Source organism: Pseudarthrobacter sp. MOO13 (assembly GCF_058267655.1).
In genome coordinates, this window is the sequence record NZ_CM177848.1 from 57672 (window position 1) to 170977 (window position 113306).

Annotated in this window: 100 protein-coding genes, 1 tRNA gene and 2 riboswitches (2 of these 103 cut by a window edge); of the genes, 47 read left to right on the forward strand and 54 right to left on the reverse strand. The window is 67.5% G+C overall.

Going from position 1 to position 113306, the window contains the following annotated elements:
* The 9 genes from AC4EEO_RS00215 to AC4EEO_RS00255 form a co-directional block, all read right to left on the reverse strand.
* On the reverse strand, window positions 1-1311 hold the start of the coding sequence (locus AC4EEO_RS00215) for an ATP-binding cassette domain-containing protein (protein WP_491339595.1). The gene continues 1533 nt to the left of window position 1, outside the view; only the first 1311 of its 2844 coding nucleotides appear in the window; it begins with the start codon at window positions 1309-1311; its stop codon lies off the left edge, out of view.
* Window positions 1308-1865: a hypothetical protein gene (locus AC4EEO_RS00220; RefSeq protein ID WP_491339596.1), complete on the reverse strand. Its 558-nt coding sequence runs from the start codon at window positions 1863-1865 to the stop codon at window positions 1308-1310. Before AC4EEO_RS00220 ends, AC4EEO_RS00215 begins: the two co-directional genes overlap by 4 nt.
* Before the next feature lie 149 nt (window positions 1866-2014).
* On the reverse strand, window positions 2015-3589 hold the full coding sequence (locus tag AC4EEO_RS00225) for an APC family permease (protein ID WP_491330869.1): 1575 nt from the start codon (window positions 3587-3589) through the stop codon (window positions 2015-2017).
* Between the two features lie 145 nt (window positions 3590-3734).
* Entirely contained in the window at window positions 3735-5390 is a 1656-nt protein-coding gene (locus AC4EEO_RS00230; RefSeq protein ID WP_491339597.1) for a GMC family oxidoreductase, read from the reverse strand.
* Complete coding sequence (locus tag AC4EEO_RS00235) at window positions 5391-6929, reverse strand: aldehyde dehydrogenase family protein (RefSeq protein WP_133831935.1); 1539 nt, start codon at window positions 6927-6929, stop codon at window positions 5391-5393.
* Window positions 6930-7027: 98 nt separating this feature from the next.
* The gene (locus AC4EEO_RS00240) at window positions 7028-7654 is read right to left on the reverse strand and encodes a TetR/AcrR family transcriptional regulator (RefSeq protein WP_051083403.1); all 627 of its coding nucleotides are present in this window, start codon (window positions 7652-7654) and stop codon (window positions 7028-7030) included.
* A gap of 126 nt (window positions 7655-7780) precedes the next feature.
* Window positions 7781-8761, reverse strand: coding sequence for an ABC transporter substrate-binding protein (locus AC4EEO_RS00245; RefSeq protein ID WP_491339598.1), 981 nt, complete (start codon window positions 8759-8761; stop codon window positions 7781-7783).
* A gap of 253 nt (window positions 8762-9014) precedes the next feature.
* The gene (locus AC4EEO_RS00250; RefSeq protein ID WP_491339599.1) at window positions 9015-9713 is read right to left on the reverse strand and encodes a type 1 glutamine amidotransferase domain-containing protein; all 699 of its coding nucleotides are present in this window, start codon (window positions 9711-9713) and stop codon (window positions 9015-9017) included.
* 24 nt (window positions 9714-9737) lie between these two features.
* A complete protein-coding gene (locus AC4EEO_RS00255) occupies window positions 9738-10610 on the reverse strand; it encodes an aldo/keto reductase (RefSeq protein WP_491339600.1) in 873 nt (290 codons plus the stop codon).
* A 141-nt stretch (window positions 10611-10751) separates the two neighbouring features.
* Here AC4EEO_RS00255 and AC4EEO_RS00260 point away from each other — a divergent pair, with 141 nt between their 5' ends.
* From AC4EEO_RS00260 to AC4EEO_RS00270, 3 genes are all read left to right on the forward strand, one after another.
* Window positions 10752-11747, forward strand: a complete 996-nt coding sequence (locus AC4EEO_RS00260) for an LLM class flavin-dependent oxidoreductase (protein WP_491339601.1) — start codon at window positions 10752-10754, stop codon at window positions 11745-11747.
* Window positions 11748-11956: 209 nt separating this feature from the next.
* A complete protein-coding gene (locus AC4EEO_RS00265) occupies window positions 11957-14587 on the forward strand; it encodes a trehalase-like domain-containing protein (protein WP_491339602.1) in 2631 nt (876 codons plus the stop codon).
* 67 nt (window positions 14588-14654) lie between these two features.
* Window positions 14655-16118, forward strand: a complete 1464-nt coding sequence (locus tag AC4EEO_RS00270; protein WP_491339603.1) for an MFS transporter — start codon at window positions 14655-14657, stop codon at window positions 16116-16118.
* 47 nt (window positions 16119-16165) lie between these two features.
* Here the strand turns inward: AC4EEO_RS00270 and AC4EEO_RS00275 are convergent, their stop codons facing one another.
* The 4 genes from AC4EEO_RS00275 to AC4EEO_RS00290 all read right to left on the reverse strand — a co-directional run bounded on the left by AC4EEO_RS00275 (window position 16166) and on the right by AC4EEO_RS00290 (window position 19732).
* Window positions 16166-17299 (reverse strand): FAD-dependent oxidoreductase, encoded by a 1134-nt coding sequence (locus AC4EEO_RS00275; RefSeq protein WP_491339604.1) that lies wholly within the window; start codon window positions 17297-17299, stop codon window positions 16166-16168.
* A gap of 34 nt (window positions 17300-17333) precedes the next feature.
* Window positions 17334-18260 (reverse strand): AEC family transporter, encoded by a 927-nt coding sequence (locus AC4EEO_RS00280; protein ID WP_491339605.1) that lies wholly within the window; start codon window positions 18258-18260, stop codon window positions 17334-17336.
* Window positions 18261-18313: 53 nt separating this feature from the next.
* On the reverse strand, window positions 18314-18739 hold the full coding sequence (gene panD, locus AC4EEO_RS00285; protein WP_461839462.1) for an aspartate 1-decarboxylase: 426 nt from the start codon (window positions 18737-18739) through the stop codon (window positions 18314-18316).
* 78 nt (window positions 18740-18817) lie between these two features.
* On the reverse strand, window positions 18818-19732 hold the full coding sequence (locus AC4EEO_RS00290) for a LysR substrate-binding domain-containing protein (RefSeq protein ID WP_461839461.1): 915 nt from the start codon (window positions 19730-19732) through the stop codon (window positions 18818-18820).
* 166 nt (window positions 19733-19898) lie between these two features.
* Between AC4EEO_RS00290 and AC4EEO_RS00295 the strand changes: the two genes are divergently transcribed.
* Together AC4EEO_RS00295 and AC4EEO_RS00300 are read left to right on the forward strand one after the other, a co-directional pair.
* The gene (locus AC4EEO_RS00295; RefSeq protein WP_491340375.1) at window positions 19899-21347 is read left to right on the forward strand and encodes an amino acid permease; all 1449 of its coding nucleotides are present in this window, start codon (window positions 19899-19901) and stop codon (window positions 21345-21347) included.
* A gap of 359 nt (window positions 21348-21706) precedes the next feature.
* The gene (locus tag AC4EEO_RS00300) at window positions 21707-25225 is read left to right on the forward strand and encodes a bifunctional proline dehydrogenase/L-glutamate gamma-semialdehyde dehydrogenase (protein WP_491339606.1); all 3519 of its coding nucleotides are present in this window, start codon (window positions 21707-21709) and stop codon (window positions 25223-25225) included.
* A gap of 122 nt (window positions 25226-25347) precedes the next feature.
* Here the strand turns inward: AC4EEO_RS00300 and AC4EEO_RS00305 are convergent, their stop codons facing one another.
* Together AC4EEO_RS00305 and AC4EEO_RS00310 are read right to left on the reverse strand one after the other, a co-directional pair.
* Window positions 25348-25662 carry a hypothetical protein gene (locus tag AC4EEO_RS00305; protein WP_018760710.1) on the reverse strand — a complete coding sequence of 105 codons (315 nt, stop codon included), beginning with the start codon at window positions 25660-25662 and terminating at the stop codon, window positions 25348-25350.
* A gap of 165 nt (window positions 25663-25827) precedes the next feature.
* The gene (locus tag AC4EEO_RS00310; protein ID WP_018760711.1) at window positions 25828-26682 is read right to left on the reverse strand and encodes a LysR substrate-binding domain-containing protein; all 855 of its coding nucleotides are present in this window, start codon (window positions 26680-26682) and stop codon (window positions 25828-25830) included.
* Between the two features lie 141 nt (window positions 26683-26823).
* Between AC4EEO_RS00310 and AC4EEO_RS00315 the strand changes: the two genes are divergently transcribed.
* Complete coding sequence (locus AC4EEO_RS00315; protein WP_491339607.1) at window positions 26824-28203, forward strand: MFS transporter; 1380 nt, start codon at window positions 26824-26826, stop codon at window positions 28201-28203.
* A 101-nt stretch (window positions 28204-28304) separates the two neighbouring features.
* Here AC4EEO_RS00315 and AC4EEO_RS00320 read toward each other — a convergent pair whose 3' ends face one another.
* From AC4EEO_RS00320 to AC4EEO_RS00330, 3 genes are all read right to left on the reverse strand, one after another.
* Window positions 28305-29474: a N(5)-(carboxyethyl)ornithine synthase gene (locus tag AC4EEO_RS00320; protein ID WP_491339608.1), complete on the reverse strand. Its 1170-nt coding sequence runs from the start codon at window positions 29472-29474 to the stop codon at window positions 28305-28307.
* The gene (locus tag AC4EEO_RS00325) at window positions 29471-29611 is read right to left on the reverse strand and encodes a hypothetical protein (protein ID WP_018760714.1); all 141 of its coding nucleotides are present in this window, start codon (window positions 29609-29611) and stop codon (window positions 29471-29473) included. The genes AC4EEO_RS00320 and AC4EEO_RS00325 overlap by 4 nt, the downstream gene beginning before the upstream one ends.
* A 105-nt stretch (window positions 29612-29716) precedes the next feature.
* A tRNA-Gly gene (locus AC4EEO_RS00330) sits at window positions 29717-29787 on the reverse strand.
* A gap of 242 nt (window positions 29788-30029) precedes the next feature.
* Here AC4EEO_RS00330 and AC4EEO_RS00335 point away from each other — a divergent pair.
* A complete protein-coding gene (locus AC4EEO_RS00335; RefSeq protein WP_109045501.1) occupies window positions 30030-30491 on the forward strand; it encodes an SRPBCC family protein in 462 nt (153 codons plus the stop codon).
* 33 nt (window positions 30492-30524) lie between these two features.
* On the opposite strand, the gene AC4EEO_RS00340 is transcribed toward AC4EEO_RS00335, so the two are convergent.
* Complete coding sequence (locus AC4EEO_RS00340; protein WP_491339609.1) at window positions 30525-32240, reverse strand: CAP domain-containing protein; 1716 nt, start codon at window positions 32238-32240, stop codon at window positions 30525-30527.
* A 144-nt stretch (window positions 32241-32384) separates the two neighbouring features.
* Here AC4EEO_RS00340 and dcd point away from each other — a divergent pair, with 144 nt between their 5' ends.
* Entirely contained in the window at window positions 32385-32960 is a 576-nt protein-coding gene (dcd, locus tag AC4EEO_RS00345) for a dCTP deaminase (protein ID WP_018760717.1), read from the forward strand.
* Between the two features lie 34 nt (window positions 32961-32994).
* On the opposite strand, the gene AC4EEO_RS00350 is transcribed toward dcd, so the two are convergent.
* From AC4EEO_RS00350 to AC4EEO_RS00360, 3 genes are all read right to left on the reverse strand, one after another.
* On the reverse strand, window positions 32995-34176 hold the full coding sequence (locus AC4EEO_RS00350; protein ID WP_018760718.1) for a cation:proton antiporter: 1182 nt from the start codon (window positions 34174-34176) through the stop codon (window positions 32995-32997).
* Between the two features lie 6 nt (window positions 34177-34182).
* Complete coding sequence (locus AC4EEO_RS00355; protein ID WP_018760719.1) at window positions 34183-34665, reverse strand: cation:proton antiporter regulatory subunit; 483 nt, start codon at window positions 34663-34665, stop codon at window positions 34183-34185.
* 63 nt (window positions 34666-34728) lie between these two features.
* Window positions 34729-36132 carry an MFS transporter gene (locus AC4EEO_RS00360; RefSeq protein WP_491339610.1) on the reverse strand — a complete coding sequence of 468 codons (1404 nt, stop codon included), beginning with the start codon at window positions 36130-36132 and terminating at the stop codon, window positions 34729-34731.
* 196 nt (window positions 36133-36328) lie between these two features.
* Here AC4EEO_RS00360 and AC4EEO_RS00365 point away from each other — a divergent pair, with 196 nt between their 5' ends.
* The 6 genes from AC4EEO_RS00365 to mnhG are packed head-to-tail and all read left to right on the forward strand — an operon-like array spanning window position 36329 to window position 42694.
* Window positions 36329-39358 (forward strand): Na+/H+ antiporter subunit A, encoded by a 3030-nt coding sequence (locus tag AC4EEO_RS00365; protein WP_491339611.1) that lies wholly within the window; start codon window positions 36329-36331, stop codon window positions 39356-39358.
* Window positions 39355-39876 carry a Na(+)/H(+) antiporter subunit C gene (locus AC4EEO_RS00370; RefSeq protein ID WP_133831922.1) on the forward strand — a complete coding sequence of 174 codons (522 nt, stop codon included), beginning with the start codon at window positions 39355-39357 and terminating at the stop codon, window positions 39874-39876. The genes AC4EEO_RS00365 and AC4EEO_RS00370 overlap by 4 nt, the downstream gene beginning before the upstream one ends.
* The gene (locus AC4EEO_RS00375) at window positions 39873-41474 is read left to right on the forward strand and encodes a Na+/H+ antiporter subunit D (protein ID WP_018760723.1); all 1602 of its coding nucleotides are present in this window, start codon (window positions 39873-39875) and stop codon (window positions 41472-41474) included. The genes AC4EEO_RS00370 and AC4EEO_RS00375 overlap by 4 nt, the downstream gene beginning before the upstream one ends.
* Window positions 41471-42016, forward strand: coding sequence for a Na+/H+ antiporter subunit E (locus tag AC4EEO_RS00380; RefSeq protein WP_018760724.1), 546 nt, complete (start codon window positions 41471-41473; stop codon window positions 42014-42016). Before AC4EEO_RS00375 ends, AC4EEO_RS00380 begins: the two co-directional genes overlap by 4 nt.
* The gene (locus tag AC4EEO_RS00385; RefSeq protein WP_018760725.1) at window positions 42013-42291 is read left to right on the forward strand and encodes an MrpF/PhaF family protein; all 279 of its coding nucleotides are present in this window, start codon (window positions 42013-42015) and stop codon (window positions 42289-42291) included. Before AC4EEO_RS00380 ends, AC4EEO_RS00385 begins: the two co-directional genes overlap by 4 nt.
* Window positions 42281-42694, forward strand: coding sequence for a monovalent cation/H(+) antiporter subunit G (gene mnhG / locus AC4EEO_RS00390; protein ID WP_491339612.1), 414 nt, complete (start codon window positions 42281-42283; stop codon window positions 42692-42694). The genes AC4EEO_RS00385 and mnhG overlap by 11 nt, the downstream gene beginning before the upstream one ends.
* On the opposite strand, the gene AC4EEO_RS00395 is transcribed toward mnhG, so the two are convergent.
* Window positions 42695-42958, reverse strand: coding sequence for a DUF4235 domain-containing protein (locus AC4EEO_RS00395; protein ID WP_018760727.1), 264 nt, complete (start codon window positions 42956-42958; stop codon window positions 42695-42697).
* Window positions 42959-43177: 219 nt separating this feature from the next.
* A riboswitch (TPP riboswitch) is annotated at window positions 43178-43318 on the forward strand.
* A 67-nt stretch (window positions 43319-43385) separates the two neighbouring features.
* Here AC4EEO_RS00395 and AC4EEO_RS00400 point away from each other — a divergent pair.
* From AC4EEO_RS00400 to AC4EEO_RS00420, 5 genes are all read left to right on the forward strand, one after another.
* Window positions 43386-44009 carry an ECF transporter S component gene (locus tag AC4EEO_RS00400; RefSeq protein WP_018760728.1) on the forward strand — a complete coding sequence of 208 codons (624 nt, stop codon included), beginning with the start codon at window positions 43386-43388 and terminating at the stop codon, window positions 44007-44009.
* The gene (locus tag AC4EEO_RS00405; RefSeq protein ID WP_491339613.1) at window positions 44009-45556 is read left to right on the forward strand and encodes an ABC transporter ATP-binding protein; all 1548 of its coding nucleotides are present in this window, start codon (window positions 44009-44011) and stop codon (window positions 45554-45556) included. The genes AC4EEO_RS00400 and AC4EEO_RS00405 overlap by 1 nt, the downstream gene beginning before the upstream one ends.
* Window positions 45553-46353, forward strand: a complete 801-nt coding sequence (locus AC4EEO_RS00410) for an energy-coupling factor transporter transmembrane component T family protein (protein WP_018760730.1) — start codon at window positions 45553-45555, stop codon at window positions 46351-46353. The genes AC4EEO_RS00405 and AC4EEO_RS00410 overlap by 4 nt, the downstream gene beginning before the upstream one ends.
* Before the next feature lie 106 nt (window positions 46354-46459).
* The gene (locus AC4EEO_RS00415; protein WP_018760731.1) at window positions 46460-47983 is read left to right on the forward strand and encodes a UDP-N-acetylglucosamine 1-carboxyvinyltransferase; all 1524 of its coding nucleotides are present in this window, start codon (window positions 46460-46462) and stop codon (window positions 47981-47983) included.
* A 67-nt stretch (window positions 47984-48050) separates the two neighbouring features.
* Entirely contained in the window at window positions 48051-49277 is a 1227-nt protein-coding gene (locus AC4EEO_RS00420; RefSeq protein ID WP_109045745.1) for a glutamate--cysteine ligase 2, read from the forward strand.
* 4 nt (window positions 49278-49281) lie between these two features.
* On the opposite strand, the gene AC4EEO_RS00425 is transcribed toward AC4EEO_RS00420, so the two are convergent.
* The 3 genes from AC4EEO_RS00425 to AC4EEO_RS00435 are packed head-to-tail and all read right to left on the reverse strand — an operon-like array spanning window position 49282 to window position 51161.
* Complete coding sequence (locus AC4EEO_RS00425) at window positions 49282-50490, reverse strand: O-succinylhomoserine sulfhydrylase (RefSeq protein WP_491339614.1); 1209 nt, start codon at window positions 50488-50490, stop codon at window positions 49282-49284.
* On the reverse strand, window positions 50491-50901 hold the full coding sequence (locus AC4EEO_RS00430) for a rhodanese-like domain-containing protein (protein WP_018760734.1): 411 nt from the start codon (window positions 50899-50901) through the stop codon (window positions 50491-50493).
* Window positions 50898-51161, reverse strand: coding sequence for a DUF1737 domain-containing protein (locus tag AC4EEO_RS00435; RefSeq protein WP_018760735.1), 264 nt, complete (start codon window positions 51159-51161; stop codon window positions 50898-50900). The genes AC4EEO_RS00430 and AC4EEO_RS00435 overlap by 4 nt, the downstream gene beginning before the upstream one ends.
* A gap of 13 nt (window positions 51162-51174) precedes the next feature.
* Window positions 51175-51289, reverse strand: a riboswitch (SAM riboswitch).
* Between the two features lie 176 nt (window positions 51290-51465).
* Between AC4EEO_RS00435 and opgC the strand changes: the two genes are divergently transcribed.
* Entirely contained in the window at window positions 51466-53934 is a 2469-nt protein-coding gene (gene opgC, locus AC4EEO_RS00440) for an OpgC domain-containing protein (RefSeq protein WP_491339615.1), read from the forward strand.
* Between the two features lie 120 nt (window positions 53935-54054).
* Here opgC and AC4EEO_RS00445 read toward each other — a convergent pair whose 3' ends face one another.
* Entirely contained in the window at window positions 54055-54309 is a 255-nt protein-coding gene (locus tag AC4EEO_RS00445) for a hypothetical protein (RefSeq protein ID WP_018760737.1), read from the reverse strand.
* A gap of 225 nt (window positions 54310-54534) precedes the next feature.
* Here AC4EEO_RS00445 and AC4EEO_RS00450 point away from each other — a divergent pair, with 225 nt between their 5' ends.
* Entirely contained in the window at window positions 54535-55239 is a 705-nt protein-coding gene (locus AC4EEO_RS00450) for a TetR/AcrR family transcriptional regulator C-terminal domain-containing protein (RefSeq protein ID WP_109045510.1), read from the forward strand.
* Window positions 55240-55261: 22 nt separating this feature from the next.
* Here AC4EEO_RS00450 and AC4EEO_RS00455 read toward each other — a convergent pair whose 3' ends face one another.
* Complete coding sequence (locus tag AC4EEO_RS00455; RefSeq protein WP_109045511.1) at window positions 55262-55726, reverse strand: pyridoxamine 5'-phosphate oxidase family protein; 465 nt, start codon at window positions 55724-55726, stop codon at window positions 55262-55264.
* 60 nt (window positions 55727-55786) lie between these two features.
* Window positions 55787-56716: an aminodeoxychorismate lyase gene (locus AC4EEO_RS00460; protein WP_491339616.1), complete on the reverse strand. Its 930-nt coding sequence runs from the start codon at window positions 56714-56716 to the stop codon at window positions 55787-55789.
* Window positions 56717-56808: 92 nt separating this feature from the next.
* Between AC4EEO_RS00460 and cls the strand changes: the two genes are divergently transcribed.
* Entirely contained in the window at window positions 56809-58284 is a 1476-nt protein-coding gene (cls, locus tag AC4EEO_RS00465) for a cardiolipin synthase (protein ID WP_491339617.1), read from the forward strand.
* Between the two features lie 26 nt (window positions 58285-58310).
* Here cls and pabB read toward each other — a convergent pair whose 3' ends face one another.
* From pabB to AC4EEO_RS00490, 5 genes are all read right to left on the reverse strand, one after another.
* Window positions 58311-60401 carry an aminodeoxychorismate synthase component I gene (gene pabB / locus AC4EEO_RS00470; RefSeq protein ID WP_491339618.1) on the reverse strand — a complete coding sequence of 697 codons (2091 nt, stop codon included), beginning with the start codon at window positions 60399-60401 and terminating at the stop codon, window positions 58311-58313.
* Between the two features lie 19 nt (window positions 60402-60420).
* The gene (locus AC4EEO_RS00475) at window positions 60421-60960 is read right to left on the reverse strand and encodes a low molecular weight protein-tyrosine-phosphatase (protein WP_081624108.1); all 540 of its coding nucleotides are present in this window, start codon (window positions 60958-60960) and stop codon (window positions 60421-60423) included.
* Between the two features lie 132 nt (window positions 60961-61092).
* On the reverse strand, window positions 61093-61716 hold the full coding sequence (locus AC4EEO_RS00480) for a LysE family transporter (RefSeq protein ID WP_133831915.1): 624 nt from the start codon (window positions 61714-61716) through the stop codon (window positions 61093-61095).
* 37 nt (window positions 61717-61753) lie between these two features.
* Window positions 61754-62572, reverse strand: coding sequence for a methyltransferase domain-containing protein (locus AC4EEO_RS00485; RefSeq protein ID WP_133831914.1), 819 nt, complete (start codon window positions 62570-62572; stop codon window positions 61754-61756).
* A gap of 69 nt (window positions 62573-62641) precedes the next feature.
* Complete coding sequence (locus AC4EEO_RS00490) at window positions 62642-63178, reverse strand: MarR family winged helix-turn-helix transcriptional regulator (protein WP_491339619.1); 537 nt, start codon at window positions 63176-63178, stop codon at window positions 62642-62644.
* A 231-nt stretch (window positions 63179-63409) separates the two neighbouring features.
* Here AC4EEO_RS00490 and AC4EEO_RS00495 point away from each other — a divergent pair, with 231 nt between their 5' ends.
* Window positions 63410-65611: an MMPL family transporter gene (locus AC4EEO_RS00495; protein ID WP_491339620.1), complete on the forward strand. Its 2202-nt coding sequence runs from the start codon at window positions 63410-63412 to the stop codon at window positions 65609-65611.
* Window positions 65612-65614: 3 nt separating this feature from the next.
* Here AC4EEO_RS00495 and AC4EEO_RS00500 read toward each other — a convergent pair whose 3' ends face one another.
* Window positions 65615-66541 (reverse strand): NAD-dependent epimerase/dehydratase family protein, encoded by a 927-nt coding sequence (locus AC4EEO_RS00500; protein WP_491339621.1) that lies wholly within the window; start codon window positions 66539-66541, stop codon window positions 65615-65617.
* Between the two features lie 130 nt (window positions 66542-66671).
* On the opposite strand from AC4EEO_RS00500, the gene AC4EEO_RS00505 reads away from it, so the two are divergent.
* Complete coding sequence (locus tag AC4EEO_RS00505) at window positions 66672-67439, forward strand: TetR/AcrR family transcriptional regulator (RefSeq protein ID WP_491330778.1); 768 nt, start codon at window positions 66672-66674, stop codon at window positions 67437-67439.
* Window positions 67440-67523: 84 nt separating this feature from the next.
* Complete coding sequence (locus tag AC4EEO_RS00510; RefSeq protein ID WP_018760751.1) at window positions 67524-67817, forward strand: hypothetical protein; 294 nt, start codon at window positions 67524-67526, stop codon at window positions 67815-67817.
* 60 nt (window positions 67818-67877) lie between these two features.
* On the opposite strand, the gene AC4EEO_RS00515 is transcribed toward AC4EEO_RS00510, so the two are convergent.
* Window positions 67878-69182: an MFS transporter gene (locus AC4EEO_RS00515; protein WP_491339622.1), complete on the reverse strand. Its 1305-nt coding sequence runs from the start codon at window positions 69180-69182 to the stop codon at window positions 67878-67880.
* 96 nt (window positions 69183-69278) lie between these two features.
* Here AC4EEO_RS00515 and AC4EEO_RS00520 point away from each other — a divergent pair, with 96 nt between their 5' ends.
* From AC4EEO_RS00520 to AC4EEO_RS00545, 6 genes are all read left to right on the forward strand, one after another.
* Window positions 69279-69602: an ArsR/SmtB family transcription factor gene (locus AC4EEO_RS00520; RefSeq protein WP_109045519.1), complete on the forward strand. Its 324-nt coding sequence runs from the start codon at window positions 69279-69281 to the stop codon at window positions 69600-69602.
* A 177-nt stretch (window positions 69603-69779) separates the two neighbouring features.
* Window positions 69780-71651 carry a molecular chaperone DnaK gene (gene dnaK, locus AC4EEO_RS00525; RefSeq protein WP_018760754.1) on the forward strand — a complete coding sequence of 624 codons (1872 nt, stop codon included), beginning with the start codon at window positions 69780-69782 and terminating at the stop codon, window positions 71649-71651.
* Between the two features lie 2 nt (window positions 71652-71653).
* Window positions 71654-72346: a nucleotide exchange factor GrpE gene (locus tag AC4EEO_RS00530; protein ID WP_491339623.1), complete on the forward strand. Its 693-nt coding sequence runs from the start codon at window positions 71654-71656 to the stop codon at window positions 72344-72346.
* A gap of 176 nt (window positions 72347-72522) precedes the next feature.
* On the forward strand, window positions 72523-73494 hold the full coding sequence (locus AC4EEO_RS00535) for a DnaJ C-terminal domain-containing protein (RefSeq protein ID WP_491339624.1): 972 nt from the start codon (window positions 72523-72525) through the stop codon (window positions 73492-73494).
* A 15-nt stretch (window positions 73495-73509) separates the two neighbouring features.
* Complete coding sequence (locus AC4EEO_RS00540) at window positions 73510-73935, forward strand: heat shock protein transcriptional repressor HspR (RefSeq protein ID WP_018760757.1); 426 nt, start codon at window positions 73510-73512, stop codon at window positions 73933-73935.
* Window positions 73936-74116: 181 nt separating this feature from the next.
* On the forward strand, window positions 74117-74503 hold the full coding sequence (locus AC4EEO_RS00545; RefSeq protein ID WP_018760758.1) for a hypothetical protein: 387 nt from the start codon (window positions 74117-74119) through the stop codon (window positions 74501-74503).
* A gap of 60 nt (window positions 74504-74563) precedes the next feature.
* On the opposite strand, the gene AC4EEO_RS00550 is transcribed toward AC4EEO_RS00545, so the two are convergent.
* The 7 genes from AC4EEO_RS00550 to AC4EEO_RS00580 form a co-directional block, all read right to left on the reverse strand.
* Window positions 74564-75973, reverse strand: a complete 1410-nt coding sequence (locus AC4EEO_RS00550; RefSeq protein WP_491339625.1) for an aldehyde dehydrogenase family protein — start codon at window positions 75971-75973, stop codon at window positions 74564-74566.
* 325 nt (window positions 75974-76298) lie between these two features.
* Window positions 76299-77120: an HpcH/HpaI aldolase family protein gene (locus AC4EEO_RS00555; protein ID WP_208294401.1), complete on the reverse strand. Its 822-nt coding sequence runs from the start codon at window positions 77118-77120 to the stop codon at window positions 76299-76301.
* Window positions 77105-77890 carry a 2-oxo-hept-4-ene-1,7-dioate hydratase gene (hpaH, locus tag AC4EEO_RS00560; protein WP_491339626.1) on the reverse strand — a complete coding sequence of 262 codons (786 nt, stop codon included), beginning with the start codon at window positions 77888-77890 and terminating at the stop codon, window positions 77105-77107. The genes AC4EEO_RS00555 and hpaH overlap by 16 nt, the downstream gene beginning before the upstream one ends.
* 2 nt (window positions 77891-77892) lie before the next feature.
* Window positions 77893-78978 (reverse strand): 3,4-dihydroxyphenylacetate 2,3-dioxygenase, encoded by a 1086-nt coding sequence (gene hpaD, locus AC4EEO_RS00565; protein WP_491339627.1) that lies wholly within the window; start codon window positions 78976-78978, stop codon window positions 77893-77895.
* Between the two features lie 30 nt (window positions 78979-79008).
* A complete protein-coding gene (hpaE, locus tag AC4EEO_RS00570; RefSeq protein ID WP_109045525.1) occupies window positions 79009-80520 on the reverse strand; it encodes a 5-carboxymethyl-2-hydroxymuconate semialdehyde dehydrogenase in 1512 nt (503 codons plus the stop codon).
* Between the two features lie 21 nt (window positions 80521-80541).
* Window positions 80542-81222 carry a GntR family transcriptional regulator gene (locus tag AC4EEO_RS00575; RefSeq protein ID WP_491339628.1) on the reverse strand — a complete coding sequence of 227 codons (681 nt, stop codon included), beginning with the start codon at window positions 81220-81222 and terminating at the stop codon, window positions 80542-80544.
* Entirely contained in the window at window positions 81215-82708 is a 1494-nt protein-coding gene (locus AC4EEO_RS00580) for a fumarylacetoacetate hydrolase family protein (protein WP_026264355.1), read from the reverse strand. The genes AC4EEO_RS00575 and AC4EEO_RS00580 overlap by 8 nt, the downstream gene beginning before the upstream one ends.
* Window positions 82709-82938: 230 nt before the next feature.
* Between AC4EEO_RS00580 and AC4EEO_RS00585 the strand changes: the two genes are divergently transcribed.
* Complete coding sequence (locus AC4EEO_RS00585; RefSeq protein WP_491340376.1) at window positions 82939-84867, forward strand: FAD-binding monooxygenase; 1929 nt, start codon at window positions 82939-82941, stop codon at window positions 84865-84867.
* Here AC4EEO_RS00585 and AC4EEO_RS00590 read toward each other — a convergent pair.
* From AC4EEO_RS00590 to AC4EEO_RS00600, 3 genes are all read right to left on the reverse strand, one after another.
* The gene (locus AC4EEO_RS00590) at window positions 84840-85694 is read right to left on the reverse strand and encodes a prephenate dehydratase (RefSeq protein ID WP_018760767.1); all 855 of its coding nucleotides are present in this window, start codon (window positions 85692-85694) and stop codon (window positions 84840-84842) included. The two genes, AC4EEO_RS00585 and AC4EEO_RS00590, sit on opposite strands and share 28 nt — an antisense overlap.
* Before the next feature lie 37 nt (window positions 85695-85731).
* Window positions 85732-87645 (reverse strand): amylosucrase, encoded by a 1914-nt coding sequence (locus tag AC4EEO_RS00595; protein WP_491339629.1) that lies wholly within the window; start codon window positions 87643-87645, stop codon window positions 85732-85734.
* 114 nt (window positions 87646-87759) lie between these two features.
* The gene (locus AC4EEO_RS00600; RefSeq protein WP_491340377.1) at window positions 87760-88419 is read right to left on the reverse strand and encodes a GntR family transcriptional regulator; all 660 of its coding nucleotides are present in this window, start codon (window positions 88417-88419) and stop codon (window positions 87760-87762) included.
* A 134-nt stretch (window positions 88420-88553) separates the two neighbouring features.
* Here AC4EEO_RS00600 and glyA point away from each other — a divergent pair, with 134 nt between their 5' ends.
* The 8 genes from glyA to AC4EEO_RS00640 all read left to right on the forward strand — a co-directional run bounded on the left by glyA (window position 88554) and on the right by AC4EEO_RS00640 (window position 99268).
* The gene (glyA, locus tag AC4EEO_RS00605; protein WP_285320254.1) at window positions 88554-89909 is read left to right on the forward strand and encodes a serine hydroxymethyltransferase; all 1356 of its coding nucleotides are present in this window, start codon (window positions 88554-88556) and stop codon (window positions 89907-89909) included.
* Window positions 89906-91126 carry a sarcosine oxidase subunit beta family protein gene (locus tag AC4EEO_RS00610; RefSeq protein WP_491339630.1) on the forward strand — a complete coding sequence of 407 codons (1221 nt, stop codon included), beginning with the start codon at window positions 89906-89908 and terminating at the stop codon, window positions 91124-91126. The genes glyA and AC4EEO_RS00610 overlap by 4 nt, the downstream gene beginning before the upstream one ends.
* A gap of 29 nt (window positions 91127-91155) precedes the next feature.
* Complete coding sequence (locus AC4EEO_RS00615; protein ID WP_109045538.1) at window positions 91156-91569, forward strand: sarcosine oxidase subunit delta; 414 nt, start codon at window positions 91156-91158, stop codon at window positions 91567-91569.
* On the forward strand, window positions 91566-94520 hold the full coding sequence (locus AC4EEO_RS00620; RefSeq protein WP_491339631.1) for a sarcosine oxidase subunit alpha family protein: 2955 nt from the start codon (window positions 91566-91568) through the stop codon (window positions 94518-94520). The genes AC4EEO_RS00615 and AC4EEO_RS00620 overlap by 4 nt, the downstream gene beginning before the upstream one ends.
* On the forward strand, window positions 94513-95157 hold the full coding sequence (locus AC4EEO_RS00625; protein ID WP_491339632.1) for a sarcosine oxidase subunit gamma: 645 nt from the start codon (window positions 94513-94515) through the stop codon (window positions 95155-95157). Before AC4EEO_RS00620 ends, AC4EEO_RS00625 begins: the two co-directional genes overlap by 8 nt.
* A complete protein-coding gene (locus tag AC4EEO_RS00630; RefSeq protein ID WP_491339633.1) occupies window positions 95157-96587 on the forward strand; it encodes an L-serine ammonia-lyase in 1431 nt (476 codons plus the stop codon). The genes AC4EEO_RS00625 and AC4EEO_RS00630 overlap by 1 nt, the downstream gene beginning before the upstream one ends.
* 3 nt (window positions 96588-96590) lie before the next feature.
* Window positions 96591-97487, forward strand: a complete 897-nt coding sequence (gene purU, locus AC4EEO_RS00635; RefSeq protein WP_491339634.1) for a formyltetrahydrofolate deformylase — start codon at window positions 96591-96593, stop codon at window positions 97485-97487.
* A 305-nt stretch (window positions 97488-97792) separates the two neighbouring features.
* Window positions 97793-99268: an APC family permease gene (locus AC4EEO_RS00640; RefSeq protein WP_491339635.1), complete on the forward strand. Its 1476-nt coding sequence runs from the start codon at window positions 97793-97795 to the stop codon at window positions 99266-99268.
* Here AC4EEO_RS00640 and AC4EEO_RS00645 read toward each other — a convergent pair.
* Together AC4EEO_RS00645 and AC4EEO_RS00650 are read right to left on the reverse strand one after the other, a co-directional pair.
* Complete coding sequence (locus AC4EEO_RS00645) at window positions 99261-99890, reverse strand: AmiS/UreI family transporter (protein ID WP_491339636.1); 630 nt, start codon at window positions 99888-99890, stop codon at window positions 99261-99263. The genes AC4EEO_RS00640 and AC4EEO_RS00645 overlap by 8 nt on opposite strands.
* 128 nt (window positions 99891-100018) lie before the next feature.
* Window positions 100019-100990, reverse strand: a complete 972-nt coding sequence (locus AC4EEO_RS00650; protein WP_109045545.1) for an AraC-like ligand-binding domain-containing protein — start codon at window positions 100988-100990, stop codon at window positions 100019-100021.
* Between the two features lie 166 nt (window positions 100991-101156).
* Between AC4EEO_RS00650 and AC4EEO_RS00655 the strand changes: the two genes are divergently transcribed.
* Entirely contained in the window at window positions 101157-101831 is a 675-nt protein-coding gene (locus tag AC4EEO_RS00655; protein WP_491339637.1) for a DUF1345 domain-containing protein, read from the forward strand.
* An 82-nt stretch (window positions 101832-101913) separates the two neighbouring features.
* Here the strand turns inward: AC4EEO_RS00655 and AC4EEO_RS00660 are convergent, their stop codons facing one another.
* Both AC4EEO_RS00660 and AC4EEO_RS00665 read right to left on the reverse strand, forming a co-directional pair.
* Window positions 101914-102090 carry a CsbD family protein gene (locus tag AC4EEO_RS00660; protein WP_018760781.1) on the reverse strand — a complete coding sequence of 59 codons (177 nt, stop codon included), beginning with the start codon at window positions 102088-102090 and terminating at the stop codon, window positions 101914-101916.
* Between the two features lie 85 nt (window positions 102091-102175).
* Window positions 102176-102781 (reverse strand): TetR/AcrR family transcriptional regulator, encoded by a 606-nt coding sequence (locus AC4EEO_RS00665; protein WP_491339638.1) that lies wholly within the window; start codon window positions 102779-102781, stop codon window positions 102176-102178.
* A 123-nt stretch (window positions 102782-102904) separates the two neighbouring features.
* Here AC4EEO_RS00665 and AC4EEO_RS00670 point away from each other — a divergent pair, with 123 nt between their 5' ends.
* Both AC4EEO_RS00670 and AC4EEO_RS00675 read left to right on the forward strand, forming a co-directional pair.
* Window positions 102905-104857, forward strand: a complete 1953-nt coding sequence (locus tag AC4EEO_RS00670; protein WP_491330758.1) for a primary-amine oxidase — start codon at window positions 102905-102907, stop codon at window positions 104855-104857.
* Window positions 104844-105332, forward strand: a complete 489-nt coding sequence (locus tag AC4EEO_RS00675; RefSeq protein WP_491339639.1) for a hypothetical protein — start codon at window positions 104844-104846, stop codon at window positions 105330-105332. The genes AC4EEO_RS00670 and AC4EEO_RS00675 overlap by 14 nt, the downstream gene beginning before the upstream one ends.
* A gap of 68 nt (window positions 105333-105400) precedes the next feature.
* Here AC4EEO_RS00675 and AC4EEO_RS00680 read toward each other — a convergent pair whose 3' ends face one another.
* From AC4EEO_RS00680 to AC4EEO_RS00695, 4 genes are all read right to left on the reverse strand, one after another.
* Window positions 105401-105775 (reverse strand): cupin domain-containing protein, encoded by a 375-nt coding sequence (locus tag AC4EEO_RS00680; RefSeq protein WP_018760785.1) that lies wholly within the window; start codon window positions 105773-105775, stop codon window positions 105401-105403.
* 153 nt (window positions 105776-105928) lie between these two features.
* Complete coding sequence (locus tag AC4EEO_RS00685) at window positions 105929-106687, reverse strand: ThuA domain-containing protein (protein ID WP_491339640.1); 759 nt, start codon at window positions 106685-106687, stop codon at window positions 105929-105931.
* Window positions 106687-107820: a Gfo/Idh/MocA family protein gene (locus AC4EEO_RS00690; RefSeq protein WP_491339641.1), complete on the reverse strand. Its 1134-nt coding sequence runs from the start codon at window positions 107818-107820 to the stop codon at window positions 106687-106689. The genes AC4EEO_RS00685 and AC4EEO_RS00690 overlap by 1 nt, the downstream gene beginning before the upstream one ends.
* Window positions 107821-107961: 141 nt before the next feature.
* Window positions 107962-108960, reverse strand: coding sequence for a LacI family DNA-binding transcriptional regulator (locus AC4EEO_RS00695; RefSeq protein ID WP_043423748.1), 999 nt, complete (start codon window positions 108958-108960; stop codon window positions 107962-107964).
* Window positions 108961-109274: 314 nt separating this feature from the next.
* On the opposite strand from AC4EEO_RS00695, the gene glnT reads away from it, so the two are divergent.
* The 4 genes in view from glnT to AC4EEO_RS00715 are tightly spaced (at most 24 nt apart) and all read left to right on the forward strand, a layout consistent with a single transcriptional unit that may run on beyond the window.
* Complete coding sequence (gene glnT / locus AC4EEO_RS00700) at window positions 109275-110672, forward strand: type III glutamate--ammonia ligase (RefSeq protein ID WP_285320262.1); 1398 nt, start codon at window positions 109275-109277, stop codon at window positions 110670-110672.
* Window positions 110673-110696: 24 nt separating this feature from the next.
* On the forward strand, window positions 110697-111605 hold the full coding sequence (locus AC4EEO_RS00705) for a class II glutamine amidotransferase domain-containing protein (RefSeq protein ID WP_491339642.1): 909 nt from the start codon (window positions 110697-110699) through the stop codon (window positions 111603-111605).
* Window positions 111593-112330: a GltB/FmdC/FwdC-like GXGXG domain-containing protein gene (locus AC4EEO_RS00710; protein ID WP_285320264.1), complete on the forward strand. Its 738-nt coding sequence runs from the start codon at window positions 111593-111595 to the stop codon at window positions 112328-112330. The genes AC4EEO_RS00705 and AC4EEO_RS00710 overlap by 13 nt, the downstream gene beginning before the upstream one ends.
* Before the next feature lie 9 nt (window positions 112331-112339).
* Window positions 112340-113306: the 5' portion of an FMN-binding glutamate synthase family protein gene (locus tag AC4EEO_RS00715; protein WP_285320265.1), read on the forward strand. Its footprint extends 404 nt past the window's final position; the window shows 967 of its 1371 coding nt (coding positions 1-967); the start codon lies at window positions 112340-112342; its stop codon lies off the right edge, out of view.

Genomic DNA, 113306 nt, shown 5'->3' on the forward strand with positions numbered 1-113306 from the left:
GCCGCCGCGGTGCACGGCCAGGTTTACGGCCGCCAGCACGGGCGCGGAGGCCGGCGGCGCCGTGGCTGGACCAACAAAGGGACGCAGGGGCGCGGGCGTTGGGGCCGTACCCGCCACCAGCACGCAGCCCTCAAGGGACCACCAGGAATCGGCGACGGTGACCAGCGCTTCCGCACGGTGCTCCGCCACGATCACGCACACCCCGGAGTGGTGCGCAAGGCTGCCGAGCACGGCGGTCACGCGGGCCCTGGCAGTGGAATCCAGGTCGGCCAGCGGCTCGTCCACCAGGAGCAGGACGGGATGGTCCACGACGGCGGCCGCGATGGCCACCAGCGTTGCCTCACCCGCCGAGAGGGTGCTGGGATCCCGATCCAGCAGCGCCGAAACCCCAACCCGCTCCGCCACCTCCAGCACCCGGGCTTTGGCGGCCGGCCGGCCCACGCCACGCAGCTCCAGGGCCAGGCCAATCTCGTCCCGGACCCGTGTACTGGCAAAGGCGGCGCGGGGATTCTGCAGGACCACGCCGATCAGGCGCGCGGTGTCCCGCGGCGGTACGGCAGCGCGGTCAAGGCCGGCCACCTGCACCGTGCCGGAGATGCCACCGCCGTCGACGTGGGAGAGCAACCCCGCGATGCCGCGCAGGACGGTGGACTTGCCGGACCCCGTGGGCCCGGTGATCACGGTGAGGGATCCGCCGGCGGGCGCGAACCCGGCCGCGTGCACCTGCGCCCCGCCCACCCGGAACAGCGCGTCCCGGACCACCAGCGGCGCGTCGCTTCCGGCGGCCGGTGGCGGTACGGGCCGGCCCGCGAAGCCGCGCAGCTCCAGGGCCGCCGCAACCCGGCCGGCATGTTCGAGGGTGCGCTCCAGGACGGGCACCAAGGCCCGCGGCCCAAAGCGTTCGCCACGCAACCGGAACGCCAGGCGCACCGAAGCCGCAGCGTCGGCGAGTGCCGGGAGCGCCGCCCACGCCACCACCAGCATCCGGGCCACGCCCTGCAGCGGGCCGCCCCGGGCCAGCCGGACGAATCCGCGGGACACATCCACCCACGCATTGAGCAGGCCGAAGCCCAGGATCAGCCCGGCAATGGGCAGCGCGGACAGGACCGCCGCCCACAGCCCCGGGGCGGTGACCGGGCCCAGGAACACCACGTGGGCGTACGGAGCCGGAAGCCGCAGCGGCGGCAGGGCCAGCAGGAGCGGCTCCCCGATACCCGCCCCGTTAAAGAGGACCCGGTAGAGGACCCGCGCCGCAATGAACACAGCAGCGAGAACCGCTGCTGCGCGCAACGGCGCGGGCCGGAAGGTCATGCCGCGGGTGCAGCCGGTTCGTTGTCCACGGTGTAGAGCAGTTCAAGGCTCTCGCCGGGGCTGAGCTTGAGGGTGTCCAGGCCTTCCTGCGCGTAGGCCCATGCGCCGGCGGCGGGCTTCACCCAGAGGGCCCAATAAGAGACCGCGTTTTTGTCATCGCACGCTTCGCGGGTGGTGCCGCCCTTGTGCTTGATGTCGAAGTCCGCAGCGGGCACGCCGTTGACGCGGCACGCGAAACTCGTGGGGTACTTGGCGGTGCCCCCGATCTTCACGTTGGCCTTGGCCAGCACGTCCGATGCCAGGGTGGGTCCGTCCGCGGGCACGCAGGCGGAGGTGTCGGCGGCGGACTGCTTCAGGGAGGCGGAATCCACCACGACCTTCACCCCGGTGCAGGGCCCGGCGGAGGCAGAGGCGCTGGCCGTTGCCGAGGTGGAAGCGGATGCGGAGGGAGCGGACTGGGTGGCGGCCGGCGTGGAGCAGGCGGCAAGGGTCAGCAGGAGGCCGGCGGCGGCGAGGGAGCTCGCGGCGGCGGTGCGGGTCTTAGTCAATGTCACCTGTCAAGGGTAGGGCGTGCCGGGCCGGGAACCGGAGGCGGTCGCCTTGTGTGACGCAACGTCTCGGCCCGGCGCGCACCCGGCCCCGTGCAACGGCCGACGACGGCACCCGGGTGGGCGCCGTCGTCGGCCGTTCTGTTTCAGTGCTGTTAGCTTTCGGTTGCCAGGACCGCGTTGGCCGGCACCGCGTCCTCCGGCGCGTCGTACCGCGGGTCATTGGACGACGGATGGGCGGCAACGGACGCAGCATGCTCGGCCAGCACCCCGGTCTGGTGGCGGATCTTCAGCCGGTAGAGCAGGGTCCCGCCAACCACCACCGCGGCCACGAAGATCACTCCGCCCCACTGCAGGTACCACTCGAACGGCGGCACCGAGTTGTAGATCTCCGGGCGCGGCCACACCAGGTTCACTGTCATGGCGGCACCCCACAGGACCGCCAGGATGTTCACCGGAACCCCCCACTTGCCCAGGCAGAACCCTGGCTCGGAACCGTCCTCGGCCAGCGGCCATTTCTTCAGGAACCGTTTGCGGAGCAGGGGAACCGTCACCAGGAGGTAGGAGAGGTAGATCAGGACGATGCTGATGCTGGACAGGATGGTGAAGATCGCCGGCTGCGTGACGTTGACCAGGAGCGGCAGGACGGCCAGGACGCCAATGACGATCGCCGCGACCGTGGGGGTCCTGCGGACGGGATCCACCTTGCTGAGCTGCCGGCTGAACGGCAGGTTGTTGTCCCGCGCCATGGCGAACATCATCCGGATGGCGGCGGCGTGGACGGCCAGGGTGCACACCACCACGGCCACCACGATGCAGGCCAGGAAGGCCTTGCCGAACGGGCCGCCCAGGACGGAGAGCACGATGTGCTGCAGGCCGCCGTCGGGAGACCCCACCTGCGGGTCGGTGAGGTCCGGTGCGGCCAGGATGCCGAACAGCAGGATCCCGCCGCCCAGCAGGAACGATGCCGTGACGGCGCGCAGGATGGCCTTGGGAGCGGTCTTCTTGGGGTCCTTGGTTTCCTCGCCCAGGGAGCTGGCGGTGTCGAAGCCGTACATGACGTAGCCGGAAGCCATGGCGCCGATCAGGAAGACGCCGAAGAAGCCAAGGTCGTGGCCTTCGCCGAAGCCGTTGGTCTGGAAGAAAACCTCAGGGCCGCGCACCACATGCCAGCCCAAGGCCAGGATCAGCAGCACGGCGGCCACCAGTTCCACGAACACGCCGATGCTGTTGATCCGGGTCATCAGCTTCACGCCGAACGCGTTGATCAGGGTGGAGATGGTGATCATGATGGTGGCCAGCACCACGCCGTTCATGGCGAAGTCGTACGGGCCGGTGCCGTCACCGACGAACTGGAAGCCGGACCAGAGCTGCGGCAGCGTGATCTGCAGGGCCAGCGCCACCGAGCCCAAGGCCATGATGGAGGAGAGCAGCAGCAGCCAGCCGGCCAGCCAGGACGAGGTCCCCGACGCGAGCCGCTTGGCCCAGTTGTACACGGAACCGGCCACCGGGTAGCGGCCGGCCAGTTCGGCGAAGCACAGGGCCACCATCAGCTGGCCGACGAACACGATGGGCCAGGACCAGGCGTACGCCGGGCCGGCCATGGAAAAACCGAAATAGAACAGTTGGAAAACACCGGTGAGGATGGAGATGTAGCTGACACCTGCGGCGAAGCTGGCAAATTTGCCGATGCTCCGGTCAAGGGTCTGGGTGTAGCCGAATTCGTCCATGCCGCTTGAATCAATACTCTTGCTGGGTTCCACTATGGACTCCTGGATCAGAAAGCACGATTGGACCGGCCGCCCTGGGGTGCGGCGGAATGACGTTGGCGGGGGCCGTTGCCGTTGGGGAAACGGCCCCCTTAGGTCCTGCCGCTCAGGCGAGGGACGTGGTGAGCTCCTTCTCTTCCATGGCCTCTTCGGCCGTGCGGTCCGCGGCCGTTTGGGCGGCCCGGATCAGATCGGCGCAGCGCTCGCCGATCATCATCACGGTGATGTTGGGGTTGACGGTGACGTGTTCGGGCATGACGGACGCATCGGCCACGCGGAGGCCCGTGACGCCCTTGACCCGCAGCTCGGGGTCCAGCGGCGACATGTCGTCGTCGGCTGCGCCCATGCGGACTGTGCCCACCGGGTGGTACACGGTGTTGTGGGTCTTGCGGATGTAGTCCTGCAGCTCCTCGTCCGTCTGCGCCTCGATGCCGGGCGAGAGTTCGCGGCCGGTCCACTCCGCCATGGCAGGCTGGGCCGCGATTTCGCGGGCCTTGCGGATGCCGGCCACCATGACGCGCATGTCGTGGCCGTCAGGGTCCGTGAAGTAGCGGGGGTCCACCATGGGCTTGTCGCGGAAGTCGCGGCTGCGCAGCCGCACGGTGCCGCGGGAGCGTGCGTGGGTGACGTTGGGGGTGAGGCTGAAGCCGTTTTCCGTGGTGGGGTAGCCGTGCCGCAGCGTGTTCATGTCGAACGGAACCGAACCGTAGTGCATCATCAGGTCGGGGCGGTCCAGGCCGTCCTCGGTGGGGGTGAAGATGCCGATCTCCCACCACTGGGTGGAGGTCTGCACCATGGGCTGCCTGGCCTCGAACTGCACCACGCCTTCCGGGTGGTCCTGCAGGTTCTCGCCGACGCCAGGGGAGTCCACCAGCACTTCGATGCCGTGCCGGGCCAGGTGCGCTGCCGGGCCGATGCCGGAGAGCATGAGCAGCTTGGGGGAGTCGATGGCACCGGTGGACAGGATAACCTCGCGGTGCGCGGAGAGCCGGTGGGTACGGCCGAACGCCCCGTCCACCACGTCCACGCCGGTGCAGCGCTTGTCCGCGTCGAACACCAGCTGGCGGGCGCGCAGGCCGGTCAGCAGGGTGAAGTTGGGCCGGTCGATGATGGGGTGGATGTAGGAGACGGAGCTGGAGGAACGGGTGCCGTCCGCGCGCCGGTTGATCTGGAAGAAACCCGCTCCGTTGACCACGGTGGTGCCCGTGTTGAATTTCGCGCGGGGGATGCCGGCCTGCTCACAGGCGTCCAAAAGCGCGACGCCGGCAGGATCCGCCGGGGGAACGTTCATCAGGTGCACGGGGCCGGAGTCCCCGTGGTGCGGTGCGTCCGGGCCGGCGTCCTCGTTGGTCTCCAGCCGCTGGTACAGCGGCCAGGCTGCGTCGGCGTTCCAGCCGGTGGCGCCGTACTTGGCTTCCCACTCGTCCAGGTCCTCACGCGGCGCCCAGAAGGCGATGCAGGAGTTGTGGCTGGAACAGCCGCCCATCACTTTGGCGCGGGCGTGGCGCATGAAGGAGTTGCCGTTTTCCTGCGGTTCGATGGGGTAGTCCCAGTCGTAGCCGGATTCGAGCAGTTCCATCCACCGGTCCAGCTGCAGGATCTCCGGGATATTGCGGTCATCCGGGCCGGCTTCGACGAGGGCCACGGTCACCTCCGGATCCTCGCTCAGCCGGGCGGCGACGGCGGCACCGGCGGATCCGCCGCCGATGACGACGTAGTCGAACCCGCGGTCGGTGAGGTCCTCGATGTTGTCGTAGTGCATCTAGTTCTCCTTGCCGTGGTCAGCGAACCAGCCGGTGACCTGGGGGCTGGTGTTCTGGTAGATGTGCTTGGCTTCCTGGTACTCGGCCAGGCCGGTGGGGCCCAGCTCGCGGCCGACGCCGGACTGGCCGAAGCCGCCCCACTCGGCCTGCGGGAGATAGGGGTGGTAGTCGTTGATCCAGATGGTGCCGTGCCGCAGACGGGACGCCACCCGCTGCGCTTTGCCGGCGTCCTGGGTCCACACCGCGCCGGCCAGCCCGTAGATGGTGTCGTTGGCGGTGGCCACGGCCTCGTCTTCGGTGCGGAACGTTTCGACCGTGACCACCGGGCCGAATGCCTCGTCGGTGACCACGGACATGCCGCGCTTCACTTGGTCCAGGATGGTGGGCTGGTAGTAGAACCCGGCGTCGTACTTCCCTCCGGAAGGTGCCTCGCCTCCGGTCCGGAGCCGTGCGCCCTCCTGGACACCGCGCTGGACGTAGGCGCTGACTTTGTCCCGGTGGGCGGCGGAGATCAAGGGGCCGGTCTCGGCGTCGTCGTCGAACGGGCCGCCCAGCCGGATCTCCCGGGCGCGGCGGACCAGCTCGTCCACGAAGCGTTCGGCGATGGATTCCTCCACCACCAGCCGCGCTCCCGCGGAGCAGACCTGCCCGGAGTGGACGAAGGCGCCGTTCAGGGCATTGTCCACGGCGGCGTCGAAGTCGGCGTCCGCGAAAATGACGTTGGGGTTCTTGCCGCCCAACTCCAGGGCCACCTTCTTGACGGTGCCCGCGGCCGCCGCCGCGATCCGCTTGCCCGTTTCCAGGCCGCCGGTGAAGGAGACGAGGTCGACGTCGGGATGTTCCGAGAGCGGTGCGCCCGCCTCAGCGCCTGCCCCGGTGACGAGGTTGGCGACGCCGTCCGGCAGGCCAAGGTCCTGCAGCAGCTGCATGGCAAGGATGGCGGTGGACGGGGTCAGCTCGGAGGGTTTGAGGACGAACGTGCACCCGGCCGCCAGCGCGGGCGCGATCTTCCACGCCGCCTGGAGCAGGGGGTAGTTCCACGGGGTGATCAGGCCGCAGACGCCCACGGGTTCGTAAGCGATCCTGCTGACCACGGCGGGGTTCCCGGCGTCGACGATGCGGCCCGCCTGCTGCCCGGCCAGCCTGCCAAAGTACTCGAAGCAGGCGGCGATGTCGTCCATGTCGATCCGGCTTTCGACCATCCGCTTGCCGGTGTCCAGGGACTCGGCGCGGGCGAATTTTTCCCGGCGTTCACGGAGTCCGGCGGCCACCTTCAACAGGAAGGTCCCGCGCTCCGGGGCAGGAACCGAGGACCAAACGCCGGCGTCGAACGCGGCGCGGGCCGCGGCAATGGCCCGTTCGGCGTCTTCGCGGCCGGCCTCGGAGACCGTGGCGACCAGTTCGCCGTCGGCCGGGTTGCGGATTTCACGGACAGCGCCGGACGCGGCCGGCTCCCACGCGCCGTTGATGAACAGGGTGGCTGCTGCCTCGGGTGCAGTGCTCTGGGCGGCTTCCCGCGCTGGTGTGGCGTAAGTCATAGGAAGGACAGTAATGCACCTTGAACGAGTGTTCAATACTTTTTTGAACGCTCGTTCAATGTTACTGAGGGGCTGCCGGCGTGACCGCGGCCGGTCGTTCAGTGCGGGCGGAGTTCCGCGCTGCCCGTGCTTCCGTCATGGACGGGAGCGAACGCGATCTGCTCCGTCCGCTCGATGCTCCGCTGGATGGCGGCCGTGTCGACGCCGAGCAGCGCCGTCAGCCACACGCCGTTCTGGATCACCACGATGTCCGCCGCCCGGTCCCTGCAGGCCTCCCAGGACAGTGCGGGCTGGGCGGCGGACACCAGCGCGGCGACGCCGTCGATGTAACGGTCAAAGGCCACTGCGTTGATCTGGGCGTAGTCCTCGTCGGCCTGGGCCAGGGCCCACAGGTGCAGGCGGAGGGACAGGTAGCGGGTGGTCAGCAAATCCTTGGCCGCCACCCGCCGCAACGCCTTGCGGAGTTGCTCGTCCGGGGGCAGCGACGGGTCCGGCGCGACCAGCAGGAGGTCATGCTCGTCCACGCGCCGCAGGGCAGCCCGGATCAGCGTGGTTTTGTCATCGTAGTAATAGTTCACCAGGCCCAGCGCCACGCCTGCTTCGCGGGCCACGGACCGCATGCTCACCCCGGCGATGCCATGCCGGGACAGCAGGTCCATCGCCGCCTCGAGGATGCGCGATTGCCTGTCCACCTGTTCGCCGGAGTTCACGGCACTCGTCCCCATCTGGCCAGACTATTGCCTCCCGGCGCGGAGCGCACTTTCCCGGATACCCGCCAAAACAGAAGAATCCCCGCCGGGAGCAAGCGGCATGCTCACAACCCGGCGGGGATCCATTCGTCGGCGGGCCGCCTACTTCTTGGGCAGGCCCGCCGGGTTCAGCTCGGACTTCTGGATCGCCTCGGAAGAGAGGCCCCAGCGGTCCAGGATCCTGGCGTAGGTGCCGTCGTCAATCAGGTGGTTCAGCGCTGCCTGCGCGGCAACCGCCAGGCCGTTGCCCTTCTTGGTGGTGAAGGCGATCTGCGCGGTCAGCGGCCAGCCGCCGTTCAGCGTGCCCACCTGCTTGGTCTTGCCGTCCTGCGCGGACTTGTACGCCGCGGCGGCGTTGGGTCCGAAGGTCAGGTCCGCACGTCCGGACTGGAGGGCCAGGCTTGAGGCGGAATCGTCGTCGTAATACTGGAACTGGACCGGCGCCAGGCCGTTCTTCTTGTTCTCCTCGTCCCAGCGCACCAGGATCGCTTCCTGGTTGGTTCCCGAGCCCACGATGATCCGCTTGCCCGCCACGTCCTTGGCTTCCTTGACCTCCCCGATGCCGGAGTCGCTCTTGGCGTAGAAGCCCAGCAAGTCGTTGCGGTAGGTGGCGAAGTCGAACTTTTCCTTGCGCGCCTCGGTGACGGTCACGTTGGACAGCACGGCCTCGTATTTGGACGATCCGATGCCCAGCGGCCAGTCCGCCCAGGCGACGGGCAGGACCTCGACGTCCAGTCCCAGGGCCCCGCCCACGGCGTAGGCGATGTCCACCTCGCTGCCGATCAGGGTCTTGTTGTCCGTGGCGAACAGGCTCAGCGGCGCCGCGCCGCCCGTGGTCACTACGGTGAGCTTGCCGTCGGCCTTGACCGCCTCAGGCACCAGGGCCGCCGCGGCGGCGTCCTTGCTCACCGGGAAGCGGTCCTGCTGCGGCGACAGGTTGAAGGTCCTGCCCGCGGCGCTGGCGGTTGATGACGACGACGGTGCTGTCGCCGCCGAGGCGCCCGGATCGGCGCAGGCGGACAGCCCCAGCAGTGCTGCGACGGTGAGTGCCACGACGGCGGACGGTGTGGATTTGATGGCCAATGGTTCCTCCTTGGAGGTGGGTGGGGATGCGGCGGAATGTTCGCGTTGCAGCCACTATCCGGCAGCCCCGCCAGGGGAACCAAAGGCCGCGAAACCCGGAGATACAGGGCGTAACGGCGGTTAACCGGAGGACCGCGGCGGTCACATTACGGGCCGCTCCCGGACGCCGCGGCACGCACCATCGAGGTGCCCGCGGCACGCAAAAGGGGGACCGGCGAACCGGTCCCCCTTGCCCTGCGCTGCCAGCCGGGCGTTAGCTGAGCGCGGCCAGGACTTCCTTGGCCACGTCCTCGCTGGACTGCGGGTTCTGCCCGCTGATGAGGTTGCCGTCCCGCACCACGTTGGAGGACCAGGCGGCCCCGTTCTCCACCACGGCGCCCTTGTCCTTGAGCGCGTCCTCCACCAGCCACGGCGTGTTCTCGCCGGTTCCGCCGCCGAGTTCTTCCTTGTTGGTGAAGACCGTCAGGCGCCGGCCCTTGAAAGCGAACCCGCCGTCGTCGTCCGTTGCACTGAGCAGCCCGGCTGGGCCGTGGCAGAACGGCGCAATGACCTTCCCGTCCTTGTTGGCTGCCACCAGCAGGCGGCCCAGGTCCGCGTCCTTGAACAGGTCGGCCATGGGGCCGTGGCCGCCGGGCATCACCACGGCGTCATAGCCGTTGATGTCGACGTCGGCGAGGACCAGCGGGTGCGCCAGCTCGCCGTCGATCTTGGCCAGGTAGTCGCGGAAGCCCTGCGCACGGTCCTCGCCGCCGGCCGATTCGGGGGCAAGGCTCACCTGGTCCACTGTTGGCTTCCTGCCGCCGGGGGTGGCGATGTGGACGGTGTTGCCGGCATCGGTCAAGGTCTGGTGGGACACCACCAGCTCCTCCGCCCAGTAGCCGGTGGGGTGTTCGCTGCCGTCCTTCATGGTGAGGGAATCGGCGGCCGAGACGACCATCAGGATGTTTGCCATGGTGTTTCTCCTGTCGTTGGGTTTCTACTTGCCGGCGGCTTCGAGCCCGGCGTACGTCTCATCGTCGAGCGTGAGGCCGGCGGTGGCCAGGTTTTCTTCGAGGTGGGCCACGGAACCGGTGCCGGGGATGGGCATCATCACCGGGGAACGGCGCAGCAGCCAGGCGAGGGCCACCTGGGAGGTGGTGGCGCCGAGGCGCTTGGCGGCTTCATCGAGCGGTCCGCCCGGCTTGGCGAGCTCGCCCGCGGAGATCGGCGCCCACGGGATGAACCCGATGCCGTTCTCCTCCGAGTACCGCAGCACGTCCTCCGAGGACCGGTCGGTCAGGTTGTAGCGGTTCTGGACCGTGGAGACGGTGAAGTGCTTTCCGGCTGCCTCCAGCTCCGCCACGCTCACCTGCGACAGGCCCAGGGCGCGGACCTTGCCCTCGTCCTGGAGCTCACGCAGCACACCGAACTGCTCCTCGGCGTCCACCTTGGGGTCGATCCTGTGCAGCTGCAGCAGGTCCAGGGTGTCCACCTTCAGCTTCCGCAGGCTCAGTTCCGTCTGCTGGCGCAGGTATTCAGGACGCCCCACCGGGATCCACTTGTTGGGCCCGGTGCGGGTGAAGCCCACCTTGGTGGCCACCTTCAGGCCCTCCGTGTACGGGTGCAGGGCCTCCGCGATGATTTCCTCGCTGATGTTGGGGCCGTAGGAGTCGGCGGTGTCGATGAAATCCACGCCGAGCTCGACGGCGCGGCGCACCACGGCCACGGCGGCGGCGCGGTCTGCGGGCTCACCCCACACCCCGTCGCCGACGATGCGCATGGCACCAAACCCGAGCCGGTGCACGGTTCCCAGGTCCTTGAGGTCGATCGTTGCGGACAGTTCCAGCTGCGTCGTTGAATCTTGGCTCATAGGGTCGGCAACATCATCAGCGTGCTGAGTATTCCGCAACTCACAGAAATAAGCCGGGGCCCGCCGTCGTTATGCATCAAGTGCCCGCCGCCATCCGGGGGCACGCCCCACGAAACGTTTTTTGAAAGGCCGGCACCTGACGTGACTCTTCCCCTCTCCATCCTTGACCTGGCAACCATCGGCAAAGGCCAGACGGCGGCGGAGAGCTTCGCGGGCAGCGTGGCCATGGCGCAGAGCGCGGAGAAGCTCGGATACCGGCGGGTCTGGTACGCGGAGCACCACAACATGTCTTCCATCGCCTCCTCCGCCACCAGCGTGCTGATCGCGCACGTGGCCGCCCACACCGAAAGCATCCGGCTGGGCGCCGGCGGCATCATGCTGCCCAACCACTCGCCGCTGACCATCGCGGAGCAGTTCGGAACCCTGGAAACCCTTCACCCCGGCCGGATCGACCTGGGCCTGGGGCGGGCGCCGGGCAGTGACCAGAACACCATGCGCGCCCTGCGCCGGGACCCCATGTCCGCGGACAGCTTCCCGCAGGACGTCCTGGAACTGCAGGGCTACCTGACCGGCCCCACCCGCATCCAGGGCGTCGAGGCCACCCCGGGCAAGGGCACCAACGTGCCGCTGTACATCCTGGGCTCGTCCCTGTTCGGCGCCCGCCTGGCCGCGCAACTGGGCCTCCCGTACGCGTTCGCCTCGCACTTTGCCCCCGCCGCCCTGCAGGACGCCGTGGCCATCTACCGCCGCGAGTTCAAGTCCTCCGCGCAGCTGGACGCGCCGCACGTGATCGCCGGCGTCAACGTGATCGCCGCCGACTCCGCCGCCGAGGCCCAAGCCATGTTCCAGGCCACCAAGCGCGCCCGCGTCTCGCTGTTCTTCGGCGGCGGCCGGGAGTTCACCGACGACGAGGCGGACATGGTCCTGGACTCCCCGCAAGGACAGCATGTGGCCCAGATGATGCGCTACTCCGCCGTGGGCACCCCGGACGCCGTGGTGGACTACCTGGCAGATTTCGGCAAGCACGCCGACGCCGACGAACTCATCGTGGCGCACCAGAGCACCGGCACCGAGGCGCGGCTGCGCTCCGTCGAGCTGCTGGCCGAGGCCGCCGGACTGGCCCGGGTGGGCGCCTGAGGTTTCGCCGGGCACGATGCCCGAAGGTCCTGTCCGCTGCTTTTACACGGACGCAATGAAAGCGACTCCCCGGGGAAACCCCCGCGGCTGAAGATGGGTACTGCCCCGTCAGGGATTGCTGGGATTTCCGGGCGGGGCACCAACCGGTAGTCCGCAGGCGATCCAGCGGCTGAGTTCCCGGCCTGGTTCTGCCTTGAAGGGGTACCTGGATGCCTACGCCGTTGAACCAAAGCGTGGCGGAATCCGCGCTGCTCACCCGCTCGCTCCCGTTGGACATGCTCCGCGCCTTCATCCAGTCCGATGCCGCGGACAACGGGCTCACCCCCGCGTTGCTGGCCGAACTCAAGGTGCTTGCCCGGGTTCCGTCCCTGCTGGTGGCCTGCAACTACGGCGGGACGCTCTGCGAGGCTGAGGGCATCTCCACGGAGATCCTGCCCCTGGGCAACGCGGCGATCGCCCTCCGCGCCCTGGCGGCCCTGCCGAACACGCATGCAGCGATTATTTCCGGCCGGTCCCTGCGCGACCTGGCGGCGGTGTCCCGGCTGCCCGTGGAGGTCCACCTGATCGGGTCGCACGGTGCGGAGACGGACATGGGCTTCGCACATGCCCAGAGCCTGGCCACCGAATCCGTCCTGCTCAAGGTCAACGCCGCGCTCAACGAGGCCGTGGGCTTCCAGGAGGGCATCTGGATCGAACGCAAGCCCGTGGCCGTTTCCGTCCACACCCGGCCCGCGCCGCCGGAGGTGGTGGAATCGGTCACGGAAACCGCTCGGGAAATCGCCCGCCTCCATGGCTTGTTCTTCATCGTGGACGGGTCCGTGCTGGACCTCTCCGTGGTGGAACCGTCCAAGGCGGAGGCACTGGAAAGCCTCCGCTCCCGGCTCGGCGCCAGCGCCGCCATGTTCGCCGGTGACGCCTACAGCGACGAACTGGCCATCGCCACCCTCCGCGGTCCGGACCTGGGACTGCGGGTCGGGCCCGGTGAGACCGCCGCCGCGCACCGCGTCCGCGACCCCGAAGCCTTCGCCCGCGTCCTGGCCCTCCTTTTCGAACTGCGCCGGGCCTGGCTGTTCGGTGAGGACGCCGTCGGCCTGGAACGGCACTCGATGATCGGCAACGGCTCCTCCACCGCGCTGCTGACCCCGGACGCGAAGATCTGCTGGATGAGCCACCCGCTGCCGGACTCCGGATCCCTGTTTGCCCATATCCTGGGCGGCGACGCCGCCGGCCACTTTTCCGTGGAACCGGTCAAAGCCTCCCAGGTGCTGGGCCAGCGCTATGTGGACAGCACCATGATCGTCGAAACCCGGTGGGCGGACGTGACGGTAACCGACTACCTGGAGCCCGCCCCGGACGGCATCACCAGCCTGGTGCGGGTGCTCTCCGGCCACGGCGCCGCGAGGATCACCTTCGCGCCCAGGCCGGACTATGCCAACGCCCCGTTCAGCATGGAATCGCGCGGAGAGGAACTGCATGTGGTGGGGACCTCGGATCCCATCATCCTGTTCGCGCCGGGGGTGACCTTCAGCATCGCCTCGGACGGCATCCACGCCACGGCCACGGCGTCGGTGAACCTGCAGGACGGCCCCGTGGTGTTGAACCTGCGCTGTGGCGATACCGACCCGCAGCCTGCGGATCCCGACGGCGAGACGGAGCGCCGGGCCGGGGTGGCCCTGCAATCGCGCCAGTGGGTGCAGGACCTCGCCCTGCCCTCCGTCAAGCCTTCCCTGGTGCGGCGTTCAGCCCTGGTGCTTCGCGCCCTGGTCCACGAGCCCACGGGCGCCGTCCTCGCCGCACCCACCACGTCCCTGCCCGAGGGCATCGGCGGGACACGGAACTGGGACTACCGCTACTGCTGGCTGCGCGACGGCTCCATGACGGTCAACGCGCTCGTGGACCTGGGCTCCACCGCCGAGGCCGCGGGTTTCCTGGACTGGCTGGGCCGCATCCTCGAACACGCACCGGGCCCCGAATGGCTGCACCCCCTGTACTCGGTGACCGGCGCACCGCTCTCCACGGAAGCCGTCGTCGACAGCCTGCCGGGGTACGCGGGATCCCGCCCGGTGCGGATCGGCAACGCGGCGGACCACCAGGTCCAGCTGGACGTTTTTGGGCCGGTCGCCGAACTGATCCATGCGCTGAGCGGGCGGGAGGGGTCGCTGGAGGACGCCCACTGGGAGCTGATGGTGCAGATGGCATCGGCCGTCCTGGCCCGCTGGCACGAACCGGACCACGGGATCTGGGAGGCCCGGCGCGCGGCCCGCCACCACGTCTACTCGAAGGTGATGTGCTGGGTCACCCTGGACCGGGCCCTGCGGACAGCGGCCCGCCACGGCCGCCGGCCTGATCCGGCATGGGCGCCGGCGGCGGCAACCATCCGCGACGAGGTCCTGCGCGAGGGCTGGGACGAATCGGCCAGGTCCTACACCGTGGCCTACGACAGCCCGGACCTCGACGCCGCCGTCCTGCACATCGGCCTCTCGGGCCTGCTGGACGTCACGGACCAGCGCTTCCTGGACACCGTCACCGCCGTCGAACGCGAACTCCGGGTGGGCCCCACCGTGTTCCGTTACCGGTACGACGACGGCCTGCCGGGCCTGGAGGGCGGGTTCCACATCTGCACCACGTGGCTGATCGAGGCCTACGTGGCCGTGGGCCGCATCGACGAGGCCTGGGACCTGTTCGACCAGTTGGTGAACCTCTTCGGGCCCACCGGGCTGCTCCCGGAGGAATACGATCCGGGCACCGAAACCCACCTCGGCAACCACCCGCAGGCCTACTCGCACCTGGGCTTCATCCGCTGCGCCCGGCTCCTGGACGCACACCAGGGCAGGCGGTAGTCCGCTTCCGTCCCGGGTACCTAGAGTGGAGGTAGCAGGGACCCGAAAGACTGAAACGAGACTCATAATGACTGCCCGCGCCCAGGGAGTGGGGTTCCGTTCCGAACGGGGCCCGATCCTCATCGCTTTGATGCTGTCCACCGGGCTGGTGGCCATCGACTCCACCATCGTCGCCACCGCCGTACCGTCGATCGTCCGCGATGTGGGCGGGTTCTCCTCCTTCCCCTGGCTTTTCTCCGCCTACCTGCTGGCCCAGGCTGTCTCGGTGCCCATCTACGGCAAGCTGTCCGACATGACCGGCCGCAAGCCCATCATCCTCACCGGCATTGGCTTGTTCCTGCTTGGCTCGGTGCTCTGCGGCCTGGCATGGAGCATGCCCTCCCTGATTGCCTTCCGGGCCCTGCAGGGACTCGGTGCCGGGGCGGTGCTGCCGGTGTCCGTGACCATCGCCGGCGACATTTACACCCTCCAGGAGCGCGCCAAGGTCCAGGGCTACCTGGCCAGCGTGTGGGCGGTTTCCTCGGTGGTGGGTCCCAGCCTGGGCGGCATCTTCTCGGCACTGGGTATCTGGCGAGGCATCTTCCTGGTCAACGTGCCGCTTTGCCTGCTGGCCGGCTGGATGCTGGTCCGCACCCTGCACGAGGACGTGGAACGGGCCAAGCACAAGGTGGATTTTGCCGGTGCAGTGCTGCTGGCGGGATCCCTGGGCCTGCTGATCCTCGGCGCCCTCCAAGGCGGCCAGGCGTGGGCGTGGAACTCGCCCATCAGCATTGGCGTGTTCGCGGTGGGCGGCGTGCTGCTGGTCGCGTTCCTCCTGGTGGAGCGGCGTGCGGCGGAGCCCATCCTGCCTTCCTGGGTGGTGTCGCGGCGCCTGCTGGCCACCACCACCCTGGTGTCCTTCGGGGTCGGGTCCGTCATGATCGGCCTGACCTCCTACGTCCCCACCTACCTTGAGGGTGCGCTGTCCTCCTCGCCGCTGGTGGCCGGCCTGGCGCTCGCCGCGCTGACCCTCGGCTGGCCCCTCAGTGCTTCGCAGGCGGGCAAGTTCTACCTGCGGATCGGCTTCAAATCCACGGCCCTGATCGGCATCGCCATTTCCGTGGCGGGCCTGCTGATCCTGTCGCTGACTGCCTCATCTCCCAACGTGGCGCTGATCGCCATCAGCTGCTTCGTCGTCGGGCTGGGCCTGGGCCTGCTGGCCACGCCCACGCTCATCGCCGCCCAGTCCAGCGTGCCGTGGCACGAACGCGGCGTGGTGACCAGCACCAATATGTTTGCCCGGTCCATCGGCAGCGCCCTGGGCGTCGCCGTCTTCGGTGCCGTGGCCAACGCCATCTACGGCGGCAGCAGCGGCGGCGATACCGACCCCGCCACGGTGGTGGCCGCGTCCGGGGCCGTGTTCCTGGCGGCGCTGGCGGCCGGGCTGCTCACTGTGGCAGCGGTACTGGCCATGCCGGCGGTGAAGGCCGATGACGCCGGAAATGCCGACGGGCAGCCGGTCCCCAGCAGCGCCGAGGGCAGCGCCACCTAGCGTAAAGCCGCAGCTTGCGGGATGCCGCGGCCAGGTGAAAGCCGCGGCTAGCGGGATGCCCGGAAGATGGCCGGTGCGTCCCGCGTCCCGGTGGCAAGGTCCGCCAGGATCCGGCCGATCACGGGCGTGAACTTGAACCCGTGGCCGGAGAACCCCGCGCCAATGACCACCGGGCCCAACCGGTCCAGGACGAAGTCCTCATCCGGGGTGGTGGTGTAGGTGCAGCTGATGGCCTCGAACTGCTCGGGGTCGACGCCGGGCAGCCAGTCCCGCGCGTACGCCTGCAGGGCGGCGAGCTGGGCCGGCTCCGGCAGGAAATCCCGGTGGTCCGGATCCACCACGGGCCCAACACCGTGCCAGCCGGCCTTGATGCCTTCACCGGGGGTCTGCATGCCGTACACGGGGGAGTACCAGCCCTGGTAGTCGGGGCCTGGGTAGTGGTTGAACCCGGGCCACACGGCACCGGCGTCTGCCACCCGGAAATGCGCCGGCTGCTCCTGCGTGACCCGCAATTCCGGGATGCGCATGCCGGCCGCATGGTTCCCGGCTGCGGTGGCCAGCAGCTTCTCCGTCCAGCCGCCCGCCGTCACCACGGCCTGGGCTGCGGTGACCACCTCGGTGACTCCGGCGGATTCGAGCGCCAGCCGCACGCCGTCGTCGAACACTTTGAAGTCCACCACCTTGGTGTGGTGCCGGATCTCGGCGCCCCGGGCTGCCGCCAGCTGCTGGAACACCGGAAGCGCGGCCTCGGGATTGAGCTGGCCGCCGTCGGGCATGTGCAGGACCTGCCGGTCGAAGCGGATGCCGCGCCACCGCTCGCCGGCTTCCGCCGGCGCCAGGAACTCGGCGCGGATCCCGGCCGAAGCCAGCGCCGCTGCCACCTGCTCCGGGTCGAAGCCGGGCCCGTGGTTGACGATGCCCGTGCGCGCCAGCAACTGGACGCCGCTCTCCTGCTCCAGCTCTTCCCACAGCGACAAGCCCTCGGCAAGCATGGCCACGTAGTCCGGCTGGTGGTAGCCCGGATTCAGGTTGCGGGTGGCGCCGTGCGAGGCACCTATCTTGTGCCCGGCCCCAAACTGCTCCACGAGTGTCACCTGGCGGCCGCGGCGGGACAGCGCCCAGGCGGCGGCGGAGCCCATGGCGCCGCCGCCGATCACCACGGTGTCAAGATTGGTATTCATCAGCCCTCCAAGCTGGGGTGGTGCGGTTAAGGAGCTAGGCCAACAGGAGCGCGACGCCGATCATGGCGGGCACGGCCACCACCGTGGTGATCAGCACGGTGTCCTTCGCCACGGTGAGCCCGGTCTTGTACCGGCTGGCGGCCACGAAAACGTTTTGGGCTGTAGGCAGCGCCGAGGTGACCACCACCGCGAAGAGGGCGTGGCCGTCCATTCCCAGCGCGAAGCGGGCGAAAACGTACGCAAGGGCGGGCTGGACGGCGAGCTTGAAGCCGCTCGCCAGCAGGGTATCCACGCGGCGCCCGGCGGAAGCCTGCAAGGGGCGGGTGCCGTTCAGGCTCATCCCGAACGCGATCAGCATGGCGGGAATCGCGGCGCCGCCGATCAGGTGGATGGGTTCCATCACCAGCGCCGGGACCTGGAAACCGGTACCGGCCACCACCAGGCCCAGGGCGGACCCGACGATCATCGGGTTCCGCAGGATCATGAGCACGAAGCGCAGGGGAGTGGTGCGGTGGGCGCTGGTGCTCGAATCGAGGACCATGAGGAACATGGGGGTGAAGAAGGCCAGCTGGAAGATCAACAGGGGCGCCACGTAGCTGGCGTCCCCCAGGACATATACCGCAATGGGAATACCCAGGTTGGCTGAGTTCGCCAGCGAAGCGGACATGGCGGACATCAATGATTCCGGGAGGGCCCGCTTCAGCCAGAAGCGTGCGATCAGGAAAAAGATCGACGCCGTGGTGATTGCGGCCACCGCCGTCACCAGCAGCGGCTGGGCAAAGACTTCGTGGAGCCGTGCCTTGCTCAGCGTTTCAAAGAGCAGCGCCGGGCTTGCCACGAAGAAGGTCAGGCCGCTCAATACCGGCCGGGCGTTCTCGCCGAGGATCTTTTGCCGGCCCACGAACCATCCCACCAGGATGATGCACCAGACCACGAAGAATCCTGCCAGGACCCCTAGCACGGGATCCCTCCGCGGCCGTGGCGGGAGCGTCTACCGCACTTCACGCTCCGGGTTCAGAGGGTGGCGTTGTTCAGCGCGAACGGCGGACGCATCATGCCGGCGGTGAGGCCCTCGGCGGGGTCGTTGCCCAGCTGGATGATCCGGTTGCCCTGGTCCACGTGGACCACCCGGGGCTCATACGCCTTGGCTTCCTCGGTGGTCATCTGGGCGTAGGTAATCAGGATGACAATGTCGTTCTCGTGCATGAGGTGCGCCGCTGCACCGTTGATGCCGATCACGCCGGAGCCACGTTCACCGGCGATGGTGTACGTCTCCAGCCGTGCCCCGTTGGTGACGTCCACGATGGACACCAGCTCGCCGGGAAGGATGTCCGCAGCCTCGAGCAGGTCAAGGTCAACGGTGACCGAACCGACGTAGTGCAGGTCGGCGTGCGTGACGGTGGCCCGGTGGATTTTGGACTTGAACATTGTTCGATTCATAACGAAACCAGTCTAGACCCGTGCTCCGTTGCCCGCAGTGACGCAGGAAACACATCAGTCACGGACGACGGCGGCCAGTCACCCGGCGTCGTTCCCCGCCACCGCCGCGGCGGCTGCGGCGAGCGTCTCGCGGGCCGCGAGGATCGCCGGGCGCTGGACGCTGGAACGGCGGACCGACGTGAAGATGGTGCGGTGCGGCTTGCCGGGAAGCTCCAGGAGCTGCGCCGTGGTGCCGCGGCCGGTCCACACCAGGTCCGGCATCAGCGCCACCGCGTTGCCGGACTCGATCAGGCGGGCCTGGGCCTGCAGGTCCGCGGTTTCAAAGCGGACATCGGGCTCGAACCCGGCGCTGCGGCAGGCCTGCTCCGCCCAGTGGCGGGACGCCGCGCCCCGCGGTTCCATGACCCAGGCAAGGTCCGCGGTGTCCGCCAGCGACCGGATGGCCGGGCCGTCGTCGGATGCCGGGGGAACCGCAAGCCGGATGGCGTCGGTGGTCAGCTTCACCCGGTCCAGTTCGGGGTAGCGCGGGGCAGCGTGGCCCGGGTACTGCTCCGCGATCACCAGGTCGAAGTCCCGTGCCCACGTCTCATGCAGTGCTGTTTCGGGCTCCCGCTGGATCATCTCGATCCGCACCTCGGGGTAGGCGGCGGCCATGCGCGTCAAGGTATCCGGCATCAGCGCCAGCGCGGCCGACTGGAAGACCGCGATCCGCACTGTGCCGGTCACCGTGGTCAGGGATGCGGCCAGGTCCGCCTCGGCCTGTTCCATGGTTTCGAGCAGTTGCGCGGTGTGCGCCACGAGCACCTCGGCCTGGGGCGTCAGCTGCACCCGGCGGCCGGTCTTACGGAGCAGCTCGACGCCGACTTCCTTCTCCAGGAGCGCGAGCTGCTGCGATACCGAGGACGGGCTGTACTGAAGTGCTTCCGCCACTTCCGCGAGGGTTCCACGGATGCTCAATTCACGCAGGAGCCGCAGCCGGCGGACGTCAAGCATCGCGAATTCCTAACTGAACCTAACGAATATTGGTTAGAAGGATTCACTTTATCTAATGCAAACGCCCACGCATACTGTTGGAACCTAGTTACCCCCGTCACAGCCATCCCCTGGCGTGCCGCGGCGGGGTCGCACCCCACAGCAGGAGTTCCTGATGAGTAGAGACATGACCCAGTCGATCATGCGGCGCAAGCCCATCGACGACATCGAAGAAGAAAGCAAGCACAGCGGCCTTTTCAAGTCCCTCGGGCTGTGGCAGCTCACCGCCATCGGTGTTGGCGGCATTATCGGCGTCGGCATCTTCTCCCTCGCGGGACTGGTGGCGGCAGGCAGCGACGGAACTCCCGGGGTGGGGCCCGCGGTACTGATCTCGTTCCTGATCGCAGGCCTCGCCTCAGCGGCCGCCGCCCTCTCCTACGCGGAATTCGCGGGCATGATCCCGCGTGCCGGCTCCGCCTACACCTATGGCTACGTAGCGCTCGGCGAGGTGATCGGCTGGTTCATTGGCTGGGACCTGCTGCTGGAATACATTGCCATCGTCGCCGTGGTGGCCATCGGCATCTCCGGCTACCTCGACGCCTTCCTTGCCGGCATTGGCATCCATTTGCCGGCCGCGATGACCTCCACCTTTGACGAAGGCAAGGGCGGCGTCATCAATGTTCCCGCCATCCTGGTCTGCCTCCTGGTGACCTGGATCCTCTCCCGCGGTACCAGGGCGTTCGGCCGGTTTGAACTCGTGGCGGTGGGCATCAAGGTCGTCCTGATCCTCTTCATCATCGGGCTGGGCGTCTTCTATATCGACACCAACAACTACAACCCGTTCATGCCCAGCGGCTTCGGCCCCGTGGTTGCCGGCTCCGCCACCGTCTTCTTCGCCGTGTTCGGCTACGACGCCATGAGCACCGCGGCCGAGGAAGCCAAGGACGGCAAAAAGCACATGCCCAAGGCCATCGTGCTCTCGCTCATCATTGCGATGCTGCTGTACGTTGCCGCCACGCTTGTCCTCACCGGCATGCAGAACTACAAGGACATCGACCCCAAGGCAGGCTTCGCCTCAGCCTTCACGTCCGTGGGCCTGCCGGTCATCGCCACCATCATTTCAGTGTTCGCCGTGCTGTCCATCCTCACCGTGATGCTCACCTTCCTCCTGGGCGTGACCCGCGTCTGGTTCTCCATGAGCCGCGACGGCCTGCTGCCGGGCTGGTTCGCCAAGACGGACCGCAACGGTACCCCCCAGCGCGTCACCTGGATCGGCGGCATCGCGTCCGCGTTCCTGGCCGGCGTCTTCCCCATCAAGGCGGTCGCGGACCTGACGAATATCGGCATCCTGGCCGCGTTCGTCGTCGTCTGCCTGTCCGTGATCATCTTCCGTTACAAGCGGCCGGACGCGCCCCGTACCTTCCGCCTGCCCCTGATGCCCGTAATCCCGGCATTCGGCGTGCTCGCCTCGGCCTTCCTGATGCTGCAGCTGCACTGGGAAACCTGGCTGCGGTTCGTGGTGTGGCTCATCATCGGCCTGGTGATCTACTTCGGCTACGGACGCAAGCACTCACTGATGAACCCCAACAGCCCGCGCCACCAGGAGCTCGCGGACGTGCACCGCCCCCTGTCCTGACCCCCTTCCGACGCCCGCTCACATCCGACCGTTATTCCTGAGACGCCCGCTCACATCTGGCGGCGGTTCCTGAAACGCCCGCTCACATCTTGCAAGAACAGGGGACCCTCCTGCGCATCACGTGCAGGAGGGTTTCGCTGTTTAGTCGCAGAATGCGAGCGGGCGTTTGGAATTTATTCGCAGGATCTGAGCGGGGGTTGGGGTTTTGAGTGTCAAAGGTGAGCGGGGGTTGCGAGAGGGGCTAAAAGATTGGTTTTCCTAACCTGTATTGGTTGGAAAAGATCGCTTTATCTTATGTGATTCGAAGCTCATACTGGTGGAAAGACCTCCTCCCAACCCCAGGAAAGAACGGGAAAACCATGACCTACGTTGCAATGGAACCTGCAGCCCCCGTCGCTGCCACGGCGCAGACGGTCGACGTCGACGTCGCCCAGGCGAAGGCACTCGCCGACGAAGCGGTCGCCTTGGTCCGCCGCTGGCTCACCGAAGCGTCGAAGGTTCCGGTCGACGCCTCCGCCCAACAGCTCGCCGGCGTGCTGAAAGACCCCAACGGCCTGGAGTTCACCGTTGGATTCGTGGACGGCGTGGTCCGCCCCGAGGACCTGAACGTCGCCGCCCGCAACCTGGCCGCACTGGCCCCCAAGGTTCCGGCCTTCCTGCCCTGGTACATGCGCCGCGCCGTGGCGCTCGGCGGCACCATGGCCCCTGTCCTGCCCCGGGTGGTCATCCCCGTGGCCCGCAAGGTTCTGCGCGAAATGGTGGGCCACCTGATCGTTGACGCCACCGATGCCAAGCTGGGTCCGGCCATCGCAAAGATCAAGAAGGACGGCATCAAGCTCAACGTCAACCTGCTCGGCGAGGCAGTCCTCGGCGAGCACGAGGCCTCCCGCCGGCTGGAAGGCACGCACACCCTGCTGGCCCGCCCCGACGTCGACTACGTTTCCATCAAGGTCTCCTCCACCGTGGCCCCGCACTCGGCCTGGGCCTTCGAGGAAGCCGTGGAGCACGTCGTCGACAAGCTCACCCCGCTGTTCCGGCGCGCTGCCTCCTTCGCGGGCCCCGGCAGGAAGGCCAAGTTCATCAACCTGGACATGGAGGAGTACAAGGACCTGGATATGACCATCGCGGTCTTCACCAGGATCCTGGACAATCCGGAGTTCAAGGACCTCGAAGCCGGCATCGTGCTCCAGGCCTACCTCCCGGACGCACTGTCCGCCATGATCCGGCTGCAGGACTGGGCCGCCGCGCGCCGCGCCAACGGCGGGGCCGGCATCAAGGTCCGCGTGGTCAAGGGCGCCAACCTCCCCATGGAGCAGGTGGAATCCTCGCTGCACGACTGGCCGCTGGCCACCTGGGGCTCCAAGCAGGACTCCGATACCAGCTACAAGCGGGTCATCAACTATGCGCTGCACCCGGACCGGATCAAGAACATCCGGATCGGCGTGGCCGGCCACAACCTCTTCGACATCGCCTTCGCCTGGCTGCTGGCCAAGCAGCGCGGCATCGCGGATGCCGCAGAACAGGGTATCGAATTCGAGATGCTGCTGGGCATGGCACAGGGCCAGGCCGAAGCCGTCAAGAAGGATGTCGGCTCCCTGCTGCTCTACACCCCGGTGGTGCACCCGGCCGAGTTCGACGTCGCCATCGCTTACCTGATCCGCCGCCTCGAAGAGGGCGCCAGCCAGGAAAACTTCATGTCCGCAGTGTTCGAGCTCAGTGAGAACGAGGGACTGTTCGAGCGGGAAAAGCAGCGGTTCCTGTCCTCGCTGGACGCCCTGGACAACACCGTTCCGCTGCCCAACCGCAGGCAGGACCGGAACCAGGCCCCGGAGGCCCTGCCGCACACCGGATTCCGGAACACCCCCGATACCGACCCCGCGCTGCCGGCCAACCGCACCTGGGGCCGGGCCATCCTGGAACGCGTCCCGTCCTCCACCCTGGGCAACGCCGCCGTTGAGGCCGCCTTCATCAACGGCGAAGCCGCGCTCAACACCGCCATCGAAACCGCCGTGGAAAAGGGCAAAGCCTGGGGCAAGCTTTCCGGCAACGAGCGCGCCGAGATCCTGCACCGCGCCGGCGACATCCTCGAGGCCCGCCGCGCCGATCTCCTCGAGGTGATGGCCAGCGAGACCGGCAAGACGATCGACCAGGGCGATCCCGAGGTCAGCGAGGCCATCGACTTCGCGCACTACTACGCCGAGTCCGCACGCAAGCTGGACACGGTCGACGGCGCCACGTTCGTCCCAGCCAAGCTCACCGTCGTCACGCCGCCATGGAACTTCCCGGTCGCCATCCCCGCAGGCTCCACGCTCGCGGCACTCGCCGCCGGGTCCGCCGTCGTGATCAAGCCCGCCAAGCAGGCCGCCCGCAGCGGTGCCGTGATGGTCGAAGCCCTGTGGGAAGCCGGCGTCCCCAAGGATGTCCTGACCATGGTGCAGCTGGGGGAGCGGGAGCTCGGCCGGCAGCTGATCAGCCACCCGGCCGTGGACCGCGTGATCCTCACCGGCGGCTACGAGACCGCCGAACTGTTCCGCTCGTTCCGCAAGGACCTGCCGCTGCTGGCCGAAACCAGCGGCAAGAACGCCATCATCGTCACCCCCAGCGCCGACCTGGACCTGGCAGCCAAGGACGTGGCCTACTCCGCGTTCGGCCACGCCGGCCAGAAATGCTCCGCGGCCTCGCTGGTGATCCTGGTGGGCTCCGTGGCCACGTCCAAGCGGTTCCACAACCAGCTGATCGACGCCGTCACCTCACTTAAGGTGGGCTACCCGCAGGATCCCACCAGCCAGATGGGCCCCATCATCGAGCCCGCCAACGGCAAGCTCCTCAACGCGCTCACCACGCTGGGCGAGGGCGAAAGCTGGGCCGTGGAACCGAAGAAGCTGGATGGCACCGGGCGGCTGTGGAGCCCCGGCGTGCGGTACGGCGTCAAGCGCGGCTCCTACTTCCACCTGACCGAGTTCTTCGGCCCGGTCCTGGGTGTGATGACCGCTGCGACGCTGGAAGAAGCCATCGCCATCCAGAACCAGATCGAATACGGACTCACGGCGGGCCTGCACTCGCTCAACACGGAGGAACTCGGCATCTGGCTGGACACCATCCAGGCCGGCAACCTCTATGTGAACCGCGGCATCACCGGCGCCATCGTGCAGCGCCAGCCCTTCGGCGGTTGGAAGAAGTCAGCCGTCGGAGCCGGCACCAAGGCGGGCGGCCCGAACTACCTGGCAGGCCTGGGCGACTGGGTTCCTGCCACCAGCACCGCCACCGCCCCGGTGACCCACGCGGGTGTCCGCCGGGTCCTGGACGCAGCCGCACCGGTTCTTGGCGCCGCAGCGCTGGAATCGGTCCAGCGGGCACTGGCGTCCGACGCCGAGGCCTGGGCCGGGGAGTTCGGCACCGCCAAGGACGTTTCGGGCTTGAGCGCGGAACGCAACGTCTTCCGCTACCGGAACCTCCCCGTCACGATCCGCCTGTCCGAAGGTGCTCCGCTGTCGCACCTCGTACGGACCGTGGCGGCCGGCGTGCTGGCGGGCTCCGCGCTCACCGTTTCCACCGCCGTCGAACTTCCGGCCCAGCTGCGTGCCGTGCTCACCGCACAGGATATTGGAGTGACGGTGGAGTCCGACGCCGGCTGGCTGGCTTCGGCAGGACGCCTCGCCTCCGCGGGCAAGCTGTCCGGCGGCCGCATCCGCCTGATCGGCGGCGATGCATCCGCCCTTGCCGAGGCGACCGGCGGACGGCCCGACCTTGCGGTGTACGCCCATTCGGTCACGGAGGCCGGGCGGGTGGAGCTGCTGCCGTTCCTGCACGAGCAGGCCGTCAGCATCACCGCCCACCGGTTCGGAACCCCGAACCACCTCTCCGACGCACTGATCTGAGCCATTGAGGCTCTGATCCCTGGAAACCCGCGCGCCGCAGCCAGGCGCAAGGAAAGGCCGGGCAGCCACTGAACGGTGGCTGCCCGGCCTTGTCTCTAATGCAGTGTGTCTGGCCGGTTTCTTTAGCCCAAGTACCAGCCGGGCGGCGTCCAGGTCACTGGGACGTTGTGGGCCGAGAATTCCTCGCAGTGGGTGCAGGTGTAGGCCACTTCGCCCAGTGCGGCCACGCTGCCGTCGCGACGGTACGTGGGGGGAATATAGGACTCAAGGTAGACGAATTCGTCGGTCCGGCACTTGTCGCAGGTGGGTTTGCCGACGTATCCGGTATCAACCGAAGCCCGTCCGCTGCCGAGGGTGCTCTGGCGGGTGGAAGGCCGTGCCTCGGCGTACGGGCGTGCGTGCGCGGAGTTGAGATGGGTGTTCCTGGCTGTCGTCATTGGCTGCCTGTCCCAAACGCGGCCGGCATGCGGACGCGCGTCTGTGTTAGTGAACGCGGCCTGCTGCTTGACCTTGGTAATAGAGCATAGGGGATGGCACCTCCCCTATCAATGGACACGGTCCCCCTAATCCCGCCAAATGCTGGAATTCGGGCTGCCACGGGGTTAAGTTTGGCGGTTAATGGTCCGGCCAACGATCGATTGGGTGAGGGCGTCAATTACCTCTGAGTTTGCCAGCGGATTGCGGATCAAGGTGAAGTCCACATCTCCCACCGCGGGCAGGTCGAAGCGCCGGGTGATGATCTTCAGGTCATCCGGGACCAGTGACGTGGGCATGACGGCAACGCCGATGCCCGCCCGGACGGCCGCGAGCACCCCGCTGATCTGGCGGGTGGTGCAGGTGATCCGCCAAGTCCGGCCGTGGGCTTCCAAGGCATCGATGGCCAGTTTCCGGCTGAGGCTGGGGGACGGGTAGGCGATCAACGGCACGGGCGTTCCAGGTTCCAGTGACGTTTGTTCAAGGCCCACCCACGAGAACGAATCGTGCTGGACCACCGTGCCGTCCTTCGCCCCGGCCACCCACTTCACGAAGACCAGGTCCAGTTGGCCGGCGTTGAGTTTTCGGTAGAGCTGGTCACTTTGGCCCACCGTGAGTTCCAGGTTGATCTGCGGATAGATCTGCCGGAATTCGCGCAGGATCCGCGGCAGCCCGGTGATGGCGAGATCATCCGCCGTGCCGAACCGCAGCCGCCCGCGCATTGCGGACCCGGAAAAGTAGCGTGCGGCTGCATCGTGGGCCGCGAGGATATTCCGGGCAAATCCGGCCATGGCGTCGCCGTTGTCGGTGAGCCGCACGTCCCTGGTGTCCCTGGCGATCAAGCTGCGCTTGGCGGCCGTTTCAAGCTTGCGGATGTGCTGGCTGATGGTGGGCTGCGCCAGCCCCAGGCGTTCGGCGGCCTTGGTGAAGCTCAGGGTATCGGCCACCGCAAGGAAGGATCGCAGTTGGGCTGGTTCAAACATCTCGTAGCTCCCGCGGCATTCACAGTCGGCGTGTATTGCGTTTTGCAATACGAGTTATAGGGACCATACCGCTCCATAATTGGCTCCGCCAGCCTAGCGTTAAAGACATCCCAGACCGCCCGCAATTTTGAGGACACACCTGTGGCACCCCCACCGCCTTCGTCGGCCTCCGTCACCCAGCCAGTTATCGACGCGGCGGGCTCAGCGCCGCCGGATAACCAGACCCAGCCGCTCGCCGTCGTCCCTGAAAAGCTGCCTTGGCGGCACACCTTCATCTCGCTGAAAGTGCCCAACTTCCGGATCTTCGCCATGGGCCACTTCATCGCCGTCATCGCCATCTGGATGCAGCGCATCGCCCAGGACTGGCTGGTGCTGCAGCTCTCGGGATCCGTGACGGCCGTGGGGTTCACGGTGGCCCTGCAGTTCATGCCGTCCCTGGTGCTTGGCCCCTGGGGCGGGATGATCGCGGACAGGTTCGCCAAACGGAAGATCCTGATCCTGTGCCAGAGTATGGCCGCCGTCCTTGCGGCGGCGCTGGCCGTCCTGGCCCTGACCGGCGTGATCATGGTGTGGCACGTCTACGTCATCGCGTTTGTCCTGGGCCTGGTGACCGTCCTTGACCAGCCCGCCCGCCAGGTGTTCGTCAACGAGCTCGTGGGCCCCAAGTACTTGCGGAACGCCATCAGCGTCAACTCCACCACCTTCCAGCTGGGCGGCCTGATCGGGCCGGCCATCGCGGGGCTGCTCCTGACGGCGGTGGGGGCCGGCTGGGCGTTCGCGGCGAACGCGCTGGCCTGCTGCTCCACGGTGACCATGCTCCTGCTCCTGCGCAAGGACCAGCTTTTCGTCAGCGCCCCGACGCCCAAGAGCAAGGGCATGCTCCGGGAGGGGCTGCGCTATGCCCTGAGCAAGCCCACCATTTACTGGCCATGGCTCATGGCCGGGTTCATCGCGGTGTTCGCCATGAGCCTGCCGGTGCTGCTTGCCGCGTTCGCGGACCACGTCTACCAGGTGGGGGCCGGCGGGTATGGCCTCCTCAACGCCCTGGTGGCACTCGGGGCGCTGTTCGGCGCCGTGGCGTCCACCCGGCGTCGGCAGCTGCGCCTGCGGTCCGTGGTGTTCTGCGCCGGGATGTACGGACTGATGCTCTGCCTGGCTGCCCTTGCCCCGTCCATGGTGTGGTTCGGCGCGGTCATGGTCCTGTCCGGGTTCTGGTGCCTGATGTTCCTCACCGGGTCCAACCAGCTGGTGCAGGTCAGTTCCAACATGGCCATCCGCGGCCGGGTCATGAGCCTGTACATCATGGTGCTGATCGGCGGCCAGGCGCTGGGCGGGCCCATGCTGGGCTGGATCGCCGAGCATGTGAACCCGCACGCCGCGCTGCTGGTGTCCGGTGGCGTACCCGCGCTGGCCGCGTTGTCGGTGGGGGCCGTGCTGGCCCGCAAGGGCGGCTTGCAGCTCCGGATGGACCTGAAGGGGCGCCGCCCGTTGCGGATCGTCAGCCGGCACGCCGGCGCCTAAAACCCCGGCGCCCCAAAAACCCGGCGCCTAATGGGGGCCGCAGGCGCTACTGGGGCAACCGGGGTCGGCGCCGTGCCCGGTTGCCCTTCGGGGGGAGCTGCCTAGAGGGCTGCCAGCTGCAACGCCGGGTGCGGGTACTCCGCGGCGCGTTCCTGGAATTGCAGCACAGCCTCGTTTCGAATGACGCCGTCGCGGATCTCGATGGCCCGCGCTATGGTGTCGTTCGCGTCCCACGTTGCCGGTCCGCCCATGACTGTTTCGAGGAACGGTTGAAGCGCCTGGCTGATCTCCCAGCTTGAGGAGTTCCAGAGGTAGGACGGGCTGTGGTCCACCGCGTAGTAGTTGATGTGGTCGCCGACCGTGATCATCGGGGCCGCAAACGTGGTGGACTTGGCCCAGCTGAAGCCCATGCCATCATCGCAGGAAACATCAACGATAAGGCTGCCGGGGCTGAATGCTGCCAGGTCCTCGATCCGCAGGTAGGTGAGCGGGTTGTTCGGGTCCTGCAGCGTGCAGTTGACCACGATGTCGCTCTCGGCGAGGAACGGTGCCAGCGGAACCCTGCCCCGTTCGGTGATGACCTGGCTCAGGAAGGGAGCCTCGTCGTCGTGGTCGAACTGCACGATGTTCACTGAATGGATGGGGGCGCCCACCGCTGCTACGCCGCGGTTGGTCAGCACCTGGACATCGTGGATGCCGTGCGCGTTCAGCGCCGTCACCGCCCCGCGCGCCGTGGCGCCGAAGCCAATCACGACGGCGCTCAGCCGGCGCCCGTAGTCCCCGGTGGAACCCGTCAGCGCAAGGGCGTGCAGGACCGAGCAGTAGCCGGCCAGCTCATTGTTCTTGTGGAACACGTGCAGGCCGAACCCGCCGTCGCTGGCCCAGTGGTTCATCGCCTCAAACGCGATGAGGGTCAGTTTCTTGTCAATCGCCAGCTGGGTGATGGCGCGGTCCTGGACGCAGTGCGGCCACCCCCAGAGGACCTGTCCGTCCCGCATCTCCGCCAGGTCTTCCGGCTGCGGTTTGGGCAGGAGGACGACGTCGGCCGCGGCCAGCAGTTCTTCCCGGGCCGCCATGCGTCCCACCAGCGTGGAGAGGTGGCTGTCCGGGACGCCGAAGCGCTCGCCGTAGCCCTGCTCCAGGATGATGCGCTGCCGCAGTGCGGGGGCGATCCGTTCGACGTGCAGGGGGTGGATGGGTACGCGGCGCTCGTCCGGTTTTCGCGTGGAGGCCAGGACGCCCAGGCTCAGCCGGGGTTCGTGGCCGCTCACTTCTTTTTTGCGGCCTTGGTGGACGTGATGTCCAGGGAGCTGGCCGGCGCTGCGGCGGCCTTCTTGTCTGCGCGCTTTTCCTTGATGGACTTGCCGGACTTTTTTGATGCCGATTGACGCGGGGACTTGTCAGCCATGATTGCTCCTGTAGCGGAACCGAAAGGGTTCCTGACTACCGACCCTACACCCCTGCACCTAATGGGCACCGGGGTGGCTGCAACATGCGGGGAGGGAGGTTTCAGAGCGGCTGACGGGAATCGAACCCGCGTATCAAGCTTGGGAAGCTAGCGCTCTACCATTGAGCTACAGCCGCAGTGCCCCCCATTCGCGCGGGGCAGAACTTAGCTTAGCGCAGATCGAGGGGCTCCCCGCCAACCCGGCAAGCGGGGCGTTGCGTGTCCTCCAACCCTGCGGCGTCATCCAGTAACTCTTCAATAACGTCGGCCCTGCCGGCTAGGTCCGGCGGACGGGCGCTGGCTAACCTGATCCGGGTAGCGGCCACGTTGGGGGAGGCAACTACTGCGGCAGCCGACGTCAACCACAGGAAATATCTTCATGGCAAGCGCAGAAAACGAGGTCCTCATTGAGCGTGACGCCATGGCCGTCTACCAGTACCTCCTTGACGCCACCAACCTCCCCTCCTGGCGGCACGACGTCCGCAGTGTCAAGCTCGTGCAGGGTCCGGCCGACAGCAAGGGCGCCGTTTACCGCAAGATGGTGGCCGGCCGCTCCGGGCTAAGCATTCCGGCGGAGCTGGAAATCACCAATATCCGGCCCGGGGCTGAAATCGAATTCCACATCGTTTCCGGGCCCGCCACCCGTTGGGGCGGGTACTACCTCAGCACCGAAGGCTCCGGCACCCGCGTCAGGTTCGCCGTGGAGGCCAAACGCGAAGGCCGGTTCAGCATCTTCAACCGGTTGGGGCTCCTGGACGGGATGCTGCAGCGCCGCGTCAGCTCCGACGTCGGCCAGCTCGATCGGCTGAAGGACGTCCTGGAACTCCAGCCCGCCCTCTGAACCCTGCGGAGCCGGCGGCCCCACCTCCCGGGACTACTGCGCCAGCCGCTGGCCGGTCCAAGGCCCGGCAAGGTTCGACGGCGACGCGAGGCTTCCGGAGCCCAGGTCCCAGTACTGCACGGTGTCGTTTGCCCGGCGGAGTGCCACCCCCCGGGAGTTCAGCGCGGTGACGTTGCGCAGCGCGCGGATCCCGGTGACGTCCGTCCATCCCGTGGCTACGGTGGGCCGTGCCTCAGCGCGAAGCGTGGTGGTACCCCACCCGCGGTACAGCGTGGCACTGCCGTCGGCCTTGAGCGCCAGGATGTCCTGGAAGCCGTCACCGTCGAAGTCCACCATGGCCAGCCGGGAGGCGGTGATGCCGGTGGCAATGGTGACGCGGTCGGCAATGTCGCCGGTGCCCTTGTTCGGGTAGAGGAACAGGTTTCCGGAGCCGTCGAGGGCGAGGATCTGGGGCATCCTGTTGTTGGCGCACCAGCCTCCCACCGCCAGGGTCAAGGTGTTCCAGCCGCCGGTGCCGAGCGTGATGGGCGCCTGGAAGCCGCCGGTGGCGATACCCCGGTAGAGGGCCAGGTTGCCCGTGGTCCACTGGACCAGGACGTCGTAGGTGCCGTCGCGGTCCCAGTCCGTCACGAAGACTTCCTTGGCGCCGGCGAACCCTGAGCCGATCACTTTCGCTGCGGCGTAGGTACGGGGGCCGGTGGCTGCCCTGTTCAACAGTTGCCCCGCGGAGTCGACCGACACGAGGTCAGCCGGGCCGGTGATGGCGGCGGCGGAAAGGTTCAGGGTGGGCGGCATGTGCCGTACCGGGGCATCGCAGAGGCTTGGCGGGGGTGCCGGGAAGGGCCCGCCGGTGCCGGCGCCGCCAGGGGAATCGAGGGTGCCGGCGGGCAGCGTGGTGTACCCGAAGAAGTTCACCACTCCCCAGATCTGGTAGGTGGAGTTGGTGTAGGAGATGCCGGCTCCCATGACGTTGAACCTGGGATCCAGGAGCATGGCGTTGTGCCCGGGGGAGCCCTTCCACCATTCCACAAGCTGGGCGGCGTCGCGGTCCGTGCGGATGGCGATGATCTCACCGGCCCCGTTGTTGGGGCTCATCGCGCGGGGGTCTGTCCAGAAGGAGGCCCGGTGTTCCACCACCTCCCGGGTGGCGATGTTGTCCGACCATTCCTGGGACAGGCCGGCCACGGTGGGGTGGTATTTCACCTTGTTCAGGCCGTTGGCCACCCGGTACTCATTGATCTTGGTGAAGACCGTGAGGATGGCGGCGGCGTTGCTGTCCGGGACCAGCGCCTCGGTGGAGGGCAGCGCGGTGGCCGATTCGGGTGCGGCCAGCTGGGCCGGGGCGGCGAGTTCGTGGTCGGGCGCCCAGAGCGGAGGGATGGACGGCACGTCGGATGTCGTCGCTGCGGAGGTGGCGGCGGGGAGCGCTCCGGTGGACGGCGTGGTGGACGGCGTGGTGGACGGGGAGGATGCCGCAGCCGTTGATGACGTTGCGGGCGCGGACGCAGCGGCGGGCGGGGTGGAGGCGGGCAGCGGTGAAGCGGCCCGGATGTCCGGGTCCACGGCCGGCGTGAGGTTTCCGACGCCTGTGTTCGCCGCAGCGGACCGGCCGGCGTCGCGCACCAAGGGAGCCGCGAGGGTGATGCTCGCCGTGCCCGAAGCCTGGCCAAACGGCGGCGCAGGAGGAGCAGTGGCGGACGATGAGACCAGCGCCAACGCGCAGAGCACGCCAATAAAAGACGGTGCCACCAATTTATTCACAACATCCCCAGCTCTGTCATGCCTACCCGGGAGACCATTCCGGCGGCTTTCATTCGCAACATTAGCCCCACGGGGCCACAGCAACAACGGGAAAGTGCGGGTGTGGATAACCGATACGGTAATTTGGGAGCCGTGCTGATCTCTGACCGCGACATTCGTGCCGAAATTGATTCCCAGCGGATCGTGCTGGAACCTTACGACCCCGCGATGGTCCAGCCATCGTCCGTGGATGTGCGGATCGACAAATTCTTCAGGTTGTTCGACAACCACAAGTACGCGCACATCGACCCAGCGCTGGAGCAGCCCGAACTGACGCGGCTGGTGGAAGTGGAGCAGGACGAAGCGTTCATCCTCCACCCTGGGGAGTTCGTCCTGGGGTCCACGTACGAAACCGTCACCCTGCCCGATGACATCGCCGCCCGCCTGGAAGGCAAGTCATCCTTGGGCCGGCTTGGCCTCCTGACACACTCCACTGCAGGCTTCATCGATCCTGGTTTCTCCGGGCACGTCACGCTGGAGCTGTCCAACATGGCCACCCTGCCGATTAAGCTCTGGCCCGGCATGAAGATCGGCCAGCTCTGCTTTTTCCGGCTCAGCTCCGCCGCGGAGTTCCCCTACGGCCAGGGGGAGTACGGCAACCGGTACCAGGGCCAGCGCGGTCCCACGGCCAGCCGCAGCCACCTGAACTTCCACCGCACCAGCATCTAGCTCCGGCAGCGCTGGATCCGGCGGCGCGGCAGCCCTAAACCCGCGGCGCGATCACGGGCCGCCGGATGGCAGCCTTTGCGAGGGGTTCCACGTAGCGCGCCGCCAACGGGCCCAGCACCGCCATGAGCAGCACATAGGCCGTGGCCAGCGCCGCCAGCTGGTGCGGAACCGCCCCGGACGCGACCGCCAGCCCCGCGATCACGATGGAGAATTCGCCGCGTGCGATGAGCGCGGCGCCGGCGCGGAAGCGGCCCGGCCGGGCGATTCCGGCGCGTTTCGCCGCCCAGATACCGGTCAGCATCTTGGTGCCCGCCGTGACCGCCGCCAACACCAGGGCCCAGCCCAAAACCGGGGGGATGGACGTGGGATCCGTGTTCAGCCCGAACGCCACGAAGAAGATAGCGGCGAAAAGGTCGCGCAGCGGCTCGAGGATGCGGGTGGCGCTGTGTGCCGTGGCGCCGGAGATGGCGATGCCCAGCATGAAGGCGCCCACCGCAGCGGACACCTGCATGGCCGACGCCGCGCCGGCCACCAGCAACGCGGCACCCAGGACGTTGAGCAGGAAGACCTCGGAGTTCTCGCTGTGGACGGCTTTGGAGACGTGGTGCCCGTGCCGCAGCGCCACCATCAGGACCAGGCTCACCACCGCCAGGGCGATTCCCACCGTGGTGAGGCCGCCCAGGAAACTCACACCTGCGAGCGTGGCAGTGAGGATGGGCAGGTACACGGCCATCGCGAGGTCCTCGAAGACCAGGATGGACAGCACTACCGGTGTTTCACGGTTTCCCAGCCGGCCCAGGTCCGTAATGACCTTGGCAGCAATGCCGGACGACGAAATATACGTGACCCCGCCCATGACCATGGCACCGACGCCGCCCCAGCCCAGGACCAGCGCCAGGCCTGCGCCGGGGATGAAGTTCAGGACCAGGTCCAGGACGCCGGCCTGCCACGAACGGCGCAGCCCGGTGAAAAGCTCGGCAGCCGTATATTCCAATCCGAGCATAAGCAGGAGGAGGATGACGCCAATTTCGCCGGAAAGGTGCGCAAACTCGTGCATTCCCTCCAGCTTGACGATGCCGCCTGCCCCGAACGCGAGTCCGCCCAGCAGGTAGAACGGGATGGGGGACATTCCAATCCGGCCGGCCAGCCTGGCCAGCAGGCCGAGGCAGAACACAACGGCCCCCAGCTCAATGAGGGTCTGGGCCAACGGGTCCATTTCGGCTTAGCCGTGGCGCAGGATATTGGCCGCCGAGTCCAGGCCTTCCTGGGTGCCCACCGCCACCAGCAGGTCGCCAGGGTGGAGGACGACGTCGGGCCCGGGCGAGGGCAGCACCTCTCCTTCGCGCATGATGGCCACAATGGAGACGCCGCACCTGGTACGGATGCAGGCCTTGCCCATGGGCTGGTTCTGGAACGGGGAGTCAGCGGCGATGGAGAACTGGCGGGTAACGATGCCCGGGACGTCCTTGTGTTCCTCGGCGAGCTTCATGGCCAGGTGGGTGCCGCCCAGGAGGTTGCCCAACGTGGCGGCTTCGTCGCTGGTGAGCGGAATCGACGCCTGGCAGGTATCAGGATCGTCCCAGGTGGAGACGATGAGTTCGGTCTGGCCTTCCCGCAGCTCCACGACGCCAATGCGGCGCCCCGAGGCGGTCATGAAATCCCTCCGGCGGCCCAGGCCGGGCAGGTTGGTTTCGTCCACGTTCATGGTTCCAGCCTAGTCTGCCTGGCAACACCGGGCCCGGGCCCTGGCCGGGTGCCTGAGGGAGGGTCAGGCAGTGGGGACCACGGCGATGGGGGCCTTGTCCGGTGACTTCACCGGCAGCAGGACCAGAAGCCCGGCCAGGAGCACCACCATGATGCCCAGGATGCCCCAGCGCTGGGCCTGCCCGGCTGGCACCAGCGGGGTGGCCACGGTGATGCACAGGGTGAAGAGTGCGGGGGCCAGGAAGCTGACGGCGCGTCCGGTGGTGGCGTACAGCCCGAAGAGCTCTCCCGATTCCCCGTGTGGCGCCAGGCGGGCCAGGTAGGCGCGGGATGAGGACTGGGCCGGGCCGACGAACAGGCAGAGGAACAGTCCGAACACCCAGAACGTGGTGCTCCCGGCCCAATCCATGCCGAAGAAGGAATAGTTTCCGTTGCCCAGCACCAGGATGGCGGTCCCGGCGGCCAGGAGCCCCACCAAGGAACCCGTAATGACGGCCTTGGGGCCCACTTTGTCATCCAGGAAGCCGCCGATCACGGCACCGATGGCCGCCACCACGTTCCCGAAGATGGCGAAGAAGATGACCTGCGACAGAGCGAAGCCGAAGGTCCCGGCCGCGATGATGCCGCCAAAGGTGAAGACGGCGGCCAGCCCATCCCGGAAGACGGCACTGGCGAGCAGGAAGTAGATGGTGTGCGGACTGGTGGCGTAGATGGCCTTGATGCGCCGGAACAGCAGCCCGTAGCTGGCCAGGAAGCCCAGGCGGGCGGTATTGGCGCCGCGGGGCAGTTCGGGAACGGCGAACAACACCGGGAGGGCGAAGACGAAGAACCAGAGCGCGGAGAAGACAGCTACCAGCCGGATGTTCAGGCTGTCCGTGGTGGACGCCCCGACCCAGTCGAAAGCCGGTTGGACGAATAGTTGCAGGACGATCAGGAGGGCCACGATTCCGCCGACGTAGCCCGCGCCCCAGCCGAACCCGCTGACCCTCCCGATGTTCTGCGGCGTGGAAACCTGGGCCAGCATGGCGTTGTAGTTCACGCCGGCGAACTCGAAGAACACATTGCCCAGCGCAATCAGGCAGGCGCCGGGAAGCAGGAATTCCGGGTGCGGAAACACGAAGAAGCACAGGGCGGTAAGGATGGCGACGGCGGCCGAGTTCACTCCCAGCCACAGCTTGCGGCGGCCGCCCGCGTCCGAGCGCTGGCCGGTGACCGGAGCCAGGAGCGCGATGGCCAGTCCGGCGACAGCCAGGGCGGAGCCCAGGACCGCGGAAGCACTGTCCTCCCCGCCGAAGGCGTTGGACGTCAGGTAGACGGTGAAGACGAACGTGGTCATGACCGCGTTGAAGGCCGCCGAACCCCAGTCCCAGGAGGCCCACGCCAGGATGCGGCGCTTGGTGGAAGTCCGGGTTCCGGACTCAAGTTCCGAGGCAGGCCGCATTGCCCCCTGAGCGCTGGCGCTGTTCATACGTTGAATCGTATCCGCCCGTGGCGAACACCCGGCGGAGCACAGCCCTGCGACGTGGGGGAATTCGCCGCCCGGCCCACCCCGCACAAGAAAAGGTGGTGCCGGGGCCTTGGTAAACTGGAGCCTCCCGGATCTAACTTTCTTGCCGCCTGCTCCAACTTTTGACAATCGAATCCCTGACGTTGCGGAGATACCAGTGATAACAGTCCTTGCCGTGCACTTTTCGGTGGCTGTCCTGGCGCCTTTCCTCTTCAGGGCCTGGGGCCGGAATGCGTTCTACGCGTTGGCGGCCGTCCCGGCTGTTTCCTTCGCCTGGTTGGCCTTCCAGCACGACGCCGTCTATTCCGGGTCCGGCGCAGTATCCGAAGTCTTTGAATGGATTCCCGGCCTCCACCTTGAGTTTGCGTTCCGGATGGACGCGCTGGCTTGGGTGATGTCACTGCTGGTGCTGGGTGTCGGCGCGCTGGTGCTGCTTTATTGCGCGCGGTATTTCAAACGGAAAGACCAGGACCTCGGTGCGTTCGGCGCGCAGTTGCTTGCCTTCGCCGGCGCCATGTTCGGCCTGGTGCTGGCCGATGACCTGCTGCTGTTGTTCATCTTCTGGGAACTCACCACCATCCTGTCCTACCTCCTGATCGGGTTCGCCAGGACCCGGCTCGCGGCCCGCCGGTCCGCCCTGCAGGCGCTCATGGTCACCACGGCCGGCGGCCTGGCCATGCTGGTGGGCCTGATCATGCTGGGCTACACCGCGGGGACCTACCGCATCTCCAGCATCCTGGAGCAAGCGGCCGCGCTGGTCTCCGGACCGTCAGGCGCCACGGTGGGCGCCGCCGTCGTGCTCATCCTGGTGGGTGCCATCACCAAGTCCGCGCTGGTCCCGTTCCATTTCTGGCTCCCGGGTGCCATGGCTGCGCCGACCCCCGTCAGTGCCTACCTGCACGCGGCGGCGATGGTCAAGGCGGGAATCTACCTGGTGGCCCGCCTTGCGCCGGGCTTTGCGGAGACGGCGTACTGGCAGCCCGTGGTCCTGGGCCTGGGCCTGGCCACGATGCTGGTGGGAGGCTACCGGGCGCTCCGGCAGTCCGACATCAAGCTGATCCTTGCCTACGGCACCGTCAGCCAGCTGGGCTTCCTCACCATGGTGGTGGGCCTGGGGACACCGGACGCCGCCCTGGCCGGGCTTGCAATGCTGTTGGCCCACGGCCTGTTCAAGGCCACGCTGTTCCTGGTGGTGGGCATCATCGACCACCAGTCCGGGACCCGTGATGTGCGGAAACTCTCCGGCGTCTTCCGGTCCTCGCGGGCCCTGGGCGTCGTGGCGGGCATCGGTGCGGCCTCCATGGCCGGGGTGCCGCTGCTGGCCGGGTTTGTGGCCAAGGAATCGGTACTCGAAGCGTTCGTGCACCACGCCACCGGCCCGCATGCCGGTCCGTGGGGCATGGTGGTGCTGGCCGGCCTGGTGGTGGGATCCATCCTGACCTTCGCCTACAGCGCCAGGTTCATGTGGGGTGCCTTCGCGGCGAAGCCCGGCGTGGAGCCCACCCCGTTCAAAGCCATCCGGCCCTCCTTCCTTGCCGCGCCCGCGGTCCTGAGCCTCCTGACCATCGCCTACGGGCTCTGGCCGGTACCGGTTGACGCCTGGATCCAGCCTTACGCGGCGCTGTTCGCCTCCACGGCGCCCGACGCCGGAACGCCGGCTGAGCAGGCCGGCCACCTGGCGCTGTGGCACGGTTTCACCCCCGCACTGGGGCTGACGGCCGTCACGTTCGTGCTGGGCCTGGCGATGTACGTCGGCCGCAACGCCGTGGCCAGGGCGCAGGCACGGGTTCCGGGCTGGGTGGACGGCGACCGGGGCTACCAGCTCACCATCGGCGCCCTGGACGACGCCGCCGTCTGGATCACGGGCCGGACCCAGCGCGGTTCCCTCTACTTCTACCTCGCCGTAATCCTCAGCGTGGCGTTCGTCCTGCCGCTCACCGCCATCCTGCTCAGCGGCAATGCCCTGCCGCAGGACATCTACCTCGTGGACCCGCACTCGCCGCTGCAGCTCGTGGCCGGCGCGGGCATCGTGATTGGCGCCCTTGCCGCCGTCAAGGCCAACAAGCGCTTCCTGGCGGTGCTGATGGTCTCCGTCACCGGGTACGGCATCGCCCTCATGTTCGCCCTGCAGGGCGCCCCCGACCTTGCCCTGACCCAGATGCTGGTGGAAACCATCATCCTGGTGGCGTTCGTCCTGGCCATGCGCAGCCTTCCTCCTGAGCTTCGTGACCGCACCGGCGGAAAGTACCGGGTGCTGCGCGTCATCATCGGGTTGGGCTTCGGCGTGACCATGGTGTTCGCCGCGATCTTCGCCATGGGAGCCAGGACCGCCATCCCGGTGTCCCTGCAGTTCCCGCAGCTCGCCTACGAGGGCGGCGGCGGCCTGAACGTGGTGAACGTGACGCTCGTGGACATCCGGGCGTGGGACACCTTCGGCGAGATCAGCGTCCTGGCCCTGGCCGCCACCGGCGTGGCCAGCCTGATCTTCGTCCGCGGCCGCGGAGACCGCCTGCAACGGTCCGCCTCCGTTGCCGAGGGCACCGTGGGGCGGTACCACGGCGTGGACCCCGGGTCCCGCGACGGTGCGGCGCTGGCCATCAGCCGGAAGTTCGCCGCCTCGGCACGGGACGCCTGGATCGTGGCGGGCAGGACCCTCGCCCCGGAACGCCGCTCCATCATCTTCGAGGTGGTCACCCGCCTGATGTTCCACTCGATGATCATCTTCTCGCTCTACCTGCTGCTGGCCGGCCACAACCTGCCCGGCGGCGGTTTCGCCGGCGGCCTGACCGCCGGCCTGGCCCTGACCATCCGCTACCTGGCCGGCGGGCGGTTCGAACTGAGGGAAGCCGCACCGCTGAGCGCCGGTGCGTTGCTGGGCACCGGCCTGGCCCTGGCCGCTGCCTCCGGCGTGACGCCCCTGCTGTTGGGCGGCCAGGTGTTCCAGTCCGCCATCATCGAGGTGTGGCTGCCCGTCTTCGGCGACATCAAGTTCGTCACCTCCACCATCTTCGATATCGGCGTGTACGTGGTGGTGGTGGGCCTGGTGCTCGACGTGCTGCGCAGCCTGGGTGCCGAGATCGATGAACACATGGAAGAACGGTCCGCTGCGGCCGGGCCTGAACCGGCACAGCAGGACCAGGAACCGGACCGTATTCCTGCCGAGACCACCGCAAAGGGCAACGCATGAGCGTCAACCTGACCCTGCTGATCGTCATGGGCGCCCTCTATGCCTGCGGCATCTACCTGATCCTCGAACGCAGCCTCACCCGCGTCCTGCTTGGGCTGATGCTGCTGGCCAACGCCACCAACCTGCTGATCCTCTCCACCGGGGGATACGCCGGCCTGGCTCCGTTCTTCACCAAGGACACCCCCGCCGGTGACTACAACGACCCCCTGCCGCAAGCCTTGATCCTGACCTCGATCGTGATCTCCTTCGCCGTCACGGCGTTCATGCTGGGCATCATCTACCGCACGTGGGTCCTGGCCCGCCAGGACGATATCCAGGACGACGTGGAGGACCTCCGGGTGGCGGAAACACCGAGCTTCGACGCGGAGGACGACGCCGAAATCCCGGCCGAAACATCCGAGTTTCCGCTCGCCACCGTCACGGCGGGAGGCCGGGAAATGCCGGCCGAACAGGCAGCCGCGGAAGAACAGCCCGGCTCGCTCACCATCGAATCCGGCCCGGAAGGCGGCAAAAAGTGAACATCGCCAGCCTGGCCCCGCTCGCCGTCGTCCTTCCCATCCTGGGCGCCGCACTGACCTTCCTCCTGATCCGGCACTCCCGGGCCCAGCGGGCGGTCAGCATCGGACTGTTGTCACTCACCCTGGCCCTCGAATGCCTCCTGTTGGCGTCCGCGTGGAACAGCGGGACCGCCGCGGTGACCATCGGCGGCTGGCTGCCGCCCTGGGGCATCGTGATGGTGGTGGACCAGTTCTCCTCGCTGATGCTGGTGGTCTCCTCGGCAGTGAGCCTCGCCGTGCTGGTGTACGCCACCGGGCAAGGCATGGCCGACGGCGACGAAGACGCACCGGTCTCGATCTTCCACCCCACCTACCTGATCCTGGTGGCAGGGGTGTCCAACGCGTTCCTCTCCGGCGACCTCTTCAACCTCTACGTAGGCTTCGAGATCCTGCTGACCGCAAGCTACGTGCTGATGACCCTGGGCGGCACCGGGCCCCGGATCCGCGCCGGCGTCACCTACGTGGTGGTGTCGGTGGTGTCCTCCGTGCTGTTCCTGATCGCCATCGCCATGGTGTACGGCGCAACCGGGACAGTGAACATGGCTGACCTCGCCCTCAAGCTGGGCGACCTGGACCAAGGCACCAGGACCCTGCTGCACGTCATGCTGCTGGTGGCGTTCGGCATCAAGGCCGCCGTCTTCCCGCTGTCCTTCTGGCTCCCCGACTCCTACCCCACGGCGCCGGCACCCGTCACCGCCGTGTTCGCCGGCCTGTTGACCAAGGTGGGCGTGTACGCCATGGTCAGGACCGAGACGCTGTTGTTCCCCGGCGACACCCTGAACACGCCACTGATGGTGGTGGCGCTGCTGACCATGGTGGTGGGCATCCTTGGTGCGCTGGCGCAAAGCGACATCAAACGTCTGCTCTCGTTCACCCTGGTCAGCCACATCGGGTACATGGTGTTCGGGCTGGCCATGTCCTCCGTGGCCGGGCTGGCGGCTGCGGTCTTCTACGTGGCCCACCACATCACCATCCAGACCAGCCTGTTCCTGGTGACCGGCCTGATCGAACGCCGCGGCGGCAGCTCCTCCGTTGACCGGCTGGGCGGCCTGGCCAAGCTCTCGCCCCTGCTGGCAATGCTGTTCTTCATCCCCGGCATGAACCTGGCCGGCATCCCCCCGTTCTCCGGGTTCCTCGGCAAGGTGGGCCTGCTGCAGGCCGGCATTGAGCTGGGGACCCCGCTGGCCTACGCACTGGTGATCGGCGGGGTGCTGACCAGCCTGCTGACGCTGCTGGCCATCGCCCGCGTATGGAACCGGGCGTTCTGGCGGAAGCCGGAGGACGCCGAACATCCGGACCCCGTGCTGCTGGCCGGCCCCTCGGGGCGCGCCGCCGGTCCGGGCGCCAAACTCAACACGGTCACGCTCCTGCCGCGCACCATGGTGGGATCAACCCTTGGCCTGGTGGTGCTCGGCGTCGCGCTCACCGTGTTCGCCGGGCCGCTGTTCGGGCTCTCCGACCAGGCTGCGCGGGACATGCTGGACCGGGCCCCCTACATCCAGTCGGTCCTCGGCAGCAATACCGCCGTTCCGGCCACCGTGACGGGAGGAGGACGATGAGCCGCAAACGGATTTCGCTGCGGCAGGAGCTTCCCCTCCTGGTGTGGCTGGTGATCGTGTGGGGCGCCCTGTGGCAGGACTTCAGCCCCGGGAACCTGCTCTTCGGTGCCCTGCTGGCGGTAGGCGTTGCCAGGCTGTTCTACCTTCCGCCGGTGGAACTCAGCGGCCGGTTCAACATCCTGTACGCCGTGCCCTTCGCCTTTGCCTTCCTGGCGAAAGTGGTGGTTGCCAGCGGCCAGGTCCTGTACCTGGCCACCGTCCGCGGACCCAAGGTGACCAACGCCGTCGTCGCGGTGAAGCTCCGGAGCCACCAGGACCTGATCGTCACCGCCACCGGGCACGTGATCTCCCTGATTCCCGGCTCCCTGGTGGTGGAGGTGGACCGCCCGGCCTCCACCCTGTACCTGCATGCACTCAACATCACCTCCAAGCAGGACATCGAGGGCCTGCGGAACGAGGTCCGGTCCATCGAAGCGGGCCTGATCCGCATCATGGGGTCCGCCGAAGAACTCGAAGCCGTCCGAATGGAGGCGTCCGCATGATGCCTGTTGTCCTGGCGGTCACGGCCGTCATCTTCTCCCTCGCCGCGGGCGGGGCCATCATCAGGATTGCCCGCGGCCCTTCGCTGCTGGACCGGGTGCTTGCGGCCGATGTCCTGCTCGCCATCCTGGGCGGGGCCCTGTGCGTGGACATGGCCGTGAACCGGCACCTGAACAACCTGATGCTGGTGGTGGCCATCTCCATCATTGGGTTCATCGGGTCGGTCACGGTGGCCCGGTTCGTCGCCGACCGGAGGGTGAACCCCCATGAATCCTGACTTTTCCGGCGCGGACGCGTGGATCGACCTTGCCTCCGCGGTGTTCATGGTGGCGGGTGCGCTCCTGTCCCTGGGCGCCGCCATCGGGCTGCTCCGCTTCCCGGACCTGATGAGCCGCATGCACGCCGCCACCAAGCCGCAGGTCCTGGGCCTGTTCCTGCTGCTGGCAGCCATTGGGCTGCAGATGCGCAACTGGTGGGTTTGGCCGGTCCTGGTGGTGGCCTGGATCTTCCAGCTGCTCACGGTGCCGGTGTCCGCGCACATGGTGGGCCGGGCCGGCTATCGCACCAAGCACCTGCACCGGGAGCTGCTCGCCGCCGATGAGCTTGAGGCCGTAGTGCAAAAAGCCGCCGCCGAGGCTGCCCTGACGGACAACCGCGACGACGGCGAAAACCGCCAGTAGCTAGACGATGTCCTGCGTCTTGGCGAAGCGGGTGATGGCGCGCTGGGTGCCCCGGTTGGCCAGGACCTGGATGATGGCGCTGACGGACGCGGAGATCAGTGCGAAAGTCAAGGCCGACCGCAGGCTGGTGGGCACGTCCTCGCCCTTGCCGCTGGGCGGCTTCTGCCCGGTGGTCTTCTCCCAGATGGTGTTGACGAGCTTGGTGCCGACCAGGCCTGCGCCCAGGCTCACCGCGGTACCGAGCAGCTTGATGAAGAGGTTCATTCCTAGTACTCCTTGCGGGCGGAAAACGGACTGCCTCCAGCCTAGCCGTACACCCGGACCGGTCCGGGCAAGGGCATGGCCGGCATCCTCTCGGGCCCGCTGACGGCGGTCCGCGGTCACATCCGGTTCAACAGCCGGCATGGCCGCCGCCCAGCCCCCGCCAGGTGTAAACTTGACCACGCCCAAACCGGGCAGTATCTACACGCGAACATCAACATTCAAAAACGACAGGGGAGCGCCGCCGTCGGACAACCTGGCCATGCCGGGAACCGCAGGTGGGCGCTGAGAGTGCGGGACAGCCGCAGACCCTCGAACCTGATCCGGTTAGTACCGGCGCAAGGGAGTCGAGTTCTCAAAGTGTCCGGCCGGACCGGCAACGGTCCGCCAGCCGGAGCCACTTTCCCCTCCTGTTACCCAGGAGGATCACATGAGTACTGCTGCAATCAAGAAGACCACCAGTAAGTCCTGGCGCGTCGTCGACATCGTGGTGGCGGCCTTGGTGGCCATCGCCGGCGGGGTCATTTTCTGGGCCTGGGACCAGGGCGCCGCCGCCCTGTCGGCCCCCATGAACGCCGCCTACCCGCCCTTGACCGGGATCCTGGCCGGCGGCTGGATGATTCCCGGCGTGCTGGGAATGCTCATCATCCGCAAACCCGGAGCCGCCCTGTTCTGCGAAACTGTGGCCGCAACGGGCGAGCTCCTGATGGGTTCCCAATACGGCGCCTCCGTCCTTTTCTCCGGTTTCATCCAGGGGTTGGGCGCGGAAATCATCTTCGCGGTCTTCGTCTACCGCAAGTTCAACCTGCCCGTCTCCCTCGTGGCGGGGGCGGCCGCGGGCTTCTTCTGCGGCCTGAATGACTCATTCGCACCGTGGGGCTGGAACATTGCCTACTCCGGGGCGGACAAGCTCGCCTACATCGTCCTGACCACGGTGTCCGGCGCCGTGCTGGCGGGCGCGTTGTCCTGGCTCGCCACCCGCGGCCTGGCCCGCACCGGGGTGCTGAGTTCCTTCGCGTCCCGCAAGGCTGCAACGGAGCCAGTTTTCTCCTGATGGCACCTTCCCAGGACGCCGCAGGAGGCGTGCGCCCTGCCGCCGTCACGGCCCGCGGCTGGGGCTGGCGGCATGCCGGTAGGGCCAAACCTGCCGTCCACGCCCTCGACCTGGATATCCGCCCCGGCGAGCGGGTACTCCTGCTCGGTCCCTCGGGTGCCGGGAAGTCGACGCTCCTGCATGCCCTCGCCGGGGTCCTGGGCGACATCAACGACGACGGCGAGGCCGGCGATGCGGACGAGTCCGGTTCGTTGCTGGTTGACGGCGCCCCTCCCCGCGAGCGTCGCGGCCGCTCCGGCCTGATGCAGCAGGACCCGGAGACGCAGGTGGTCCTCTCCCGGGTGGGGGACGACGTCGCCTTCGGCGCCGAGAACCTTGCCGTGCCCCGCGACGCCATCTGGGCGCGCGTGCACGAGGCGCTTGCCGACGTCGGACTGTCCCACCTCCCGCTGGACCACCCGACGTCGGCCCTCTCCGGCGGTCAGAAACAGCGCCTGGCGCTGGCGGGCATCCTTGCGATGCGTCCCGGGCTGATCCTGCTGGACGAGCCCACCGCCAACCTCGACCCGGACGGAGTGCTGGAGGTCCGGGACGCCGTGGCACGCTGCCTGGACAAGACCGGGGCCACTTTGGTGGTGGTGGAGCACCGGGTTTCCGTCTGGAAGGACCTGGTGGACCGGATCGTGGTCCTGCAGCCGGGCTCCGCCTCGGATCCCGCCGTGCTCCTGGACGGACCTCCGGACCGGGTGCTCAGCGAGGCCCGGGCCATGCTGACGGCGGCCGGAGTCTGGGTGCCGGGGTATGTGCCGGCCACCCGCCGCCGGTCCGGCATCCCGGCCGCCGTAACCGGCAACCTCCTGCTTGCAGCCGAAGACCTGGCGGTCTCCCGCGAGCGTCCCCGCCGCAAAGGCTTCCGGAAGATTCCGCCGGTTCCTGTCCAGGAGGGTGTTGCCGCGCAGGTCCGGGCCGGCCAGGCGCTGGCCGTCACCGGCCCGAACGGCGCCGGAAAATCAACGTTCGCACTGACCCTTGCCGGGCTCCTTGAACCGGTGTCCGGAAAGGTGTCGGCCGCGGTGGACCTGAGCCGCGGTGCCGGGATCGACCCCTACGCGTGGAAGGCAGAGCAGTTGATCTCACGGGTGGGCACCGTGTTCCAGGAACCGGAGCACCAGTTCGTGACGGGCAAGGTGTTGGACGAGCTGCTGTTCGGGCCGCGGCACCTGGGCCACGGCGAGGACCGGGTGGAGGAGCTGCTGGAGCGGCTGCGGCTCACCCAGCTGGTGGACGCCAATCCCTACACATTGTCCGGCGGTGAGAAGCGTCGGCTGTCGGTGGCCACGGTCCTGGCCGCCAGCCCGCAGGTGCTGGTCCTGGACGAGCCGACGTTCGGGCAGGACGCCAACACCTGGGCGGAGCTGGCCTCGTTCCTCTCCGAACTCCTGGACGCCGGCACGGCCGTGGTGTCCGTGACCCACGACGCCGAATTCACCCGGGCTTTGGGCGGGGCCGAGCTGCGGATGGCCGCCACGGAACCGGTGGCGCCATGAGGCAGCAGCTGACCCTGGACGGCAACCGCGCCCTTCTTGCCCGGGCCAACCCGCTCAGCAAATTTGCCGCCGTCGTGCTGATCACCGCGGTCCTGGCGCTGTCCATCGACTGGGTTTCCGCGTCCGTGGCGCTGGTCTTCGAACTGATCCTGTTTCCCCTGGCCGGCCTCACCGTGTCCCTGCTCTGGCAGCGGGGCTGGCCGCTGATCCTCGCCGCCGCCATCGGCGGCTGGAGCACGTCCATCCTGGCTCCGGACAGCGGGAGGATCCTGCTCGACGCCGGCATCTGGACCATGAGCGAAGGCTCCCTCCAGCTGGGCATCGGCTTCCTGCTGCGGGGCTTCGCGATCGCCCTTCCGGCGGTGCTCCTGATGAGCTGCACCGATCCGACGGACCTTGCCGATGCGCTGGCACAGAAGGCGCGCCTGCCGCACCGGTTCGTCCTGGGAACCCTGGCGGCGATGCGCCTGGTGGGGCTCATGGCCGAGGAATGGCAGACCATCGGGATGGCCCGGCGTGCCCGCGGCGTGGGGTCGCGCGGCAACGTGGTCCAGCGGGTGAAGGCGACCCTGGGCCAAAGTTTCGGGCTCCTGGTGCAGGCGATCCGCCGCGCGTCGAGGCTTGCCGTGACCATGGAAGCGCGGGGTTTCGGCGGCGGGCAGCGAACCTGGGCCCGCGAATCGACGTTCAGTGTGCTGGACCTGTGGGTGGTAGGCGGCGGCGTCCTGATCGCCGGGTGCGCCCTCGGTGCGGCGCTTGCCGCGGGCCGTTGGAACATGGTGTGGCTGGGCAGCTAGCAGGGTTACCTGCCGGTACTATCGCATGTAGCGGGTAGGTCACCCCGGATACTCCCTCGGATGGCCATACCGCGACCTTCTATCTCATTTATGATATATTCGCGTCATGACTCAGGAGACCGCCGGCCACGTCGCCGCCATGTTGAGGAACGCCCGGACCGAGAAGGGCTGGACCCAAGGCCAGTTGGCTTCCGAACTCGGAACCAGCCAAAGCGCCGTCGCCCGGATGGAACAAGGCAAGCAGAACCTCAGCCTCAAGATGATCCAGCGGCTGGAGACCATCTTCGACCGGAGCATCGTCAACGTGGGCAAGCCCAGGATGACGCACCTGCGGGTGGAGGGCGGCCGCACCCTCTCCGGCGCGGTGGACGTCAACAGCAGCAAGAACGCCGGCGTGGCGCTGCTGTGCGCCAGCCTGATCAACCGGGGCACCACCGTGCTCCGCCGCCTCGCGCGGATCGAAGAAGTCAACCGCATCGTTGAAGTGCTGACCAGCATCGGCGTGGAATGCACCTGGCTCAACGACACGGATCTGCGCCTGCGCCGCCCGGCCGTCCTGGACCTGGAAGGGATGGACGTTGACGCGGCCCGGCGAACCCGCAGCGTCATCATGCTGCTGGGCCCCCTCCTGGACGAGTCACGGGAGTACCGGCTGCCCTACGCCGGCGGCTGCGACCTCGGCACCCGCACGGTGGAACCCCACATGCAGGCACTGCGCGAATTCGGGCTCTCGGTGGAAGCCACCGCCGGTTTCTACACGGTCCAGGCGCCTCCCGCGGACACCAGGGACCGTTCCTTCGTCCTCACCGAACGGGGGGACACCGTTACCGAGAATGCGATCATGGCGGCGGCCCACCGGCCGGGAACAACCGTGATCCGCAACGCCAGCCCCAACTACATGGTGCAGGACCTCTGCTTCTACCTGCAGATGCTCGGGGTGGCTATCGAGGGCGTGGGAACCACCACGCTCCGGATCACCGGCCGGCCCGTGATCGACGCCGAGATCGAGTATTTCCCGTCCGAGGACCCGATTGAGGCCATGAGCCTGATTACGGCCGGCATCGTCACCAATTCCGAGGTCACGGTCCGCCGGGTACCCATCGAATTCATGGAAATCGAGTTGGCCACCCTGGGCCAGATGGGGCAGAAGCTCGAAATCTCCGGCGAATACATGGCCCGCAACGGGCGCACCCGGCTGGTGGACGTGACCACCAAGCCGTCGGAGCTGCGCGCGCCCGAGGACAAGATCCACCCCATGCCGTTCCCCGGGCTGAACATCGACAACCTGCCTTTCTTTGCCGTGATCGCCGCGAACGCCCACGGGCAGACCATGATCCACGACTGGGTGTACGAAAACCGTGCCATCTACCTGACGGAGCTGAACCGGCTAGGTGCGCAGGTGCAGCTGCTGGACCCGCACCGGATCTACGTCAACGGACCCACCAAGTGGCGTGCCGCGGAGGTGGGCTGCCCGCCGGCGCTCCGCCCCGCTGCATGCCTGCTGCTGGCCATGCTCGCCGCACGGGGCGTCTCCGAGCTGCGCAACATCTACGTGATCGAACGCGGCTACGAGGACCTGGCGGAACGCCTCAACACCATCGGCGCCAAGGTGGAGTACTTCCAGGACTAGGCGTTCATGCTTCGTCATGATCAGCAGCTGCGCCCGGAATTTCCTGGCCCTGACGCAGAATGTTCGTATGCGTACTTTCGGCGTCGAGGAAGAACTCCTGATTGTTGATCCGGAGTCCGGGGAGCCGCTTGCCCTGGCGGACGCCCTCCTCGCCGGACACCGTGTCGCTGCGGACGATCTCCCGGTGGACCCGGACCTCCACCACTCCGGGAAGCAGGCGGATCACGACGACGAGATGGGCCTCAGTGCCGAGCTGAAGCTTGAGCAGATCGAGACGCAGACAAAGCCCTGCCTGGAGTCCGGGGCCCTGCTCGAGCAGATCAGGGCCGGCCGCGCCATGGCCAATCAGGCGGCGGCCAAAAACGGAGCCAGGGTGGCTGCGCTGGCCACGTCTCCGCTGGCATCCGCCAGCCACACCACGCCGGACCCTCGCTACGCCAGGATGCTGGAGCGCTTTGGCCTCACGGCGCAGGAACAGCTGACCTGCGGTTTCCACGTGCACACCTACATCGAATCGCCGGAAGAGGGCGTGGCGGTCCTGGACCGGATCCGCGACAAGCTGGCGGTGCTGACGGCGTTGAGCGCCAACTCGCCGTACTGGAACGGCGTCCCCACCGGGTTCGAAAGCTACCGTACCCAGGCCTGGAACCGGTGGCCGACGTCCGGCCCGGCCGCGATCTACGGGACGTACCCCGCCTACCGGAGGGTGGTCACCCGGCTGCTGGACACCGGCGTGATGCTCGATGAAGGGATGCTGTATTTCGACGCGCGGCTCTCCCGGAACCACCCGACGGTTGAGGTGCGGGTGGCGGATGTCTGCCTCCGCGCCGAGGATGCAGCCTTGATCGCCGTGCTGGTCCGCGCCCTGGTGGAATCAGCCGGCAGGGAATGGCGCGAGGGGGTGGACCCGGCGCCCGTGCCCACTGTCCTGCTGCGGATGGCCTCCTGGCAGGCCAGCAGTTCGGGACTCGGCGGCGAGCTCCTGGACTTTGGGAACTTCCGCCCGGCCCCCGCCGCGGACGTAGCCCGTTCCCTGGTGGATTACCTGGCGCCTGTCCTCCAGGAACAGGGCGAACTGGCCATGGCCCGGCAGGGCGTGGAGCACATCATCGCCCGCGGGACAGGGGCCGCCGAACAGCGCCGGGCCCGCGACAGGGCGCTGGCCGGACCGCCTCCCGAAGATATGGGCTTCGGTGCAGTGGTCCGGCACGCCGTAGACGCCACCATGCGCGGCGCCCTAGATCTTTCCGGCGTGGAAGACACCCCGGAACTGCTGCGGGTCCGCCAGGCCTGACGCCTTAGATCTGTTTCAGCGCCTGTTCCAGGTCGCGGATGAGGTCGTCCGCGTCCTCGAGCCCCACGGACAGCCGGACCACGCCGTCGCTCAAGCCAATGGCGGCCCGCCCCTCCGGCCCCATGGCGCGGTGCGTGGTGGTGGCGGGGTGGGTGATCAGGGACTTCGAATCGCCCAGGTTGTTGGAGATGTCGATGATCCGCAGCCCGTCCAACAGGGCGAAGGCCGCCTCCTTGCCGGAGCGCCCGCCCGAGGGCGCCAGCTCAAGAGTGAGGACCGTGCCGCCGGCACTCATCTGCTTCGCCGCCAGCTCATACTGCGGGTGCGATGTCAGCAGCGGGTACTTCACCCAGCTCACGGCAGGCTGCTCCTCGAGCCACTCAGCGAGCCGCAGGGCGGTGGCCGAGGAGTGCCGGACGCGCAGGCTCATGGTTTCCAGGCCCTTGGTCAGGACCCAGGCGTTGAACGACGAAAGCGCAGGACCTGTGTGGCGCATCAGCTGCTTTACCGGGCCGTCGATGAACTCCTTGGTGCCCAGGATGGCACCGCCCAGGACCCGGCCCTGCCCGTCGATGTGCTTGGTGCCGGAGTACACGATGACGTCCGCGCCCAGGTCCCCGCAGCGCTGCAGCAGGGGAGTGGCGAAGACATTGTCCGCAACTACCGTGGCGCCGGCGGCATGGGCCAGTTCGCTCACCGCGGCGATGTCCACGATTTCCTGCATCGGGTTGGACGGGGATTCGAAGAAGACGGCGGTGGTGGGCTTGGACAGGGCCTCGCGCCACTGGTCCAGGTCCGGGCCATCGACGAAGACCGTTTCCACTCCCCACCGCGGCAGGATCTCGTTCAGGATCACGAAGCATGACCCGAACAGTGAGCGGGCGGCCACCACGCGGTCACCGGCTGCAAGCAGCGCGCCCAGGGCCGTGAACACCGCGGACATGCCCGACGCCGTCGCGAAGCAGGCCTCGGTGCCTTCCAGCAGCCTGAGCCGTTCCTGGAAGGTGGCCACGGACGGGTTGCCGTAGCGCGAGTACACAAAGCGCTCGTCCTCGCCGGTGAAGGCGCGTTCGGCCGCGGCCGCGGATTCGTAGACGAACCCGGAATTCAGGAAGACGGCCTCTGAGGTTTCCTGGAAGTTGGTGCGGTCCAGCCCGCCGCGGACAGCCTGGGTGTCGGGGCTCCAGCCGGGGGCATCTTGATTGAAAGTCACTTAGTTCTTTCCGAGGTTGGTGGGCAGGCCGCGGTTCTTCCAGCCGTTGACGGTCCGTTCGCCGTAGCGGTCAGGTTCCCCCTCGAAGCCCTCCAGGACGTTGTAGGAAGTGAAGCCGGCCTGGGTGGCCGCCACGGCCGCGGCGATGGATCGCTGGCCCGAACGGCAAAGGAACACGAGCTCAGCGCCCGGGTCCTCAGGCGCCTGCTCCTTGAGGTCCTTCACGAAATCGGGGTTGGGGATGCCGCCGGGGAAGGTCCACTGGATGAAGAGCGGATCGTTGTCCGTTGCCTTGGTATCCGGAATGCCAATGTGGGCCCATTCGCCCTCGGTGCGGACGTCCACCAGGATGGCGCCCTGCTCCAGCTTGGCCCACGCTTCCTGCGGCGTCAGGTCTCCCGCGTAGCTCATGCGTGGCCCTCGCCGTCGAACTCGCCTTCCAGGTCGTCAACGGCCGTGGCCACCGCGGCGTCAGCCGACGCGATGGCGGCCGGGAGGACAACGGCCTGGGCCACGATGACGCTGCTGCCGTTGAAAGTGGCCGCCGGGCTGCCGTGCAGGACGTAACCGTCCGCAAGCGCAGCCGAGATCCGCTCACAGAAGGAGCGGTCGTCCGGGCCCGTAATCAGGCGGTAGGACAATTTTTCGTCAGGGGCGGGTGCGTCAGACACGACGGATCTCCTTCTTTCACGCTTGCAGCTCGAATCGGTCGATATGCCAAGTATTCACCTGAGGCACCCCGCCGCGAGAGGAGGGTTGCCGACCGGCCAGTCAGGGCTTAACACCGGTACTCATTACTCCCCAAAAACGTAACACCTGCGCCGCCAAGCCGCACGGCCGCCGTCGTCATGTTCTGTAATTGAGAGCCCGCGACCACCGCGTCACGGGAACGCGGCAGGGCGGCCGGGCCGATAAAGTTTCTACCGGGGGCGCCGCCCTGCCGTCACAGTGGGAGTACCGGGGGGTCTTGCCAGCATGCGAGCAGCAACATCGCACCACCAGGCCGGCCGTCGTCGTGCCCGTCACCGTTCCCCCGGGGCGTTCCTGGCCGCCGCCGTCGTCGTGCTCCTGGCGCTGCTGGCGCCCGCCGGTGCTGCGCAGGCGGCCTCCGCGGAACCGGACCAAGGCAAGCCGTGGCTGGGTGCCGTCCTTGAATGGGGCGAGGATACCGCCGCCGGATTCTCCGACCGGCTGGGTGCGAGCCCGGCCGTGTTTGGCCACGACATCGGCCTGCCGTTCCGCGACTCGGACCGGAACAACATCGAGGGGTTCCTGCAGCAGGCCTCGGCCAAGGGCGCCCACGCCATGCTCACCGTGAAGCCCACGGTGCCGCTGGACCAGATCGGCGCCTCCGAAGCGGAAGCCTTCGCCGGCAAGGTCCGCGACCTGGCCTCCGGGTTCAAGGGCCGGCTGTTGATCCGGTTTGCGCCGGACATGAACTCGAGCTGGGTGGCCTGGGGGCAGCAGCCGGCCGCCTACCGGGAGGCCTTCAAGGCGGTCGCGGCAGCGGTCAAAAAGGACGACGGCGGCCGGGCCGCCATGGTCTGGGCGCCGTACCTGGGCAAGGACTACCCCTTTGACCGGAGCAGGAATGCCCCGCAGCCTGGAAGTGACGGCTTCGCCCTCCTGGACACCAACGGCGACGGCGCCTGGAACGGCTCCGACGCCGCCTACGCCCCCTACTATCCGGGGGACGACGCCGTGGACTGGGTGGGCCTGACTGCCTACCATGACGACACTGCCGGCGCCGCTGCCGTTAACACCGTGCCGCGTGCCGGTGAACTCCAGGAGATGCTGACCGGCGCGGGCAGCGAGAACTTCTACAGTGCCTACGCGGAGGTCCGCAGGAAGCCGCTACTGCTCCAGACGTCGGCGTTCTACAGCCCTGCCGCGGGCGGACCGCCGGAGGCGGATATAAAGACGGCCTGGTGGGACCAGGTGGTGGGTACCGCCACCTCGCCGGCTTTCGCCAGGACGGCGGCGGTGGTGTGGGACGAGCGCACCAGCACCCGGGATACCGGCGTGGCCAGCATCGTTTGGCTGCTCACCGGAAATCCCGCCATCGCCAAAGCTGCGCTGGACCGGCTGAAGTCCTCTGCCGTGGTCACCGGGCCGGTCACCGATGTGGCCGCGGACGGATCGTATGTCCGGGCCAACACCCTGTCCGGGGCTGCGGTCTGGACCGTGGCCGTGGCGATGGCCATCCTCCTGGCGGCGCTGTGGCAGATTCCCCGCCGGGTCAACGCCGCCACCGCATGGAGCTACCAGGAGCCGGGAAACAGGGACTCGCGCGTGGATCTGCTGCGCGGGATGGCCATTGTCTTCGTGGTGGTCAACCACCTGGGCCTGGTCTCGCTGTTCCAGCTGCTCACCCAGGAGGCCGTGGGCTTCGTATCGGGTGCCGAACTCTTCGTACTGTTCTCCGGCCTGGTGGTGGGCATGGTCTACGGGCCGAAGGCCAGGGAAGACTTCGGCAAGGTTGTGGACCTCACCTCCCGCCGGGCGGGGAAGCTCTATGTGACCGCGCTGTCGGTGCTGATCGGCGTCTTCCTCATCGCGCAGCTTCCGTTCTTCCACACCGAGGCCTTGACCACGTTCGTGGACCAGGGGACCGGCGGGGCCGGGCATAACGGTGCCGGCCGGACGTACGACCTCTACGCCGGGATGTCGTCGCTGTTCCAGTTCCCGGTGCCGCCCCAGGTCCTGCCGGCCATCCTGCTGCTGCAGTTCGGGCCCTGGCAGTTTAACGTGATGGGCCTGTACGTGGTGTTGCTCCTGGCCAGCCCCTTGATCCTGGCCCTGTTGAACCGCGGAAAGGCCGTATGGGTCCTGGCGGTATCGCTGGCGGTGTACGCCGTGGGGGCCGGAACCAGGTTCAGGATTTTGCCGTCGCAGTTCGAGGACTCTTTTCCGCTGCTGGTGTGGCAGGCGCTGTTCGTGCTGGGGCTCGTGGTGGGATACCACCGGCGCAGCATTATCGCGTGGTTGTCGGCCCATGCCTGGGTGGTGGCCGCCTGTACTGTGGCTGCAGTCGCCCTGGCCTTCCTATCCTGGGGCAACCCCTACTTGGCCAACAACTACGACGTCCGGCTGGCGCTGATGCCGGACGCCACCTACCGGGCCATGTATGACGCCCTCTTTGGCCGGACCTACCTGGCCCCGGGCCGCCTGCTCAACGTCGTCTTCCTGGTGGTGGCGGCGTATGCGTTCCTCAGCGCCTACTGGAAACCGGTTGAGCGGGCGCTGGGCTGGTTCCTGATCCCGCTGGGCCGCGCAACGCTCTATGTCTTCATCATGCACGTGGTGCTGATCGCCGTCGTGGCCAACATCCCCGCCCTCCAGCAAGAGAGTATCTTCCTCAACACCGTGGCCTACGCCGTGGTGCTGGGCCTGCTGTGGGTGATGGTCCGCACCAGGTTCCTGTTCCGGATCATTCCCACCTAGGCCCCATCTTCCACCTGGGAACCATGGCCCGGGCATGAAAAATGCTGCGGCACGGTGGGTGCCACAGCATTTCGATCACGTGCCAGGCAAGGACTGGGAATCCCTTGGAGGGTATGTGTCCTAGACCAGCTCGGGATACGAGGACACGATGTAGTCGGCGGCAGCCGGACCTTTCATGCGCAGGCCCTTGCGGCTGCCCGGCAACCGCGTCTTCATCGCTGACCAGAAGGTCGTTTCCGTACCCGGCAGGTGCTGGTTGATGAAGCACCAGCTCATGTACAGGCCGTAGAAGCGGTCGCGTTCCAGGGTGGACTCGGAGGTCTGGTCGAAGTAGGTGGCGTCTTGGAGAAAGAGATCAAACTGGGAATGTGCCATGAGGGCGTCCCTTCGCTAAGTGCGTGGCGCCGCCGTTCGGCTACAGCAGCGAACCTCGATGCCCTGCACTGGTGGCAATCGGGTCCATAGATTAATCCTGTGAAAGAAACCGGGATCATGAGCGCCGTCAACGCCTGTCTACACTGTAGACTTTACCCGTAGACTACATATGAGGCAACCCTCTCGAATGATCTCGGGTCAGTTGTCCGCAGCGAGGACAAATTCATGACTTCCCCCAAACCATCCGGCACCGGCAAGGCCAAGGCCAGGCTCAGCCGGGACATCGTGCTGGCCAAAGCGCTGGAAATGGTGGATGCGGAAGGCCTCGAAGCATTGACCATGCGCCGCCTGGGCCAGGAGCTCGGCAGGGACCCGATGAGCCTTTACCGCTATGCGGAGAATCGGGCTGCCTTGCTCGACGGGGTTTCGGAACTGGTGCTGGACCAGCTCACCATCCAGCAGGATGACCCTGACTGGAAGGCGCAGTTGCGGGCGATCGCCCACAACCTGCGGACCCTGGCGCTCCAGCATCCCAACGTGGTGCCCCTGTTGGTGACCAGGCCACTCTCCACGCCCCTCGGCTTGCGCCCGCTGGGCACGCTGCGGCCGCTGGAGAAGATCCTTTCCCTGCTGGTGTCGGCCGGATTCGATCCCTCAGACGCGCTGCACGTCTACCGCGTGTACTACGGCTTCCTCTACGGCCACATCCTCAACGAACTGCAGGAGTTCGTGGTGGACCCCGAAGAGAACGAGGTGCTGCTGCGGCTGGGGCTCCACCGCCTGCCCGCCAAGGAATTTCCCAACCTGCGGGCGTTGGCCCCGGCCTTGGCAGATTACGACGGCGCCAGCGAGCTTGACCAGGGGCTCACCATCCTCTTGTCCGGACTGGAAGCACAGCTGTCCCGGCAGGCGGCAGCAGCGCTCGGCTAGAACGGAAGCGGGCGGCGGGGCATTATTCGAACGAGGCCCTGCGCCGGTCCTGCACGCGGGTGTTCCAGACATCCGGCCGGTTGACCTGGAACCTGCGGCCGGTCAAGGCCTTCGCGTTCAGCCGGACGTAGTTGGCCTTTTCGCCGGGCTGCCACGGTTCCAGGCCGAGGCCGTCCACTTGGTCCTTTACCGCCTGGTCCTCGATGATCCCGGTATCGCCGCGCACCACCACGCTCCATGCCATTTCGGTGGCGGGGTCGTAGCCGTCGATCTCCAGCGCCGCCGGCCGCTCCATTTTGGCGCCCCAGAGCTTGGAACCGGGCGCTGTCCGGAAGACGATGCTGCGCAGGTGGACGATGTAGTTCACGGGAAAGATTTCGGGATGCTCGTCCACCACGATGGCCAGCCTGCCCACGGTGTCATTGGCGAGGAGTTCCCAGCAGTCGTCAAAGGAGAGGTTTTCGATCGGCAGCTTGTGCGAGTCCATGGTCCACACCTTACGGGTGAAGCCGGGAGGGCAAAAGGGGCCGGTGGCCCTGTTGCGCGGCTACTGGATCCCGGCGAAAAGTCCGCTCAACTCCGCTGTCAGTTCCTTCTTCACGGCCGGCGTGCCGATTTCCTTGCCGTCGATACGGTTCACGGGGGCCAGCAGCCGGACGCTGGAGATCAGCCAGACGGCATCCGCATCCAGCAGGTCGCGGGGCTCCAGCGGGCCGTACCCCAGCTCCCAGCCCGCCGCCTTGGCCGCCGCGAAAAGCGCGCCCTGGGACGTTCCGGGCAGGATGCCGCTGTCCAGCTGCGGCGTGATGAGGCGCTTGACCACAGTGCCGTCGTCGGACTTTTCCACGTGGGCCAGCAGCACCGTGGAGGTGGGCCCTTCCAGGACGCGGCCGTCGGATGAGGTGAAGATGACGTCGTCCGCGCCCTGCTTGTGGGCGTGCCGGAGGGCCGCCATGTTCACCGCGTAGGACAACGTCTTGGCACCCAGGAGCAGCCACGGGGCCCGTTCGGCCACGTCACTGTCATAGCCGCGGTCCAGCAGGATCACGTCGATGCCGGTTTCCCGCTGGCGGCGGCCCGCCGCCCCGGCGGGTGAGACCTGCACCCAGGCGGTGGGGGCCGGGGCGCCCTCGACGCCGCGGGTCACCACCAGCTTGACCACCAGTTCGTCGGCATCAGCGTCCGACGGCGGGTTCCCGGCGCGGTGCCGGGCAACGGCGGCCGCAATGGCGCGCTGCCACACGTCCTGCCCGGGAATCTCGAGGTCCAGCGCGCGGGCGGAGCCTGCGAGCCGGTCCAGGTGGGCCTGCATCTTCCGGACTGCTCCGCCGACAGCCAGCATGGTTTCGAAGATGCCGTCCCCCCGCGTGACGCCCAGGTCCGTGACCAGGAGCTGCGGTTTGGCGGCGTCGGCCACCCTGCCGTCAGGGTAGGCAGGGTCAAGGAAGACGAGAACCACGGGGGCTGGAGAGCTCATGGCACCAGCTTAGTGCGGCGGCGCCGCTAAGCTGGGCGGAGTGCGCCGGCCGGAACCGTCCCCGGAGCCCGACCTCCCCGGGAGTTATTGACGTGTTGTGGCCTTTTTCGCTTGCCGGCACCGCGCCGACGTGGGTTGTGGTGCTCCTGGGCTTTGCCGACCTGGTGATCAGGGTCCTCGCACTGGGCATCATCCCCGGCAACAGGCGCCCCACCACAGCCATGGCTTGGCTGCTGGGGATCTTCTTCATCCCGTTCCTGGGCATCGTCCTGTTCCTGCTGTTCGGCAACTTCCAGCTGTCCAGCCGCCGCCGCGCGCAGCAGGAGCAGGTTAACGACCGCGTGCGGGCCGGCATCACTGCCTTGTCGGACGTCGAGAGCGACTACCCCGGGCCGGAATGGGTGAAGTCCGCCGCGGAACTTAACCGCACGCTGGGATCACTGCCCATGGTGGACAACAACTCCGTGGACCTCATCCCCGGGTACCCGGACTCCATCCTGGCCATGACCAACGCGGTGCGGAAGGCAAAGAGCTTCGTCAACGCCGAGTTCTACATCATGAGCTCGGACCACGTCACCAACGACCTGCTCACGGCCATGGAAGAGGCCGCCGAACGGGGTGTGGAAGTCAGGCTGCTGTTCGACCACATCGGCACGTTGCGCATCAAGGGCTACCGGAAGCTGCTCAAGCGCCTGCGGGCCGGCAAGATCCAGTGGAAGCGGATGCTTCCCCTCCTCCCCATCCATGGCCAATGGCGCCGGCCGGACCTGCGCAACCACCGCAAGATCATGGTGGTGGACGGCGAAATCGCCTTCACGGGGTCGCAGAACCTGATCGAGCCCTCCTACAACAACCCGCGGCACCGCAAGGCCGGCCGCGAATGGGTGGAACTCATGGCCTGCCTGCGGGGCCCGATCGTGACCACCCTGAACGTCGTCTTTGCCACCGACTGGCTGAGCGAGACCGACGAATCCCTGGAACACCAGCTGCAGCTCCCGGCGAATCCCGAGCCCGGAGACGTCACGGCCCAGGTGGTGCCCAGCGGCCCCGGGTTCATCACGGAAAACAACCTCCGGCTCTTCAACACGCTCATCTACTCCGCGCAGCACCGGATCTCCATCTGCAGCCCCTATTTCGTCCCGGACGACTCCCTGCTGTACGCCATCACCACCGCGGCGCAGCGCGGCGTCGATGTGGAACTGTTCGTCTCCGAAAAGGGCGACCAGTTCCTGGTCCACCACGCGCAGCGGTCCTACTACGAAGCACTCCTCGAGGCAGGCGTACGCATCTACCTGTACAAGGCGCCGTTCGTGCTGCACGCCAAGCACTTCACCATCGACGACGAAGTGGCCGTCCTGGGATCGAGCAACATGGACATGCGTTCCTTCTCGCTGAACCTTGAGGTTTCCGTGATGCTCCTGGGCGAGGACATCGTCAACAAGATGCGCGCGGTGGAGGACACCTACCGGGACATCTCCCACGAGTTGAAGCTGGCGGACTGGCTGAACCGGCCGCTGGCCGCCCGGTATGTGGACAACGTGGCCCGGCTGACGGCCACGGTGCAGTAGGACAGCCGTGTTCCGCTAAGCCAGGGTCAGTCCTCCGGGAAGTCCGAGCCCAGGGTGGAGAGCACGCCAAAGGCCTTGGTGCGGATCTCGTCGTACTCGTCGTCCGGGTCGGAGTCCGACGTGATGGCACCGCCGACGCCGAGCGTCAGGTCCGCGGCTCCGTCGCCGGAGGCGTCGATCACCAGGGTCCGGATGGCGACGGCGAGGTCGGTCGCCGAGTTGAGCGAGAAGTACCCGATGGCCCCCGAGTAGAATCCGCGGGGCCCGGCCTCCAGCCGGTCCAGGATGGCCATGGTGCTGATCTTGGGCGCGCCGGTCATGGACCCTGCCGGGAAGCAGGCCGCCACTGCCTCAGCCCGGGCCGCCCCGGGGAGGAGCCGGGCGTCGATGGTGCTGACCATCTGGTGGACGGTGGCGTAACTTTCGATCGCGCACAGCCGGCTGACCGTCACGGAGCCGGGCACCGCAAAGTGGCTGAGATCGTTGCGCAGCAGGTCAACGATCATGATGTTCTCGGCGCGGTCCTTCACGGACGTGGCCAGGTCGGCGCGCAGTTGCGAGTCTTCCTGCGGATCGGCAGCCCGGCGGCGGGTGCCCTTGATCGGTTCGGCGCGCATGCCGCCGTCGGCTGCTATCTTCAGGAACCGTTCGGGCGAGGTGCTGGCGACGGAAAGGCCGCCCAGCCGCAGGTAACTGGCGAACGGGGCCGGGTTGCGGCGGCGCAGCGCGAGGTAGGTGGCCCAGGGATCCAGGGTCTCCGCCGGGATCCGGGCTTCCAGGGTGGTGGTCAGGCAGACTTCGTAGGTGTTTCCCTGCGCAATCTCGTGCTGGGCGGCCGCAATTTTCGCCCGGTAGCGGGCGCCCGTGTCCCGGCTGCGGAAAACGGGCGGGCCGGGGCGTCCGACGCCGGTGCTGCCGCCGGCATCCCCGGCGCCCACCGCTCCTGTGCCCACCGCTCCGGCGGGGCCCGCGGGGGTCGTGGCGGCTAAAGCGGCGGCCTGAACGGCTGCCCGTGCGCGGTCCAGCCACTCATCGGTGTCCGGCGCCGCAAGCGCCAGGAGCCAGGCGGTGCCTTCGGCATGGTCCAACACCACGGCCCGGCCGGCGAAGATCAGGGCGGCGTCCGGTGTGGGGGCGGAAAGGTCGCTGCCGCCGGTTTCGCGCTTGAGTTCGTAACCCAGGCAGCCAAGCCACCCCAGGGTGAATTCGCCCGGATAGCCCTCGGGAGTGCGGACCGCCCGCCGGCCCCAGACGGTGTTCAGCCAGCGGAAGAACGGGCCCGGAACCTTCGCCACGGACGAACCCGCGCTGATGAAGCCCACCCCCGCGCGGTGCGTGACATACTGCCCGAACGTGCCGGCGTCGTCCGCCATGATGCTGAACCGGCTGCGTTCGGCGGCCGGTGCGTCCCGGTGGTTGGAGGAGTCCAGCCAAACGGCGTTGGGGGAGCGGCCGTACAGGGATTCGAACAGGGCCGGTGCGTCCGGTGCCAGGTCCAGGCGCTCGGCGTGCAGGCGGAGGCCGCGGCGGGCGGACAATTCCGGGGCGAGCACCGGTGCCAGCGCAGGCAGGTAGGGGAGAAGCCGCAACAGGTCTGCGGGCGCGGAGCCGTCAGCGCGGTTGTTGACGCGCAGGTCCGCCCGGCCGGGGACATTGTCGCGGCCCAGCCATTCTTCCTCCTGGGCCGCCCACTGGTCCCAGAACGGCCTGTAGGTGTCGCCGTCGCGGTCCAGGGCCCGGGTCCGTCGGACGTCGTCCGGTGCCTCCGCCCAGATCACGGCGTTCAGGAACGGGCGGGCAGGCTCGGACGCTGCGCCCACGCCCTCCACGATGACGATCTCCGCCGGCAGCGTTACCCGGGCATCGCCGTCGTAATGGTTGGCCCAGTCCCAGCTGGTCCAGGTGGCGGCCTCGCCCCGGCTCAGCGGCGTGAGGACCGTGGACACATAGCGTTCGACGCCGGCCGCGAGCCCGTCCCAGCCCGGGTAGATGTCCTCGAGGTGGAACAGGGACACCTTGTGGTGGGCGCGGAGCAGCGCCGCGAGTTCGACTGCCAAGGTGGTCTTGCCTGCACCGGAGCGCCCGTCGATGGCGATGATGACGGGGGCTGGGCTCATGGACTAGAGCGTACCGTTTTCAGCGTGCCTGCCGCTGCAGTCCCGTGTCCCGCAGGGCCTCCGACTTGATGTGGTCCACGATCCCGGGAAGGGCGGAGTGGATCTGGTGCCAGACGGCGTCGAAATCGGCGTGGCCGCCGTACCAGGGATCCTCGATGCCCTGGTCCAGCCGGTCGCGGCCGGCCATGGCCGGGTCGAAGCTGCGGAGCATCCGGATCTTGTTCAAGGCATCCCGGCCCGGTGCTGCCTCGGTGAGCCAGGCGTAATGGTCGATGTCCAGGGCCAGGATCAGGTCGCGCTCGCTGAACCACCGCGGGTCCCACTCCCGGGCGACATGGTTTTCGGAGGCCAACTGTGCTGCCGCCAGCCGGCGGGCGGCCCGGGGATCGATGGGCCTGCCGGCCTCGTAGCCGGTGGTGCCGGCGGAGTCCACCTCCACCAGCCCGTCCAGCCCTTCGCGTTCCAGCGCTGCCGCGAGCATGAACTCGGCCATGGGGGACCTGCAGATGTTGCCGGTGCAGACGGTGATGACACGGTATGGGCTCGACGTTGAGTTCATGAAGCTAAGCATGCGCGCTGGTTGCCCGTCTTGGCTAGCGGGCTGTTCACAATGTTTTACGGGTTTGTAAATATGAATTACTGGCTGTCATATGGGGATGGCTTCCGTGTGGCTGTGCCCTTCGCCCGGCCGCTAGTGGATAAGGGCCAGCAGGATGCCAACGCCCACGAACAGGGTGCCGAAGACCCTGCTGAGGACGATTTGGCCCGGCTCGGTGCTGGTGAAGCGCTGGAAGGACCTGGCGGCCGCGGCGAAGAAGAACCACATCACCAGGATGTCGATGGCCACGATGGTGGCGGTAAGCACCGCGTATTGCGTGAACAGGGGTTGCTCGGGCCGGATGAACTGCGGTGTGAACGCCAGGAAGAACACGATCGCCTTCGGATTCAGCAGGTTGACCCAGAAGCCGCGCCGGAAGATGGACCACGCCGGTTCATCGCGCAGCGCGGCGGCCTCCTCCCGGGCGGCCGTGGGCTTGCTCAGGAACTGGCGGATACCCAGGTACACCAGGTACGCGGCGCCGGCGTATCGGATCACGTTGAAGGCCACGGGCGAGCTCGCCACCAGCACCCCTACGCCCAGGGCCACAATCAGTACATGCACCACCAGGGCCGCCTGCTGGCCCAGGATTCCCCAAATGGACCGTCGGAACCCCGCATTCAGCGAGTTACTCATGGTGTTGATGGCCCCGGCACCCGGGGTGAAGCTGATAAGGGCGCCGGCACCTGCAAGGGCCAGCCAAAGGGAAAATTCCACTCATCAATCCTAGGGGCGGCACGCCTCGGGTTCAGCGCTAGGCCCTGGCGATCACTTCGCCATTGGGGATCAGGAACCAGCCGTCGTCGGTGGAACCCCACCGGTGCCACCCCGCGGAAATCCTGGCCAGGTCCGCCGGGTTGGCGAACCCGTACTCCAGGGCCTGCTCCGCGAAGGCTGAATGCAGCACCCGCTCGCCCCACACCCGCGCCTGCCAGCGGCGCTGCTGGGCCGTCGCGTACAACCAGTTGCTGCTGCTGGGGGCGACGTCGCTGAACCCCGCGGACTGGGCCCAGCTGACCAGCCGGCGCCCGGCGTCGGGCTCTGCTCCGTTGCGGCGGGCAATCCGCTGGTACAGGTCCATCCACTCGTCCAGTTCCGGGATCGCCGGATACCAGCTCATCCCGTGGAAGTCCGCGTCCCGGACCGCCACGATGCCGCCGGGTTTGGCCACCCGGCGCATCTCCCGCAAGGCCTCCACCGGGTCCGTCAGGTGCTGGAGCACCTGGTGCGCGTGGACGAGGTCGAACGTTTCGTCCGCGAAGTCAAGGTCGTAGATATTGCCGGCAACAAATTCAACATTGGGAACGCCGCGTTCGGCGGCGAGGGCCTGCGCCTGGGCGATGACGTCCGGCGAGCGGTCCAGGCCGGTGACGTGCCCGGGGTTGACCAGCGCGGCAAAGTCGCAGGTGATGCTGCCGGGCCCGCAGCCGACGTCCAGCAGGGCTGTTCCCGGCGTAAGGTGCGGGAGGACGAACGCCGCGGAATTTTCGGCGGTCCGGGCGGCATGGGCGCGGACCACCGATTCGTGGTGGCCGTGCGTGTAGACGTCTTCCCCTGGCTGCTGCGCACTCATAACCAAACGCTACTCCCAACCGGGCTGCGGTTGGCGCTTCTTCGCGGCCAACACCACAAGCCCCGTGGCTTATCCGGGGTGGCCGCCCTTGGGTTTTTCTTCGTCGGATTCTTCCCGGGCCGCGGCGGTTGCCTCGACCATGGCGGTCATGAAACGGGTCACTGTTTCCAGTTCCGCCGCGGAGAACCCTGCCATGGCGCTGTCCATGTGCTGCGCCAGCGGGGCGAAGATGGCGCCGCCGTCCCTGAAAGCCTTGGGCGTCATCTTCAGTTGGACCTGGCGCCGGTCCGTGGCGTGCCGTTCACGGACCACATGCCCGGAATTGTCCAGCCTGTCGATCAGTGCCGTGGTGGCGGGGGAGCTCAGGTTGAGCTCCTTCCGCAGGACGCCGGGGGTTACCACCTCGCCCCTTGCCGTATGGCGCATGATCACCGCCAGGGCATTCATGTCTGTCCGGTGCATGTCCTTGCGGTCACCGGCCGCGTCCACGTACCGGTTCGCCTCGATGGTGAACTCCTGCAAAAGCCGAAGCAGGGGGTTCGGCGGGCCGAATTCCGGTCCGGCCTGGGGAAAGGACGGTGGACCTGATGCAGTCTGTCCTGCCATGCCCGCCTCCCTTCAGCCATTCGTGTTTGCGTTCGTGCCGGACCGTTCCTGCCGGGCCTTTTCCGCCCGACCGTACTGACGGATATTACTGCAGCAGCCTGAGGCCCGGCCCTGTCCGCGCTATCCGTACCGGCGGGACCGGAAAAAAAGCTCGACTGGCACTTATCTCCATGATGGAGATAATCTATGCTGGAATCAATCCTACTCGCGGCACCCTGGATGGAAGGCATCATGAAACGAACAAAAGTTGCCAAAGAGCGCGTCCCGTTCTGGCTGCGCTGGCTCATCCCCGTCGTCCTGGTCGTGACCTGGCTGGGACTGGCCGGGGTGGGCGGCCCCACGTTCGGCCGCCTCGAAGAAGTCTCCAGCAATGACCAGGCGTCCTTCCTGCCCGCCAGCGCCGAAGCGACCGAGGCGCAGGACTGGCAGGCAAAGTTCCGGGACTCGGACGAGGTGCCCGGCATCATCGTCATCGAAAACACCGCCGCCTTCACCCCCGCGCAGCTGGGCGAGCTGGCCACGCTCAAGACCAGCCTCGAAGGCCTCAAACTGGGCAGCGCCGTGATCGGCCCGATCCCCTCCAAAGACGCCAAAGCCGTCCAGTTCGTTGTCCCCATCGGGTCCTCCACCGAACTGAAGGACGCCGTCAAGGAGCTCCGTGACACGGTGTCCGCGGCGGCGCCGCAGGGAACCCAAACCTTCGTGACCGGACCGGCAGGGCTGGCCGCCGACCTTGCCGCCGCGTTCGGCGGCATTGACGGCATCCTGCTGCTCGTGGCCCTGTCCGCCGTCTTCGTGATCCTGCTGATCGTCTACCGTTCTCTGCTGCTGCCCATCATGGTGCTGCTGACCTCCGTCTTTGCCCTCTGCGCGGCCATCCTGCTGGTGTTCGGGATGGCCAAGGCAGGCTGGATCCAGCTCAACGGCCAAAGCCAGGGCATCCTGTCCATCCTGGTGATCGGCGCGGCCACGGACTACGCCCTTCTCTTCGTGGCCCGCTTCCGCGAAGCCCTCACCCACACCACCAACCGCACCGCCGCAGTCCTCACCGCCTGGAAGGCCTCGTTCGAGCCGATCCTGGCCTCCGGCGCCACGGTGATCATTGCCCTGCTGTGCCTGCTGTTCTCGGACCTCAACTCCAACAAGGCCCTCGGCCCGGTCGCCGCCGCCGGCATCCTGTGCGCCCTGTTCGCCGCGCTGACCCTGCTGCCTGCACTGATGGCGCTCCTGGGCCGGGCCGCGTTCTGGCCGTTCCGCCCCAAGCTCGTCCCCGCCGACCAGCGCGAACCCGAGCTGGTGACCGGGCTGGAAGGACAGAAAGGCCTGTGGCGCGCCACGGGTTCCCTGGTGTCCCGGCGCCCCAGGACCGTGTGGGTCGCGTCGGTCCTGCTGCTCCTGGTGGCGGCCGGCGGCCTGCTGCAGCTCAAAGCCAACGGCGTACCGCAAACGGACGTCATCCTCACGGCCTCCAACGCCGTTGACGGCCAGGACGCGCTGGCGCGCCACTTCGACGCCGGCAGCGGAAGCCCCGCCGTCGTGGTTGCGGACCAGGCCAAGGCCGCAGAAGTGCTGGACCGGGTCAAAGCGGACGACGGCGTGGGCGAGGCCTACCTCCTGGGGCCGGGCAGCGTGCCCATCACCGGAGCGCCGGGAGCTCCCAACACCCCGGACGTGAGGGACGGGAAGGTCCTGATCAACGCCACGCTGAACGACGCCGCCGACTCCCTGCAGGCTGAAGAAACCATCAAGGCCCTCCGCAGCGAGGCCAAGGCCGTGGATCCCGGCGCGCTGGTGGGCGGCGTGACCGCCACAGCCCTGGACACCAACACCACCGCCCAGCATGACCTCGTGGTCATCATCCCGGTGGTGCTCGTGGTGATCCTCTTCATCCTGATGCTGCTGCTGCGCTCCATCGTTGCCCCGGTCCTGCTGGTGCTGTCCGTGGTGCTGTCCTACGCGGCGGCGCTCGGCGTGTCCGCGTTCGTCTTCAACAACATCTTCGGGTTCCCCGGAGCGGATGCCACTGTCCCGCTGTTCGGCTTCGTGTTCCTGGTGGCCCTGGGCGTGGACTACAACATCTTCCTGATGAGCCGGGTCCGGGAGGAGTCGCTCAAGCACGGCACCCGGCCCGGGATCCTGCGCGGCCTCAGCGTGACCGGCGGGGTGATCACCTCGGCGGGCGTGGTGCTGGCCGCAACGTTTGCCGCCCTTGGCGTCATCCCCATCATGTTCCTGGTGCAGTTGGCCTTCATCGTGGCGTTCGGCGTGCTGCTGGACACCGTGCTGGTGCGCTCGCTGCTGGTACCGGCGCTCGCCTACGACATCGGCCCAAAGATCTGGTGGCCCGGAAAACTGGCCCGCGCCCAGGCCGGATCCGGCACCCGATCCCGGGAGTCCGGCCTCGAGCCCCGCACGGAGGTACCCACCCGCTGACGCTCAGTCCTGCCGCCACCATTCCACGGTGGCGGCGGCAGCCGCGTCCAGCGGGGTGGGCCGTATGCCAAGGATGGCCTCCGAACGGGCCGAATCCATCACGAACGGGTGCTCAAACTGGTAGCTGAGCTCCGCCAGTTCCCGCATGTCGGCGGAAAAGAACGCCGCCGCCCGCAGGGCCCAGCCCGGCAGGACGCGCACCTTGGGTGCCGGCACGCCCGCGGCCCGTGCAAAGGCACGAACCAGCTCCCGCTGCGTCAGGGCCGGGCCGGTGGGGGCGTGCCAGACCGAGTTCCAGGCGGCGGGGTTGGCGGCTGCGGCGACCATCGCTGCGGCCAGGTCCGGAACGTAGGTAAAGGAGTGCGGCTGGTTCGCGCTCCCCACCACGCTGACATTCCGGCCGGCGAGGATGGGGACCACGATGCGCTCGCCGCCGTGCGCCATCCGGACCCGCGGACCAAAGAAGTCCCCGGCCACCACGCTGACAGTTGCCGCAGCTGCGTCCTCCCTCGCCTGCAGCAGGCGGGTGCGCACGCCGCGCTTGCCGCCGGCCGCCCGGCGCGGGCTGTCCTCGGTCATCACGCGGTCCGGCTCGCTGTATGAATACAGGCTTTCCGGAAAGACGACGACGGCGCCTGCCTCGTGTGCCGCGTTCAACACCGCCTGCTCGGCTGCGGGCAATTCCGCCTCCCAGGCTGCGGCGGTGTAGGACGAGCCGTGGATGCAGTGGAAGACGGCATCGACACCGGCGAAGACCTGCCGCAGGGTTTCGGGATCCTTGGCGTCTCCCGTGATCCGCTCAACCAAGGGGTGGTCGGGTCCGCTGCCGGACCCGGTGACTACGCGGACGCGGTGTCCATCGGCCGCGAGCTGCTCGGCGACCGTCCAGCCCACCGGCCCCGCACCGGTGACGACGAAATTCTTGACCATGAGTCCTCCTGGGAAAAGTTTGTAGCGAGAGCGGTGCTCTCGCTTTCAGCATGGACCGGGTGTCGCAACCTTGTCAAGAGCACTGCTCTCCTTTGTTGGCACCGCTCTCGGTTGTGGCATGCTGGAGCCTGTGACGGACACAGAAAAAACGGACGCGACGGCGGCGCCGGCCCGGGCCCTGACGCCCAGGCAGCGGGCACGGACGCAGACCGTGGCCGACATCATCCGGCTGGGACGGCGCCACCTGGCCCTGCACGGGGCAGCGGCACTGTCCCTCAGGGCGGTGGCCAGGGACTTGGGGGTGGTCTCCTCAGCCGTGTACCGCTACGTGGAAAGCCGGGATGAGCTGCTGACGCTGTTGCTGATAGATGCCTTCAATGAGCTGGGGGACGAGGTGGACGCCGCCATCGGGGCGGTTCCAGTCGATGACCACGCCGGCCGCTTCACGGCCTTGGGCCGCGCGGTACGGACCTGGGCGCTTCGGGAGCCGGCAAGCTATGCGCTCCTGTTCGGCAGCCCGGTCCCCGGCTACAACGCGCCCGCCGAGCGGACCACGGTCCCCGGTACCCGGGTGATCGTCGCCCTGATTGGCATCCTGGAGTCTGCCTTCCGGGCCGGGCGGCTGGCCGTGGCGGATGCCGCGCGGGCAAAGATCCCCACCGCGCTCCAAGCTGACCTGGACACCATCCGGGCACAGTTCGGCCTTACCGTCCCCGAGGAACTCGTGGCCCGGGGAGTCCTGGTGTGGAGCGCATTGTTTGGCGCCGTCAGCTTCGAGGCCTTCAACCAGTACGGGCCGGATACCTTCAGCGTTCCGGCGGAACTTTTCGACCACCATCTTGCCGTCCTTGCCGGCGTGGCGGGGCTGCAGCTGCGCGCGTCCCGTGATGACGGGTAGGCCTGGCCCTGTTGGCGGCCAGGGGGCCTCGGTAGACTGCCAGTGCGCCCGCACGGACGCGGAGCCTCGAAGGAGAGATGCACCATGACTGAGAACCCTGAAGTTGCAGCCGAGGAACCACGCAAGGGCAGCAGCGCCCCGGGCCTGGAAGGGGAAGGTGGTCAGTACGTGGACGGGGACTACGGCGCTGCGGGCACCATCAACGAGCCGGAACGCGAAGCCGACGGCGAATACGAGGAAGGCAACTACGGCGACGCCGGAACCACGGGAGGCGCGCGCACGGAGGAAGCGATCCGCGACGGCCTGACCGACGGCCAGGTCCAGTCGACCGCGGAGGACCGGGGACCGTTGCACGGCCGCCCGGACTCCGACCGGTAAGGACCCCTCCCGGGCCGCTTCCTGTGCGGCCCGCTTCGCCCATTTATCGCAACGGCGCGGCTAGCGGCCCGCGGATTCCGGAACCGCTCCTGCGGCGACGTCTTCCGTGCTGCCCGAGTGGTTCCCGGCGTCCGGTGCCGCCACTGTGGCGTCCCCGGCCGGTTCGACGTCGCTGCTGCGGGCGCGGCTGATCGCAGCCACCGCGGCCAGGACCGTCACCAGCCCGCCATACGCGTAGGTGGTGACCGGGAGGGACAGCGCGGGGGCCAGCAGGCCGGCCAGCACTGCCGGAACGCCGAAAGCCGTATATGCCACCACGAAGAGCGAGGCGAAGGTGCCGGCGCGTTCGTGGTCCTCGACCAGGGGGCTGATGGACCGGATCACGCCCATGAACGCCGTGCCAAAACCTGCTCCGGCCACCACTACGGCAGCCAGGAACAGGCCAAACGAGCCCAGGCCGATGGCCAGCAGGGACAGCGCAGTTCCCAAGGCCAAAGCCGAGGTGCCGAAAATGGTGATGGTACGGGCTCCGAAGCGGTGCAGGACTGCAGCGGTGGCTGCTCCGGTGCCTGCCAGGATGGTGATCACCATGCCTTGCCACAGGTGCTCCCGGATGCCGAATGTGGCGTGGACGATCGCGGCGCCGAGCGAGAGGTACAGCCCGCCCGTGGCCCAGCCGGCAAAGACGGCCGGGGCGCCGGTGACGAATCCGCGGCGTGCGGCGGGTGGCAGGGTCAGGTGCGGCTTGAGCGAGGCCGCTGCCCCGGGCGTCCGGGGCGAGGTTTCGGGGGCGGCCCACACCAGTGCGGCGAACACCATGTACAGGACGGTCAGCGAAACGAACACCAGCGTGCGCGGCTCAGCCAGCAGGTCCAGCAGCAGACCGGATGCCAGGGCGCCCAGTGCCAGGCCGCCCAGCGGTGCCACGGTGTTCCAGGCGGCACTGGAGCCCGGGTCATCCTCTGCTTCCAGGTCCGCGATCGCGGCAGAGAGCGTGGTCAGCAGGATGCCGCTGGCGATGCCCTGCAGTACGCGGGCCACCAGGAGCATGGCCAGCGAATCGGCAACCAGGAAGGCCGTGACGCTGGAGGCGAGCAGGATGAAGGCTGCGCTGATCACCGGCCTGCGGCCCAAGTGGTCCGAAATCGAGCCGAAGACCAGCAGGGCTGCCAGCAGCGCCACGGCGTACACGGCAAAGATCCCGGTGGTTGCCACGGGCAGCAGGTGCAGCTGCTCCTGCAGTGTGGGGTAGAAAGGCGACGGCGCGCTGGCTCCGGCCATCATCGCTGCCGTGGCAGCCGCGATCAGGGCAAAGCCCAGCCGCCGGCGTGCCTCCTGGGGCCGGGCTGCGGGGGAGTGCGTCAAAACGTGCCGCCTTCTGCGTAGGGTGAATTTGGTTCGAAAATAGTCGAAACCTCAGCCTACTGGCAGTGACGCTAATGGTTCAACTAAAGTCGAACTGTGGCTACACCGGCGAACCTTCCCCATCCCGAACGCGCGGACCTCCAGTTGCCCAGCGTGCTTTTTGCCCTGAGTGACCCGGACCGGCTGGAGATCGCGCGCCAGCTTCGCGCCGGCCCCCTTGACATGGCCGAGTGTGCCCTGAGCAACCCGGACATGCCCAAGTCCACCAAGTCCCACCTGATGAAGGTGCTGCGCGAGGCCGGCGTGATCCGCAACGAGGCCAACGGCCGCGGCCGCCGTTTGACCCTGCGCACGGAGGATCTCGAGGCGCGGTTCCCCGGACTGCTTGCGGCGGTGCTGGATGCGCCCGCCCGCGACTGAAGCCTCCGCGCCGATGGCGACGGGCCGCCGTCGTCCGCCCTTCTTGTATGCCGTGAGCAAAGTTGAGCGTAGTTCGCTCAAGTTGTGTTGACATCTGGTGGCGCCTGAGTAGAGTTGAGTCGAGAACGCTCAATCATTGGGCGCCACCCAGTTTCCAAGGAAAGAAGGAAGCAACACATGTCACGTGCAGTAGGTATCGACCTCGGAACCACCAACTCCGTCGTCTCCGTTCTCGAAGGTGGCGAGCCCACCGTTATTGCCAACGCCGAGGGTGGCCGCACCACGCCGTCGGTCGTTGCATTCTCCAAGTCCGGCGAAGTCCTGGTCGGCGAAATCGCCAAGCGCCAGGCCGTCAACAACATCGACCGCACCATCGCATCCGTCAAGCGCCACATGGGCACCGACTGGACCGTCGCGATCGATGACAAGAAGTACACCCCGCAGGAAATCTCCGCGCGTATCCTCATGAAGCTGAAGAACGACGCCGAGTCCTACCTGGGTGAAAAGGTCACCGACGCCGTCATCACCGTCCCGGCCTACTTCAACGACGCCGAGCGCCAGGCCACCAAGGAAGCCGGCGAGATCGCAGGCCTGAACGTCCTGCGCATCGTCAACGAGCCCACCGCCGCAGCCCTCGCCTACGGCCTGGACAAGGGCAAGGAAGACGAACTCATCCTCGTCTTCGACCTCGGCGGCGGTACCTTCGACGTCTCCCTGCTGGAAGTCGGCAAGGACGAAGACAACTTCTCCACCATCCAGGTCCGCGCCACCGCCGGTGACAACCGCCTGGGCGGCGACGACTGGGACCAGCGCGTCGTCGACTACCTGCTGAACCAGCTCAAGGTCAAGGGCATCGACCTGTCCAAGGACAAGATCGCCCTCCAGCGCCTCCGTGAGGCAGCCGAGCAGGCCAAGAAGGAACTCTCCTCCTCCTCCAGCACCAACGTCTCCCTCCAGTACCTCTCCGTCACCCCCGACGGCCCGGTCCACCTGGACGAGCAGCTGACCCGCGCCAAGTTCCAGGACCTCACCAAGGACCTGCTGGAGCGCACCAAGAAGCCGTTCCACGACGTCATCAAGGAAGCCGGCATCAAGCTTTCGGACATCAACCACATCGTGCTGGTCGGCGGCTCCACCCGTATGCCCGCCGTCTCCGAACTGGTCAAGGAACTGGCCGGCGGCAAGGAGCCCAACAAGGGCGTCAACCCGGATGAGGTCGTCGCCGTCGGTGCAGCCCTGCAGGCCGGTGTGCTGAAGGGTGAGCGCAAGGACGTCCTCCTGATCGACGTCACCCCGTTGTCCCTCGGCATCGAAACCAAGGGCGGCGTCATGACGCACCTGATCGAGCGGAACACCGCCATCCCCACCAAGCGGTCCGAGACCTTCACCACGGCGGACGACAACCAGCCGTCCGTGGCCATCCAGGTCTTCCAGGGCGAACGCGAGTTCACCCGCGACAACAAGCCGCTGGGCACGTTCGAACTGACCGGCATCGCGCCGGCTCCGCGTGGCGTCCCCCAGGTTGAGGTCACCTTCGACATCGACGCCAACGGCATCGTCCACGTCTCCGCGAAGGACAAGGGCACCGGCAAGGAACAGTCCATGACCATCACCGGTGGTTCCAGCCTCTCCAAGGAAGACATCGACCGCATGGTCAAGGACGCCGAGGAGCACGCAGCCGAGGACAAGGCCCGCCGCGAGGCAACCGACACCCGCAACACGGCCGAGCAGCTCGCCTACTCCGTGGACAAGCTGATCGCCGACAACGCGGACAAGCTGCCCGAAGAGGTCAAGACCGAGGTCCAGGGCGACGTCGACAGCCTCAAGAAGGCCCTCGAAGGCACGGACGACGCCGCCGTGAAGGCCGCGTTCGAGAAGCTGCAGGCCTCGCAGACCAAGCTGGGCGAAGCCATCTACTCGCAGGCCGGTTCGCCGGACGGTGCCGGCGCTGCCGGTGCCGAGGGTGCCGCCGGTGCCTCTGCGGGCAGCAAGGCCGATGAGGACATCGTCGACGCCGAGATCATCGACGAAGACGAAGCGAAGAAGTAGCCATGCCGCACCACGGTAACGAGGAAGAGCACAACTCATCCGCGAACCATGACGCCAAGCAGGGCAACGGCGAACCGGTCATCCGGGACAACCGCAAGGTTGACCCGGTGACCGGCCAGGCCCGGCACCCCGGAGGCGGCCACGCTCCAGGCGCCGGCCACCAGCAGGGCGCTGCCGATTCCGATGGCGACGCACTGGCCCAGGCAGAGGAAATCCTCAACGGGGTGGACGTGCCCGCAGAGGAATCCGTGGCCCAGGGGGCTCCGGCCGCCGCCGGCAACGCAGAGGCCGCCGAACTGCGCAACGACCTGCTCCGCCTCCAGGCCGAGTACGTCAACTACCGCAAGCGGGTTGAACGGGACCGCGCCGTGGCCGGGGAGATGGCCGTCATCGGCGTCCTGAACTCCCTGCTCCCGGTCCTGGACGACGTCGACGCCGCACGGCAGCACGGCGACCTCACCGACGGGCCCTTCGCCGCGATCGCCACCAAGCTGGAGAACGCGCTGAAGACCTACGGCCTGGTCCGGATCAACGAGACCGGCGTGGAGTTCGATCCCACGATCCACGAAGCCCTGATCCAGCAGCCCGGCGAGGACATCGAGGTTGACACCGTCAGCCAGGTCCTCCGCTCAGGCTACAAATCAGGAGACCGCGTGCTCCGCGCCGCCCAGGTCATCGTCGCCGTCCCTGCGTAGCATTACCCCAACGCCTCCGCGGATGAGGGGGCCCCGCCCCTACGCTGGGTGGCTAACGATCTACGATCGTTAGCCACCCAGCTCCGGCAGGCCCGATGCCACTCCCGGGCCCCCTCATCCGCTCCGGCTTAGCGGTAATCTCGCCATACGCTTTTGTACTTTGAAAGGAAACGCCATTGGCTAGCCAGGATTGGGTGGACAAGGATTTTTACAAGATCCTTGGTGTTGCCAAGGACGCTTCCGAAGCCGACATCAAGAAGGCCTACCGGAAGCTTGCGCGGCAGCACCACCCTGATACCAATGCCGGGAACGCTGCTTCCGAGAAGAAGTTCAAGGACATCTCCGAGGCCTACTCGGTGCTCTCAGACCCTGACGAGCGCCAGCAGTATGACGCCATCCGCGCGATGGGCAGTGGAGCCCGCTTTGCCCCAGGCGGCGCCGGCGCCCCCAACGCCGGGTTCGAGGACATGTTCGGTGGCCTCTTCACGGGCAACACCGGGCGCCACTCGGGCGGGTTCAACCCGTCCGCAGGCGGCATCCCGCCCGAGTTCGCAGACCTGTTCGGCGGCTTCGGTGGTTCCCCCGGCTTCCAGCGCACGCCGCAGAAGGGAGCCGACCGCACCGCGTCCACCAGCATCTCGTTCGCCGGTTCCATCCGCGGCACCACCATCGGCCTGCGCGAGCCCAGCGGCGAGGTGATCGACGTCCGTGTCCCCGCCGGCATCAAGGACGGCCAGAAGGTCCGCGTCCGCGGCAAGGGCCAGCCGGGTGCGGCCGGCAACGGTGACCTGGTGGTGTCCGTCGCGGTCCAGCCGCATGCGTTCTACACACGCGACGGCGACAACCTCCGCATCCACGTCCCTGTCACCTTCCCCGAGGCTGCCTTGGGCGCGGACATCGAAGTTCCCACCATTGACGGCGACAAGGTCAAGGTCCGTGTTCCGGCAGGAACGCCGTCGGGCCGCACGCTGCGGGTCAAGGGCAAAGGCGTAAAGACGTCCAAGGCGACCGGTGACCTGCTGGTGACCATCGACGTCGCCGTTCCCAAGAATCTCAACAAGGACGCCGAAGCTGCGGTCAGGGCGTTCGCCGAGGCGACGTCGTCGGCGGACGTCCGTGAGGGCCTGGCAGCCAAGGCCCGGCTCTAGGAGCGGAGGTGAGCCGTGGACATCAGTGCTGACCAGCCGATCTTCGTGATCTCCGTGGCGGCCGAGCTTGCAGACATGCACCCGCAGACGCTGCGGCAATACGACCGGCTCGGCATCGTCAAGCCGAGCCGTGCCCCCGGGAAGTCCCGGCGCTACTCGCAGCGCGACGTCAACATGCTGCGGGAGGTGCAGCGGCTGTCCCAGGAGGGGGTCTCGCTGGAGGGCATCAAGCGCATCCTGGAACTTGAAAACCAGGTGGCTGCCCTCCAGAGCCGGATCGCGGAACTCACCGAGGAACTGGGGCGCCGGCCGCGGGCCGTGGACTCGCGCATCTTCGCGGCTGGTGCCGCCGGCGACGTCGTGAGCCTTTCCCGCGGGCAGCGGCCCCGGCCACGGTCGCAGGCCGTCATGCTGTGGCGGCCGCGCGCCATCGGCAAGTAAGTACAGCGGTTGGGCCCCTGCGAAAACTAGAGTACCCACTACTCGTGACCCCAAAGCCTCCCGAACCTTGAATGGAACCATCGCCGGATCAGCGGCGGTGGTTCCGCAAGTTCTGGGGGTTTTCCGTGTTTGGTGCAGTCAGCAACGGTGTCAACCGCAAGGCCCGGCCATGAGCCCGGGCATGGAGTCCGTCGCGGCATTCAGCGGCTCAATGCAGGGCCAGATGCTCCTGGCCCTGGGGCAGACCATTGTGGTGGTCTGCGTCTGCTTCGACATGGTCCGCGAACTGTCCGTCCCGAGGTCGCACCGCCGCTATGTGGCCAGTACCGTGTTCCGGACACTGGCCATCCCGTCCATCGTCGCCAACGCACTGACGGTCTTCGTGGCCCTGGTGATGGCCTCCTGGGTGGATGTGGTGATGGGCATGTTCGTGCTGGTGGCCATCGTCTTCCGGTTCCACCACAACCAGGACGAGGACAACTGGTGGAAAGGCAAGGGCAGGAAGCTCGCCCGCTGGGCCCGCCGGCAGTTCGCCGGCCGGACCGCTGCCGCCCCGGCCCTGGGATAGCCCCGCAAAGCCCCGGGAGCCCGGCATCGGCAACCTGCGTGCCGGGCTCCCGCTTCAACCTCAGCCGTTGATGACCTGCGGTACCCCGAGTGCTTTGAGCCCTTCCACGCCGAATTCGACGCCGTAGCCGGACTGCTTGGCCCCGCCGAAGGGGATGCGGGGATCCACGGCACCGTGCCGGTTGATCCACACGGTCCCGGCCTGGATGCGGGCGGCCACCTCGCGCGCGGCGGCCAGGTCCCGGGACCAGACCGAGGCGCCCAGTCCAACGTCGAGGGCGTTGGCCCTCTCCACTGCTTCGTCGATGGTGCTGTAGCGGATGATTGGCAGGGCGGGGCCGAACTGTTCTTCGGCGACGAGCGGGTTGTCGTTGTCGATGTCCGCCACCAGGGTGGTGGGGTAGAAGTACCCGGGCCGGCCGGTGTCCGGGTTCCCGCCCAGCAGGATGCGTGCGCCGGAAGCCTTTGCCGCCTCCACAAGGTTCGCGACGACGTCGTACTGGGCCTTGTTCTGCAGCGGGCCCAGCACGTTGTTTTCGTCCAGGCCGTTGCCCATCGGCATGGCCTTGGCGACGGCGGTGAGTTCCTCGCAGACGGCGTCGTAGATGTCGCTGTGGACGTAAAGGCGCTTGAGGGCGGCGCAGGTCTGGCCGGTGTTGATGAAGGCGCCCCAAAAGATGTCCTGGGCGATGGCCTTGGGGTCGGCGTCGGGCAGGACGATGCCGGCGTCGTTTCCACCCAGTTCCAGGGTGAGCCGCTTAACGGTGTCCGCGGAGGACTTGATGATGGCCCGGCCGGTGGCGGTGGAGCCGGTGAACATGACCTTGCCGATCGCCGGGTGTTCGGCCAGCCGGGCGCCGACGTCGCGGCCGCCGGAGACCACGGTCAGGAGGCCTTCGGGGAGTTCCTCATTAATGACCTTGGCCAGCGCTAGGACGGAAAGCGGTGTGTACTCGGAGGGCTTCACCACGATGGCGTTGCCCATGCGCAGTGCGGGCGCGAGTTGCCAGACGGTGATCATCATGGGCCAGTTCCAAGGCCCGATCGCGCCCACCACGCCGATGGGCCGGTAATGCAGCTCAGCCCGGGTTTCGCCGTCGTCCACGATGGTTTCCGGCTCCAGCGGCAGGCCGGCCGTGGCACGCAGCCACGCCACGCAGGCGCCCACCTCGAACCGGGCGTTGGGGCCGTTCAGTGGTTTGCCCTGCTCACGGGAGAGCAACCGGGCCAGTTCCTCGGCGGAACGCTCGACGGCGTCTGCTGCCTTCAGGAGCGCAGCGGACCGGGCCTCATGGCCCAGCGCAGCCCAGGCCGGCTGCGCGGCGACGGCCGCGGCCACGGCGCTTTCAAGGTCTTCGAGGCCGTGGACGGGAGCTTCGCCGACCGGCTGGCCCGTGGCCGGATCGAGGATGGTCCGGCCGGCGCCGGCAGCGGGGGCAATGGACGCGAGGAGCGCATCGTAGGTTTCCAAGGGGTACTCCACTTCGAGTAGTCAAGGGCGCCAGCCGGGCGGCATAGCGGGTTGCTCCCAGTCTGGTTGAGAGCCCCGTCCCGCTCTTGTCTGTGTGCGCAGAGCCCTTGGACGGCAGCGAACGCAATGTCACGCCAAGCACGTTTTTGCGCAACAGACAGTGGCGCGACCCCGTGTTTCCTGGGTCCCGCCACCGAAGTTGGCCCTAAAGGCTGCCGTGCGTGACGCCGCCGCCCCTTCGGTATTCGGTGTTGTTGGCGGGCTCGCAACCTACCGGGGAAGCGCAGAAGCCACTGTCATGAAAGAAATCCTTGGGGAACAGACGTCAGTAGCTGGCAGGGGTGTCGCCGTCGACGGGTTTGATGTAGTTGGCGGCGAGGGCTTCGGAGCCGCGGGCCAGGAGGGCGACGTCGGCGCCGACCAGGATGAAGTCCGCGCCACACGCCAGGTAGTGCTGGGCGGTGTCGGGGTTGAAGGCGTTGACGCCCCCGGGTTTCCCGGCCGCCTTGGCAACGGACAGGCAGTGTTCGACGGCGGCGCGCACCTCGGGGTGTTCCTGCTGTCCCAGCAGGCCCATGGAGGCGGCGAGGTCGGAGGGGCCGACGAAGATGGCGTCCACGCCGTCGACTTTGAGGATGTCCTCCACAGCCTCGACGGCCGCCGTCGATTCAATCTGGACGGTGACGCTGATGGTCCCGCTGGCCCGGGCGAGGTAGTCCGGGACCCGGTTCCAACGGGCGGCACGGGCCAGGGCCGAGCCAACCCCACGGACGCCCTGGGGCGGGTACCGGGTGGCCGCCACCGCGGCTTCGGCTTCCGCCACCGAATTCACCATGGGGATCAGCAGGTTCTGCACGCCGAGGTCCAGGTACTGCTTGATCACCACAGTGTCGTTCACGGGCGGCCGGACCATGGTGTGCACCGGGTAGCCGTGGATGGCTTGCAGCTGCCCCAGGATGGACTCGAGCCCGTTGGGGCTGTGCTCGGCGTCCACCAGGAGCCAGTCCAGGCCCGCACCCGCGCAGAGCTCGGCCACCAGCGGGCTGCCGGAACACACCCACATCCCGGCCAGTGGCCGGCCTGCCTTTCCCTTTTGCCTTTGCGCGGCCAGCGCGGAGCGGAAGGTGTCTTCTATTCGAAGCGGCATGTCACAGCTCCCAGGAGTCCGTAGTCGGCGTGTACCGTATCGCCCTTGTAGACCCAGAGCGGACGGGTGAAGGACCCGGCCAGGATGATGTCGCCTGCCTTGAGCGAGTCCCCGTGCGCGGCGATCTTGTTGGCCAGCCAGTGGACCCCGTTGGCGGGGTGGTCCAGGACGCCGGCGGCCACACCGGTTTCCTCCACGGTCTGGTTCTTGTAGAGGATCGCGGAAACCCAGCGGAGGTCCACGGCGTCCGGCTTCACGGGCCGGCCGCCGATTACCATGGCGCCCATGGCGGCGTTGTCGGAGATGGTGTCCACGATGGTCCGGCCCTCCATCTCGATCCGGGAGTCCAGGATTTCGAGGGCCGGAACCACGTAGTCCGTGGCCTTCAGGACATCGAAGATGGTCACGCCCGGGCCTTTGAGTCCGTCCTTGAGGACGAACGCCAGCTCCACCTCCACGCGCGGGTGGGTGTACTGGTCCCACCGAACGGAGCAGCCGGTCTCCAGCACCATGTCATCGAAGATGGCGCCGTAGTCCGGTTCGGTGATGCCGGTGGCGGCCTGCATGGCCTTGGACGTGAGGCCGATCTTTCGCCCCACCAGGGTCCGGCCGGCGTCCTCGTTGCGGCGCCGCCAGAGCTGCTGCACCGCGTAGGAATCCTCCACCGTCATCTCCGGGTACCGGGCGGTCAGGCGGGGGACAGGGGTGCGGGTCCGGCCGGCTTCCAACAGCTCGTCCGCGATGGCCTCAATCGTCGTGGGCTCCAGCATGGCTAGACCTGGACTCCCAGCTTGAAGCCCGTCCGGTCGCCTTCGGGCGAGCCGTCCTTGCGGGTGTAGGAGAAGCCGTCGGCGCCCACGGTGACGGCCATTTCGGACTTTTCCTCGCGGATGATGACCGGCTGTGGGTTGCCGTCCAGGTCCAGGACCAGGGAGGCCTTGGTGTACCAGGACGGGACCACTGGGTTGCCCCACCAGTCGCGGCGCTGGTTGTCGTGGACGTCCCAGGTGATGGTGGGGTTGTCCGGGTCGCCGGTGTAGTAGTCCTGGGTGTAGATCTCAATGCGGTGGCCGTCCGGGTCCAGGATGTAGAGATAGAACGCGTTGGACACGCCGTGGCGGCCGGGGCCGCGTTCGATCCGGTCGCTGATGCGCAGGGCGCCCATCTTGTCGCAGATTTGGATGATGTTGTGCTTCTCGTGCGTGGCGAACGCGACGTGGTGCATGCGCGGGCCGTTGCCGCCGGTCAGGGCGGTGTCATGGACGGTCTGCTTGCGGTGCATCCAGGCGGCGTAGGTGACGCCGTCGGCATCCTTGATGTCCTCGGAGACGCGGAAGCCCAGGTCCTCCAGGTATGCCCGGCCGCGCGGGACGTCCGGGGTGACCTGGTTGAAGTGGTCCAGGCGGACCAGTTCACCGGCGGAGTATAGGTCGTAGCGCTGGGTGAGCCGCTCCACGTGCTCCACGTCGTAGAAGAACTCGTACGGGAAGCCCAGCGGGTCCTCCACGCGCACGGAGTCGCCCACGCCCTTGGTGAAGCCGTCCTTGCGGCGTTCCACCCGGCAGCCGAGTTCGCGGTAGTAGGCCTCGGCGGCGTCCACCTCGGCGGGGGACTTCACCCGGTAGGCGAAGGCGGCGACGGCGGCGATGGGTCCCTTGCGGAGCACCAGGTTGTGGTGGATGAACTCCTCCAGGGACCGCAGGTAGATCGCGGTGTCGTCTTCCTCGGTGACGTGCAGGCCCAGGACGTCGACATAGAACTCGCGGGACCTGGCGAGGTCGGTGACCACGATCTCCATGTAGGCGCAGCGGACAATGTCCGGTGCCGGGACGGTGGGGGTGGGAACGAAGTTGGTCATGGGATTCTCTCTTCTTTGAAAGGGGGCTGGCTAGGCGCCGAATTTGGGGGTGTGGACGGTGCCGAGGGTGATGTGCACGGCCTGCTGGTCGGTGTAGAAGTCGATGGAGCGGTAGCCGCCCTCGTGGCCCAGGCCGGAGGCCTTGACGCCGCCGAAGGGGGTGCGCAGGTCGCGGACGTTGTGGCTGTTCAGCCACACCATGCCGGCTTCGACGTTCTGCGAGAAGTTGTGGGCGCGGGTCAGGTTCTGGGTCCAGATGTAGGCGGCGAGCCCGTACTTGGTGTTGTTCGCCAGGGCGAGGGCCTCCTCGTCGGTCTCGAACGGGGTGATGGCCACGACGGGTCCGAAGATCTCCTCCTGGAAGATCCGGGCGTCAGGGGCGACGTCGGCGAACACCGTGGGTGCGATGTAGTTGCCTTCGGGCAGGTGGTCGGGGCGGCCGCCGCCGGCCAGGAGCCGGCCTTCGGACCTGCCGATCTCCACGTAGGAGGCCACCTTCTGGTAGTGCTCGGGGTGGACCAGGGCGCCCACCTGGGTCTTGGGGTCGTGCGGATCGCCCACCACGATGTTCTTTGCCCGGGCGGCGTACTTCTCGCAGAATTCGTCGTAGATGGCGCGCTCAACCAGGATGCGTGAGCCGGCGGTGCAGCGCTCGCCGTTGAGGGAGAAGACTCCGAACAGGGCGGAGTCGATCGCGGCGTCCAGGTCGGCGTCGGCGAAGACGACGCAGGGGGACTTGCCGCCGAGCTCCATGGACAGGCCCTTCAGGTTCGCGGCGGCGTTGCGGAAGATGGTCTGGCCCGTGGTGGTCTCGCCGGTGAAGGAAATCAGGGGAACATCAGGGTGCTTGACCAAGGCGTCGCCGGCTTCTTCGCCGAGCCCGTTGACCAGGTTGAAGACGCCGTCCGGCAGGCCCGCCTCCTTGAAGATGGTGGCCCACAGGGAGGCGGACAGCGGGGTGAACTCGGCCGGTTTGAGGACCACGGTGTTGCCGGTGGCCAGGGCCGGGGCGAGCTTCCAGGACTCCAGCATGAACGGCGTGTTCCACGGGGTGATGAGGCCGGCCACGCCGATCGGCTTGCGGTTGACGTAGTTGATCTGCGAGCCGGGGACCTTCATGGCGTCGTCGAACTGGGCCACGATCAGGTCCGCGAAGAACCGGAAGTTCTCCGCCGCACGGAGGGCCTGGCCCTTGGCCTGGGTGATGGGCAGGCCGGTGTCGAACGTTTCCAGTTCGGCGAGCCGGGCTTCCTGGGCCTCGACGGCGTCGGCGATCCGGTTCAGGATGCGGGCGCGTTCCCGGGGCTTCATCTTCGGCCATGGGCCGTTCTTGAAGGCTTCGCGGGCCGCGGCGACGGCGAGGTCGATGTCCTCTTTCTGGCCGGCGGCGGCGGTGGCGTAGTTCCGGTTGGACACCGGGTCCAGGACGTCGAAGGTCGCCCCGCCCACGGAGTCCACGAACTTCCCGTTAATGAAGTGCTGGATATGGGTGGGCAGGTCCTCAGGGACGTAGTGCGTGCTGGTTTCTACCGAGGTCGTCATCGTTGAAGTCCTATCTGGGGGTCAGGGGTTGTTGGCCTGGGCGAGGTAGGCGTCCAGGGTGGCGGAGCGGTGGAGCCGGGCCGCCTTTTCGATCTGTTCTGCGTCCGCGCCTGTTTCGATGAGCTTCAGCAGGTTCTCGTGTTCCTCCACGGAGTCGCGGGCGCGGCCGGGGACAAAGCGGAAGGTGGAGGACCGGAGCGAGGCGAGCCGGTTCCAGCCGCGGTGCACCAGGTCCAGGATGTGCGGGTTGGGGCAGTGCTCGAACAGGACGCTGTGGAAGTCCTGGTTCAGCCGGGTGAACCGGACAGGGTCGAAGTGGTCCAGGCACTCGAGCATTTCCTGGTTCACGGCGCGGGCCCGGGCGATGGCCGCCGGGTCGATCAGCGGGGCCGAGAGGGCTGTGGCGGCACCCTCGACGATGCTCAGGGTCTGCATCGTGTAGAGGTATTCGGTGGGGTCGATGCCGGCCACGGTGGCGCCGACGTTCCGCTCGAACGTCACCAGGCCCTCGGCCTCCAGCCGGCGGATGGCTTCCCGGACCGGGACCACGCTGACGCCGAGGTCCTTCGCAATGGAACCCAGGACCAGGCGGTAGCCCGGCGTGTAAGTGCCTTCCACGATGCGGGCCTTGACGGCCTGGTAGGCCTGCTCGGACTTGCTGCCGGGAGTGGCAGCGGGGAGGTCGGTCGCCGTGTCAGTCATTGGCCTGCCCTTCCCATGCCTTGTACTTTGCCTGCCACTCTTTGTTCATCGGGTAGAGCCCGTCAACGCTGTTGCCTTGCTTGACCATCTCGAAGATGAAGGCTTCTTCCTTTTCCTGCTGGATGCAGTCCTCAACGAGTTCTTCGGCGATGGCGGGCGGGATCACCAGGACGCCGTCGGAATCGGCCACGATGATGTCGCCGGGCTGGACAGTGGCGCCGCCGCAGGCGATGGTGATGTCGGTGTCCCACGGGATGTGCCGGCGGCCCAGCACGGCCGGGTGCGGGTTGGCGAACCATGTGGGCATGTCCAGGCCGGCTACCGCGGTGTAGTCGCGGACGCCGCCGTCGGTGATGATGGCTGCGGCGCCGCGGACCTGGGCGCGCAGGGCCAGGATGTCGCCCACCGTGCCGGTGCCTTTTTCGCCGCGGGCTTCCATCACCAGGATTTCGCCCTCGTTGACGGAATCGATGGCGCGTTTCTGGGCATTGAAGCCGCCACCGTGGATCTTGAAGAGGTCCTCGCGGTTGGGAACATAGCGCAGGGTCCGGGCCAGGCCCACCACGCGGCGGTCCGGTCGGGTGCCCTGAAGGCCGTCGATGCTGACGTTATTAAGGCCGCGCTTACGCAACTGTGAGGACAGCGTGGCGGTGGCAACGGATTCGAGCTTGGCTTTCAGCTCCGGGGACAGGGCCGGCGCGACGGCGGCAGGAGCCTGGGCTTGTTCAGCAACGGGTGCCAGCCCGGCGGCCTCGCGGGAGCCATAGGCTTCCTCCCGCTGCAGGTCATCCACCTTGGGCTGGGCACCAAAGTCGGCGAACGTCGTCGTGCCTTCCTCAACGGTGGTGACCAGCCGCCCGGTGCTGAGGCTGCCGTCGATAGTCTCCACTTCCACTTCCAGGACGTCGCCGGGCTTCGCCACGGACGCCCCTGCCGGGGTGCCGGTAAGGATGAGGTCCCCTTCTTCGAGGGTGAGCAGCTGGGACAGGTCCGCCACCAGGCGGGCGAAGGGGAAGAGCAGGTCCCCGGTGGTGTCGTCCTGGACCAGTTCACCGTTGTGCCAGGTGCGGATGCGCAGTTTTGAAGGGTCGACGGCGTCTGCCGGAAGAAGTGCCGGGCCCACGGGGGTGAACCCGTCGCCGCCCTTGGACCGGAGGTTGGAGCCCTTGTCCGCCCAGCGCAGGTCATAGACGCCGAGGTCGTTGCTGGCGGTGACGGCGGCAACGTGGCTCCAGGCGTCCTCGATCGAAACGCGGCGGGCGGCCTTGCCGATGATGAGCGCAATTTCGCCTTCGTAGCCGAGCAGTTCGCAGCCGGCCGGGCGCTCCACGGGGCTTCCGCTCAGGGCCAGCGAGCTCGAAGGCTTGAGAAAGTAGGACGGCTGCGCCGGCGTGCGGCCCCGCTGGGCAGCGCGGCTGGGGTAGTTGATGTGCACCGCGACCACCTTGCGGGCTGCTGCCAGGGTGTCGCCGTTGACCTGCTCCAAAGCCTTCTCCTCATCAGGTACGAAATCGTATACGATCACTATCACGCATGCTGCCGCATCCGTCAACCCCCGGAATTCCGCTGGTACCCGGGCGTCCCCGGCGGTACTTGTCGCCCGCGTCACATCCGGCGTACAGTGGAAACCAGGCTCCTGATTTTCTATTATCGAATCTCCAGTTCTCATATAGAACACATGCGGAGATCATCATCCACAACGAAGTGAGGCATCCCGTGCAGTTCCACCACCACGGATACGTATCCGGCGACCCCCGCGTCCAACCGGCGGCCGGCGTCGGCCTGAACCGCCCCGAGGAGCTCCCCGAGGAAGTGGACGTTCTCATCGTGGGCACCGGCCCGGCGGGAATGCTCGCCGCCGCGCAGCTGTCCATGTTCCCCAACGTGAGCACCCGCATCATTGAACGCCGCCCCGGCAGGCTCGCCATCGGCCAGGCGGACGGAATCCAGGCCCGCAGCGTGGAGACCTTCCAGGCGTTCGGGTTCGCGGAGCGCATCATCGCCGAGGCCTACCGGATCACCGAGATGGCCTTCTGGAAGCCGGACCCCGCCAACCACGCCAACATCATCCGCACCGCCCGCGCCGTGGATGACGAAATGGGCATCAGCGAGTTCCCGCACCTGATCGTGAACCAGGCGCGCGTGCTGGACTACTTCGCCGAGTACATGGCCAACGCACCCACCCGGATGAAGCCCGACTACGGTTACGACTTCCAAGGACTGGAGGTCACCGGCGAGGGTGACTACCCGGTCACCGTGCGGCTGGTCCACACCTCCGGCCCCAAGGAGGGACAGGAGCGGGTAGTCCGCGCCAAATACGTCGTGGGTGCCGACGGCGCCCGCAGCAAGGTCCGCCAGGCGATCGGCTGCACGCTCGCCGGGGACCAGGCCAACCACGCCTGGGGAGTCATGGACACCCTCGCCGTCACCGACTTCCCGGACATCCGGACCAAATGCGCCATCCAGGGCGCCGAGGGGAGCATCCTGCTCATTCCGCGCGAAGGAGGCCACCTCTTCCGCATGTACGTGGACCTGGGGGAAGTGGACCCGAACAGCCACCACTCCGTCCGGAACACCACCATCGAGGAGATCATCGCCAAGGCGAACGCCATCCTGCACCCGTACACGCTGGACGTGCGGAACGTTGCGTGGCACAGCGTGTACGAGGTGGGGCACCGCCTCACGGACCGGTTCGACGACGTCCTGCCGGCCGACCGCGGCACGCGAACCCCGCGGGTCTTTATCACCGGCGACGCCTGCCACACGCACAGCGCCAAGGCCGGCCAGGGCATGAACGTCTCCATGCAGGACGGCTTCAACATCGCCTGGAAGCTGGGGCACGTCCTCGAGGGCCGCAGCCCGGAAAGCCTGCTCTCCACCTACTCGGAGGAGCGCCAGGTGGTGGCAAAGAACCTCATCGACTTCGACAAGGAATGGTCCACCATGATGGCCAAGAAGCCGGAGGAGTTCGAGCACCCCTCCGACCTTGAGGACTTCTACGTTCAGACCGCCGAGTTCCCGGCCGGGTTCATGACCCAGTACGCGCCGTCGCTGATTGTTGGCGGCACCGACCACCAAGACCTGGCCACAGGCTTCCCCGTGGGCAAGCGTTTCAAGTCCGCACCGGTGGTCCGCGTGGGGGACACGAACCCCATCCACCTGGGCCACCACGCCACAGCGGATGGACGGTGGCGGATCTACGTTTTCGCCGATCCCGCGCTTCCCGGCACCGGTTCCGCCACGGACTTGCTCGCCGAGTGGTTCGCGAACTCGCCGGAGTCCCCGCTGGCCGCCACGCCCTCCGGCGCCGACCTGGATGCGTGGTTCGACCTGAAGGTCATCTACCAGCAGCCGCACACCGCCGTCGACGTCAATGCCGTGCCCGCCGTGTTCAAGCCCCTGGTGGGCCCCTTCAAGCTGACCGATTACGAGAAGGTGTACGCCACGGACCCCAAGGCGGACATCTTCGAGGCGCGCGGCATCGACCGTGCCGGCGCCGTGGTGGTGGTCCGCCCCGACCAGTACGTGGCCAACGTCCTGCCGCTCACCGCAACGGCGGAGCTGGGTGCGTTCTTCGGGCCCTTGCTAAACCGCCCGGCACCCGCGCAGGTACCGCGTCAGGCGGTGGCTGCCGCGGCCCGGTAGTCCGCGGCCGGGTAGACGCCGAGGATCCGAACCTCGGTGGTGAAGAAGTCCAGTTCCTCGAGGGCCAGCTTCAGCGGCAGGTCCTCGGGGTGGCCTTCCACGTCGGCCATGAACATGGTGGCCGCGAATTCGTTGCCCACCATGTAGCTCTCGAGCCGTGTCATGTTGACGCCGTTGGTGGCGAAGCCGCCCAGCGCCTTGTACAGCGCGGAGGGGACGTTGCGGACGCGGAACACGAAGCTGGTCACCGCCGGTCCGGGCAGCTCGTCCTTGGCCGGAAGTGCCGTTTCCCGGGCCAGGACCACGAAGCGGGTGGTGTTGGAAGGGTCGTCCTCCACGCGCGAGGCCAGCACCTCGAGGCCGTAGATCTGCGCCGCCAGCGGGGGAGCCAAGGAGAGCTTGCGGGGATCGTTCCACTCGGCAACTTCCCGGGCGGACCCGGCGGTGTCGCCGGCGATGACGGGCTTGAGGCCGTGCTCGCGGATCAGCTTCCGGCACTGGCCCAGGGCGTGGATGTGGCTGTGGACTTCCGTAGCCGCTTCGATGGTGCTGCCGGGGATGCCCAGCAGGTCGAAGTGGATGGGCAGGAAGTATTCGCCCACGATCTGCAGGTTGGACTGCGGCAGCAGGATGTGGATGTCCGCCACGCGGCCGGCGATGGAGTTCTCGATCGGGATCATGGCCAGGTCGGCCTCGCCGGTGGTCACCAGTTCGAACGCGTCCTCGAAGCTGGCGCACGGCACGCTTTCGACGTCGGGAAACATCTGCTGACACGCGATATTGGAGTTGGCGCCGGGCTCACCCTGGTACGCAATCTTGGAGGCCATGATCCGTATGGTTTCACGCCCCGGCGCCAGCTCCCAATTACTGCGGCGTAACGCGCAGCCAGAGGTATTGCCGGGGGAGGAGCGTGACGCCGTCGTGCAGGTGCAGGGCGGCTTCGGAGAGGAGGTCGACGGCGGCAGGGGAGAATCCGCCGAAGGTTTCCCCGGGCAGCGCCTGGGGTGAGTCGCTGAAGTTGGCGAGCGCCAGGACCGTGCTGCCGCCGTCCGGACCGCCTGGGCGCTGGTAGCCGAGCACCGAGCGGTTGTTCGTGGCGAAATCGACCAGCGTGGTTCCGGCAAATTCCGGGGTGCCGGCGCGGACCTCGACCATCCGCCTGAGGCCCGCGTAGATTGCCCCTTCCGGTGTGGCGGGGTCGAGGCGGCGGGCGTATTGTTCCGCCGGGAAGTGCGGGCGGTGCACCCAGCGGCTGTCTTCGCCATGGCCCGGTTCGGAGGCGTAGGAGTAGTCGTTGAGCTGCCCCACCTCGTCGCCCAGGTACAGCAGCGGCACGCCGCCGGTGCTGAACGGCACCGAGTGGGCCAGGAGGATCCGTTCCACCGCCTCGGCCGGGTCAACCTCCATCCCGCACAGGGACGCCGTCGTGCCGGAAATCCTGCAGTCACCCGTCTTGGGGTTGTCCTGGAACGGGACGCCGCGGGCGAAGCTGCCCGGGAACCGGTTGACGTAGAAGGAGTTCAGGAAGCGGCGGTGGTCGAAGCCGTTGATGCCCAGTTCGGCGGCGTCCTCGTCGGCGAAGGTCCAGCCGATGTCGTCATGGCTGCGGACATAGTTCACCCAGGCGGTGCCGTCCGGGATGTTGTGCCTGCGCTCCAACGCCTGGGACAGGAGGGACACGTCCCTGGTGGCCAGGGACTCCCAGATCAGGGCCATCTGCAGCGGGTTGTAGGACAGCTGGCACTCTGCGGGGTCGATGTACAGCGCCACCTCGTCCGGGTGCACGATCGCCTCGGACTTGAACAGCAGCGAGGGCGCCGCCAGCCGGCACACCGCGTTGAAGGCCCGCAGCAGCGTGTGCGCCTGGGGCAGGTTCTCGCACGGGGTGCCCAGCTGCTTCCAGATGAAAGCCACCGCGTCCATGCGCAGGATGTCCACACCCTGGTTGGCCAGGAACAGCATCTCGCCCGCCATGGCCCGGAAGACCTCGGGATTGGAGTAGTTCAGGTCCCACTGGTACGTGTGGAAGGTGGCCCAGACCCAGCGGCCGTCATCCATCCGGATAAAGGACCCCGGGTGGTTCTCGGGGAAGATCTCGCGCACATTCGCCTCGAAGGCGTCAGGCATGGTCCGGTCGGGGAAGATCCAGTAGTAGTCGCTGAACCCGGGGTCACCCGCGGCAGCTTTGCGCGCCCACTCGTGTTCGTCCGAGGTGTGGTTGAAGATGAAGTCCACCACCAGGCTGATCCCGTTGGCCTTCAGTTCGGCCGCGAGGCCGCGCAGTTGCTCCATGGTGCCCAGCTTCGGGTTGACCTGGCGGTAGCTGGACACGGCATAGCCGCCGTCCGAGTGGGGTTCGGGCGCCAGGAAAAGGGGCATGAGGTGCAGGTAGGTGAGGCCCAGCTCCTTGAAATACGGGATGCGGGCGCGGACCCCTTCCAGGCTCTCCGCATAGCGGTCCACGTAGCACACTCCGCCCAGCATGCGGTTGGACTGGAACCAGTCCGGCTCTTGTTCGCGGCCTGCATCCAGGGCCTTCAGTTCCGCGGAGCGCTCCTGCCAGGACCGGGCACTCTGGACCACCAGGGCGGCCAGCTGGTCCAGCCAGTCCCGGCGGGCACCGTAGAGGGAGTGGAACAGGCTGCGGAGGGTGGGAAAGTGCTCGTCGAGCCGCCGGTCAAAGTCCGGGTCCGGGCGCAGTCCCAGCTCCCGTTCCCGTGACACCGCGGACAGCACCTGCCGGCGCGCATCTTCGTCCTCGTTGACGTATTCCTGCATGTGACCGGCCCCTTCCGCAACTCCGCCGGACATCCCGGCCGCGCACCTGTACGGAAGTATTCCACGTCACACGGGGTGGTGCTGCCGTGACGTGGACGGCGGGCGGGCCGACGCTTAAAGCACGCTGCGGATGGCCTGCTCGAAACTGGTGACGTGCTCAAGGGCCAGCTTGCCCGCCCGGTCCGAGTCGCCGTCGGCCACTGCCTCCAGCAGTTCCACGTGTTCGGCGATGTGCTCCGCCACTGACGGCACCTTTTCCAGCACCATGCACCAAATGCGGGTAGCCAGGTTGTCGTACCGGATCAGCACGTCCTCGAGGTGGGTGTTGGCGGCGGCCCGGTAGATGAGGCGGTGGACCTTGATGTCATACCGCATGAGGTCGTAGGGATCGTCATCCGCCCCCATCTTGGCAATTGCCGCCGCGGTTTCCCGGATTTCCTTGCGCAGGGCAGGGGTTGCCAGCTTGGCGGCCCGCCGGGCTGCCAGGGGTTCCAATGACTCGCGGAGCTCGGAGACGTCCGCGAGTTCGGTGATGTCGACGACGGTGGCGAACGTTCCGCGGCGGGGGTACGAGACCACCAGGTGGTCGCCTTCCAGGCGTTTGAGCGCTTCGCGTACCGGTGTGCGGCCGATCCCGAGTTCCGCGGCCAGCTTGCCGTCGTTGATGGCCTCACCCGGCCGGATATCGAGCATGATGAGCCGGTCCCGAAGGTGCCGGTAGGCCTGCTCGGCGAGCGAGAGATCGCCTTCGCCGGCCAGCTGGTTCTCTGTCATTACGCTCATTGCGAGCTCTCCCAAGGTAGCTATTGACTGCCGCGTGATCTACAACATACTATTACGTCAGTTCTAATATATCAGTTACAGATCAGTTATGGATCAGTAACTCCGAAGGGCTTTGAAGGAGAACAATGCAGGACGTACTGAACGCCTCGCTCGCCACGGTGGACGCCGATGTCGCCGCCGCCGTCGCGCAGGAACTGCACCGCCAGCAGTCCACCCTGGAAATGATCGCGTCGGAGAACTTTGCTCCGGCCTCCGTGATGGAAGCCCAGGGCTCGGTATTGACCAACAAGTACGCCGAGGGCTACCCGGGCAAGCGCTACTACGGCGGCTGCGAGCACGTGGACGTCATCGAACAGCTCGCCATCGACCGCGTCAAAGCCCTGTTCGGCGCCGAATTCGCCAACGTCCAGCCGCACTCCGGCGCGCAGGCCAACGCCGCCGCCATGTTCGCCCTGCTCAACCCGGGAGATACCATCCTGGGCCTGTCCCTGGCCCACGGCGGCCACCTCACCCACGGCATGAAGATCAACTTCTCCGGCAAGCTCTACAACGTGGTGCCGTACCACGTCCGCGAATCGGACCTCCGCATTGATATGGCAGAGGTGGAAGCGCTGGCCCTGGAACACAAGCCCAGGCTGATCGTGGCCGGCTGGTCCGCCTACTCCCGCCAGTTGGACTTCGCCGAATTCCGCCGCATCGCAGACCTCGTGGGCGCGTACCTGATGGTGGACATGGCCCACTTCGCCGGCCTCGTGGCCGCGGGCCTGCACCCCAACCCCGTCCCCTACGCCGACGTGGTCACCACCACCACGCACAAGACCCTTGGCGGCCCCCGCGGCGGCGTCATCCTGGCCAAGGAGGAATACGCCAAGAAGATCAACAGCGCCGTGTTCCCCGGCCAGCAGGGCGGGCCCCTGGAGCACGTCGTCGCCGCCAAGGCCGTGGCCTTCAAGCTCGCCGCCGCCCCCGAATTCAAGGAACGCCAGGAACGCGTCCTGCAGGGCGCCAAGCTCCTGGCTGAACGGCTCCTCCAGCCGGACGTCCAGGCCGCGGGCATCTCCGTGGTCAACGGCGGCACCGACGTCCACCTGGTCCTGGTGGATCTCCGCCACTCCGAATTGGACGGCCAGCAGGGTGAAGACGCCCTCCACACGATCGGCATCACCGTCAACCGCAACGCCGTCCCGTTCGATCCCCGCCCGCCGATGGTTTCTTCCGGCCTCCGGATCGGTACCCCGGCACTGGCCGCCCGCGGCTTCGGCGCCGCCGAGTTCACGGAGGTGGCCGACATCATCGCCGCCGCGCTGATCGCGGCTGCCGCTTCTGGCACAAACGGCACGGGCACCCTGCCCGGGGACACCGCCGTCGAACTCCGCGAACGCGTGACGGCCCTTGCCAACGCCTTCCCCCTCTACCCGCACCTCACCGCCGATGCCGGCCTGGCCGACGCTGAAGCAGACCTGATTGGAGCCGCCCAGTGAGCACCCAGCACCTTCCGGAGCACCCGGACTTCCTCTGGCGGAACCCGGAACCCAAGTCCTCCTACGACGCCGTGATCGTGGGCGGCGGCGGGCACGGCCTGGCCACCGCCTACTTCCTGGCCAAGAACCACGGGATGACCAACATCGCCGTCCTGGAAAAGGGCTGGCTGGCCGGCGGCAACATGGCCCGCAATACCACCATCATCCGCTCCAACTACCTCTGGGATGAGAGTGCGGCCATCTACGAGCACGCCCTCAAGCTCTGGGAGATCCTGCCCGAGGAACTCGAGTACGACTTCCTGTTCAGCCAGCGCGGCGTGATGAACCTGGCACACACCCTGGGCGACGTCCGCGAAAGCATCCGCCGCGTGGGCGCCAACAAGCTCAACGGCGTGGACGCCGAATGGCTGGATCCGCAGCAGGTCAAGGAACTCTGCCCCATCCTGAACATCCGCGACAACATCCGCTACCCCGTCATGGGCGCCACATACCAGCCGCGCGCCGGCATCGCCAAGCACGACCACGTGGCCTGGGCCTTTGCCCGCAAGTGCGACGAAATGGGCGTGGACATCATCCAGAACTGCGAAGTCACCGGCTTCCTCAAGGACGGCGACCGGGTGGTGGGCGTCAAGACCAACCGCGGCACCATCAACACCGAAAAGGTGGGCATCTGCGCCGCCGGCCACAGCTCGGTCCTGGCCGAAATGGCCGGCTTCCAGCTGCCCATCCAGTCCCACCCGCTGCAGGCACTGGTGTCCGAACTGCACGAGCCGGTCCACCCCACGGTGGTCATGTCCAACCACGTCCACGTCTACGTCTCCCAGGCCCACAAGGGCGAACTGGTCATGGGCGCCGGCGTCGACTCCTACAACGGCTACGGCCAGCGCGGCTCCTTCCACGTGATCGAGCAGCAGATGGCGGCCGCCGTCGAGCTCTTCCCCATCTTCGCCCGGGCCCACGTGCTCCGGACCTGGGGCGGCATCGTGGACACCACCCTGGACGCTTCCCCGATCGTGGGCCTGACCCCGGTGGAGAACATGTTCGTGAACTGCGGCTGGGGGACCGGCGGATTCAAGGGAACCCCCGCCGCCGGCATGACCTTCGCACACACCATCGCCACCGGCACCCCGCACCGGCTGAACAAGCCGTTCTCGCTGGAACGCTTCGAAACCGGCGCGCTCATCGACGAACACGGCGCCGCCGCCGTGGCCCACTAGCCGCCGCCACCAGAAAAGGACTAACGCACATGCTGCTGATCCCATGCCCCAACTGCGGCCCGCGGGACGAAACCGAATTCCACTACGGTGGCCAGGCCCACGTGCCCTACCCGGAGAACCCGAACGAGCTGACCGACACCGAATGGTCCCGCTACCTCTTCTACCGGGAGAACCCGAAAGGCATCTTCGCCGAACGCTGGGTCCACAGCACGGGCTGCCGCCAATGGTTCAACATGCTCCGCGACACCGTCAGCTACGACATCCAGGCGGTCTACCCGATGGGTACGCGCCGGCCGGACCTTGCCGCTGGTCCGGCCGTCGAGGCAGGCACCGCCAGTACAGCCGCCGACAGCACCACCACCGGTACCGCGGCACCCAGCCTCTCAGCAACCAGCCTTGCCGCCAGCACTACCCGCACCGCCCCGGAAGGAGCCACCAAGTGACCTCGCAGAACGCCCGCCTGGCAACCGGCGGCCGCATCGACCGCACCATCTCCTGGCGCTTCAGCGTGGACGGCGAGGAATTCACCGGGCACCCCGGCGACACGCTGGCCTCGGCCCTGCTCGCCAACGGCCGCATCGCCGCCGGCAATTCGCTCTATGAGGACCGGCCCCGCGGCATCATGTCTGCCGGAGTGGAAGAGGCCAACGCCCTGGTCCGCATCGAGGCCCGCTTCCCCGGCCACGTCGCCGAATCCATGCTGCCTGCCACCACCGTTTCCTTGGTGGACCGGCTCCAGGCCACCCGGCTCAACGGCCTGGGCAAGCTGGACCCGGAAGATGACCGCGCCGAATACGACAAGAAGTACGTCCACACCGACATCCTGGTCATCGGCGGCGGCCCCGCCGGACTTGCCGCAGCCCGCGAGGCCGTCCGCAGCGGCGCCCGCGTCATGCTCCTGGATGACCAGCCCGAACTGGGCGGCTCCCTGCTCTCCGGTTCCACCGCGCCCGGCCTGGCCGAGACCATCGAGGGCAAGCCCGCCCTGGAGTGGGTGGCCGACGTTGAAGCCGAGCTGGTGTCCGGCGCCGAATCCACCGTCCTGAACCGCACCACCGCATTCGGCGCCTACGACGCCAACTATGTGATCGCCGTCCAGAACCGCACCGACCACCTCTCCAGCCCCGCCGCCCCCGGCGTGTCCCGGCAGCGGATTTGGCACATCCGTGCCAATCAGGTGGTCCTGGCCCCCGGCGCCCACGAACGCCCCCTGGTGTTCGAGAACAACGACCGCCCGGGAATCATGCTGGCATCGGCCGTGCGCACCTACCTCAACCGGTACGGCGTGGCCGCCGGAAAGCGCGTGGTCATCGGCACCACCAACGACAGTGCCTACGCCGCCGCAGCCGATCTCGCCGCCGCCGGGGTCAAGGTTGCCGCAGTCGTGGACGCCCGCCCCGCGCTGACCGCCGTGGCAACTGCCGCCGTCGAATCCGGAATCCGGGTGCTGATCGGCAGCGCGGTGGCCAACACTTCCTCCTCCGGAGAAGGCGCAGCCGACGGCCGGTTGGACGGCGTCACCGTCCGCAGCATCAACGACGACGGCGAGCTCACCTCCGGCGTCGAACAGATCGCCTGCGACCTGCTGGCTGTGTCCGGCGGCTGGAGCCCGCTGGTCCACCTGCACTCCCAGCGCCAGGGCAAGCTGCGCTGGGACGACGGACTGGCAGCCTTCGTCCCCAGCACCGAAGTGCCCAACCAGCAGACCATCGGCTCCGGCCGCGGCTCCTTCGCCACCGCCGACTGCCTTGCCGAGGGCGTCTCCGCCGGCGCGCGGGCCGCCATCGCAGCGGGCTTCGAATCCTCCGTCGAACCGTCAACGTTCGGTGAGCCCAAGGCAGCCGCGCCCACCCGCCAGCTCTGGCTGGTGCCGGGCGAGAACGGCACCCCCGACGACTGGCACCACCACTTCGTGGACTTCCAGCGCGACCAGTCCGTGGCTGACGTACTGCGCTCCACCGGGGCCGGCATGCGTTCCGTCGAGCACATCAAGCGGTACACCTCCATCAGCACCGCCAACGACCAGGGCAAGACCTCCGGCGTCAACGCCATCGGCGTGATCGCCGCGGCCCTCCGCACGGCCGGCGAAGCCTCCCGCGGCATCGGCGACATCGGAACCACCACCTACCGTGCACCGTTCACCCCGGTGGCCTTCGCGGCACTGGCCGGACGCCAGCGCGGCGAACTCTTCGACCCCGCCCGCATCACCTCCATCCACCCCTGGCATGTGGCCAAGGGTGCGCTCTTCGAGGACGTCGGGCAGTGGAAGCGCCCCTGGTACTACCCGCAGGACGGGGAGGACATGGACGCCGCAGTGCTGCGCGAATGTGCCGCTGTCCGCGAGTCCGTGGGCTTCATGGACGCCACCACGCTGGGCAAGATCGAGATCCGCGGCAAGGATGCGGGGGAGTTCCTGAACCGGGTCTACACCAACGCGTTCAAGAAACTCGCCCCGGGCTCGGCCCGCTACGGCGTGATGTGCACGCCGGACGGAATGATTTTCGACGACGGCGTGACCCTCCGCGTGGACGACGACACCTACTTCATGACCACCACCACCGGCGGCGCCGCGAAGGTCCTGGACTGGCTGGAAGAGTGGCTGCAGACAGAGTGGCCGGAACTGGACGTCAAGTGCACCTCGGTGACGGAACAGTGGAGCACAATCGCCGTCGTCGGCCCCAAGTCCCGTGAAGTCATCGCCAGGGTCGCACCGGAACTGGCTGCCAACGGCGGCCTGGACGCCGAGGCGTTCCCGTTCATGACCTTCCGCGAAACCACCCTGGCCTCCGGCGTCCGCGCCCGGATCTGCCGGATCTCGTTCTCCGGCGAACTGGCCTACGAGATTAACATCCCGGCCTGGTACGGGCTGAACACCTGGGAAGCCGTGGCCGCCGCCGGAGCCGAGTTCAACATCACCCCGTACGGCACCGAAACCATGCACGTGCTGCGCGCCGAAAAGGGCTACCCGATCGTCGGCCAGGACACCGACGGAACCGTCACCCCGCAGGACGCCGGCATGGAGTGGATCGTTTCCAAGGCCAAGGACTTCATTGGCAAGCGGTCGTACTCCCGCGCCGATTCCAGCCGCGAGGACCGCAAGCACCTGGTCAGCGTCCTTCCCGTCGACGGAACGCTCCGGCTGCCCGAAGGCACCCAGCTGGTGGAAAAGGGACGCTCCACCAACCCGGCCTACGGGCCGGTTCCGATGGAAGGCTTCGTCACCTCCAGCTACCACAGCGCAGCGCTGGGCAGGTCCTTCGGCCTGGCCCTGATCAAGAACGGCCGCAACCGCATCGGCGAAACACTGGTGGCCGCCGCCGGCGACCAGCTGGTGGACGTGGTTGTTGCGGAAACAGTGCTTTTTGACCCAGAAGGGACCCGTAAAGATGGCTGAAACAGCAGCATCCCCCACCCAGAGCTCCGCAGAGCAGAACCTCTCGGCACGCGTCAGCCCGGCACGCCAGCTGGCGGAAGCCTTCACCGCAGGCTCCCTGGCCGGCACCGTCGAACTGTCCGAGCTCCCCTTCCTGACCATGGTGGGGCTGCGGGCAGACGCCGGCTCGGAAACGGCGCAGCGGCTGGCCGTCGCCACCGGCGGACTGCCCGCCGCCTCCGGTGCTGTGGCAACCACCGGGGACACCTCTGTCCTGTGGCTGGGGCCCTCCGAGTTCCTGGTGGTGGCACCCACCGAGGCGCACGAATCCCTTGGCGGGGACCTGATCCCGGCCCTCCGCGAAGCGCTGGGCAACGACGCAGGCCAGGTGGTGGACCTGTCCGCCAACCGCACCACGTTCGAACTGGTGGGCCCCCGGGCCCGCGCCGTCCTGGAAAAAGGCTGCTCGCTGGACCTGCACCCCAGGGTGTTCAAGGCCGGTACCGCCTTCTCCACCGAAATCGCGAACATCCCAGCGATCCTCTGGAAGACCGGGGAGGACTCCTTCCGGATCTTCCCCCGGGCATCGTTCGCCGAGTTCCTGGGCCGGTGGCTCCTGGACGCCATGCGGGAGTACGCCTCACCCGAGGTGCCCTGATGGCGCTCAGCGTCCTTGACCTGTTCTCCGTTGGCATCGGGCCCTCGTCCTCACACACGGTGGGCCCGATGCGGGCTGCCAAGCTCTTCGCCGACGGCCTGAAGGGCGACGGCCAGTTGGCCTCCACCGTGCGTGTCCAGTCGGAACTGTTCGGTTCCCTGGGCGCCACGGGCCGCGGCCACGGCTCCGACAAGGCGGTGGTCCTGGGCCTGCAGGGCCTGGAGCCCGAAACCGTGAACACGTTCACCGCTGACGACCAAGTGGCAGCAGCGGCCTTGAACGCCGAGCTGCACATCGACGGCAGCCACCGGGTGGACTTCAACTGGGAAGAGGACGTGGTGCTGCACCGCCGCAAGTCCCTTCCCGCGCACCCTAACGGCATGACCTTCCGCGCCCTCGACCACACCGGCGCTGTGCTCAGCGAACGCAGCTACTACTCCATTGGCGGCGGCTTCGTGGTGGACGGCGACGCCGAAGGGGCCGACAAGGTGGTGGCGGACGACACCGTCCTGCCTTACCCGTTCGCCACGGCGGACGAGCTCCTGCAGATCTGCAGCCGCGAGGGCATGTCCATTTCCGATGTCATGCTGGCCAACGAACTCACCTGGCACAGCGAGGCAGAACTCCGGGAGAAGCTGCTCGGGCTCTGGGCCGTGATGCGCGAATGCGTGGAGAACGGCTGCAACGCCGAGGGCATCCTGCCGGGCGGCCTGAAGGTACCCCGGCGCGCACCGGCGCTGTTCCGCACCCTGACGGCGTCCGCTGCGGCATCGGCGGAGGCCTCCGCCCAGGCGGCGGCAGCAACGCCGTCGCCCGTCCAGGCACCGGCGGACCCGCTGCTGGCGATGGAATGGGTCAACCTGTTCGCACTCGCCGTGAACGAGGAGAACGCCGCCGGCGGGCGGATCGTCACGGCTCCCACCAACGGCGCGGCCGGGATCGTGCCGGCCGTCCTGCACTACTACGTGAAATTTGTTCCGGGAGCAGACGACGACGGCGTGGTCCGCTTCCTGCTGGCGGCGGCCGCCGTCGGAATCCTTTTCAAGACAAATGCGTCCATCTCCGGCGCCGAAGTGGGCTGCCAGGGTGAGGTGGGCTCCGCCTGTTCCATGGCCGCGGCCGGGCTCTGCGAAGTGCTCGGCGGGACGCCGGCGCAGGTGGAAAACGCCGCGGAGGTGGGGATCGAGCACAACTTGGGCTTGACCTGCGATCCCGTGGGCGGCCTGGTGCAGATCCCCTGCATCGAGCGGAACGCGATCGCCAGCGTAAAGGCGATCAACGCAGCCCGGCTGGCCCTCCATGGGGACGGCAGCCACAAGGTCTCGCTGGACAAGGCCATCAAGACCATGCGCGACACCGGAGCCGACATGAAAACCAAGTACAAGGAAACCTCCCGAGGAGGCCTTGCCGTGAATGTGATCGAGTGCTGAGCCATGACTGTTACTGAGACCCGGATGCCCGCCCCGAAGGCGCCCACCACCGTGGAGCACGTCCTGACCCTCGACTGCGCCGAGGGCCCCGGCATCGTGCACGCCGTCTCCGGCTTCCTGCTGGAACACGGCTGCGACATCATCGACAACAAGCCGTTCGGTGAGCGCTCCGAAGGCCACTTCTTCATGCGGGTGCACTTCGTTTCCGAGGGCGACGATTCCACCGTGGAAGTCCTGCGGGACTCGTTTGCCCCGGTCGCGGACAAATTCGGCATGCGGTGGCAGCTGGAACGCCAGGGCTCCAAGCGCAAGGTGCTGATCATGGTGTCCAAGTTCGGACACTGCCTCAACGACCTGCTGTTCCGTGCCCGGATCGGCGAACTTCCCGTTGACGTGGTGGCCGTGGTGTCCAACCACCGTGACCACCAGGCGTTGGTCGAGTGGCACGGCATCCCGTTCCACCACATCCCGGTCACGGCTGACAGCAAGCCCGAGGCCGAGGCGCAGCTGATGGACCTGGTTGACGGGCTGGAGGTGGAACTGGTGGTGCTGGCCCGGTACATGCAGGTGCTCAGCGACGACCTGACCCGCAAGCTGGACGGCCGGGCCATCAACATCCACCACTCATTCCTGCCCAGCTTCAAGGGCGCCAAGCCGTATCACCAGGCCTACGCGCGTGGCGTCAAGACCGTGGGCGCCACAGCCCACTACGTCAACGCTGAACTGGACGAAGGACCCATCATCGCCCAGCAGGTGGTGGAGGTGGACCACACCTACGGGCCAGAGGACCTGGTGGCCGCGGGCCGCGACACCGAATGCAAGGCCCTCTCCAACGCGGTGAAATGGCACTGCGAGGGCAGGGTCCTGCTGCAGGGCAACCGCACCGTGGTGCTGCGGTAACCCCAGGTAATTGAATTACGACGGCGCGGCCGGCTTCCTTCCAGGGGAGGCCGGCCGCGCTTTATTGTGCCCGGCTGATTCTCCCCATGTTTGGGCTCGCCCGACGGCGTGTCCCCGCCAGACGCCGCCGGCTGCGAGTGATGCGGGCGGAAAGGTGGGGAAATTCAGCGGCGGGAGGATGCCCGGACCGGCGCTGCGCGGACCGACAACAACTGATCGCTGGTGGACAAAGCGGAAATCCCTGCCGCTGCCAAGCTGGATTCCACAGCAATTTTCCCGAGCTCATGACCGTTAAGAAGGATCCAATGAGTATTTCGAATTCCGAGACCCGGACCGCTGACGCTCCGGCCAAGGAGCATTCCACCGCCCTCCGCGCCGGCAGCATCGGCGTGCTCGGCATCCTGTTCTTCGTCCTGTCCGCCCAGGCGCCCCTGACGGGGATCGTGGGCGCGGCGCCGCTGGCGGCGGCCCTGGGCAACGGCGCCGGTGCCCCCGGCGCGTACCTGATCGTGGGCATAGTCATCGTGGTTTTCGCCGTCGGCTTCGTTGCCATGAGCCGCAAGATCCAAGCGAACGGCGCCTTCTACGCCTACGTGACGGCAGCCTTTGGCAGGCGGACCGGAGCCGGGGCGGCCTGGCTGGCCCTGCTGGCCTACAGCACCGTCCAGGCCGCCATGTACGGGCTGTACGGTGCGGCCTTCTCCGGGCTCTTGGCCTCGACCGGCCTGGACATTCCCTGGTGGCTGCTGGCCGTGGCCACCATGGCGGGAGTCCAGGTACTGGGCTCCCTCAACATCGAAATCGGCGCCCGCGTCCTGGCCGTGCTGGTGGGCCTGGAGGTGGCCATCCTGCTGATGTTCGGCTTCACCGTACTGTTCCACGGCGGCGGCCCTGAAGGCATCAGCGTTGCGGCGTCCTTTTCCCCCGAAGCGATAGGCGCAGGTGCCCCCGGCGTTGCCATCATGTTCGCGGTGGCGTCCATGTTCGGCTTCGAGTCCACTGCCATCTACTCCGCCGAGGCCAAGGACCCGCACCGCACCGTCGCCAGGGCCACGTACCTCTCGGTGGGGGTGATCTCGGTGTTCTTCGCCTTCATCTCCTGGATGCTGGTGAGCTACTACGGGCCCTCAAGCGTCATGGACGCCGCGGGCGCCGCCCTCGAGTCGGGGGATGCGACGTCCTTCGTGCTGGGTCCGCTGGTGGAACTGTTCGGCCCCTGGGCGGGCATCGTGGCCGGCATCCTGCTGGTCACCTCGCTGCTCGCCGGCATTATCGCCTTCCACAACGGCATCAACCGCTACCTCCACTCCCTGGCCCTGCGCGGTTCCATGCCCGCCGTCCTTGCCCGGACCAACCGGCACCGGGCTCCTGCCGTTGCCGCCTGGGTCCAGTCCGCCACCGCCGTCGTCCTGGTGGTGCCGTTCGCCATCCTGGCGATGGACCCTGTGCTGACCCTGTTCTCATGGTTCAGCGGCCTTGCTGTGGCAGCTCTCCTGGTGCTGTACATGCTCTGCTCAGCCGCCGTCGTCGCGTTCTTCCGACGGGAACATGCCGGCGCCGGGCTGTGGCAGACCCGGATTGCCCCGGCCCTGGCGGCAGTCCTGCTGGCATGGGTCCTCTACCTGGTGGTCAGCAATTTCACCGCCCTCATTGGCGGCAATGCCGAGACGGCCACGGCCCTGCTCGCAACGGTCCCGGCGGTCTTCCTGTCCGGGGTGCTGGTGGAATGGGTCATCGAGCGGCGCCACCATTCAGCTTCCCCGGGCCACGTGCTTACCTAGCTGGCGTGGGATCTCCGGCACTGGCCCGGCGTGGAACCTTTGGTCCGCGCCGGGCCAGTGCGCGTGCCGCGACGATCAGGATGGCCCCGATCAGCGCACTACCCCACGCTGCGGCCGGAGAAGCGGGCCAGAGCCCTGCCAGGCCAAGGAGCGCCGGAATTGTGGCCGACGCCGGAGCAGCCAGCACCAAGGCCCAGCCCGTGAAACGTTCAAGCCGCACCGCGCCCAGGGCCAGGCAGGCGAACAGCAGGGCCCACAGCACGGACCAGCACACCCACAGCACCGCGAGCAGCGGATCCGCGCCCAGCCAGGCGGTGGCCAGCAGCATGCCGCAGAACGCCACCAACCCGCAAAACCAGCCCAGGCCGCGTGACCCGAGCCCCAGCAACACGTCCAGCCCCGAGTACAGATAGGTCGCTCCGAACAGGAACATGCCGGCGGCCGTGAGGAGCGGCGCCGGAGCGTCCCCGGCGGCAGAGACATAGACGACGGCGAGCACCAGTTGGGTGCCGCCCACCAGCAGGTTGAGGGCCGCGGCGTCGCGGCGGGGAACGTGCCCGAGGGTCGCCAGCCCGTTGGCCAGCAGCGCGGCACCGGAGAGCAGGAGGCAAATGAAAGGCATCAGCGGCCCTCTTCCCGGAAAACTAACGCAAGGCGGAACTTCTTTGTCACCTGACGGACGTTAGCGGAAGCGGAGGGGCGGTGCCCAACGGGCCCTGGTCGTAATTGGTGGGGACGGCCGGGTGCGGCCTAGGCGCTTTTGCGCCACTCGCTGGGTGAGACGCCGAAGGCGTCGCGGAAGGTGCGGCTGAAGTGGGCTGCGTCCAGGAAACCCCAGCGGCCCGCAATCGTGCCGACGGACTGCCCCGCGTTCAGCGGGTCGCGGAGTTCGCGGCGGGCGCCCTCAAGCCTTTGGGTCCGGATCCAGCTGGCCACCGTGGTCCCGGACTCGTGAAAGACGTTATGCAGGTGCCTGGTGGAGATGAAATGTGCTGCTGCAATGCTCGCCGGGGACAACAGCGGGTCCGAGAGGTGCGCCTCGATGTACTCGCGGACCGAGACGGCCAGCAGCGCCTGCGGCTTCATCCGGTCCGGCTTAATATCCATTTCGGCATGCAGCATGGTGGACACCAGGTCCAGGGCATTCGTTGCCAGCCGGGACCCGCTGGGGCCGTTCAGGACGTCCAGGTTTTCCGACAACTGGCGGATGAACTGACCCACGAGTCCGCTCAGGCCTCCGCTGCCCATCCGCACTGCCGCCAACTGTCCCACATAGTCGGTGGGCAGGGACACGGCGTCGCAGGGGAACATCAGCACCATGATGCGGGTCGTGTCCTCGAAGGCGAGGGTGTACGGCCGGTTGGTGTCGTAAATGGCCAGGTCGCCGGGCTGGAGCACGGCTTCGCGGTTGTCCTGGATCAGCAGCCCGGTGCCCTCCAGTTGCAGGTTGAGCTTGAAATAGCGTTCGTGGGCCTGTGCGATCAGGGCGGGGGTGCGGTGCACTTCGTGCGAGGTGGCGGTCACTTCAACAACGGACATCCGGTCCAGCACCCGGGAGCGCATCCGGCCCTGGAACCCGTCCACGTCAGCTGTCTGTGCGGTGAGGGGCACGAAGGATTCCGCCACCAGGTGCCGCCAGTGGTCGAAGGATGCCGCAACGCTCGCGGTAACGTGCTGGCGTTCGGGCCGGGTAACTTTTCCGGCTGTAGCTGTTGCTGGCATGGATGTTCCTTGCGACAGATGGCCACCTGATGTCCCCCCGGGCTGTGTCCTGCGACACAGTACGTTCAGGCTAGCGCGGGCCGAATCTTTTTTCAACGGTTGGCGAAAAAAGAATGGCTCGGCTGCCTGTCAGGCGTTTCCAAGCTTCCCGTGGCATGATCCGCGCATGAACGCCGTCGCCGCTTCGCAGGACCGCCACCGCAACTTCAATTCCCCCGCGCATCATTCCCGGCTGCGGATGGTGGTGATGCTCGCTGTAGGCGTGGTGGTGGCACTTGCCGTGGGTGCGCTGGGGCACTGGACCTATGCGCCCGCCCTCGGCTGGGCGGCCGCCTCGGCCACGTACCTGGTCTGGGTCTGGAGTGTGATCCGGCACCTGGGGCCCGGCGCAACCGCCGCCCATGCCCGCCGGGAGGATCCGGGCCGGGTCTTTTCGGACACGATGGTCCTCAGTGCCACGGTGGCCAGCTTTGCCGGAGTGGCCCTGATCCTGCTGGATGCCTCCAGCTCGCAGGGCATGAGCAAGGATGCCACGGTGGCCATGGCCCTGGGCAGCATTGCCCTGTCGTGGTTCCTGGTCCACACCCTGTTCACGCTCCGCTACGCGGCCATCTACTACCGCGACGGGACCGGCGTCGATTTCAATGAGGAAACCCAGCCCCGCTATGCGGACTTCGCGTACCTGGCGTTCACCGTTGGCATGACCTTCCAGGTATCGGATACGGACCTGAAGACCAACGCCATCCGCTCCACGGTCCTCCGGCAAGCCCTGCTGTCCTACCTGCTGGGGGCCATCGTCCTGGCCACCACCATCAACCTGGTGTCCGGCCTCATCCACTAAACGCCCGCGTGGGCGGGTTGGCTCCGTTAACGCCAGTGGGTGCAGCTCCTGCGGGAGCTGCACCCATTGTGGGAGGCGTCAATTAATCCTTCTTGAAGGCATCCTTGACTTTTTCGCCGGCCTGCTTGAGGTCGGCTTTTGCCTGGTCGCCCTGGCCCTCAGCCTTCAGGCTCTCATCGCCCGTGGCGCTGCCGGCAGCTTCCTTGCCCTTGCCGCCAAGCTTCTCTGCAGCGTTGCCGATCTTGTCGTCCAAACCCATGGAGATGCTCCTAACAATTCGTGCTCGCTCCGGTCTGCACCAGAACCTGACCAGTCAATAGTAAGCATACTTTCGAGTTTAGGGCTCATTTGCCGCCTGGAATTTTGCCAAGCAGGGCGAGGTAGCCTTCCAGCTGCGCGGCGTGGCCGAACTCCACTTGGCCCTCCGGCGCAAGGGCGGCCTCGACCTGGGCTCCCAGCAGCATGTTCAGCAGCTGGCCGGCAAGGACGGAGTCGGCGACGTCGGCGTTGACGTCCCCGCTGTTCCGTGCCTCTCCGAGGTAGCGGCGGATGGCGGCCAGCCATTCGGCCATGGATTCGCGGTGGATGTCAGCCTTCCGTGGATCGCTGACTGCCTTCTGCCAGAACGGGATGACCACGCGCGCTTCATTGATGCGCTCTTCATCGAGGGGGAGGACCTCCAGGCAAAAGGACCGCAGCGCCTCCAATCCGGCCTTGCCTGCCGTCACCTGGGCGATGCGTTGATTGGTCCGGTTGAACACATGGCTGAAGGCGAACTCAAGCAGCGTGTCCTTCGTGGGGAAGTATGGCTTCAGGGCGCCGTTGGCGAAGCCGGCCTCCATGGCAATCTCGCGCATGGTGGCACTTTCAAGCCCCTGCCGGGCGATGATCCGCCACGTGGCATCCACGAGTTCCAGGCGGCGCTCGTCATGGTCAACAATCTTCGGCACGGCGGCCACTCCCTGGAAATTTCTTTGCCCAACCTCTTGTGAGCCATGTTACGGACGTTTATTCTCTACAACTATAGAAAATAAACCCAATGGCCGGCGACGGCCCGGACGAAGGTTTACTCCATGACGCTTGCACCCACCGACACTGCATCAGCCTCTGCGTCGGCCTACCGGCTGGCCACGGCGCAGGAAATCCTGGACGTGCGCTCCATCCTGCAGTCGGGAGGCCACCTCGGCCCGCAGCACAGGATCGCCTACCTGGGCCAGCTGGATCCTTCGCGCGGCACCGATCCAGCGCCGGCCGACCGACGGTTCCGCGTCTTCATCCACGATGTCTCAGGCGCTGCGCCGCGCGATGTCGTGGTCTCCACCACCCGGCACGAGGTGCTCTCCGCCGTCGAACTGGACACCGCGGTGACCGGCGAGCTTCCGGTCCTCGAGGAGGAGTTCGAGGTGGTGGAGGCGCTGCTGGCCACGGACGAACGGTGGCTCAAAGCGCTCGCGGACCGCGGGCTGGATGTCGGGAAGGTCCGGGTGGCCCCGCTGTCCGCCGGGGTCTTCGAATACGCCGAAGAGAAGGGCCGCCGGATCCTCCGCGGGCTGGCATTCGTGCAGGAGTTCCCGGAGGACAGCGCCTGGGCGCACCCCGTGGACGGGCTGGTGGCCTATGTGGACGTGGTCAGCAAGGAAGTCACCCAGGTCATCGACCTCGGCGCCATGCCCATCCCCGCCGAGCACGGCAACTACACCGACCCCGAACTGACCGGACCCATCCGCGACACCCAAAAGCCCATCAGCATTACCCAGCCCGAAGGCCCCAGCTTCACTGTCGCCGGCGGCAACCACGTGGAGTGGGAAAAGTGGAGCGTGGACGTTGGCTTCGATGTCCGCGAAGGGGTTGTCCTGCACAATCTCGCCTTCCAGGACGGCGGCCGGAAGCGGCCCATCATCAACCGGGCGTCCATTGCCGAGATGGTGGTTCCCTACGGCGACCCGTCGCCGGTCCGGTCATGGCAGAACTACTTCGACACCGGCGAATACCTGGTGGGCCAGTACGCCAACTCCCTGGAACTGGGCTGCGACTGCCTGGGCGAGATCACCTACCTCAGCCCCGTCATCTCCGACGCGTTCGGCAACCCGCGCGAAATCCGCAACGGCATCTGCATGCACGAGGAAGACTGGAGCATCCTCGCCAAGCACTCGGACCTCTGGAGCGGCGTCACCTACACCCGCCGCAACCGCCGCCTGGTGATCTCCTTCTTCACCACTATCGGCAACTACGACTACGGCTTCTACTGGTACCTCTACCTGGACGGCACCATCGAGTTCGAAGCCAAGGCCACCGGCGTCGTTTTCACGTCCGCGTTCCTGGCGGGCGGCTCGGACAACATCTCCCAGCTGGCCCCGGGCCTGGGCGCCCCGTTCCACCAGCACCTCTTCAGCGCCCGGCTGGACATGGCGATCGACGGCTTCACCAACCGGGTGGAGGAGGAAGACGTGGTCCGGCAGGCCATGGGGCCGGGCAACGAGCGCGGCAACGCCTTCTCCCGCAAGCGCACCGTGCTGGCGCGGGAATCCGAGGCCGTCCGCGAGGCCGACGCCCGCGCCGGCCGCACCTGGATCATTTCCAATCCCGAATCCCGCAACCGGCTGGGTGAGCCCGTGGGCTACAAGCTCCACCCGCACAACCAGCCCACGCTCCTGGCCGATCCGGACTCCTCGATCGCCCGCCGCGCAGCCTTCGCCACCAAGGATCTCTGGGTCACCCGCCACGCAGACGGGGAACGCTACCCGACGGGCGACTTCGTCAACCAGCACGCCGGCGGCGCGGGCCTGCCCGCCTACGTGGCGCAGGACCGCGACATCGACGGCCAGGACATCGTGGTCTGGCATACCTTCGGCCTCACCCACTTCCCCCGGGTGGAGGACTGGCCCATCATGCCCGTGGACACCGTGGGCTTCAAGCTCCGGCCGGAAGGTTTCTTCGACCGCAGTCCGGTGCTGGATGTCCCGGCCAACCCGAACCGGCAAGCCGCGTCCTGCCACACCGAGGGCGGCAGCGGTGGCTGCCACTAGCGCCGCCCCTGCCCCGGCGCCGGCAGCAGGCAGGGCGGCAGCAGCAGGAAGGACGACGGCGGCGGCCCGGGCCCGTGCCGGCGGTCCGGTGGTCCACCCTCGGCTCGCGGCCGTGGTCACCGCCGTTTCCTGCGCCACGCACGTCTGGCTGGCCGCCACAGGCACCCACGGTGCCTGGCTTAGCGCCCTCATGCTGGCCCTTGCCGCGGTTTGCATCCCCTGTGCCGTCCATATCTGGCGGTACGGCGGGGTGGCCGCACTCCACCGGGTCACCGCGGCCGCCGTGGCCATGGCCGCCGTCCATGCGGGCCTCCTGCTGGGAGCCGGCGGTGCTGGCCACGCGCACGGCGCAGCGCCGTCGTCGTTCACTGGTGCTGAGTCCGGCGGCAGCGCCCGGCTGCTGCTGGTCATCGGTCTGGAGCTGGCCACCGCCCTGGTGGCCGCCACACTGGTGGCGAGGCTGCGCCGGCGGTAGGCGGCGCAGAAACGCCAGGCCGCGTGCCGCGAAAGGTGGCGGCGCGCGGCCTGGCGCTTGTCCGGTTGTCAGGCGGGCTTGGCGTACTCGGCCGCGCTCATGACTTCATAACCAACGAACGTCTCGTCGTTTTCCACCCAGGCGTCGTGGCCGGCCGGAATGGAGTAGGCGTCCCCCGCGTGGATGGTGGTGCGGGTGCCGTCGTCCAGCTGGACGGTCAGGGTCCCGGCGGTGCAGAAGCCAAGGTGGTTGTTTTGGCAGCTGTCCGTGTGGACCACGGTTTTGACCGTTTCGGACCAGCGCCAGCCGGGCTCGAAGGTAAGCCGGCCCAGGGTGGCGCCGCCAATGTTGACTACGTCCACCTGGGTCTTGGGCGGACGGCGCTTTTCGTCGGCGTCGTTGAAGGACTTGGTTTCAAGGTCCTTGACCGTTATTGCAGGCATTTCTGGCTCCTCGAAAGGGAGTGGTTATGAAATTCGCCCACGGGCGCTGAGCCGCTCAGGGAATGACGGTCCGGCGGGGCGGGAAGTGCCCGTCAGGAACCCGCCGGACCTTGCGTCGCAACGATTTCAATCTGCTCTCCGGCGCCGGCGATGTCAATGCCGGGCGGCCCCTTCGAACCATTCCCGGGCCGGGTTGGTCACCGCAGGAGTCGAGCGGTCCAGCCCCGGCTGCGCCGCCCATTTCACGCCGTTGGCCAGCACCCGCTGGACCTGCGGATGGTGGTACACGGGGTACTCCTGGTCGCCGGGGCTGAAGTAGAAGATCCTGCCCTTGCCCCGGGTGAACGTGACGCCGGAACGGAACACTTCGCCGCCGGCGAAGGAACTGATGAAGATCAGGTCGTCGGGGTCCGGGATGTCGAACAGTTCGCCGTACATTTCCTGCTCGGGGATGACGATGGGGCTCTCCACGCCTTCCGCGATGGGATGCGACGGCTTCACCGTCCACACCAGCTCGCGCTGGCCGTCGTTCCGCCAGGCGAGGGAGCAGCTGGTGCCCAGCAGCCTGGTGAAGATTTTCGCGAAGTGCCCCGAATGGAGCACGATCAGTCCCATCCCACCGAGCACCTGCCGGTGGACGCGTTCGACGACGGCGTCACTCACCTCGTGGTGGGCGATGTGGCCCCACCAGAGCAGGACGTCCGTTTCCGCGAGCACCTCCTCGTCCAGGCCGTGGTCGTCGTTGCTGGCGAGCACCGCCGTCGTAATGTCCGCGTCCGGGTAGTAGGGCCGGAGCCCCGCGGCGATGGCGCCGTGGATACCATCCGGGTAGATATCGCCGATATGGGCGGGCTCGTTGTTGGCCTCGTGGACGCCCTCATTCCAGACCCGGATCCTCAGTTTTCCGTTCATTAGAGCCTGACCTCCCTCTGCTCGAGTGCCGACTGGTAGCAAGCGTCGATGACCTGTGCCCGGTAGAGCGCCAAGGAGCCGTCGTGCTCGGCCCAGGCCGCTTCACCGTCGCGGACTGCTGTCACGAAGTCTTCCACCACGGCGTCGTGGGCGCGGCCGGGCAGCACCGGCGGCACGTAGTCGGCTGACTCGCCGTCCTTGTCCGTGAACACCCGGAGCTGGCCCACGGGCGGGAACGGCGCCCCGTGCACCTTCAGTTCGGCGCCGCCGTCCGTGCCGTAGACCGTGAAGTCGAGGAGATCGTCCGTTTCCCGGTATGTTGCCCAGCCGGCCTCGATCAGCAGCGTTCCGCCGCCCTCAAGGCGGAGGAACGCAGAGGCGAAGTCCTCCACTTCGAAGGCGTGGCTCGTGGCCTGGGCCGAGTACCTGCTGCCGCCGCCGCGTCCCTGCGGGCCCAGTTCCGAGTGGGTGGCGGCAGAGACGGCCACCACCTTCGGTTCTCCGAGCAGGTGCAGGGCGTAATCCAGTGCGTGGACGCCGATGTCCGCCAGCGGTCCGCCGCCTGCGAGCTCGGGGTTGGTGAACCAGCTGCCCAGGGTGGGGATGCCGGAGCGGCGGAGCCAGGAGGCCTTGGCGTAGTAGGGGCGGCCCAGGCCGCCGGCGTCGATGACGTCCTTGAGGGCCTTGATGTCGCCGCGGCGGCGGTGGTTGAACGCCACATCCAGGACCCGTCCGGCCTTGCGGGCAGCATCCACCATGGCCTGGCCCTCCACGGCGTTGCGGGCGATCGGCTTTTCGCTCAGCACATGGATTCCCCGCTCCAGGGCCGCGATGGCAATGGGGGCGTGCAGGAAGGTGGGAACGGCCACGCTCACGGCGTCCAGGCCGCCGTGGTCCAGCATGTCCTGCCAGTCGGCGAAACCGTTGGGAATGGCGTATTCGGCTTGCAGGTCCGTCCGGAGTTCCTGCTCCATTCCTGCCAGCGAGACGATGCGGATGCCCTCCAGGTCGCTGTAGGCCTTCAGGTGCTGCTGGCCGGCCCAGCCGATGCCGACGACGCCGACGCGGAGATCCTTGGCCGGGGCCTTTCCTGGTTCCGGGAGCTTCGGGCCGGGGCTTTGCTGGTAGTTCAAGGGTGCTTCCTTTTCGGTGCCGGGCTGGTGCTGGACTGGGTTTGTGGAATCGATTCCAAAACGGTTCGCAACGAACCCAAGGGGCGTTTGGAATCGATTCCAAAAGCTTGTCAGGAAGAGCGCGGGGACGTCAACCCCCTGTCAGTTCTTCGTGGAGTCCCTGATGACCAGTTCGTGCGGGAGGAACATCCGGCCGCGGCGGTGCACCCCCGGCTCCGTCATCCGTTCCAGGAGTGCCCCAAACGCCACACGGCCCATCTCATAGGCGGGCTGCCGGATGGTGGTCAGTTCCGGAACGCACATCTCCGCCTGGATGGAATCGTCGAAGCCGGCAACCGCCACGTCCTCCGGAACCCGGAGGCCGGCGTCGGTGATTTCCCGGACGCAACCGGCCGCCACCGTGTCGCTGCCACAGAATACGGCGTCGGGAAGGTTGTCCGCGGCGAGGAGTTCGCGGGTGAGCCGACGGCCGGCGTGGAAGTCGAAGTCCCCGGCGGCAAAGAGGCTCTGTGCCGCCTCCAGGCCTGCCTCGGACAGCGCTTCGCGGAACCCCTGTTCGCGAAGCCGCCCGGACCGGGCCGCCCGGTTGCCGATCATGGCAAGCCGCCGGGCGCCGGTCCCGATGAGGTGCCGGGTGATGTCGCGGGCGGCCTGCCGGTCATCGATCGAGACGCCGAAGGCTGCTTCCGACTCCGCCACCTCGCACAACTGGACCACGCTCAGCTGGGTTGCAAGGGCTTCCACATCGTCGTCGGGCATGGTGGGCGAAAACAGGACCAGCCCGTCCACGGACCCGTTCCGGAGCATGTCCACCAATTGCTGTTCGCGATCCGGGCTTCCGGCGGTTGGGGCAATCAGGCTCACGTAGCCGGACCGTGCCGCGGCATCGCCCACCCCGCGGAAGGCTTCGCTGATGACCGGGGACTCAAGGTTCTTGGCGAGGGCCAGGATGCGCATGGTCCGGTCGCGGCGCAGGTCCCGGGCGGAGGCGAGCGGCCGGTAGTTGAGCTCCCGGATCGCCCCGGCCACCTTCTCACGGCTGGAGGCGCTCACCGCGGGACTGCCGTTGAGGACGCGGGAGACCGTGCCCACGGATACTCCCGCCGTTTTGGCGACGTCCTGCACGGTCGCTCGAGCCATTCCAGTGTGTCCTTCCGGGGCCGGGTCCTGCCGTGTTTGGGTGTTTTTCAGCTTAGCCGCCAGCCGGCCGCCGGCAGCGTGCCCGGCGTCACGCGGAGCACGCTTTCGTCCCGCCGCGGCGCCGTGTCCCGCACAAACCTGGCATTCCGCCGTCGGAAGCATCCGTAAAGCGTGCTCCGCGTGACGCCGCCCCGCGTCCACGGCCCCGAAACATGCAATTAACACGCCGGCCGGACGCGCGAAACGTCCCATTGCCTAACCTGATGCAACAAGGTTTACTCTTAGCTAACACCGACCCGGACAGGAATGTTTCGATGACCAGTGTCGCAACCCCTGCTGTAACCCCCGCGCCCGCACCCGCGCCCGCAGCCCGTGCGGATGCCGCCGGGATCTCCCTCAAGGACATCGCCCGCGCCCACGATGTCCGCTTCCTGCTGGCCACATTCGTGGACATGACCGGCAAGCCCTGCGCCAAGCTGGTCCCCGTGGAAGCCGCTGACCAACTCGAGGGCGGGGCCATGGGGTTTGCCGGCTACGCCGCGGGACTTATCGGCCAGAATCCCCAGGACGCCGACCTTATCGCGGTCCCGGACCTCGCGTCCTTCACCCCGGTGCCCTTCATCAAGGAAGGCCTGGCCATCGTCCACTGCGATCCCCACGTTGACGGCAAGCCGTGGCCCTACGCGCCGCGGGTCATCCTCAAAAACGCCCTTGCCCGCCTGGCGGACCACGGGATGCAGGCCAAGGTGGGCGCCGAGGTGGAGTACTTCCTGGTGAACAGGAACGACGACGGGACGTTGAGTACCGCCGACACCCGCGACGATTCGCCCCGCCCCTGCTACGACGCCCGCGGCGTGACCCGCATGTACGAGCACCTGGCCTCCATCAGCACGGCGATGAACAGCCTGGGCTGGGGCAACTACGCCAACGACCACGAGGACGCCGCCGGCCAGTTCGAGCAGAACTTCAACTATGCGGACGCCCTCACCACCGCAGACCGCGTCATCTCGCTCCGCTACATCCTGAACATCCTGGCCGAACAACGGGGCATGACCGCCACCTTCATGCCCAAACCGTTCACGGACCGCACCGGCACCGGGCTGCACTTCCACCTCTCGCTGTGGTCCGGTGCGGAGGCGCTGTTCCCGGCCGCAGGGGGAGCGGACGACGACGGCCGCGGCCTTGGGCTGTCAGGCCTCGCCTATTCGTTCATCGGCGGGATCCTGGACCACGCCCCGGCCCTGCAGGCCTTCCTCGCCCCCACCGTGAATTCCTACAAGCGCACCGGCGCCACGACGAGTTCATCGGGCGCCACCTGGTCGCCCCGGAAGGCGTCCTTCGGCGGGAACGACCGCACGCACATGATCCGCGTCCCGGACAACAACCGGATCGAGTTGCGCTCCGGCGACGGTTCGGCAAACCCCTACCTGGCCATCGCAGCAGCCATTGCGGCCGGCCTGGACGGGGTGGAGAGCTCCGCCGACCCCGGCATGCCGTCCGGCCCCGGCGAGTCCAAACCGGACGCCCACTTCCTGCCGGCCACCCTGCTGCACGCCGTCGAAGCACTCCGCCGGGACCCGGTGGTCCTGGCCAGCCTCAGCGGCGATCCGGAGATCGGCCTGTACTACGCCAACGCCAAGGAAGAGGAGTTCCTGAGCTGGCACAACCAGGTCAGCGACTGGGAAATCCGCACCTACCTCACCTCCATCTGATCCCTACTTAGCAAAGGATTTTCCATGTGCGGAATCGCCGCGCTGCAGCTGCGCAATCCCTCGCTGCACCCCCAAATGGGCGCCCTGCTGTCCTCGATGCTGTGCCAGATCGTGGACCGCGGCCCTGACTCCGCCGGCCTCGCTGTCTACAACACCCCCGGCCTGGTGTCGCCGGGCAGGTCCACCTTGAGCCTGCTGGGCCGGGACCAGGGCATGGCGACGGCGGCCATCACCGGCGGCGTCGCGGCGCTCCTGCCGTCGGATGCGGCACCAGCCGTGCAGGTGGTGGGCGACACCACGCTGGTGAGCGCCGCCGTAGGGACCGACCTGCTGGTGAAGGCCGTCTGCGAAACCGTGCCCGGTGCCACCATCATTGGACGGGGTGAGCATGTGGCCGTGATGAAGAGCGTGGGCCACCCGATGGAGATCGCCGCCGGGCACGGACTGGACGCCCTGGCCGGCAGCCAGGGCCTCTCCCACACCCGGATGGCCACCGAATCCGCCGTCACTGCCGGAGGCTCGCACCCCTTCTCCGTGGCCGACGACCTCTGCCTGGTGCACAATGGCTCGTTCTCCAACCACGCCACTGTCCGGCGTAACCTGAAGCGTGAGGGCGTGGTGTTCGACTCCGAGAATGACACGGAGGTGGGTGCCCGCTACGTGGCTTCCCGGCTGAAGCAGGGCGACACCCTCGAAGAGGCGCTGGTGAACCTGGGCAAGGTCCTGGACGGCTTCTACACCCTGGTGGTTACCACCGCGGACAGCATGGCCGTGGTCCGCGACCCCATCGCCTGCAAGCCGGCCATCATCGCCGAAACGGACGACTACGTGGCCATGGCCTCCGAATACCGCGCCCTGGCCGGACTGCCTGGCATCGGCGACGCCCGCATTTTTGAACCGGAACCCGGAAAGGTCTACACATGGTCACTCTGACAGCCCCCGAAGCCGCCGCGCCTGAAACAATTGCCACTGCCGCCGCAACGCCCGCGGTGCTCGACCTCGCAGAGGTCCCGGTCCGCGAACTGAACCAGGCCCTGCATGACGCCGTGGACGGGCAGTCCTGGACCGTCACCAATCCCGGCGGCAAGCACAGCCTGGCCGTCGGCATCGACGCGGACGTCGCCGTGACCATCGACGGCCATGCCGGGTATTACGCCGCGGGGATGCACCAAAAGGGGAGCGTGGCCATCAACGGCAATGCCGGCGTAGGACTGGCGGAGAACATCATGTCCGGCCGCGTCCACGTGAAGGGCGATGCGTCCCAGTCGGCGGGCGCCACCGGCCACGGCGGCCTGGTGGTCATCGACGGCAACGCCGGTGCGCGCTGCGGGATCTCCATGAAGGGCGTGGACATCGTGGTGGGCGGCAACATCGGCCACATGTCGGCGTTCATGGCGCAGGCCGGCCGGCTGGTGGTCTGCGGCGACGCCGGTGATGCCCTGGGCGACTCCATCTACGAGGCCCGGATCTACGTCAAAGGCTCTGTCGCCTCCCTGGGCGCCGACTGCGTCGAAAAACCGCTCCGCGAAGAGCACCTGGCCGAACTCGCGGAACTCCTCGCCGCCGCCGGCCGCACCGACAACCCCGCCGATTTCAAGCGCTACGGCTCCGCCAGGAACCTATACCACTTCCACGTCGACAACTCGACCGCCTACTAGGAGGCTCCCGTGACCATCACTTCCCTCCCCGCACCCGCACAGGCTCCTGCGCCCGCCCAAAACGCCGAACTTGGCCTGAGGGAGTCCGCCACCTTCGACCGCGCCACCATCGCAGACATCCAGCGCGCCGCCGCCACCGGCGTCTACGACATCCGCGGCTGGGGCGCCAAACGCAAAGTCCCGCACTTTGATGACCTGTTGTTCCTCGGCGCCTCCATGTCCCGCTATCCGCTGGAGGGCTACCGCGAAAAGTGCGACACCGACGTCATCCTCGGCGACCGCCACGCGAGCCGGCCGCTGCACCTGCAGACCCCGGTCACCATCGCCGGCATGAGCTTCGGCGCCCTGTCCGCGAACGCCAAAGAAGCTTTGGGCCGCGGCGCCAGCGAGGTGGGCACCTCCACCACCACGGGCGACGGCGGGATGACGCCGGAGGAGCGCGGCCAGTCCAAGCACCTGGTGTACCAGTACCTGCCGTCCCGCTACGGCATGAACCCGGACGACCTCCGCAAGGCCGACGCGATCGAGATTGTGCTCGGCCAGGGCGCCAAGCCCGGCGGCGGCGGCATGCTCCTGGGCCAGAAAATCACCGAACGCGTGGCCGGCATGCGTACCCTGCCGGTGGGTATCGACCAGCGCTCCGCCAGCCGACACCCGGACTGGACCGGCCCGGACGACCTGGAAATCAAGATCGGCGAACTCCGCGAGATCACCGACTGGAAGACCCCCATCTACGTCAAGGTCGGTGCCTCCCGGCCGTACTACGACACCGCGCTTGCCGTGAAGTCCGGCGCGGACGTCGTGGTGGTGGACGGGATGCAGGGCGGCACCGCCGCCACGCAGCAGGTGTTCATCGAGAACGTGGGGATCCCCACGCTGGCCGCCATCCCGCAGGCGGTCCAGGCCCTGCAGGAGCTCGGTGTGCACCGTAAGGTCCAGCTGATCGTTTCCGGCGGCATCCGCACCGGGGCAGATG

What these genes read in the sequence shown, in the direction of transcription:
- AC4EEO_RS00680 (WP_018760785.1), bottom strand. Translation starts at nt 105,775, where the DNA reads ATGCCTGCAATAACGGTCAAGGACCTTGAAACCAAGTCCTTCAACGAC.
- AC4EEO_RS00655 (WP_491339637.1), top strand. Translation starts at nt 101,157, where the DNA reads ATGAACGCCGTCGCCGCTTCGCAGGACCGCCACCGCAACTTCAATTCC.
- AC4EEO_RS00545 (WP_018760758.1), top strand. Translation starts at nt 74,117, where the DNA reads ATGGAGTCCGTCGCGGCATTCAGCGGCTCAATGCAGGGCCAGATGCTC.
- AC4EEO_RS00325 (WP_018760714.1), bottom strand. Translation starts at nt 29,611, where the DNA reads ATGGCTGACAAGTCCCCGCGTCAATCGGCATCAAAAAAGTCCGGCAAG.
- AC4EEO_RS00420 (WP_109045745.1), top strand. Translation starts at nt 48,051, where the DNA reads ATGCGTACTTTCGGCGTCGAGGAAGAACTCCTGATTGTTGATCCGGAG.
- AC4EEO_RS00270 (WP_491339603.1), top strand. Translation starts at nt 14,655, where the DNA reads ATGACTGCCCGCGCCCAGGGAGTGGGGTTCCGTTCCGAACGGGGCCCG.
- panD (WP_461839462.1), bottom strand. Translation starts at nt 18,739, where the DNA reads ATGAATCGAACAATGTTCAAGTCCAAAATCCACCGGGCCACCGTCACG.
- AC4EEO_RS00490 (WP_491339619.1), bottom strand. Translation starts at nt 63,178, where the DNA reads ATGGCAGGACAGACTGCATCAGGTCCACCGTCCTTTCCCCAGGCCGGA.
- AC4EEO_RS00400 (WP_018760728.1), top strand. Translation starts at nt 43,386, where the DNA reads ATGAGTACTGCTGCAATCAAGAAGACCACCAGTAAGTCCTGGCGCGTC.
- glyA (WP_285320254.1), top strand. Translation starts at nt 88,554, where the DNA reads ATGCAGGACGTACTGAACGCCTCGCTCGCCACGGTGGACGCCGATGTC.
- AC4EEO_RS00255 (WP_491339600.1), bottom strand. Translation starts at nt 10,610, where the DNA reads ATGAGCCAAGATTCAACGACGCAGCTGGAACTGTCCGCAACGATCGAC.
- AC4EEO_RS00295 (WP_491340375.1), top strand. Translation starts at nt 19,899, where the DNA reads ATGACCCAGTCGATCATGCGGCGCAAGCCCATCGACGACATCGAAGAA.
- AC4EEO_RS00625 (WP_491339632.1), top strand. Translation starts at nt 94,513, where the DNA reads ATGGCTGAAACAGCAGCATCCCCCACCCAGAGCTCCGCAGAGCAGAAC.
- AC4EEO_RS00355 (WP_018760719.1), bottom strand. Translation starts at nt 34,665, where the DNA reads ATGAACGTGGACGAAACCAACCTGCCCGGCCTGGGCCGCCGGAGGGAT.
- AC4EEO_RS00705 (WP_491339642.1), top strand. Translation starts at nt 110,697, where the DNA reads ATGTGCGGAATCGCCGCGCTGCAGCTGCGCAATCCCTCGCTGCACCCC.
- AC4EEO_RS00445 (WP_018760737.1), bottom strand. Translation starts at nt 54,309, where the DNA reads ATGGCACATTCCCAGTTTGATCTCTTTCTCCAAGACGCCACCTACTTC.
- AC4EEO_RS00310 (WP_018760711.1), bottom strand. Translation starts at nt 26,682, where the DNA reads ATGTTTGAACCAGCCCAACTGCGATCCTTCCTTGCGGTGGCCGATACC.
- AC4EEO_RS00430 (WP_018760734.1), bottom strand. Translation starts at nt 50,901, where the DNA reads ATGAGCTACGCGGGAGACCTGACGCCGCAGGAAGCGTGGGCCAAGCTG.
- AC4EEO_RS00230 (WP_491339597.1), bottom strand. Translation starts at nt 5,390, where the DNA reads ATGCACTACGACAACATCGAGGACCTCACCGACCGCGGGTTCGACTAC.
- pabB (WP_491339618.1), bottom strand. Translation starts at nt 60,401, where the DNA reads ATGAGCCCAGCCCCCGTCATCATCGCCATCGACGGGCGCTCCGGTGCA.
- AC4EEO_RS00650 (WP_109045545.1), bottom strand. Translation starts at nt 100,990, where the DNA reads ATGCCAGCAACAGCTACAGCCGGAAAAGTTACCCGGCCCGAACGCCAG.
- AC4EEO_RS00455 (WP_109045511.1), bottom strand. Translation starts at nt 55,726, where the DNA reads ATGGACTCGCACAAGCTGCCGATCGAAAACCTCTCCTTTGACGACTGC.
- AC4EEO_RS00685 (WP_491339640.1), bottom strand. Translation starts at nt 106,687, where the DNA reads ATGAACGGAAAACTGAGGATCCGGGTCTGGAATGAGGGCGTCCACGAG.
- hpaD (WP_491339627.1), bottom strand. Translation starts at nt 78,978, where the DNA reads ATGACCAACTTCGTTCCCACCCCCACCGTCCCGGCACCGGACATTGTC.
- AC4EEO_RS00385 (WP_018760725.1), top strand. Translation starts at nt 42,013, where the DNA reads ATGATGCCTGTTGTCCTGGCGGTCACGGCCGTCATCTTCTCCCTCGCC.
- AC4EEO_RS00460 (WP_491339616.1), bottom strand. Translation starts at nt 56,716, where the DNA reads ATGAGCTCTCCAGCCCCCGTGGTTCTCGTCTTCCTTGACCCTGCCTAC.
- AC4EEO_RS00485 (WP_133831914.1), bottom strand. Translation starts at nt 62,572, where the DNA reads ATGAGTGCGCAGCAGCCAGGGGAAGACGTCTACACGCACGGCCACCAC.
- AC4EEO_RS00250 (WP_491339599.1), bottom strand. Translation starts at nt 9,713, where the DNA reads ATGGCAAACATCCTGATGGTCGTCTCGGCCGCCGATTCCCTCACCATG.
- AC4EEO_RS00360 (WP_491339610.1), bottom strand. Translation starts at nt 36,132, where the DNA reads ATGAACAGCGCCAGCGCTCAGGGGGCAATGCGGCCTGCCTCGGAACTT.
- AC4EEO_RS00495 (WP_491339620.1), top strand. Translation starts at nt 63,410, where the DNA reads ATGAAACGAACAAAAGTTGCCAAAGAGCGCGTCCCGTTCTGGCTGCGC.
- AC4EEO_RS00240 (WP_051083403.1), bottom strand. Translation starts at nt 7,654, where the DNA reads ATGGGGACGAGTGCCGTGAACTCCGGCGAACAGGTGGACAGGCAATCG.
- AC4EEO_RS00710 (WP_285320264.1), top strand. Translation starts at nt 111,593, where the DNA reads ATGGTCACTCTGACAGCCCCCGAAGCCGCCGCGCCTGAAACAATTGCC.
- dnaK (WP_018760754.1), top strand. Translation starts at nt 69,780, where the DNA reads ATGTCACGTGCAGTAGGTATCGACCTCGGAACCACCAACTCCGTCGTC.
- hpaH (WP_491339626.1), bottom strand. Translation starts at nt 77,890, where the DNA reads ATGCTGGAGCCCACGACGATTGAGGCCATCGCGGACGAGCTGTTGGAA.
- AC4EEO_RS00235 (WP_133831935.1), bottom strand. Translation starts at nt 6,929, where the DNA reads ATGACTTACGCCACACCAGCGCGGGAAGCCGCCCAGAGCACTGCACCC.
- AC4EEO_RS00290 (WP_461839461.1), bottom strand. Translation starts at nt 19,732, where the DNA reads ATGCTTGACGTCCGCCGGCTGCGGCTCCTGCGTGAATTGAGCATCCGT.
- AC4EEO_RS00510 (WP_018760751.1), top strand. Translation starts at nt 67,524, where the DNA reads ATGACTGAGAACCCTGAAGTTGCAGCCGAGGAACCACGCAAGGGCAGC.
- AC4EEO_RS00265 (WP_491339602.1), top strand. Translation starts at nt 11,957, where the DNA reads ATGCCTACGCCGTTGAACCAAAGCGTGGCGGAATCCGCGCTGCTCACC.
- AC4EEO_RS00275 (WP_491339604.1), bottom strand. Translation starts at nt 17,299, where the DNA reads ATGAATACCAATCTTGACACCGTGGTGATCGGCGGCGGCGCCATGGGC.
- AC4EEO_RS00645 (WP_491339636.1), bottom strand. Translation starts at nt 99,890, where the DNA reads ATGCCTTTCATTTGCCTCCTGCTCTCCGGTGCCGCGCTGCTGGCCAAC.
- AC4EEO_RS00370 (WP_133831922.1), top strand. Translation starts at nt 39,355, where the DNA reads ATGAGCGTCAACCTGACCCTGCTGATCGTCATGGGCGCCCTCTATGCC.
- purU (WP_491339634.1), top strand. Translation starts at nt 96,591, where the DNA reads ATGACTGTTACTGAGACCCGGATGCCCGCCCCGAAGGCGCCCACCACC.
- AC4EEO_RS00415 (WP_018760731.1), top strand. Translation starts at nt 46,460, where the DNA reads ATGACTCAGGAGACCGCCGGCCACGTCGCCGCCATGTTGAGGAACGCC.
- hpaE (WP_109045525.1), bottom strand. Translation starts at nt 80,520, where the DNA reads ATGACGACCTCGGTAGAAACCAGCACGCACTACGTCCCTGAGGACCTG.
- AC4EEO_RS00335 (WP_109045501.1), top strand. Translation starts at nt 30,030, where the DNA reads ATGGCAAGCGCAGAAAACGAGGTCCTCATTGAGCGTGACGCCATGGCC.
- opgC (WP_491339615.1), top strand. Translation starts at nt 51,466, where the DNA reads ATGCGAGCAGCAACATCGCACCACCAGGCCGGCCGTCGTCGTGCCCGT.
- AC4EEO_RS00350 (WP_018760718.1), bottom strand. Translation starts at nt 34,176, where the DNA reads ATGGACCCGTTGGCCCAGACCCTCATTGAGCTGGGGGCCGTTGTGTTC.
- AC4EEO_RS00630 (WP_491339633.1), top strand. Translation starts at nt 95,157, where the DNA reads ATGGCGCTCAGCGTCCTTGACCTGTTCTCCGTTGGCATCGGGCCCTCG.
- AC4EEO_RS00475 (WP_081624108.1), bottom strand. Translation starts at nt 60,960, where the DNA reads ATGAACTCAACGTCGAGCCCATACCGTGTCATCACCGTCTGCACCGGC.
- AC4EEO_RS00225 (WP_491330869.1), bottom strand. Translation starts at nt 3,589, where the DNA reads ATGGACGAATTCGGCTACACCCAGACCCTTGACCGGAGCATCGGCAAA.
- AC4EEO_RS00695 (WP_043423748.1), bottom strand. Translation starts at nt 108,960, where the DNA reads ATGGCTCGAGCGACCGTGCAGGACGTCGCCAAAACGGCGGGAGTATCC.
- AC4EEO_RS00380 (WP_018760724.1), top strand. Translation starts at nt 41,471, where the DNA reads ATGAGCCGCAAACGGATTTCGCTGCGGCAGGAGCTTCCCCTCCTGGTG.
- AC4EEO_RS00670 (WP_491330758.1), top strand. Translation starts at nt 102,905, where the DNA reads ATGACGCTTGCACCCACCGACACTGCATCAGCCTCTGCGTCGGCCTAC.
- AC4EEO_RS00300 (WP_491339606.1), top strand. Translation starts at nt 21,707, where the DNA reads ATGACCTACGTTGCAATGGAACCTGCAGCCCCCGTCGCTGCCACGGCG.
- mnhG (WP_491339612.1), top strand. Translation starts at nt 42,281, where the DNA reads ATGAATCCTGACTTTTCCGGCGCGGACGCGTGGATCGACCTTGCCTCC.
- AC4EEO_RS00405 (WP_491339613.1), top strand. Translation starts at nt 44,009, where the DNA reads ATGGCACCTTCCCAGGACGCCGCAGGAGGCGTGCGCCCTGCCGCCGTC.
- AC4EEO_RS00395 (WP_018760727.1), bottom strand. Translation starts at nt 42,958, where the DNA reads ATGAACCTCTTCATCAAGCTGCTCGGTACCGCGGTGAGCCTGGGCGCA.
- AC4EEO_RS00595 (WP_491339629.1), bottom strand. Translation starts at nt 87,645, where the DNA reads ATGCAGGAATACGTCAACGAGGACGAAGATGCGCGCCGGCAGGTGCTG.
- AC4EEO_RS00305 (WP_018760710.1), bottom strand. Translation starts at nt 25,662, where the DNA reads ATGACGACAGCCAGGAACACCCATCTCAACTCCGCGCACGCACGCCCG.
- AC4EEO_RS00640 (WP_491339635.1), top strand. Translation starts at nt 97,793, where the DNA reads ATGAGTATTTCGAATTCCGAGACCCGGACCGCTGACGCTCCGGCCAAG.
- AC4EEO_RS00500 (WP_491339621.1), bottom strand. Translation starts at nt 66,541, where the DNA reads ATGGTCAAGAATTTCGTCGTCACCGGTGCGGGGCCGGTGGGCTGGACG.
- AC4EEO_RS00660 (WP_018760781.1), bottom strand. Translation starts at nt 102,090, where the DNA reads ATGGGTTTGGACGACAAGATCGGCAACGCTGCAGAGAAGCTTGGCGGC.
- AC4EEO_RS00450 (WP_109045510.1), top strand. Translation starts at nt 54,535, where the DNA reads ATGACTTCCCCCAAACCATCCGGCACCGGCAAGGCCAAGGCCAGGCTC.
- glnT (WP_285320262.1), top strand. Translation starts at nt 109,275, where the DNA reads ATGACCAGTGTCGCAACCCCTGCTGTAACCCCCGCGCCCGCACCCGCG.
- AC4EEO_RS00600 (WP_491340377.1), bottom strand. Translation starts at nt 88,419, where the DNA reads ATGACAGAGAACCAGCTGGCCGGCGAAGGCGATCTCTCGCTCGCCGAG.
- AC4EEO_RS00555 (WP_208294401.1), bottom strand. Translation starts at nt 77,120, where the DNA reads ATGCCGCTTCGAATAGAAGACACCTTCCGCTCCGCGCTGGCCGCGCAA.
- AC4EEO_RS00590 (WP_018760767.1), bottom strand. Translation starts at nt 85,694, where the DNA reads ATGGCCTCCAAGATTGCGTACCAGGGTGAGCCCGGCGCCAACTCCAAT.
- AC4EEO_RS00530 (WP_491339623.1), top strand. Translation starts at nt 71,654, where the DNA reads ATGCCGCACCACGGTAACGAGGAAGAGCACAACTCATCCGCGAACCAT.
- AC4EEO_RS00410 (WP_018760730.1), top strand. Translation starts at nt 45,553, where the DNA reads ATGAGGCAGCAGCTGACCCTGGACGGCAACCGCGCCCTTCTTGCCCGG.
- AC4EEO_RS00575 (WP_491339628.1), bottom strand. Translation starts at nt 81,222, where the DNA reads ATGACTGACACGGCGACCGACCTCCCCGCTGCCACTCCCGGCAGCAAG.
- AC4EEO_RS00615 (WP_109045538.1), top strand. Translation starts at nt 91,156, where the DNA reads ATGCTGCTGATCCCATGCCCCAACTGCGGCCCGCGGGACGAAACCGAA.